Origin of the sequence: Nostoc sp., from assembly GCF_036917555.1 — a bacterium.
GTDB lineage: Bacteria > Cyanobacteriota > Cyanobacteriia > Cyanobacteriales > Nostocaceae > Nostoc.
The window spans coordinates 1-83,678 of the sequence record NZ_JBALDD010000002.1 but is presented as its reverse complement, the minus strand read 5'-3'; the positions used below and the strand labels follow the sequence as shown (position 1 = coordinate 83,678).

The window sequence follows — 83,678 nt, the reverse complement described above, 5'->3', positions numbered from 1 at the left end:
ACATCGCCGATTGCTATTAATGTATTAGCTTCACCCAAGCGAGAACCTGTGTCGCGGTAGAATGCCAATGCTGCTTCGTAGCGCTCTAAGGCTTCGCTGCGTCGGTCTAGGAACTGCAAGACATCGCCGATTGCTTTTAATGTATTAGCTTCACCCAAGCGATCGCCTATCTCGCGGTAGAATGCCAATGCTGCTTCGTAGCGCTCTAAGGCTTCTGTTGCTTGATAAACTCGAAACTTTGCTTTACCTGCCCAAAAATAAACTTCTGCTTTAGCTGGAGTTGCCACTTGCGCTGCTGCAATCTGTTCTAATAATGCTGTAATCAGCGATTCTAGCTCGGCAACACGAAAATTATTGTCCCACTTTTGGGCTAAATCCCAAAGCTCACTGCCTTCCCACTCCCGGTCAACTACAATCAAGTGATACAGCCATTCAATTTGAGTTTCTGGCTCAGGATTGGTGCTGCCAAAATACTCAACTGCCCGTTGCGACAACGTGATAAACTCATCCCGACGTTCAAGACGCAGATGTTTTAACATCAGATTTCGCGTCAAATCATGAACATTATGCCCTCTATCAGGAAACTTTTCCACAAAAGGTAAAGCTTGCAATTCTGTATAAAGCTGAGATGATTGTGTTTGCAATTCTGGGCGCAGTGCTGCCAAAATCTCTGCATTAAACCAGTGTGGCACTACCCCCGCCCATGCCGCCGCAGCTAACTCAGGCGAAAGTGTCGAAAGCAAACTTTCCGTGACAATCCAAGAGCGTTCCTCATCTGTTTGTGCCTTTGCCAGCCTTTGCAATAACTCACTATTCATTGCTGTTTGCTTTTTAGGGCTTGTAAGGTTTTATCAATCTCCTGAGGTTGTCCTTTGAGTATCAACATCGCCATGTTTACCTCATCTCGATTGAAAGGCAGTTTTTTGTTTTGGCTGTACTCATACCACGCCTCTCTATCTAAAATGGCTTCCAAGCAACAACAGTGATGTAAATCCATCCACTCAATTGTCGGTTGAGGAATCTGCTGCCCAGCAATTACTACAATTAACTTGGGTGTATCAACAACATCTGCTAAAAATTCTCCCCCTAACCAGTTTGCCAGTTCGGTAGCGGCTTTTTCGTAAGAATCAAACAAAAAAACTAATGTTTGAGGAATTTTTCGCAAGTCCTGAAAAAATGCTTCTCGTAGTTCAGTCAAGCGAAAATTGCGTGTAGATTCATCCACATTAGACAAAACTACGCTCAATTGATTATCGTTGCCAGTCATCCTAGTGTCAGAGACTTCTATCCCCGATTTAAGATATTGCCCAACAGCAGCGTTTAAAGAAGGAAAACTTTTTTCTCCTAAACGCTTGCGTACACAAGAAAAGATATAGGGAATTCCTCGCTGTGCTGTTTTGAGATCGACTGGTACAGATAATATATTTCTAGGCAGACTATGCTGAAACAGTGCCAGTAACTGAGTCTTACCTAAACCAGATTTAGCTTCAATCAGTAGCACCCGTTTGCCAAAGCTTCCCTGCACCATCTGGTTGAAAAGTCGAAGTTCCTCTGTGCGATTGGCAATAATCATGGATTCGGCAGATTATTTTGTTGGGGAGAAGCGGGAGGATTAGCATCGTCTGTCACAGAAAACTCTTGGTTTTCACCGTCTATCTGAGTATTTTCTACCCAAACATCTCCTTTAGTAACTCTTGCTTTATTTCCCTTCCCTGTCATCCGTGTTCCTCTAACAACAGTTCCCGGATTTGTACCTGGCTGAGGGGGAGTTGGTTGTGAAGACTGTCTACCCCAAACGTTACCGAAGATAAGTTGGAGAATATTAACTAAAAAGGCTCCCACCAAGGCAGCACCAATCATTTGAACCAAGCCTCTGACACTTGATGTTTTCGCAACTTCTCCAGACAACCATGCCCAAATTCCTGACAAGAGAGCAAGTTCAATTACTACAGCAGTAACCAAGAACCAGCTACCCCGAAAGGTTCTTAGTGGGGGTAATTGATTAATCAGATACCCAGAAACGACACCGATAAATGCAGCTACTAAAATTTGTAAAAGCTCATTTGGCATAGCAAAACAAACTAATTCGGTTGCGATTCTGCTTAATTAGGCTGAATTTACTATACACCCTGAATAGTTAACGGCATACTGAATATCTAGATTAGTATCGCTGGCATTGAGAAAGCGTCTGTTTGTTAGCGATATCTACAATGGGCTACGCTGACGCAATCTTAGCGCTTTCTGTGGTGAGTGCAGTTGGCGTAGCCCGCCGTAGGCATCGCTCTAGTGCGACTGTTAAATATCCTTAATTTAATGCTGGCATATCTCAACGAACTTAACTGCGATCGCTGTTCAATTAATACTGTGCTAGTTTAAGAAAAATAGTGCAAATACTTAATCAGTATGACCAGTGCGATCGCTATCCTGTGACACTGATGATAAAACTAGTAAACGACTAAAGAAGGGAATGCGGTTGTACCTGTTGGCATCCCTGGTTTCATCCTGGCATATCTCAACGAACTTAACTGTGCGATCGCTAAGAAACTGAACCAGATAATCCAACTTCCTAAAGAGATGCCATTCGTTATAAGTTGTTAATGCCTAAAACAGCAATCCATCATTGACACGCTAAGTATATACGCAATAAAATTATTATAGTTGAACCTAACGATAGAGTTAATCAAAATATTTTTCCCAGAGAATAAGAGACAAGCAATATTAAAAATAATTTGGATTAAACAAATGAACGCCAAAATTATTGCTTTTTTGGGGATTACGGCAGCCTTTGCAAGCTTAGGAAGCCAAGTCTACGCTCAATCACCAGCATCAAACTCAAATCCCGGACAATACAGATTAACTGGTGATTCTCTAGTTGGAATTGAGCGGAAAACAGCCCAAGATGACTTTAGAAGTTTTTTTGAGCAAACTAATCCAGCAAGTCTTTCCAACAATAATAGAAGAGACAATAAAGCTCCAGCCCAAATCCGTTTTAACGAATCATTATCACAGCCAGACACTTCAGTTTTCTTAACACCGGCTCAGTCAGGCAGTGACAATGATGGATTGCAAGTACAGTTAGATATACGGAGAGAATAATCAGGTATAAAGGCTGACGCTATAGTTTTAATTAATTTTGCGTTTTCCTAAATCCTTGCTAATAGTCTGCTAAGTTTAAATTAGTAAGGTCAACAAGTTCGTAGTAAAGACTTTAGTCTTTAATTTTCTAAGCACTAAAATGCTTACTACAAACTTTTCATTACTAGCTTAGACAAAGTACTAAGCTAGTAATTCCTAAATTGTGCCTACATCATTTTCACTCTTACTATTTTTACTTAAATCAAAACAGCTTTATAGCGGTTATCGCTTGGGTGAAGTACAGTTTTGACCTCACTTCCATTCCTCTCTCCTACAAGGAGAGAGGCTTTGAATCTTACTCCCCAACGCTAGTAGGGAAGGGGTTGGGGGTTAGGTCTGTATTGGACTCAACTGCAAACCGCTATATTACAAAATATCATTCATACAACGGCAGTTTTAGCCAATCATTCTGCTTCCTCTAACAGAATAAAGTTTTGTACCTGACTCAATCCGCCTTCCTGAGTCGATAATTATGCAATCGTTTTGCAGTAAAATTAATCGTCAAGATAAGAGGAGGGCTTTGAGATGACTCGTGTCATCATTGTGCGCCACGGTCAAAGCGGTTATAACACCGAGCGGCGTATCCAAGGACGCACTGATGCGTCAACATTAACCGAAAAAGGTCGTAACGATGCCAGTCTAGTAGGCAAAGCCCTCAGCAATATCTTATTTAATGCGATTTACAGCAGTCCCTTACAACGAGCGAAACATACAGCAGATATTATCCATAGTGAGTTAGCTACTCAGGCTAAACAATCTGCTGTAGTTCAAGTTTCTGATTTGCTGCTAGAAATCGACCTGCCTTTATGGGAAGCATTGCTGACTTCCCAAGTCAAGCAAAACTTTGCCGAAGACTACCGCACTTGGCATCAAAACCCCGACGAACTGCGGATGCTGCTTAATGATGCAGAAAGAACGAGAGAACATTATCCCGTTCTTGCTTTATACGAACAAGCACGGCAGTTTTGGCAAGAAATTTTGTCTCAACATCAAGGCGAAACTATTCTCATTGTGGGACACAACGGAATTAATCGCGCCTTGATTAGCACAGCGTTAGGAATCCCTCCCAGTCGTTACCACTCAATACAACAATCTAACTGTGGCATCACCGTATTAAATTTTGCTGGAGGATTGGGCGAACCAGTCCAGCTAGAATCCTTAAATCAAACGCAACACACCGGAGAAACTCTACCTTCATTGCGACCGGATCATCAAGGAGTACGATTGTTACTAGTGCGTCACGGTGAAACAGACTGGAATCGCCAAACCAGGTTTCAAGGGCAAATTGATGTCCCCCTCAACGACAACGGTAGACAACAGTCACAAAAAGCAAGCGAATTTCTCCAAGAAGTAGCAATTGATAATGCTTGCAGTAGCACAATGCTGCGCCCTAAAGAAACAGCAGAGATTATTTTAAAACAACATCCTAATGTCAAGTTAGAATTGCAAGATGGTTTAAGAGAAATCAGTCATGGTCTCTGGGAAGGAAAATTAGAAACAGAGATAGAGCAAGAGTTTCCGGGAGAATTGCAGCGATGGCGGCTAATACCAACGCAAGTCCAAATGCCTGAAGGGGAGAATTTGCAACAGGTGTGGGAGCGCAGCGTTGCAGCTTGGCAATCAATTCTGCAAGCAGCATCAAATAATCAGTTCAAAACTGTATTAGTAGTAGCTCATGACGCTACTAACAAAACCTTGCTTTGTCACATTCTGGGTTTATCGCTGGAAAACTTCTGGAGTTTTCGCCAGGGTAACGGTGCAGTCAGTGTTATCGACTACCCTGCTGGAATCGATGGTTTACCAGTACTGCAAGCGATGAACATCACCTATCACTTTGGTGGAGGCGTACTAGATAAAACAGCAGCGGGGGCATTGTGAGTGCTGAGTTAGGAGTGCTGAGTTAGGAGTGAGGAGTGATGACTGAAGAACAAATAACTCATAAGTAGCTAGACGTAAATAAATTAAAGTTTTTAGTAAGGACTTTAGTCTTAATAATCCTTGCTTTGAGCGATGAATCGCTCACTACGAACTAGGATTTTACTTTATGTTTAATTATGCTTACCTACTTAACTTCTAACTCATAACTAAAAACTTTTATGACTGAACTGCTGCAAAAAGTACGAGTGATTGACCCTGTTTCTGAAATCGACGAACTCTTTGATGTGCTGATTGCTGATGGTTATATCCGAGAAGTGGCTTCGCACATTTCTGATATCAGTTCCGATACTCAAATCAGAGATTGTCAGGGATTAGTTCTCGGCCCTGGATTAGTGGATTTATACAGCCACTCTGGTGAACCTGGCTTTGAAGAACGAGAAACCCTCTTGTCTTTCTTACAAGCTGCTGCTGCTGGCGGCTTTACCAGAGTTAGCATTTTACCCGATACATCCCCAGTTATTGATAACCCTGCGCTTGTGGCACAGTTGCAGCAGAAAAGGGCAGAGGGGCACAAAAGCAGAGGAGCAGAGAAGAATTTGTCCCCCCTGCTCCCACTTCGGCAAAGCTCAGTGACCACCTGCTCCCCTGCTCCCCTGCTTCATATCTGGGGTGCTATCACCGTAGATATTGCTGGGAAGCAGATGACGGAATTGGCAGATTTAGCGTCTGCTGGAGTTGTTGGTTTTACTGATGGTAAACCTTTAGAAAATTTGGCGCTGGTGCGGAGAGTGTTAGAGTATCTCCAGCCATTGGGTAAACCAGTAGCATTTTGGCCTAGCGATCGCCAGTTAACAGCGAATGGTGTCATGAGAGAAGGGACAAATGCTCTCCGTTTTGGCTTACCCCCAATACCTGCCAGTGCTGAAACTACTGCGATCGCAGCAATGCTTGAATTGGTTGCAACCATCGGCACACCAGTCCATATCATGCGTATCTCCACAGCTCGCAGCGTGGAATTAATCGCCTCAGCTAAAGCAGCTGGTTTACCTATCACCGCCAGCACCACCTGGATGCACCTTTTACTTGATACCAAAGCAGTTAAGAGTTATCACACCAGCTTGCATTTAGACCCGCCTTTAGGTAATCCCAGTGATATGGCGGCGTTACGTGCAGGGGTATGTACGGGTGTAATCGATGCGATCGCTATCGATCACACACCCTACAGCTACGAAGAAAAAGTCCAAGCCTTTGCCGAAGCACCTGCTGGGGCAATTGGTTTAGAGCTAGCATTACCTTTACTGTGGCAATATCTCGTTGAAACTGAGGAATTTACAGCTTTAGAATTATGGCGGGCATTGAGTACCAATCCAGCAGAGTGTTTGGGGCAAAAAGTAAGTGCGATCATACCTCATCAACCAGCAGAACTTACTTTATTTGATCCCCAGCAAACCTGGAAAGTCGAACGTAAAAGTCTTTATACACTTTCACAAAATACACCTTGGTTAGGACAACAATTGAAGGGTCATGTTGTGCAAACCTGGTGTTGAAAAAGCGTACTTAAAACTAAGGAATATAACTAATCCCCTAAAATATTCAATAGATTTCCTTACTCTCTAAATTACTATTTTGCAAATTTCTATTTTACTGTAGTTATATTTGTAATCATCCCCTAGCAAGGCAAACTAACACTTACAGTAGTTCCTTTTTCAGGAATGCTAGCAATTGTAAATTCACCACCATATAATTTAACTATATGCTGAACAATAGCCAGCCCTAAGCCAGAGCCTTGTTGTTCCCATAACTTTCGATTAAATTGTATAAAAGCTCCAATTTTCTTAATCTCTTCAATTGCCATACCTTTGCCATTATCAATTACATATAAATTAAATTTATTACCTTTTATCTTACTCATAACTTGAATTTCGCTGTTTGGTAAAGAAAATTTAAAAGCATTCTCAAGTAATTCTTCAATAAGAATACTCAAATTTTCTTGTGATAATTGTACCGTAGATTCTTGGATATCTAGCTTTAAATCTTTTTGTCTAAAGTTTTCTGTAGCTTTTTTGAAAGCGACTTCACTAATAATTTTCTCAGCAAGACATTTATCTCTTTGTTCTTGGATTTTACGGACTTTTTCAGGATTTTTGGCTATTAATTCCAGATTAGTATATAATAAAAATCTTTTAACTAATGCATTCAAGCGATTGGCAGATGTGTAAATTAATTCTGCAATTTCGACTTCTTCAGAAGCAGGTATGATGCGACAATTTTCTATTAACAACTGTGACATACCGAGAATACCATTTAAAGGAGTATTCAGTTCGTGAGGTAGTGAGTGAGCAATATTCATTCTGAGTTCGTCTAGTTTGGCTTGAGCTTGGCGCTCAACCAAGGCGTGTTTGTTAAGACGAGAAGCGATCGCATTGAGTAGTTCTTCAGGAGTAAATGGTTTAGTCAAATAATCATCAGCCCCAAAATCCATTCCTTGACGAAAATCTGAACGCTCTGATTTAGCAGTAACAAATATTAAAGGAATATTGATAGTTGCTTCATTTTGACGTAAAGCAGACAGCACGCTATAGCCGTCTAATTCAGGCATCATAATGTCACAGATAATTAAATCTGGCAATTTTGCTTGAGCAATTTCTAATCCAATCTTACCGTTTGCAGCTATCAAAGTTTCAAAATCAGAAAGTTGTAAAATTTCTTCAATGTTTCCCCTTACTTGGGGTTCATCTTCTATAATTAAAATTGTGTTCATCTCTGATTAGTAAAGATAAAAAAATCAGTTTTAGTATTTTTGTAATGTCTAGAGACGCAGTAAATACAGTTGCTAGAACAGATTATCCAGCTTAACAAACTTCGGTGGGTTTAAGTCCCCGGCTATAAGAAAAGCCGCAAGTATGTAAGTCTTGTTCTAAATCCCCGTTACAAAACTGTACTTCCGACTTCTGACTTCCAACTTCCGACTTATTTAATGATTTGCTAATCTACATTAAATTCTAAATAATCTGCCGTAGTTTATTGTTCCCTAAAATTATTTACTAATAACACATTAAATATTTTTCATTGAGGAAGCCACTTATCATTAGTGGCAGTTCTACCCTAAATGTCGTACCTACTCCGACCTGGCTAGTGAAGGTAATTCTTCCTCTATGAAGGTCTATACAATTGTTGACTATTGCCAAACCTAATCCAGTTCCTGGCGTATTACCAACATTACTAGCTCGGTAGAATGGTTCAAATAAATTCTGTTGATCCTCTGGTAAAATACCAATACCCTCATCTTGAATTAGAAAAACTGCGCTTTCATCTTGAACTAATAAATCAATTTGAAGATTGCTACCATCTGGTGAGTATTTGACAGCGTTTGAAAGCAAATTGCTCAGTATTTGTCGCAAAAGCTTCTTGTCTATACAAGCCATAAAGCGATCATCTGTTGATGAATTACCTAAGTATTGGGGAGAAAAAGCTAGAGTATGCTTGGGAGAACTGAGTTGAATTTCCTCTACCAAAGAACGACAGAAATTAATTAAATTAATACAAATTGGTTCAAACGCCAATTTTCCAGCTTCAGCCTTATTAATTAGCAAAATATCATCTAATAGTTGAGTAGTGTGTTGAACATAAGTCTGAATGCACTGGAGATGTTTATGCTTTTGTTGTTCATCTAGTTTATGACTAAAACTTTTTAAGATTCCAGCAGAGGAAGCAATCACAGCTAAAGGAGTTCGGAACTCGTGGGAGGTCATAGAAATGAAACGAGATTTCAACTCACTGAGTTCTTTTTCTTTTACTAAAGCTTTACAAATATTTTCTTCAGCTTGTTTGCGTTCGCGTAGCGCAGCTTGCTGTTCGCGTATATCTTTAACTACACCGATCACGTAAATGGGTTTACCAATCGGATCTCGAATTAGAGAAACCGTTAGATTTATCCAAATTACATCAGCATTTTTATGTAAATAGCGCTTTTCAATGGAGAATGTTTCTAGCTTTCCTGCTATTAATTTTTGCAACTGATTTAGATGGATTTGTATATCCTCTGGATGTGTGATATCTCTAAAGTTTTTCTTTAGTATTTCTTCTTGGCTATAGCCTAAAATTTCACACAACTTTTGATTAGCTTTAAGAAAATGACCATCTAAAGTTTCTAGTTTAATTCCCACAGCTGCTTGATTAAAAATAGCTCTAAGTTCTGCCTCACTTTGTTGTAAGTCTAAAGTGCGTTGCTTAACCCTGACTTCTAAATCTTGATTGAGTTTTTGTAGAGCTTCTTGCGCTCGTTGCCTTTGCAATTCAGCAGATGCTCTGGCTGCAAATACTTTGAGAATTCCTTCAAATTTATGTTGGTCAGGTATGGGTTTGTCATTTACTATGCATAATGAGCCAATTGGTTGACCAAAATCATCACTCAAAATAACTCCCATATAACTTTCAGCTTCCATAGCAGCTAATCTTTTAGCATTAGGAAAGAGTTGCTGAATTCTCGAACTACAGTGGTAAAATCTTTGCTTGAGCAAAATTTCACATGGAGTTGATTTTGGGTTATAGCAAATATTGGGTTGTAACTGCCCATCAGACCAAAATCCTAAAGTGTGAGCTTGCCCATCAATTAACTCAGTTACTAAGGTGTTACGGACATCTAAAGTAGAAGAAATATGCTCAACTAATGCTGGAAAAAAGTCACGTCCAGTCGTAGAAGCTGTACTTTTTATCAAACTTTGTAAGGCTATTTCAGCTTGTTTGCGTTTTGTAATATCGATTCCGATTGCAACAGCAGCTGTATTTTGTTGATATTTTTGAGCGACGAGCAAATAATTGCATATCTTACCATTGATTTGGGTATCAATAACCTTAGAATCTGCTACATCTTGCCTAGCTAAAAATTCACGCATAAATTCTGTAAATTGCGGACTATTTTCCATAAAGCCCAATTCTTGACCAACAAAAGCATCAGGAGTCAAGTTAAAACTTTCAGCTAAATGGTGATTAACCCCTAAATAATATCCATCAGAATTTACCCAAGAAACAAACCCAGGTACTGCATCTAAAACCGTTTGTAATTGCTCTTTTGCTTGTTGCAGATTTTTTTCTGCTCGTTTGTATTCTGTAATATCCTCAGAAATACACAACAGGTATTCGGGTTGTTGATCTTTGTCATACAAAGGAATTTTAGTCGTGTGTAAAATTCTTCTACCAAAACTGGGGCTGTCAATAGGTTCTTCAGAGATATCTTGAGGTACACTGCTAGCAAAAGTTTCTAGGTCTTTTTGGCATAAAGAGTCTGCTTGTTCTTTTGGGAATAATTCGTAATCTGTTTTGCCAATAGCCTGCTCTGCTGTAATGCCAAAAATATTTTCGCAGGTATGATTCCAAAGCTTGAATGTCCCAAAACTTTCTGGTTTAGCATCTTTAACAAAGACGGCTACAGGCAGATTATTAATCATCGATTGTAAAAAGTTGCGAGTCTGCTGGAGTTCCTCTTGTGCTTTTCGGCTTTCAGTAATGTCAATACCTGTACAGACGATATAATCAACTTGATTATCAGGGTTAAGTAAAACCTTATTTGACCAAGAAATTAGGTGGCGATTGCTATCCTTAGTAACTAAAGAAGTTTCGTAACGTTGAGGAAATTCTCTATCGGCTAAATTTTGAAAAATATCTTTGATACGTTTTGTTGTTTCAGGTAATAGCAGGACATCCCAAATAAATTTTCCTTTAACTTCATCAAATGTGTAACCCGTGGCTTGTTCGCAAGTATGGTTAAAGCGAACAATTTTTCCCTGAAAATCTAATACAATAACTAAAGCATCTGCTAGATTCAAAACAGCAGAAACAAAATTACGCTCCAATCGCAATTCTGCCTCTATTTTCTGGCGTTCTACAAGTTTAACTCGTGTATGATTGTAAAGTTCGGCTTGTAGAATAGAAACTGCCAGCAGACTGGTAGGAGTAACTAATCCAATTAATTCTCCTTGATCGCCAACAATAGGCAGATGGCAAATCCGATTTTGTCTCAGCAAATGTAACGCCGTAAAAACATCTTTAAAATCTTTTAACCTCAATGTTATTAACTCTCTGGTCATTACTTGGGCAACACTGATACCCTCTATATTTTTACCTTGCGCTGTCAGCTTAATTAAATCTCTTTGCGTAATTATCCCCACCAAGTGCGAGTTTTCTATAACTAAAACACAACTAGTGGCTTGAGATGTATTGCTAGCTATATTTTTACCTGAGTTTGTCAAACAATTGCTATCTTTGATTGGCAAGCTATGATGATTACCTAATGCTTCATTGATTAGTGCAATCACATCTGGAAGCATAACCTCAGAGCTAACAACAAGAGGATGACGAATGATAGTCTGTTGTAAATTATCAGAAATGAGAGAGTTAATGAACATTATGTATAGATGCCTGGAATAAAATTATCTCTAAAAAAGATGTAAGTAATATTTTTGCTTATAATAAATCAAAAAGCATCAGTATTTTCTATGATTATTTTCTTCTAATTTTTTATTGAAACTTTATATTATTTTTAATAAACTCCATACATTTTTAAATATGGAGTTTTTAAGTAGACTATATTATTGTCTCATGGCTGGAGTTCTGAGTTTTTCCCTGATTTCAACAAACTACAGTTTTCAAGGTAGATTTAGCTTAACCGTAATCCAAGCAATTGGAATTAAGTAAAAATTTCGATTTGAGCAAATGACTAAGCTTTAAAATATCGGACTATATTCATAATACCAACCCTTGCGATCACACCAGGTTCAGGATATTAACAATGATGCAAGGCTTATGACATCTCCTCAAGAACCTCATCAGTCATCTTAATTTGGTTTTTCCCTATATTACGCTTCAGCAAAAAAATACCTGCATCATGTGCTTGCTGACCACCGTGACTAGAGGAAGCATCCTCGATAATCACTGGTTCAATACCACGCTCAAAAGAGTCAATTGCTGTTTTCAAAATGCAGCTATCAGTTTCAACACCACAAAGATATATTTTACTGATTTTATTAAGAAAAATAAAATTAGAAAAACTTTGTGTAAATGCAGAGTAATAAGGTTTATCAAAAATATTATTATTTATATATGGCTGAAGTTCATCAATAATGCTCGTTTCTGATTCTTGCATCAATCTTGACCAATGAATTAATTTTACATAATTACTGTCAGCAGTATTGATAAATCTTGTGAATTTAACGAGTTTTCCAGCCGCTAAAAATTGCTCAATTAGTTTAATGATAGTAGGAATAATATGTCTGCATTTCTCAGACATAAAACCGTTTTGCATATCTATGACAAGAAGTATTTCGCTCATTTATGCCAGAATTTATTTAGATTAAGAGTTACGATGTTTAACAAAATAATATTATAAACTCCATCTGCTAGAGTTGTATGCGATGTAATACAACGGATCGTGGAACGGACAAAAGCGCCAAATCCTTATCATGTTGGGGATGTCAGCATTGGCAGATATTGAGGCGATCGCAACTCAAAAGAACTTGACCCTGATACGTGAACTAGCCGTACCTGGTGGCATTGTTGCAGTAGATGCAGTTATCTTTCGTCGAGTGTTGGATAACTTGCTCTCCAATGCCATTAAGTTCTCCCCGTCCAAGTCTCAAGTCACCTTACGGGAGTGGGAATGGGTTGGACAACTGGAGGAATCGTGTCAGCACAATTCGTAATTCGCTTTTTCGCCCATTCGCAATTAATGCCCACGGATAAATCCGAGGGCTTGAACCAAGCAAAGTTTAAAATTTATCTATCCATAAATGAATTTAGGGGCTTGTACCATCAAGAAATAATTGGTCAGAGGTGGACTGGGTAACAGGTAATGTAAAAGCTGCAATTACAGGATCGTGGTCGCTGACAGGCTTACTAAAGCCAACATTGACATGCACAATGTCAATTTCTGGTTGAGCAACATTGGAAAGATTTTTACTGACTAACAAATGGTCAATAAGTTCAGGATTTCCACGAAATTTAAAACTAAAGCGATCGCTAACAGGTAAACGATCCGTCAGATTCTCAAGGATGTTACCCTTCAAGGCTTTCAGAGGTAGGGAATCTGGTAAATCGTTTAAATCACCCAATACAATTACTTTAGCTTGCTGGTCAACTTCTAGTAGTTGCGCTACGAATTCATTCACGATTTCGGCTTGTTTGACTCGTTTAACATCGCTGGGAGAACCTCCAAGCTTAGAAACAAAGTGATTAGCAATGATAAACAGTTTTTGGTCGTTAAAAATAAATTCTGCTAAAAGTGGCTTACGGCTTTCATCGAAAGCATCATTCGTGGGGTCAATCCGACCAGGGTTGAGCGAGAGGTCAAGACCATTTGTACCTTGAGTTATAGTTACAGCATCTAATGAACCGCCTCTTCTGAGCGCTTTTGCTAGAGTTATCCGGCTGGGTTGAAACAAGAAACCGACACGAATATTGCCTCCAGGTTCTCCACCATCTCGATCGTCACTGGGCGGAATATCAACAAAGTTGTAGGCTGGACTACCAATATTTTTGAGTGCAGCAATCAGTTTTTGGTAAGTCTGATTTGCATTCACAACGTTATCATTGGTTGGCCCGTTGTTATCCTGAACTTCAATTAAACTAATAACATCTGGTGCGTTCAAATTATTGCCAATAATTTTGGCAATATTATCAAAGCGTTGATCTTTTGGGTCTAAATTCTCGACATTAAAAGTTGCAACAGTCAATACATCCTGTGAATTTTTCAAAGATGTTGTTTCACGTTGTGCAACTACAGGTAAAGGAGTTGGCAATTGAGCTATTGAACTAGCTTGCAGAGGACTAATCCATCCAAAGAAGATAAAAGCAATACTCAGTATTAGCAATTTGATAAATTTCATTGTCTCTCTCTTCCAATGAAGGTACTTTCTAGATTAGTCTTCTTATTAATACAGTTCAGTTAAGAAAAGTTTTAGGTTGGGTAAAATTTGCAATCTCTTGGGAAAACTTTCATATACTCATCAACAGTCAGAACTATTTCCAAAAAAATCCCGTCCAAGAATTAAGTTATATTGCAAATATTTCAGAGATGATGAGCAACACCAATATAGTATATGTATGTTTATTCCTCTTTCTAATAATTGTCTTGTTTAGGATGTTAGGAAGGCAGATTCAGGCAAATTCCTTCCCAGTAGGCGAACAGCAGGCAATCAGAGTTTTATTTATTGGCAACAGCTATACCTATTTCAACGATCTTCCTTGGTTGACACAACAGTTGGCTGCTTCGGCCAAAGAACCTAAAACGCTGGAAACTGAAATGGTTGTGGTTGGTGGAGCTACACTCAAAAACCACTGGAAACGTGGTGAAGCACTCAGGCTTTTGAAAGTAAAACGCTGGGATTACGTAGTACTGCAAGAGCAAAGTACTTTACCAATTACCAATCCCAAGGAAATGTACAACTACGCTACTCTGTTTGATGCCGAAATTAAACGAGTTAATTCCCAAACAGTGTTTTACTTGACTTGGGCAAAGCAAAATCAACCAGAAACGCAACAGATATTGACTGATGCTTACATGAGCATTGCTAAAGAACTGAAAGCTAAAGTTGCACCTGTGGGAACTGCTTGGCAAAAAATTCAGGAAGCAAATCTGAAATTAAACCTTTACAGTTCGGATCAAAGCCACCCTAGTCCGATTGGATCGTATGTAGCAGCATGTGTATTATATACAACATTTTATGAGAATAGTCCTGTAGGATTGAGTCGCCGTATATATAGTAGTAACCCTAGTACCCCACAACAAAGCAATAGAATTGAGTTGGAAAGTTTAAGTGAAACAGATGCCCAAATAATTCAACAATTAGTTGAGTACATCGTCAGAAAGATATAGGAACAGCCTGTTGTGTGGTTTAAAGGATAAGAGAAAGTTTTTAGCCTGGATTCAGACTTTTCACTTTGAAATCAACTTGGCTTTAGATAACTTAGTGAAGCTAGTGTAATCTAGCATCATTACCACGTTAGTTTTTTGGGATAGGTGGGTAGTATAAGTTACCTAAAAACTAATTTGGTATATAGCGATGTTCAAGACTAAATTATCAGAATCGCGTGCTTGGGGGGAACTTAATACCTCAAAGTTCATGGATCGCCATATTGGGGCGCTCGCAGCTTTAATTTTAATTAGCTTACTCAGTTCATTGAGTGGAACACCATTTGACCATACCATTTCTAACGGCTGGGAAGCCTTTCTCTGGGGATTGGCAGATCCAGTAATTAGCTTGAATTGTTTAGTTGGTATTGTTGCTATTGGCTTACTCTCATCTGTGTTTGTTCGTGGTGCTGCGACGATCGCTGGATGTTTTGTCTTCGCAACAGTTTTGGGTATTGTAATTCATCTATTTCAGCTAAATTTACCAGGCACAGAAATAGCCATCGCCATTTCTACCATTGTTTTTGGTACTATGCTGATGATGCCAAATCAACTAAACTTTCTGGTGCTTGCTCTGGTGGGCATCAGTGCTGGTTTATTTCAGGGTTACGCTAATGCTGAATCTATTGTTGCGGCAGGAATGATACCAGTAGTTGGCTATATACTAGGTATTACTTTAACTCTGTTTGCAGTTGCGATGAGCGCTAGAGAAATTGGTGTTGGGATAGGTATGGGAGAAATAAACCGAATTTTACCCTGGAAAATCAGCCTTGCTGGCTTCGCTTTTTGTGCGATCGGTATCGTGTTTTTGAGCAATTCGCTTATTTAAATCACATCTTTCAATTCAGTGGAATACATTCATTCGTGGGGCGTACACCTAGCTGTGCGCCCTCACTGCGTTTTCAGACTGGATAAGCAAGCATTCTGGTGAATAAGTTGATGCACCCTGCGCTAATCTAGAGGCTATATATAAATAAAAAGTTATGACACCTAAAGAAATTGCGGCTACGCTAACAGAATTATTTGGCACATCGGCTGTTGGTGCGTTGGCGCAGCCCGTCGTAGACATCGCTCCTGGCGAGTGGCAAATAGACACTTCTAATTTTCGGCTATTGGTACTGCTTTCCGAAGATAATACTTGGCTGCGAGTTTTACTGCCTATTGTGCCCATCCAAGAAGCCCAACCATTTTTAGAACAGTTCCTAGAAGCCAACTTCGATGACACTCAAGAAGTACGTTACGCTTTGTATGAAGGGGTAATTTGGGGGGTCTTTCAACATAACAGTGGCACTTTAGTGAGTGCAGATTTGTCCAATGCAATCAACCGACTTGTATCTCTCCATCAAGCTCGATTAGATAATGTCTTTAATCGACTAATTGAAAGCCGCATCCGGCAAATTATTCAGGCAGCAAAACAGCAAGGACAATCTCTACAAGCTACTATGCAAACCTTAGAACGCTTTTACGCTGAAGGAATGATGGGCGAAATAAATCAAACTTCACAAGGGCGAGAAGAAGTCCTAACTGCTTGGCGGCGTCAGTTAGAACGTTTATGGAATGAGGGTTAATTTCAGTTTTTCAGTTTTCATATTAAACCAATTTACAGATATATTTATCTATCATGGATATCATTGAAATCCTCAAACAAGACTATCAAAGATTCCCAGTCAATCAAACTTACAGCATTTACGCTCCAGACGTTTATTTTCAAGATCCGCTGAATAAATTTTGTGGTGTTAAACGTTACAAACAAATGATTAATTTTATCCAAACTTTGTTTTTAGATCCCAAGATGGACTTACATAATATTCAACATTTAGGAGACACAATAAAAACTGAGTGGACACTCAGTTGGAATACCCCTCTCCCCTGGAAGCCACGGATCTCTATTCCTGGTTGGAGTGAATTAGGTCTTAACTCTGATGGCTTGATTATTTCCCATATCGATTATTGGAACTGTTCACGCCTAGATGTAGTGAAGCAGCATTTTTTCTCTTGAAAAAGTCGATGATTAAAATAATATAATTACCGTCAAAATCTTCATAGTTTGTAGTGAGCACTAAAGTCCTCTCTGACGAGATGCTACGCGAAGAAAATCAGGACTGAAGTCTTGCTATTACACTAGATGTAACAATGAAAGCCATTAATCATTATGACGGCTGCAAAAAATCCTGAAATCCCTGCAGAATTAACTATACATACAGAAGCAGAAGATATTATCATTCCCCCTAGTGATTTATGGAGTGATGAGCCTCCTTTGGAAAGCGATTTACACCGCGAGCAAATTGAACTACTGTTGGCGTGTCTGAAATGGTGCTGGCGTCAGCGTACTGATTTTTATGCTACTGGAAATTTAACGATTTATTTTAGCCCAGAACAGATTACCACACGAGACTTTAGAGGCCCAGATTTTTTTGTCGTCAAGGATTGTGAAAATCGCCCCCGCAAAAGTTGGGTATTATGGGCAGAACAAGGGAAGTATCCCAATGTGATTATTGAATTACTTTCTAACAGTACTGCCAAGGTTGACAAAGGTCTGAAGTTTGAACTTTACCAAGAGACTTTTCGCACGCCGGAATATTTTTGGTTTCACCCCAATACTTTGGAGTTTCAAGGGTTTTGTTTAGTGAGTGGTAAATATCAAGCTTTTGAAGCAAATGCCCAAGGGTGGCTATGGAGTCAGCAGTTAGAATTGTTTTTGGGAGTGTATGAGTCCAAATTACGGTTTTTTAACGTAGATAATCAGTTGGTAGCGACTCCAGAAGAAAGGGCACAAGCAGCAGAACGAAAAACTGAAGCTGAACGACAACAGAGGGAACTTGCACAACAGCAGGTGGAAGAACTGAAGGCTAGACTGAAGGAATTGGGGGTCAATCCAGAAGAGTTAGAGTAGGAAAAATAAGCATTACTTCTCTTTCTCTTCATCTAATGCTTTTTGGATAGCACGACGGCAAAATTCTGGAGGGTCATCTTTAGCTTTTACCTCTTCCTTCATTTTCTTGGTGACTCGCAAGTGTATATATTCAATCAATGGTTTATCTCTATCAGTTTTAAAACCATGATTTTTAATTTCTGGATTTCCACGATTATCTTTAGACACTTTACGTTACTTAATATATCTGAATTAATTGATATACATATTGAAGAATGATTTATTAGTGGGTATTTCGCCTGAGAAACTAGATACCCACCAAATATCCCATTAGAAACGAGACACTTCTATTTTATGTTCACGCGTTCCGAACTTGAAATCAAAACCATCCGAGAGTTACGCGACTTATGCCGACGCTACGGTATCAAGCCGACAGGGAACCCAGGATACAAAGTTTCTTACATCACTTCTCTGATGGCATTTCCACAATTAGCACTACATCAGATGCAAGAGGGAAGAGGGTTAAAGGCTCCCACCTTCACGACTTTTCAGTATATTGGCGCAGCGATAGATGAGATGAGTTCACCCACAGATGAGCAAATAGCACTGATTCGGCTAACGCTGGAAGGTAGGAAAATGACTTACCCAGATAGATTTGAACAGGAAAAGCTGTTGAATTTGCACAAAGCTAAGATGCTGGTTGAGCAAGCTTTTGCCATGTTGAGCCAGTAAACAGCCCCGATCGCAATTTTCAGGTAATTAAGCCATAGTACAGGTTAGCACAGTTGTGCTGCTCTACAGGGGATTGAAACAAAATCCCCCAATACTTTAGAGTGAATAATAAACTCAACTCCAAAGCGTGATCGCAATGACTGATAAAGAACTCAAACATCTACTTGAGAGTAATGCTAAAACAGTCCAAGCTATGTTAGATGAAATGGCGGAAGCACGTCAGGAACGCCAAGAACTCCGAGAAGGAATGCTCCAAATCCAGAATGCAGTAGCACAATTAACGAATATACAAGAGAGAATAACCAATTTACTAATTTCTATTGATGGCGATCGCCCCACAATTCTCAAAAAACTCTCAGCACTGGAAACTAAGCTTGATCGGCTATTGCGGCAAAACCCAACGGATGAGTTAGGGTAAATACTCATAATAATGCCTAGACGTGTTGAAACAACATTTATTTTCCTTAAACAGTCGATAATGTAAATAAATGTAATAAAATTCTCAGGCAGGACAGAAGCATCTATGCGTGTAATTTTAATGACTGGTAAAGGCGGTGTGGGCAAAACTTCCGTCGCTGCTGCAACTGGACTTCGTTGTGCGGAACTAGGGTATCAGACATTGGTTTTAAGTACAGATCCCGCCCACTCCCTCGCAGACAGTTTTGACATGGAACTGGGACATACACCCCGAAAAATTCGCCCAAATCTGTGGGGTGCTGAACTGGATGCACTGCAAGAACTGGAGGGAAACTGGGGTGCTGTGAAACGTTATATTACCCAAGTTTTACAGGCAAGGGGTTTAGATGGCGTACAGGCGGAAGAATTGGCTATTCTACCAGGCATGGATGAGATTTTTGGCTTGGTAAGGATGAAACGCCATTACGATGAAGGTGAGTTTGATGTTTTAATTATTGACTCGGCCCCCACCGGCACAGCATTGCGTTTGCTGAGTTTACCTGAAGTCGGTGGCTGGTATATGCGCCGTTTTTACAAACCATTTCAAAATATCTCAGTGGCACTTCGACCTCTGGTTGAACCTTTTTTTAGACCAATTGCTGGTTTTTCGCTACCTGATAAAGAGGTAATGGATGCACCTTATGAGTTTTATGAACAAATTGAAGCTCTGGAAAAAGTATTAACAGATAATACTCAAACCTCAGTGCGTCTGGTAACAAATCCCGAAAAGATGGTGATTAAAGAATCTCTCCGTGCCCATGCTTATCTAAGTTTGTATAATGTTGCAACAGATTTGGTCGTGGCTAATCGCATTATTCCCCGCGAAGTCCAAGATCCATTTTTTCAACGTTGGAAGGAAAGTCAGGAACAATATCGCCAAGAAATTCATGATGATTTTCACCCTCTGCCTGTGAAAGAAGTTCCTCTGTTTTCTGAGGAAATGTGCGGATTAGCTTCATTAGAACGCCTGAAAGAAACTCTTTATAAAGATGAAGATCCAACTCAGGTTTATTACAAAGAAACAACTCTTAGAGTAGTGCAAGAGGAAAACCAATACAGCTTAGAACTTTACTTACCTGGTATTCCTAAAGACCAAGTTCAACTCAGTAAAACCGGAGATGAATTAAACATTACTATTGGCAACCATCGTCGTAACTTAGTTTTGCCACAAGCCTTAGCAGCACTACAACCAGCCGGAGCAAAGATGGAAGATGACTATCTAAAAATCCGCTTTGCTGACAACACAAGAGTTTAATTTTGTTGAACATTACTCTTTCAACAAAAAGTTAAAACTAAAAAGCAAGAATTTTCTCTTGTAGCTAGTACAGACGCAATCTTTTTAGCGTCTGTTTTTATGATTTTTTGGTGAATTTTGATAAAAGGAAAATAAATATTTTCAATAGTAACTTGACCGTAGTTTTACTGAAGACAAATTGATAAAAAAAACTCACAATATTTTTAGATTTAACTATGTCAATTTTCAAATTATTAATTTATTTTGCTATAAGCAATGACCTCCAATCCTGAACAAGATTTGCCCTTATGTCGCGATGAAGAAAGTTTTCTACGCCGCATTACAAACCGTATCCGACGAAGCTTAGAGTTAGAAGAAATTATTACAGTGACAACGGCAGAGGTGCGATCGCTATTAAAAACTGACCGAGTGATGATTTACAAATTTCATCCCGATGGTAGTGGTCAAGTGATTGCTGAGTCAATTTACGAAAATCGTTTGCCATCACTATTAGGACTGAATTTTCCTACTGATGACATTCCACCCACCGCCCGTGAACTATTTATCAAATCACGGGTGCGTTCTGTTGTAAATGTTGATACTCAAGAGATTGGTCAAATTCACTTGCGTGACTTGGATAATGGAGAAACGATATCAGAGGAGATCCGTTACCGCCCTGTAGACCCCTGTCACATTGAATATTTGACGGCAATGGGCGTAAAATCCTCTGTAGTAGCGCCTATTTTCTATCAAGATCAACTTTGGGGACTGCTGGTGTCTCATAATTCTGAAGCGCGTTTGATTTCAGAATACGAACTAGAAGCAATACAGATGGTAGCCGATCAACTGTCAGTGGCGATCGCTCAAAGTACCCTTCTTGCTCAAGTTCGTAAAACAGCCGAACGAGAAGCGATCGTTAACCGCATTGCTAGCCTACTACATTCACTCCCAACGATTATATTACAACCAGCCTTAGAAGCAGCTGTTGCTGCCTTTAATGGAGTTGGTGGCAGGCTTTGCATTAGAAATGAAGCTTTTGATTTCCACAATGGCAACGTGACCAGCTTAACAGAATGCTTAATACCAGGAAATACTTGTATCAAGCTTTATATCTGTGGACAGCAACCTGTGATGCCAGAACAAACCATATATCCACTCATAGAGCAGTATAGTGTCTGGCAAGAACATTACAAGTCTAGTAAATACGATGTTTGGGCAATTTCAGATATATATAAAATTTCTGACTTGCGAACTTTGCAAGTTGCTTTTCAACCAACTAAAATTCGCAGCATATTGATGATCCCACTCCAGTATCGCCAGCAGTTGTTAGGCTATTTAAGTATTTTCCGCAACGAAATAGATACAGAAACTCTATGGGCGGGGCAGTATAACAGCGATCAAAGGCAGCTTTATCCCCGTTTATCGTTTGAGGTTTGGCGCGAGTCTAAAAAAGCACAAGCTCAAGAATGGACGATTGAAGAGATTGAACTGGCTAGAAACTTAGGTAAACACTTTGCTTCAGCAATTCAGCAGTATGAATTATACCAACAAGTACAAGTCTTCAATGAAAATTTAGAAAAACAAGTTAAAAGACGCACAATTGAGTTACAACGGTCGTCTGAACAAGAACAGGCTGTATTTAAAGTTATTACTGAAATTCGGGAATCTCTGGACACAGATACTATTTTTCAAACCACTACTAAAGAGGTTTGTCAATTAATCAAAGCTGATCGTGTTTCTGTTTATCGTTTCGATTCTAATTGGGGTGGTGAATTTGTCGGCGATTTCGAGGCTGCTAGTCCATACTGGTCAAATGAGTCAGAATTAGGTATTAATACAATTTGGAATGACACCTACTTACAAGACACACAGGGAGGACGTTACCGCCACAATGAAACATTTGCAGTCGATGACATCTACAAAATGGAGTTTGCTCAATGTCATATCGACAATCTAGAGCAGTTTCAAATTCATGCTTTTGTGCTTGCGCCAATTTTTGTTGGGCAAAAACTTTGGGGTTTGCTGGCAACTTATCAACACACTGGCCCTCGGCAATGGAAAGCTTCAGAAGTTAACTTTCTCAGTCAGATTGCGGCCCAAATGGGCGTAGCACTCCAGCAAGCTGATTTACTCTCTCAGACACAACAACAGACATTAGATTTGCAACAAGCAGCAGAACAACAACGCGTATTGTTTGAAGTTGTGGCGAAAGTTAGAGAATCTCTTGACTTAGATGCAATTTTTCAGACAACCACTCAAGAAATTTGTAAATCACTACAAGCAGATCGAGTTGCAGTCTACCGCTTTGAGGCTGATTGGAGTGGTGAATATATCGCCGAGTTTGTGGGTGATAACTGGTTAAAGCTAGTAAGTTCTGATACCAAGACAGTTTGGCAAGATAGCTATTTGCAGGAAACCCAAGGTGGGCGATATCGTCACAATGAAACCTTTGTAGTCGATGATATCTATCAAGCTGGCCACTCTCAATGCCACGTTACGGCTTTAGAGCAAATTCAAGCAAGGGCTTATGCGATCGCACCTATATTTATTGGGCAACAGCTATGGGGTTTATTAGCAGCTTACCAAAATTCTGCACCCCGCCATTGGGAAGCCTCAGAAATTAAGTTTATTACTCAAATTGCCAATCAACTTGGGGTTGCACTCCAACAAGCTCAATTACATAATCAAACCAAAGAGCAGACTCAAAAGCTAGTTCAAGCTTTGCATGATTTAAAGCAAACTCAAACCCAACTGATCCAAACTGAGAAAATGTCCTCACTAGGTCAACTGGTAGCTGGTGTGGCTCACGAAATTAATAATCCGGTGAACTTCATTTATGGCAATATCAATCATGTCAATGATTACACCCAAGATTTACTTAGTATCCTAGACCTCTATTTACAAAATACTCCTAACCCTAGCCCTGAAATTAGCGATCGCGCTTTCGAGATCGACTTAGAATTTATCATGGAGGATTTGCCCAAAACTCTATCTTCTATGAAAATTGGGGTCGATCGCATCCGGCAGATTGTCTTGGGTTTACGGAATTTCTCTCGCCTTGACGAAGCAGAAAAAAAACCAGTTGATATTCATGAGGGTATTAATAGCACCTTGCTAATTTTGCAGCATCGCTTGAAAGCAAAACCAGAAAGTCCGGCGATAAAATTAGTCAAAGAATATACTAACCTTCCTTTAGTAGAGTGCTATGCCGGGCCGCTAAATCAGGTATTTATGAATGTTTTAAGCAATGCGATCGATGCTTTAGAAGATTACTCTCAATCAAAACCTCATAGCAGTCAAATTACTATCCGTACTGCTTTTGGAGAACTTGAAGGCAATATCAAGAGTGTAGTCATTCGCATTGCAGACAATGGTCCAGGAATACCCGAATCCCTGAAGGCAAGAATCTGCGATCCATTTTTTACAACTAAGCCAGTGGGAAAAGGCACTGGCTTGGGGTTGTCAATTAGTTACCAGATTGTCGTAGATAAACACGGTGGTGTGCTTAAATGTGATTCTCAACCAGGGTTAGGTACAGAATTTTGGATTGAAATTCCGATTACACAAATCAACTAATCATAGAAACAAAAAATAAACTTGCATAGTGCAGATTATCCCTGGTTTAGAAATGAAGAATGCAAAGTTATGTAATAATTTTGATTTTCTGCAAAAAATTTGAGTTTTGGGGTGAAAGCATACTAGCTTGATTGATAAATGATAGATAGCTAGTAACCTAATTTATACTTAACTAGGGTTTAACGCTTAGGAGCATACATAATTATGAATTCGATAAATCCCTCTGAAAACGTCATTAGTTGTTTGCAGACTATCTTGGATGCCACGGCTACGGGAAATTACGAGCTTTTTCTTACAGTAGGTGATTCAGACTACAGAGCAGATATTACCAAAGAAAATTTTGACCAAGTTAGTTCCCCACTAATTCCACGTATGTCTGAGGGCTATACAACTACTTACTTCGGTCATCTCAAACAAGGAGAAACTCAGACCTATTTGTGGAAGCTGAGTTTTGCTGATGATGGACATGAATTCATAGTACGTGTGGGGATGAAGAGGGACAAAGTTAATCTGATATGGATCACTTAATATATATGCATATCTGCTGTGAAAACAAAAATACGCTGTAGGGTAGCAAAGATGTGCTACCCGCAATTCTTTTAACTTCTAAGTTGCACAGGCATCGCTAAATAGGTCATTTTCAAACTACCCAATGGTGTAAAAATCACTGGAGTTAGGCTTTGATTTAAATGCATTTGAATTTCAGAAGATGGTAACTCTTTTAAGCCTTCCATCAAATATTTAATGTTAAAGGCAATCTCAATATTTTCACCTGAAATTTGTGCCGGCATCGACTCTCTACCACTGCCCACATCTTGAGCTTCACAAGATAAGGTAATTTCTTGAGCTTCGTTATTAATACTGACCTTGACAATATTGTTTTTCTGATCGGCTAACACAGCAATCCGCTCCAAAGTGCTGACGAATTGTCGCCGTTCAATTGTCACTTGTCGCTCAAATTGACGCGGAATCAATTGTCGATAAGCAGGATATTGCCCTTCTAATGTGCGACTAGTCAAGCGTTGATTTTGCCATGCAAACACAACTTGACCTTGATCGAAATATAAAGCTACAGGTTCATCTGATGAGGCGCTATGAGCTAGCATTCGTTGGAGTTCACGTAATGCTCTAGCTGGTACTGTCACTTCTAGTTGAGTAGTTCCGCCTAAAGGACGCTCGTTACTAGTTTCTACTACTGCGAGGCGATGTCCGTCGGTAGCTGCAAATTCTAGAGTATCTTGTTTAACTGTTAAATGCACTCCCGTAAGTACTTGCTTGGTTTCATCAGCACTGGTAGCAAATAATGAACCGCGTAATCCCTCAATTAATGCAGTGGTGGTGAGATGGATTACTTCTGTATTTTCAATTATAGGTAGTTCGGGAAATTCTTCTGGCCCCATTGCTCTGACTTGGTAATGTCCACTTTTTGGTGTGAGTGTGACAATTAAACCTTCTCCACCGGATGTTGCACCTGTGAGGGCTGATTCATCGTCTAGAGTGATTTCACCTTCTGGAAGACGAGAGGTGATATCTACAAGTAATTTAGCAGGAAGTGCGATCGCACCACTTTGCCATACCTCTGCGTTAAAGCTGGTGCGAATTCCTAAGCTGAGATCAAAGGCTGTTAAGCTGACTTGGTTAGTTTCAGCATCCGCTTGTAACAGCACATTGGCAAGTACCGGATGAGTTGGTCGTGAGGGTACTGCACGACTGACGAGTGAGAGGTTTGTACTGAGATCGCTTTGGGAGCAAACTAATTTCATAGGTCAGATGCAGCTAGTGAAAGATATCCTAACATCCTTATCATCCTTATGTTTATAGGCGATCGCTGACGAAGTTGGTTAAGGGTAGAAAACTCGGTTAAACAGTTGGTTACGATTGCGCCGATAAATATCAAAATCTTTATCCAGTGTGGCAATGGCAGTGACATTCAGGCGTTCAGAAATTACCACAAGGGATAAATCCGAAAAATCTGCTGGCAAATCAGCGTATTGGGCATTCAGTTCCGCAATCCGAGCAAAATCTTGAGACGCAAAGGATTCACACTCGTATATGTTATTTACTAGGTGGGACAAAAACTCGTTTTGCACCTGCCAGTCAGAGGCTAATAGCCACATCACTTCAGTGACACAACCTTCACTCGTTACCAATCGACTGGTACATCCAGCAAAAAACTCAACCACCCGATGATGATGTGAATCTGCTGAGTCGTAAAAGGCAACCAACAAACCTGTATCTACCAAAATTGTAAGATAATAGGTCATGATTCCTGTTGGTGGCTCTGCTTTATCCGCGATCAATAACCGCTCTTTGAACGTCTCGATCTGATAAATTACCAACACTGAGCAAATGTTGGGGAATTCCTCCCATGCGTTCTAGAATGCTTTGCTCAGATGGCTGGCTTTGCTCACCATCAGATGTAGAATTTTTCTGATCCTATCTACCTTTTATGAATAGCAAGAAGTCTAACACTTGTTCCACTAGAGAATCTGAAACTTGCTCAATTTCCTGAATAAGTTGCTCTCTGGCTGTCATAAATTATCTGCCTTAATACCAACAGGACTTCATTTATCACGTTAACAGAGTTCAAGGGAAGATTTATTGTTAGATAACAGGTAAAAGCGATGTCTACGACGTGCTACGCCTACGCTCCTACAATTCAGGCTGTGAAAATTTAAACCTTTGCAACAAATGTTCTTCCATGTATAAGAAAGGCTTAAGCATTTCCAAGAAATATATAAGCAGTTGCAGCAAATGTTTAATACTTTGCAACAAATGTTCTTCCATGTATAAGAAACGCTTAAATCATTGCAGCATTTGTTGTAATGAGCTTATGAATTGATTTACTACCTGAAATCTAAAAATAATTTAGGTGAAATTAATTAAGCTTTGGGAGATGCGATGTCTAATATGGGCTACACTTACGCAACTTATTTGTAGTATTTCCCCATGACATAAAATATGTTTTTGTATAAAACAGTACTATTAACCTAATGGCAGAGATGCATTATGGCACGTCGCAAAAGAAATTCCAGCGTTTTAGAACGAGCCGATCGCCGGATTGAAAGTTTACAATCTATCAGCGTAGAACTTGACTTTGGCGGAGGACTGACTATACAAGCTTATAACATGATAATTAACGATCTCCGGTCTAAGCTTGCTGCCTACAACACTGCGTTATCTACCATTGACAAACTCACAGATGATGTGAAGAACGCAGAACAGGTTGTAATAGCCATGTCAGAAAAAATGTTACTAGGAGTTGCCAGCCGTTACGGTAAAATCAGCCAGGAATACGAGATGGCGGGTGGTGCTAGACGAGGTAATACTAAGAAGAAGCGAGGCGTAGTAGGCAATTCCAAAGTCACCAATTCTTTAGCAGCCGATTCTGTTCAGCTTTCTTCTGCAAATGGATCTATGAATGGGGCTTCGGGTGCGATCGTCAGTTAGTTAAGATCCAATAGGGAATGGCATTCAGTTCAGATACAGCCCTTCCCTAACTGCTTCCCAGCCTGGGAGGGTTGCCGCCTCCAAGAGCTTGACGTTCCATTCTTATTCGTACACCTTTACATATAAAAGCGGTAATGGAACTCTAGTGGATCATTTTTACCCACATATTTCAGGATATGTCCCACTTGCCTCGCTGCTCGAATGGTGATGGGTTCTCCTCGGTCGAACTGTGTATTGTTCCAGTTCATCTTCGTCAGTGCCAAAATTTCCTGTGCCAGCGCTTTGGGCGTTTCTTCTACACTTTCACACCGAAACTTTAAGGGGCGTGGCACATACATACCTGGATAAGTGGAAAAAAAATCTACACTACCCCGCGTGTATAAAACGTGGGTATAACTATCTAAACTTAACAGCGTTCCTCGTAGAGGAGGATACTTTCCATAACGGAATAGTCTAGTTCCACCTCTATTGTCGAAGCTGATAAACTCAGCTGTATTAATACCATGTTTATCCAACGCATCCTGAAATCCTTCAAACTCCTCTGGTATAAATCGAGAAGTTTTATGCAGTACAACTCTTGCGGGTAAGTTACGATGTTCTCGGCGATACATTGCTAAGGCATTAGAAAGTAATTCGGATGCATCTGATGCTGGAAGATAAGGTTGGCGATCATCTTTTGATAATTCAGCTTGCCCTCCACGCAAAATAACTCCTTCTCCCCGCTCGTTGAAAATTTGAGCAGTACTGGTTAGTAATTTTGAGCGATCAAGTGTTTTATAGAAGCTAATACCTACGTAGCATGTAGTCAAATCTCGTGAATCTCTGACCAGTCGCCAGGGTGTTCCTAAAGCTTTGTAATATAAAGCAGTATAGAAATTCCAAGCCCGGGTTGCCTCATCCTGGATTGTCTGAGCTTTCTGTTTGTGTTTGTTCTTACTTATCTTTGACTTCTTTTTTGCGGCGTTATATGTTGAGGGTAAGATAATTTGTGTTGGCTTTCTTAATGCCATTGCTTTTGCTTTAAATAAATCACGGAAATCTAAATCTACTTCTTTGTGATTATTTTCATTACTAGAAGTCGGTTGATTATTATCAGTATTCTCTTCATCTACAGACATTTTTTCTAACAAGGATTCTGGTAATGCACATACTAAAACATCTGGACTAGTTTTTTCATCGATATACCGTAACTCCTCGATAAAAAAATTGACTGTTTCACTAATAAGTGTATTTACATCTTGAATCTGAAGAAGTTTGTCAATATCTTTATTCGATATAACTGCATTCCGTCTAGAATCCACCCTGATAGCCGCAGGTAAATTGTTTTCTTCTCCAAAGCCTGGAAATTCTGGAAAAAGGTATGGCTGCTTACTGTTCTTTGCCTCAATTCCCTGGCTGCATTTTTCGAGCCATATTTCTAAACCCTCGACTGTTTCGGATGAACCAACAATCCCTAATTTGATTTCCTTTGGGGCAGATGTGCTGTCATAGTCAAGTGGTTTATAGTGCATCATCCCAAAGCGAATATCAATGTGTCGTCCACCATTGCCAAACTCTAGTTCGGGTTCTTGTAAAAATTCAATCTTCATTATTTATTTTAAATAGAGGTAAATCATTTAAAGATTCTTCTAACAATGCCGTAGTTTCATCGTCTTCATTCCTTAACCAAATATCATCATCAATACCAACTTCAATTTCAAATTCTTGTAGCGTATCAAAAAACTGTAGAAATGGGTAATTTTGAATAAATAAGTCACCTTGAGCAGGTGTAATCAAATATTCAGCCCACATTATAACTTGACCAAATACCGCAGGATTTTTTTCAAGACGTTTTATTCCTGAAAGATGCTCTTTCTCGAACTTATCTTTTGTGTAACCATCCCTTGTAAAAAAATATGTTGGTGTGATTTCTAGAAACCAGTCTGAATCGACACGTATAAACCGTCCTTCAAAAGCAGAATGTCTGTAGTATGCTATTTCTGTAGAATTTTTCTTTAAGTAAGACTGAAAAACATCTCGATGTGTTTTCTTGGAGAGACTTCGATAATAGTATCGACGTGTTGATAAATCGTTAGTAGGTTTGAAATAGTAACACTTTTTCTTTTGGTCGAACGATAAGTCTTCTTTAACTTTCTCGCGCAGCACCTTATTGAGTAACCACACAAATTCCTGTTGTCGTTCAAGCCGATTTGATAGCGACCATTCGTCTACACCATGCTGCTCAACAGTTCCCAAATCGCAGATTTCTGTCCAAGGTGCTTGGCGCAAGTCGTGGAAACTAAGTACAAAATTTTCTTTCAACAACCACTCCTGTCCCAAATTTCGACCAACTTTCTGAAGCGCTGAATAAGCTTTAGATTCATCTTCTGTAAAGGTGTAAGCAGTGTAGAGATGCTCTGCAAGTTGATAAACTCGCAACAGATTTGAGTATAATTTTTCTAACTTTGGTCGTGGTGCAAGGTAAAGTCCTGAGTTTTGGGGAACAGCCAGCTTAATTAGCGCATCTCTAGCGTTGACATCAAAACGATTAAAACGCTTATCAAATGTAACTTTTTTAGATTGCCATCGTTTGGCATCGCAGAAGTAATCCTTTACAGCAACCCAAAAAGCTTCTTTAGTTGAAATTTTGACAACAATTAGAATAACTGGGGCGTTGCCTTGTAGCCAGTAATCAATATCTCTTTCTTTAAATCGACACTCAAAACTGTTTTCATTTTCTGCCTGAAGAGGAGTCTTTTGAGTAGCTTTACTTTGAACTTGAAGGATACAATTTGTGACCTCGCCTGTTTGGGAATCACGGATTTCAATTATGCCGTCAATACCTGCTTCTACACCTCCAGTTGGATACCAGAGGAATCCCATGCTCAAGACGACTTCTTCAATAATATTGATGCCTTGCTGTCCGATTATGTCAGATTGACCAATTTTCTTTCTAGGCACTTGACTACTTTGAAATAGACCAAATAATACATAAGTACCATATCATAACCTAATAATTTCCGTAAGCAAGGTATTTAACTTTTATTTTTAATATAGGAATCCGATTTTAGTTTTGCTAAGTATACTGATAATCGCTATATGATTTATACTTCAGTCTGTTTTTTTTCCAAGGTAGTAGCTGTGGAAATTGTGGAAAACTTGCCACAGGTCGGTTTAATAAATGATTTAACAAATAACTATCTGTGGAAAACTTGTGGAAAAATACTTGAGTTTTTCCACAAGGTAATTATACTTAATTAAGTTTTAACAGTAGAATATCAAGTTTTCCACAGATTTTTCCACAAAAAGTAAGATTTTTTCCACAATTGAAGTGAAATTTAATCAATTTTTATACGATACTTAATATTCTTGACTAATTCTTCAGCCGTCAAAGCTCATAATTTAGACTGCTGCTTGTGGAAAACTTACAATACATCTTCAGGATGGTTTTTGAGAACGGCTAGTCATATTGATGCGATCGCTCAATTCACGTAGAGTTTGTACTAAGGTGCGATCGCTCTCTTGAAGTTGAGTAATTTTATCGCAACTGTAGATTACCGTTGTATGGTCTTTACCACCAAACTCCTCGCCAATTCTCGGTAAACTCAAGGCCGTGTGTTGGCGCATGAGATACATTCCTAATTGACGCGCCCAGCTAATCTCTCTTCGTCGTGAGTTACTTTTGAGGTCATCTATTGAAACATCAAAATTATCCGCCACAACCTTTAAAATTGCTTCTGGAGTAGCTGCCATTTTTTCGTTAGGCGGTTCTAAAACTGGCGTAATATTTTCCACAGTCATCGGTAATCCCCAAATAGAAATATAAGCCACCGCCCGAATTAAAGCTCCTTCTAGTTCTCGAATATTAGAAGTATAGTTAGAAGCAATATACTCAATCACGTCGCGGGGAAGACAAATATTTTCATCCCCGGCTTTTTTCTGCAAAATCGCCATTCTCGTTTCTAAATCCGGCTTTTGGATATCTGCAATTAAGCCCATAGAAAACCGAGAACAAAGGCGTTCTTGCAAGCTAGGAATTTGGTTAGGCGGACGGTCGGAAGCAATGACAACTTGTTTACCAGCTTCATGTAAAGTATTAAAAGTATAAAAAAATTCCTCTTGGGTGTATTCCTTCCCTTCAAGAAACTGAATATCATCAACTAATAAAACATCAGCGGCTCGGTAATGCTCTCGAAAACTTTGCATACTATCCTTACGAATCGCTGTAATTAAATCATTAGTAAACTGCTCAGTAGAAACATAAAATATTTTACAATTAGGAGAAATTGCATAGCGATAATGACCAATAGCTTGCATAAGATGAGTTTTACCCAAGCCGACACCACCGCATAAAAATAAAGGATTAAACTCTTTACCTGGAGATTCTGCAACTGCCAAAGAAGCAGCGTGAGCCATGCGATTGTTAGCACCAACTACAAATCGTGAAAAGACATATTTAGAGTTTAAGTCAGTAGTTTGATGATTGTGATTAGCAACAGCTTCAGAAATACTGCTGGAATTTGGTGATTCCCAAGCAACCTCTCGTTCACTAAAATGAGAAACTTCATCACCTTGAGCAACAGTAATGTAAATTCCTACGGGATGACCGAGAATATCTTGTACTACATGAGCAATGGTATTGATGTAATACTTCTGTAACCAATTACGAGCAAATGGGTTAGGAGTACGGATAACCAAACAATTATTTTCTAATCGCTCTGCACTAGCAGTTTTGATCCAAGTTTCAAAGGTAGGTCGAGATAGTTCAAGCTTTAGGCGTTCTAGTACCTGACTCCACAGACTTTCTATGGGAATTTCCATTATCCACCACCTTTGCTGCTAATCGTCACAATAGAAGAGAAAGCACTAATTTAGCATTGAGACACGCTAGACCTAAAATAAGCTTTTAAGTTGTAATCATTTTGGGACATACCCAGTAGGCAAGATCCTAACACCCACTGACTGACACGGAGAAGCAACGACACATGAAGATAACAAACCATCACTCAGCGCCCAAAAAGATTGAAACCAGGGGCTTACCCTATAGGTTGTGGATGCTCTCATACGGGGTAGCAGTGGTGTTCTTGGGGAGCTGCTCTCTTCTACCTGCTAAGACCTTTGATACTCAGCAAAGGGATACTCAAGCTCAAAAAACAACAGAACCTAATCAGGTAATTGTCCCCCCGCCGATTTTCTCTTCGTCTGGAGATCCTAATTTTGTGGTGAAAGTAGTGCAACAGGTGGGGCCTGCGGTAGTTCGTATTGATTCTTCCCGCACAATCACTTCTCGCGTACCAGATGAATTTAACAACGATCCATTTTTCCGGCGGTTTTTTGGAGAGGGAACCCCACAGCCTAGACAACGCGTAGAACGCGGTAGTGGCTCTGGATTTATTATTAATTCTTCTGGTCAAATTGTTACCAATGCCCATGTGGTAGATGGTGCTGATAGAGTGACTGTTATACTCAAAGATGGTCGGACTTTTGATGGGAAAGTTTTGGGTGAAGACCCAGTAACAGATGTGGCAACGATCAAAATTAATGCCAACAATCTGCCAACTCTATCTGTAGGTAACTCCGATGCCTTGCAACCAGGAGAGGCTGTAATTGCCATTGGTAATCCATTAGGCTTGAATAATACCGTCACTTCTGGAATTATTAGTGCTACAGGTCGTTCTAGTAGCGATATCGGTGCTAGTGACAAGCGGGTTGATTACATCCAAACGGATGCTGCGATTAACCCTGGTAATTCCGGTGGACCATTGCTCAATGCTCGTGGTCAAGTGATTGCGATGAATACAGCGATTATCCGAGGCGCTCAAGGTTTGGGATTTGCTATACCCATTAACACTGTGCAAAGGATTGCTCAAGAATTAATTGCTAAAGGCAAGGTGGATCATCCTTATTTGGGTGTTCAGATGGTGACATTGACACCGGAAAATAAAGAAAGAATCAAAAATGTCGCTGGCGATCGCTTAAATCTGACAGCAGATGAGGGCGTTTTGTTAGTTGAGATTGTGCCGCGATCGCCTGCATCTGTGGCTGGTCTACGAGTCGGTGATGTGATTAAAAGCATTAACAGCCAGCCTGTTACTAAAATTGAAGAAGTACAAAAGCTAGTAGAAAAGAGCAAAATCGGTACTAAATTACCAATAGAAGTGGAACGCAATGGGCAAATTGTCCAAGTAGGAGTTCAACCTGCTCCTTTGCCTGTAAGACGTGAAGGATGATGTTTGTCATTAGTCCAATGCCCAATACTTCGGCTTACCTCGGCTTCTCTACGAGACGCTACGCGAACGCTCGGCACAAGTCGCAGTTCGACTGCGCTCACCGTAAACTCAGTACAAGTGCCCAATTCCCAATTCCCCATTCCTAAAAGGAGTTTTATCATGACTGAATTAGCGCCAATAATTCAATTAGGCAATCCAACATTGCGCCAAAAAGCTGCTTGGGTTGAGAATATTCAAGATGAGCAGATCCAAAAATTAATTGAGGATTTAATCGCCACTGTTGCCAAGGCTAACGGCGTGGGAATTGCTGCGCCTCAAGTAGCACAATCTTATCGTTTGTTTATTGTGGCTTCCCGTCCTAATGCCAGGTATCCCAACGCCCCGGAAATGGAACCTACTGCCATGATTAATCCCAAAGTCATTGCTCATTCAACTGAAGTTGTCAAAGATTGGGAAGGTTGTTTAAGTGTTCCAGGAATTAGGGGATTAGTTCCTCGGTATCAAGCTATTGAAGTGGAATACACTGACTCCCAAGGCAACTTACAAAAACAAGAATTAACCGATTTTATCGCTCGGATTTTTCAACACGAATATGACCATCTCGACGGTATCGTATTTGTCGATCGCCTAGAGAACACTCTTGATATGATTACTGAGCAAGAATATCAACAACGAGTAGTTAACAAATAATTTGTGATTCGCAAACTTGTTCGCCCCGCCATAATTGATATAGCCGTGTCGCTGGCATCGTCATATATAAAATATCACCAACACTGAGGTTAGTTTCTAGTAAATCCCACCCATGAAGGGTTTGGTGATTTTTTTCTACGTACAAAGGCACACAGTCAGTGGACATTGCTACATCTTTTACCCATTGACCACAAAAGGCGTGTGAAGCTGTAATCACAGTTGCAAAAGCCACCCAAAGACTATCTGCTGTGATCCCATTACCAAGGATGCGTCCCCCTAGTGCAGCGGCGGCAAAAGCTGGGGCTGCCAGTTCAGCCGGACTCAGTACGGCCTCGAAGCCAAATAGCTGTTGCGCTATGCCAGCAAAATCAGGATCGGCATAATGAACAATCACTGGAATGCTGGGTGTCAAACCTTTGGCTTTGAGGGCAATTTCCAGATTGGTAGCATCATTGCTAGTAACAGTAATCACTGCGGCAGCAGAGTCTATATTGCTGGCTTTGAGTATTGTGCGGAAGCTGGCATCGCCCTGAATGACGGGGATACCGAGTTCGCGGGCGGTGTTGATATATTTGTTGTTGGAGTCGGGTTCAACGACTACAACTTCATAGCCGCTGGCGTGGAGTTGCTGGACAATTCTCACGCCAATACCACTCAAGCCACAGACAATGTAATGATATCGCTGGGGAATTCGGGCTGCATCCCAAAATTGCTTAAAGCGGCTTCCTAAGACAAAATCGGTGAGCATGGCATACCAAATACCAATCACTACTGCTCCAACCAGCATCATCACAACGGTAAATAACTTAATACTTTTAGGAGCATTTTCTACTACTTTGTCATTACCACCCGCTCCAGTAATCATGCCTACAGAAAAATATAGAGCATCGACAGGAGATAAACTCAACTCAGCCGACATATAGGTGAATGTAGCGATCGCAATAACTGTTAATAGTGCAATAGCACCCACTACTACCGATCGCCCGTGTTGCTGAAACAGCCTAAGATTAGTCAAGACTTTCAGCAGTTTTTTAATCAACGATCTCCGGGGAGAACGGATGCGGGGTTGTGTACCAATAATTAAGCGATCGCCTACTTGTATCTTTTGTCCAGATATGACAGCTGACACCAAATCCATCTCACCTTTGACTGGCAAGTAATAAATTAGCATCCGCGATCGGTCTGACCACAATTCACTCAGTTGTCGACCCTTCCAGAAGTGGTTTTCATCAACGTATTCTTCGTGAATTGGCCAAGTTTGTTGAAATAATTTGATTTGTCCGATCGCTCGGTTTCCCTGTGCTGCAAAGGTGAATACGGGTGCTGCTAATCCCACAACACTCATACTCAAATGGTCTGGCAAACTTTGATCTAGGCGCTCTCCCAAATTTGTATTATAAAAACGGTTGATAATCCGAATCTGGGGATTCAGCACCCGCGCTTGCATCATAATAGACAAATTCAGAGCATCTTTAGATCCAGTGATTACTAAAGTGTGTGCCTGTTGAATTCCGGCTGCTGTTAGGGTAGAAGCTGCTTGTAAATCGCCAACAATCACATCTGGTGCTGTTTCGCCAGGGATAGATTGGTGATGAATACCAACAACGAAGGCTCCCTGCTGTCTCAACAGCCGAAAGGTTTTATATCCGGTAAGTCCTAAGCCACAAACAATAATTCTGGGTTTCATGAAACGGCAGCATCTTTTACAGGTAGGGCTGCATTTCTAGTTAGTTATCAATATATGTTGCCCACTTTCCTGGAATATAACTGTAGCTGACAACACGATTGTTTTAATTGGAGGCAGGGGAAAGAGGGCAGAAGGCAGAAGGCAGAAGGCAGGAAGAGGATTATAAATTTGATGATTAAGGGTACTCAGATGGGTGATCGCTGACTAACTCCTCAAATAGGAGAGTTTTTCTAGACAGGGTTTTAACAGCCAATAAAATAATATAGAAAAATATGGCAATTTTTGTAGGTTGTGATACGCTATCTGCTTGAGGAGTGTGAAGGAGCCGAAAATGACTAAGCTGCGGGTGGGGTTACTGTTTGGCGGTCGTTCGGGAGAACATGAAGTTTCGATCAATTCAGCACGAGCGATCGCTAAAGCCTTGAGTGCAGAGCAAAATGCTAGTAAGTACGAAATACTGCCTTTTTACATCCAAAAAGATGGTCGCTGGCTGGCGGGAGAAGCACCCCAAAAGGTTTTAGCAACCGGCAGTCCGCTGCTGGAATCGGCAGAATCAACTTCTGAGGGAAATCTCACATCCAACCCTCAAGCCCAAACCCTGAGCAATTGGCAATCTCCCTCTCAAGTTGCTCAAGTGGATGTTTGGTTTCCCATTCTCCACGGCCCTAACGGTGAAGATGGGACAATTCAAGGGTTACTCACCTTGATGCAAGTCCCCTTTGTCGGTTCTGGGGTGTTAGGTTCGGCAATGGGGATGGATAAAATTGCCATGAAAATGGCTTTTGAGCAAGCAGGATTAGCACAGGTAAAATACAAGGCGGTAACTAGAGCGCAGGTTTGGTCTAATCCGTGCGTATTTCCGAAACTGTGTGATGAAATTGAGGCAGCATTAGGTTATCCTGCTTTTGTCAAGCCTGCGAATTTGGGTTCATCAGTAGGTATTGCTAAAGTGCGATCGCGTCAAGAATTAGAAGCTGCTTTAGATAGTGCTGCCAGCTACGATCGCCGACTAGTTGTAGAAGCCGGTGTCGTCGCTAGAGAAGTCGAGTGTGCCGTTTTAGGTAACGATCAACCCCAAGCCTCTGTCATTGGAGAGATTACTTATGACAGCGATTTTTATGATTATGAAACTAAATATACTGAGGGTCGAGCAGATTTACTGATACCTGCACAGCTTCCAGATGCGATCGCTCGTCAAATTCAGGATATGGCTTTGCAAGCTTTTGCAGCGGTTGACGCTGCGGGGTTAGCAAGGGTAGATTTTTTCTACGTGGAAGCAACACAAGAAGTTTTGATTAACGAAATCAATACCTTACCAGGCTTTACTACAACAAGTATGTATCCCCAACTTTGGGCCCATAGTGGAGTCTCCTTTCCAGAATTAGTCGATCGGTTAATTCAACTTGCTCTTGAAAGGCATTCTCCTAGCTCAGAGAAGAAATAAACGAACTGATTTTAGATTATTACGGCGAAAAGTCACAATAAATACAGAACTTTGGCAAAAGTTAGCCAGATTTTGTAGCATTTGTTTTACAAAAAAGTTACTTAAATCTAAATTTTGTTACGGATACCTGATGCTTGACTCCTCAAGTACAATTTATTGACTAGAGGGGTACAAATCTGAAAGTAATCATGGAAAAAAGTCAGAGTGTACAGCGCGAGCGAACCCAATTAAAAAGGGCTACTCCAGAGCTGACAAACAGGAAATCGAGACTAAGAAACAGCTCGAATGTTTTGATATATCTGGTTGCACATCATCCTTGGCTATTGTTAACTGGGTGTTTAGCCATGTTTATGGGAGGTGGTGCCTTTGCCTTATATAGCTTAGGTAATGCTGGCGCCGTGCCACAAGAAGAACCAGAAAAAATTCCAGTTATAGTTGAAGAACCAATCAGTCCACCTTCTGAGAATAGTAATCCTACACCTTTATGGATGGTGGCTGCGATCGTTCTTAGCTGTGGTGGTGGTTCTTTACTGATTTTCCGAGTGCTTAACCGCACAAAGCAACCGCAAAAACTTCAAAAACAGATTAATCGCCATCAGGCACGCTTGGCACAGAAGCATTACCAAAAATTGGAACCACAGCTTCCCAAGAGTCAGCCAATTTTTGTGCCACAGCCACAATTGATGCCCCTTACGCAGATGCAACCTAAAACAAAGCATCTAGTAACTGTTCTACCAGCAGAACACAAGCACCATTTAGATACGCGCACAGAACCTTTAGCAGACTTGATGGATCTTCGTAAAAATAGTTCATTGTCTGCTATTTTACGCCAGTATTAATACTACTGTAAAGTAAAACCCCGTTAAATTAACACTTTTTGCCAATTAGCTTGGCTTAGATTCCCGACTTTCTTAAAGAAGTCGGGAATCTTGTTATGTACTAATAATTTATTTGCTATATAGCGGTTTAACTGCTTTTAAAAAGTTAGATACGAGCAATTAGTAAATTTAAAAACTTGCCAAAATGGCAACCAGCTTTTGATTATTCAAGTTAAATTGTATGAAGATAAACGACTTCAAGGGTTTGATTATCAGGGACTACCACCTAAGTAAATTCCTTTTGGAAAATACTACTTACTCAATGATTTACAAAAACAAAAAGCTATCTCTAACAATTATTTGCAGAGTATTTATCTCAGTAAATAAATTCAATAATCAGGTTTGGCATTTGCTGCAACAGGAATATTAAATGCGTGCAGGCGTTGTTGTTGAACTACGCATTAGCCCCCAATAGCGGGTAACGTCTGTATACATTCCTGTTCGCTTCAGCAGCAAATGGTAGAGTGGGAGTTTGAAAGCTGACTGATATGCTTCCTCCCACTCTCTTTTTATCTAATTCGTAATTCGTAATTATTGTTGAAACACTCGCACTTCATTGTGAAGTGTTTTGGTATATTTGGGATGTTGCCAGCAAAATACGAATTGTCTTTAGAAGTTGGTATCTTGTAAAAACTCAAGAATCGTTTTATTCAACACCTCAAAAGCCCCAGTTGAGGCATCATGACAGCAGTTAGATAAAATCTGTAATTTGGAATTGGGGATATGTTGATGTAATTTTTTACCATGACTAGCAGGAAACCAACTATCCTGCTCACCCCACAAAACTAGTGTAGGACACTTAATTGCACTCAGATTATTTTGAATTTTAGTGAGCATATTTGGCTTATTTGCTTGCCAATTCTCAATTTCTCGCGCGGCTATTTGTAACTCTTCGGCAACTTTTGCGATCGTACCAGGCAATTCAGTAAACGGGTAAGTTATCCAATAGATATCTTCCTGTGTCAAGATTGAGGGATCGAATAATACCCCACGTCTTTCTATTGCCATAACTTCTCTAAATAGAGGTGCAAACAAATATGCCAGACGTAACGAGTCAATTGTTTGCATTACTTCTCGCGGCGTTTGGGCAAGTAACCACATAGACCAATGGGGTAGCTGTTCGGCAAAAACAGGTACGTTTACTACTATAAGCCGTCCGATTAACTGCGGATTTTCTTGAGCAAGAGCAAGGGCAACTAATCCTCCTAAAGATTCTGCCACAATTACTGCGGGTTCATCACATAATGCCTGAATAATTCTTTGAAATTCAATAACTTGATGACCGTTGTGTTCTTTACGAGACAATGGTTTTTCCGAAAAACCAAAACCTTTGGCATCAAAACAAATTACTCGATAATATTTAGATAATGGTGCTACGCTGTGGCGCCAATTGTAGCTCCAACTACCCATGCCATGTAATAAAATTAACGGTTTACCTCTACCTTTTTCGCCATAAGCAATTTGTACAGGATACCCTTTAGCATCACTAATAACTAGACTTTGCCGCCCTTTGGGAAAAGTAGCTTGCCACCAATCTTTCATTCTTTTATCAATAAACAATTTAACCGCCTGTAAAGGCGCTCCACAGGATTCTAATTAGGATCACAGGCAATGCTACTAAGGCAATAGAGATTAGCAACAATCCAGCCAAAACGGCAAAGATAAACCACCTGTCTGCACTCTTTTGCTCGCTGGGAAACTTTAAGTATTCTTCCAAGAGCTTGATATTATTAGTATTAGCTCTCCAGGCAAAATCAAAAAAGTCCCCCAAAACTGGGACAGCGCCTACCAAGCCATCAATGATTACGTTCAAAACCATTTTACCTAGAGTGGCTCTAGATACGCCTAGCCGCGCTGCTTCTAGAATGATGTAGCTAGAAAACATTATTCCCAAAAAATCACCACCAATTGGTATGAGTCCTAAAATTGGATCTAAGCCAAAACCAATTTTTGTGCCAGGAATGGTAATAACATTATCCAACAGCCGACTTAACTGACGCAGGCGCTTCAAGGTGGGTGCTTTGGTATCAGGTTCAATTATCGAAAATCGAGGAGGAGAATCAGACATAGAAGCGATCACTAATTTTGTATTGAATCGTTAGATATTTTACTCCCCTACTGAGCTTTTGCAATCATTATTCTCAGGGATTTACGAATTAATATTTTTCTTGCGATTGCGGCTGGGCTTTTAAGCGCATATCTTCGCCGACAGTCACGTTCAACTGATCGCCGATTAACAAAACAGCAGCGCTCATTGACAGCCAGAGCATTAAAACTATCACAGCTCCTACAGCACCATATACTTTATTATAATTGCCAAAATTCGCCACATACAGCCGAAATAGAGCAGACAACATTGCCCAAAAAACAGCTGCTAAAATTGCTCCAGGCATCATTGGTGTGCCTGAGTTCCACTCGCTTGGACCATAGCGATAGACAAAGCCAAAGGCGACAGCGACAATACTTAAAGTTAAAGGCCAGCGTAACAGCAGCCAAAGATGCAACAAAAAGATTAAAGAACTATTTTCGCGCGCTACCGTTCCCAATAGCCAATCGCTGGTAAACACTGAGAAAGAAGCCAATATTAAAAGCAACATAGTACCAACTGTTAATCCCAGAGAAACAAGCTTGGCTTTCCAAAAGGGGCGGATGTTTTCTGAAGGAATTTGATGGATTTGATCGAGGGCTGTCATCGCGGTACTCACCGCCCCAGAAGCAGTCCAAATTGCTAATACAAAGCTTAGAGAAAATAAACCACTGTTTTTGGAGTTAGTAATTTCTGTGGTAGCAAAATCACGAATCAGATTCAGGGCTTCTTCAGGTAAAACTTGACTTAGTTGCACCGCCAGTTGTCTAAAGGTGTTTTGTAAAGATTCTGCCAATAAGCCAATAGCTGTAAGGATCGCAAGAATTGCTGGAAACAGCGATAGCATGGCATTAAAGGCGATTTCTGACGCAAGTCCCAAAAGTCGCCTTTTGATTGTCCTGGAAAAAGTTTTTTTAATCGTGCGCCAATTGAGGTGGCGAAAGAAGCGAAAAAAACGAGGCTTTGGCATAATTTAGAGTTAAAACTGGTTGGGTTTATTAACTACTGTGCTAAATTTTGCGTAGCGATCGCATCTATCTTTTTACCGCAAGAATACCGAATAGGGAGGGGAGCAGAGTTCCTAATTAATGACAGACGCGATTAAATTGCGTCTCTACTCTTGACTAATGACTCTTGTACAGACGCGATTAATCGCGTCTCTTGACTAATGACTAATGACTATTAATCTATGAATCAAGATTTAACACAACAGTGGTTGACAGAAATCCAGGTAATCAAAGAGCAGATGGCACAGCTACAACATGATCGCGATACGGCTTGGGAAAGTGCCCAAAAATGGCGTCAGCTTTACAACACAGAAGCAGAACAACGCCGCACAGATACCCAACTTTCCCAACAGACGATCGCCTACCTCAAGGCAGAACTGCATAAACTTCAAGGTTTTGAAGTAGAGACACTGGCTGCTGGGACACCAGTAGCTGTCCAACAAGAAATAGAACAGCTAAAATCTGTAGAAGAGTTGCAAGCTAAACTCATCACTGCGATTAAAGAACGCGATCGCCTCTTACAAGCTTTGAAAACTGAGCAGGACAACCACGCCCAAACCCGCAATAGCCTTACTACTGCCTTGGGTGATGCTATTGATAGCTTGACACACGAACGAGCAGGGGCAGGGAAGCAGGGGAGCATAAGGGAGAAATAACCAATGCCCTAAAATCCCATTGCCCTAAAATCCCATTGCTTCAGCTACTGCGCCCAATTCTGCTGCAATACCTTGTTGAAATTCACTGTGATTGTGTTTAATGGCTGTATCTGGGTCTTTTAGTCCATTGCCTGTAAGGACACAAACCACTGTCGCCCCTGTAGGAATTTGGTCTTTCACCTGCAACAACCCAGCGACAGAAGCAGCGCTAGCAGGTTCGCAGAAGATACCTTCTGATGCTGCCAAAAGTCGATAAGCGTCGAGAATTTCTGTATCGGTAACGGCGTGGAAATTTCCCTGGCTAGCGGTTTGTGCTGCGATCGCTAACTCCCAACTTGCAGGGTTGCCAATACGAATTGCTGTCGCTAGGGTTTCGGGATGCGCCACTGGCTGACCGTGGACTAAGGGAGCTGCTCCTGCGGCTTGGAATCCCATCATCTTCGGTAGGCGATCGCACTTTCTGGCTTGATGATATTGACAAAATCCCATCCAATATGCTGTGATATTTCCCGCATTTCCTACGGGAATACACAACCAGTCTGGTGCATCACCCAATGCATCGACAATTTCAAAGGCTGCTGTTTTCTGCCCTTCTAGCCTGTAGGGATTGACTGAATTCACCAAAGTGATCGGATAGCTTTCGGCCATTTCGCGGACAATTTCTAGAGCTTGGTCAAAATTACCTTTAATTGCCAATACTTCTGCGCCGTACAGTAGTGCTTGAGCTAACTTGCCCAGCGCCACATAACCGTCGGGAATCAGTACAAAGGCATTCATGCCCCCACGTCTGGCATAAGCGGCGGCGGCTGCTGAGGTATTGCCTGTGCTAGCACAAATTACTGCTTTTGCCCCTGCTTCCTTGGCCTTGGAAATTGCCATAGTCATCCCTCGGTCTTTAAAACTGCCAGTGGGATTTAAACCGTCATATTTTACAAAAACCCGTACTTGTCTGCCAATGCGTTCTGCGATCACTGGCACTGGTATTAGAGGTGTGTTGCCCTCTAACAGAGTGATAATCGGTGTTTTTTCGCTGACAGGCAAGTATTCACGATAGGCTTCTATCAGTCCGGGCCAGGGTTGGCGATGAGATGTAGCAACAGACAGGCTCAAAGTCACAGGATTTAAAATTTCTTAATGTAAGGATTGGATATTTAGAAAGGATGGGATAGGGAAGCGCAAAATGGGAAAGAGGAAGAAAGTAGATTTTTCGTTACCAGTTGCCTGTTCAGAAGTTCCCTAATCCAAAAGAATCTTATTAAGTAGAACGGCGTAAATATTTGTAGTTGGGATGAGGCAGGAGGCTGGAGGCTGGATAGAAGAGGGTTTTAGCCTCATTTATCTTTCTTAACATAGTTGTGTTTTTTCCCACCGACTTACTGTAAGAATATTATTTTTTGTAATGGAGGCGTTTCACTTGCTATTTTCATTTAGAACGTTAATTTATCATAAACCGCCACGGCGACCTTCGGTTCAACAAATTAGCTTAGAGGATACTGACGAGGTAAAAAATCGTCTGCAAATCTATAGGACTCCTATTTGATTTTGAATAAGACTTAGTACTTATCTATCCTATTCCCTATTCCCTGTTCCCTGTCCACGCAAATAAATTTAGGAATCAAACCTGATTCCTATATGAGAATTACGTCATAACTCTCTGAAACTCTGATTTATCCGTGGTTAAAGCTGCTTTTAGTGCATTTGTTTAGTCAAGTATATCTATGTATTTTCACACCCTATTCGCTTTAATTAATCTAGGAAAATACGCAAGAGGCTGTCTCTTTTTGATAGTAACCTTCTACTTCCCTTCCGACGATAGGCTGTGCCAAGTGTAAGTGCTTCGCCCTACGTTTTTTCATGATTTAGCATAATTATTGATATAGTCTACATATAATTTCTTGCGTAAAATTCCTTAAAAACGGCGATAACTGTTTGTACAACCATAATTGACAGACTATAAATTAACTATTCCTAAGTACTGTACAGTGGAAGGAAGCTTTACACACTTGGTTCAGTGTTTTTTTTTGGAACACAGCCATTATAATCACCGTCTTTTATGATTGAACCCCAAATCCATTAGAGTAATTGATTGAAAATATACAATAATGTAATAAAGCTTAAAAGAGCATTATTATAATATTTCTAATGGTGTGAGTTAAATTGTGGATTTAATTAGCGATGCCTACTTATTTATCTAGTGTTTCCGATTGCGAGTCCCAGACTGCCTGGGTCAGTAAGTTAACCAAGTCTTATTATCAAGACGATCAGCAAGCTAAATTGATGCATTTACAAGCAGAGGTAGACTCTCTGTTGCAGCAATTGGAGAACCTGAAGCACCAACGTCTAGCCGAAACCAACCAAAAAGAAGAATAAGTCAGTCTTGTAGATAGCGATCGCTTTTCCCCTCCTAATTTAAACTTCAGTAGAGGGGAAATTTGAGTCAGGGGTGTGCTATTCAAAGCGCTGATTTTTCTCTGACCAGCGCCTCAAACTGTAGTTATGAGTATTTTCTACCAGTAAAGCTAAGGATTGCACCCCTGAAAGCTTAGCGATCGCAGAGAGTCTTTGTAAGTAATTTCCTGTAAAATCAGTGTAAATGATTTTATTTCCATCAGAGAAAATTATAGTCCGGTCACGGCCTCGTTCTGTGTTTTTTCTCTGAATTTCAGGTGTCGGCTGATTTAAGGATGCTATTGCTTCTGGTGAGATAGTCAGTATTATTTCTGGTTGAGCGTTATTTGTTAAATCAATCACTTGAACAGGCCAATCACCTAATTTTTTCTGCATCTGTTCAAAGCTAGGAATCGCACCACCCGGAACTTCGCCAGATTGCTGCAAAGATTGCCACAGACTCGATAGCATTACCTTCACCCCTTGGGGATTTTGTTGATGCAGTTCTCGTAGAGTAATTGGAGATGGTTGCACCCATTCCAGTGCTGCATTTGTCAAGGCTAAAGGTTTGGGCTGGAGAACATCGTTTTGATTATCTGGAATTTTTGGGCCAGCAGCTAATAGGCGCAAAACTTTACCTTGTAGTTGCACTGCCTTGATAGCGGCTATAGTAATTTTTTGCTCTCCGTTAGGCAACCAGACTACAATCTGGATTTCCGGGTCAGAAGTGATTCCTAAAGTTTTCCAGAAAAATTTGGCGGCGTCAGTTTTCGGTGGGTTGAAATTCTCAAAGGGGAAATTTAGCCAGCGTTTCCCGTCATTAAATGCACTTACCTCCACCTGATACCAAACTTGGTTATCCGTCAGTTTTAAATCTGCTGGGGAACTTGGTTGCAGCCACTCGGTATTGATAACTTGAGTAATTGGTTGCACCGTACCAACAATCTGACTAGGGTGAGTAGAAGATATTTGCGACTTTGTACCCTCACCATTGAGTCTTGCCAACAAACCTTGAATATAGTCAAGATTCTCTTTTGTAATTTTTGGTTGCGTCTTTAACCAGGAATTAGCATGTCCTTCTCCCCGCTGAACTGCTAAAATCAACGCGAACCAAGCTTGCACCTCTCGTCTATTTGGGTTCACCTGCAACGCCGCCACTGTGCGATTCCACAACCGTTTTTCATCAGCTTTGAGTAGAGTAGCAATTTCTTGGGTATTATGTGGCGACGCTTCAAACACCTGTAAAGCTTTCTCCCAGCGACCATCAATCAAATCTGCCAGCACTTCTTGACTAGGACTGGCCCAAATTTTCTGGGCTTGGGTTTTAGTAAGTTGGGAATGCAAGCGAATCAAATCCATTTGTGCTTGCGCCGCTTCAGGTAAAACTCCTTTGCGCTGTTTCTTGATGAATTTCAACCATTCAAAAGCTGGTGTCCACAATCCACTACGGGCAATTGACAGGGCCTTTTGGTATCCAGAATCTTTGAAGGTTGATGATTTGAGGGTAATCGCCTCCAATTGAATTGGTTTGAGGAATAATTTCAAAGGCTTGACTTGGTAAACCTGTAAGTGCGGTTCTAAACCTACTGTTTGATCAACAACTAACTCTTTTGTACCATCACCAGTTACCTGCTGCCATTTGGGCAATTGTCCATTAGGACTAATCCAAGACAACATTTGTAGTAAATTCGTGCGTTCTGGATTGTAGTATACGACGTAACCGTAAATGATCGTACCAGTTCCTTGTTGGCGTTTACCCCGCAAATCAAACCAAACCCCTGATGATGGTGTCTTATCTTCAAAGCGTTGCACTTCAGTTAAAGGTAGGGGAATACTGATATCTTGGGGTTCTGATGTTCCATCAAGCAAAGAAGAAATCACAAAGGATTCATCTGGGCCAGTTACAGATAATTGAGTCGCTAGATAATAGTAACTTTCTGACTGAGATTTAAACTCTAACTCTTCTGAGCGCTCGTAAACCCTGAGTTCCACCAGTTCTTCACAATCAGATTGACAATTAGCACGTTGTTGAAAAACTGGTAGTAAAAATGAGGTTTTCACATCCTCATGTAAAGGTAGAGTTTCCCCAAATATTTGGTTTTTTTTACTCAAATCGAATTGAATTTGTTTGAGAGTTTGAGGACGCTCGTGTTTACCAAGGGGGATTTGCGCCCATGCAGGTAAAATTTTATTTAGCCAGCTTACTTCGTCTGGATTGAAAATGAAGAGAACACTAATCCAGGCAAAAGCCATAATTAGACTAGCACTACTTAACAGAATTGCGTAGGCGCAGCCCGTCGTAGACATCGCTAGTATTGACGACAACCAACGCCCTCGTTTTAGCTTTTTCTGAGGTTTTTTAGCGACGCGTTTCATCGCACCAGCACGAGGTTGATTTAGTTTAGAGGCTTTTGGCTTCAGCTTGCGTGAACGATTTGCCATAGATTCGGGATTAGAGAATTGAGGATTAGGGATTGAGAAACTCTTTCCTAGTCCCCAGTCCCCATTCCCCAATATCCTGTTATACTCGCCCTTTCAAAAGTTGCCTAGAAGCATTAAGTCTAATTTGGGACAAAATCCGTAAATGTCCCCATGTGAACCCAAGATGATCGCGAATACACTCTTCACTTAAGTATGTGAGCAGAGTGTAAAAAATTGAAAGGTAGATTTATTAGCCGCAGTCATCGCAAAACCTGGATGCTCGCATGGTTACTAATTGCGGGAGTAAATGGAGTTGCACAAAAAGCATTAGCACAAAAGTACATCAATCCAGAAACTACTCAGGAGATAGGAGTTAAGGGCAATAATATTATTCCCTCATCCCCATCCCTCTCTCCAGAAGAACCGATGGCGCAAGTTACATCGGTATCTCAACTAAAGGATGTACAACCCAACGATTGGGCATTCCAAGCCTTGCAATCTTTGGTAGAACGTTATGGTTGTATAGCCGGCTATCCAGATAGCAGCTATCGCGGTAATCGCGCCTTAACTCGGTATGAATTTGCTGCGGGTGTAAACGCTTGTTTAGATAGAGTCAACGAATTAATCACTACAGCCACCAGCGATTTAGTCACTCGCGAAGATTTAGCAATATTACAAAAATTACAGTCAGAATTTGCCCCTGAATTAGCAACTTTGCGGGGTCGTGTCGATAATTTAGAAGCCAAAACTGCTGAAATCGAAGCCAACCAATTTTCAACAACAACTAAACTCAGTGGACTACTGATAGTTGGCATTCAAGGACGAACTAACAATCGTGGTGATGTTAATCCTAGAGATGGACAAAAGGATACAGATGATGCCGGGACAAATGTTAATCTTATATCCCTGGCGCAGCTGTATTTAACAAGTCAAATCACTCCCAATAGTTACTTGTTTACAGGTCTTTTAGATGGTAAAGGAAAAACTACACCTAGATTTACCAATAGTGTTTCCCGGAATGATGTTTTACTTGGCTACGAGTTTCCTACAGATAACTTGATTGTAAGTGACCTCAATTTTCATTGGCTGGTGACAGATAAATTAGCAGTAATGGTAGGAACAGAAGGCGTAAGTATGCCATATGCTTTCCGAGGCCCCAATCGAGTAGAAAGTGCTGCAACTGGGCCATTATCTTATTTTGCCCAAAGAAACCCAATTTTAAATATGGGATATGGTCACGGTGGTATAGCAATTGATTGGCAATTTGCTAAACGCGCTAGTTTGCAGGCAATTTATACTAGTTATCAACCAGGAAATTCTGGTAAAGGTAGCAGTTTATTTGATGGAACCACCACTACAGGTGTGCAATTACTGCTGACACCAACCGATACTCTAGATTTAAGTTTGTATTATGTTAATAATTACGCTTCAGATGGTTGTTTGCTAACCTTTGTTGGTGATGAATGCTTAACTACAGTTAATACCACTACCGGAAAATCAGCACCGCTACAAACTAACGCCGTGGGGGCGACTCTGACTTGGCAAATTTCTCCCCACATTAGCGCAGGTGCATGGGGTGGTTATACTAAATCTTATATTCCTGGGCAATCAGGAAGTGTAGAAACGACAAATTATATGGTGTTTCTGAATTTCCCTGATTTATTTGCTAAAGGAAATCTAGGAGGAATTTATGTCGGTCAACCTCCTAAAATAACTAGTAGCGACTTACCTGTAGGGAATAATGTCCCTGATTTTATCAATACAGGTTTAGGACGTGCAGGTGGACAACCAGGTACGACCACTCAAATTGAGGCATTTTATCGTTTCCAGCTAACAGATAATATCAGTATTACACCAGGGATCATTCATCTTATACAGCCTGGTAACACACCAGATAGTGACTCAGTTACTATCGGCATTCTGCGGAGTACTTTTAGTTTTTAGTTTTAGTTTAAAATAATAAGAAGCTTCTGTGGCTTCCTGCAGAATGTGCTGCAAGCCAGCGCTCAGAACTTTGGGAGACGCGGAGATTGATTTGTTGAAAAATTTTAGAGAATTGGTATAAATAATCAAAACATCTCTTCCAATACCCAATGCCATATTTTCAATAGATATAAAAAAGGTTTGGCTCACCACCAAACCTCTATATAAATCCAGTGCATAACAACATCCCAAATTAATTTACTAATTATTATATTCATTGAATATCTTCCTATAGGATGTGTGCAAATATTCTAAAACCTGACACTACACCTTTATAGTATATAAGAGTCATATCAATATTGTTCGATTTATCGCATCTTTATAGTTATTTTATTGAGAATCTAGTTAGATAACTGAGAATTCAACCCGATTTCACTTTTTTGTGTTGCTCCCATCTCAATTATTGAATTAAGCGATCGCTTAAAGAGTCTCGATAAGTGGGACAGTTCGTCGGGTATTCTTAAAACTTATTCTTTTGTAAAAATTATTAGTAAAATTTTATATTTCCCAACATATACTATTATAAATCTTTAAATCTAAATCTTGCTTTATTACCTATTCGTAGATAAAAAATTGAATTGAAAGCATGATTGTGAGTAGAAACAGCAAGTTTTTGGTTGACTAATCCGTCAAAAATGCTTCTATTTTGGGACTTAGCATACCCTTTGGATGGCGTTGATTATAAAATGAAGTATAGCCTCGAATTCAGTTAAAATCCGTAAAAATATTGATATCATGCTTAAAATGTCTTAAAATGCCTGCAAGCATTTCCCTGTTTAGATGGCTGAGTTTGATATACGGAAAGTTTTCGCATAATAAATTCGCATAATAAATAGTTAGGTGGCTGAGGTTACTAATGAGGGTGTACCTGCAATGTTATTTGTGGAGCAAGTAGCGTTACTTGGGCTTACTTATTTGTGACTAATTACCTAGATTCAATTAGAGTTATATGAACCTATACCACTATTCTAAAAATTACTAATTTTTTCAGTAAAGTACGACTAAAAAACTTCATTTATCATCAATATGTTTAAGCTCTTTAGAACAAATTTTATTAGTGGGATATGTTTATGAACCGTAATACATAGTCTTATCTTTGTTTAAGAATAATTTTTGGGTTGTTAGTTTTAGACATAAAAAGTTGAATGCACTCTAGAAAGAAATTTGTAACGGAAATAAGGAAATGGCAAGCATTGAAGACAACAAATATTTTAAGAATTTTTATAGCGAAACACTGAAAGCTTTAAATGATTTGTCACAAAGCTTAATTTCAGCCTCTGCTGATGAATTGATCCAAGTCCTTCCTGAGAAAGTTTGTGACCTTTTGTCTGTTCCAATATGCATTTTCTGGAAGAAAGAGCAGGAGAAGCCAAAGTTTAAAGTGATTGCTACTTATGGAGAAGTGGATGATAAGTACAAGAAAATTGAAATGGATTTGGGACATCCAGGCGTACAGTATATTTTTAATAGAGATAAAGTCTTGTCTTTGGCCAATGTGAATGAAGCAACTTTTAGGTTGGCTGATATTGATGAACTCAACAAAAGACAGTGGATCTCTTTTCTAAGTATTCCATTAAAGATTGAAGAAGAAATTGTTGGTATTCTTGATGTATTTACAAAAGAGACTCGTCACTTTAAGAAATGGGAAAAAGATTTATTTAAGATATTGTCCAATTTTGCTTCTTTATCCATTCAAAAAAAAGAATTTGTCAAAGACAAAAAAGAAATTTACGACGATAGGGAAAAACTTCAGGATCTGACAGCTATTATGCTTGAGATGACAGCGACTTCTGAAACTAATGAAGTTTGGAGCCTATTAAGAAAAGGAGCATTGAAGCTTGTAGGCTCAAAGCCACGAATATGGATTGGTCGTTTAAACCATCTGAATGGCAAATTGGAGTCAGTAGAGGCAAATAATACTTCAGAGATTGAATTTGGCACAGGTATTGCTAGCAAAGCACTCATCGAAGGAAAACCAATTATAGCTAATGATGTTCTGAGTGATGAATGGTCAAAAACTTATCATAAACATTGGCCAGATACACGATCTCAGATGTCTGTTCCTATATTAATAGATAAAGTACCAATCCGAGAAAATTTAGAAGTCAAAGCAGGTTCTAAACGGATTGGCATATTAAACATTGAAAGTTCAAAAATTGATAATTTTCCTCAGACATATCAAGAGCGTCTCTTATTATTGGCACGTCATACTGCTTTACGCCTTGAAAGAATTGAATTCAATAAAAAATTTGTGGCTATTCGAGAAATTGAAAGGGAAATCACTAAGGCTCAAAACTTTGATAAAATTATAAAAATTGTCATTAAAGGTATTACTACAATTCTTGAATTCACTTGGGTTAATATTTCCCTAATTAATTCAGATCGAACTAGTATTAAATCTGATTATATATTTGGGCTTCCAAAAGATAAAAAGGAAGATTTTAAGAAAATGGCATCACATAATCTAGATAGTAACGATATTCAAGCCAATATTGTACGAACTAAACAAATTAAAGTACCTGATAACGATGATCCAGGACTAGATAAAGAAATCTTTAAAAAGTTTGGACATGAAGATATTATTAGAGTCTTCATTCCAATGATTGAGCCTTTGAATAACTTAGTTATAGGGACTGTTGAAGCTGGTTATAAAAGAGAATATAGACAGTATATTTATGAGCAAGATGTTCAAATACTGAAGGGGTTTGTTGAACATGCAGTTCATGCTATTGAACGTAGAAAATCAGGGCTGATTGACAGAATTACTCATGAGCTAAAATCTCCAGTCGTAGGTATAAGAAGCCATGCTAGCTTTCTTCAGAGGCGCTTTAGTGATATAAATTTAGCTCCTAGTACTATTGCAATCAAATTTGAAGATATACTAACTGATTGTGATTTGCTTCTTTATCAAATTAGACAAATTGAATACTTTTTGGGTAGGAGCTACTCCGAAAAACCTAAATTTGAATCGGTTATTGTTTTTCGAGATATTGTTGTTAAAACAGTTAACCAGCTTAAACCTATTTTAAATGAGTATGGTTTACATGTAAAGGGTGTAAGATATGAATTTGGTGATGCTGCTAGAATGGCAATATTCACAGATAAGGTGATGTTAAATCAAATAATCTATAATCTCTTGATAAATGCAATTAAATACGCTGAAAAAGATCCAGGGAAATTCAAAATATTGCTAGAGGCAAGTGAGTATAAAGAAAACTTTATGATTAAATTCAAAGATTGGGGAATTGGAGTTGTAGAAGAGGATACAGATAAGATATTTGAAGAAGGATTTCGATCTATGGATGCAATTAAGAAAGTAGGAGGTTCAGGATTAGGATTAAGCATTTCTATAGCAATTATCCAGCAACTAGGAGGAAGTCTAAAGTTAGTCAATAACTCAAAACCAACTGAGTTTCATTTGATTCTACCGAAAACATTTAAGGAGGCTCCAAATGATTCTGTTCGTTGATGATGAAAGAAGAAGAATGGATAGTTATGTTCAGGATTTAGTTTTATCTGGACACGAGGTTGAATTTAAGTCAGATGTAGACTCTGCTTTAAAATTTTTTGTCGATAACCAGACACAAATCAAACTTCTTATTTTAGACATCATGATGCCAACAGGAAACAGTTTTGATGAGGATCAGACACATTATGGTCTAAGAACAGGGATTGCCTTTTATCAGAAGATAAGAGAACAAAATCCTTCTCTGCCAACCATAATATTTACTAATGTTTCTGACGAAAATTTAGCAGAGGAAATTAGTAGAGACAGTAGTGTTTTATTTTGTCAAAAAGATAATTTTCTCCCTTTTGAGCTTGAAAAAGAAGTCAGAAAGATACTAAATCTTGAATAAATAACGACTTACACACGGGCTACGATTTTATATCATTACGAACAAACAAAGTAATCATAAAGGCTTGGTTTTTCGTCACGAGTGCATAAGTCCTATAAATATAACATTATCGGCTGGTGAAAATTAAGCTGGAAAGGAAAATTGAAAAATGGCAAGTTTGAGTGTGTTTCTTGATTATGTCAGCAGTTTTGAAAGAGAATTAAAAAATCAGCTTCATAAAATTCAATCGGATCTTGAACCAAGCGAAAGTAAAAGTTTAATTAAACAAGTTGAGTTGGAACAAGTTAAAAGATTTGAATTGATTGGAGAATTAAGAAACGGTATTAGCCCTGAACTCAGTGATTTTGATCCTTTAACAAAAAATCTCAGTGATATTGAAGAAACTGTTGAAAAAATAAAGGAACTTGAACAATTTATTCCTCAAGGTAAACAAAAAGATTTGGTACGTGAAATTGGGACATTACTGAAATCGGATATCGAATCAGTTGAGAAATTAAGTAATAAGATTGACTTCAGCAATAATGAACAGCTCATTAGTGAGTTGCATGATTTACGCAATAAAGGTGAAAGAATCTGGAGATTAACACTTCTCATAACCCCTGCTGACGATCAAGAATTTCAGGCTGCTGTCATGTGGACAGCGGAACAGGGAGGAGAAGTTGAGTTAGATAAACTACAGAAATTAAAAGGAAATTTACCCTATAATTCTCTCCAAATTCAGCACTTACTTAAGTATGCTCGCCAAAGAATTGAAGAAAGACTTTGGGGGAAGGAGGGAAAATACCGAGTTTTATGCTCTAAAAATGAGCTAGAACGTTTTCAAAACGTCCGAATTGTTAAGAGCTATCCAGCATTCACAATTATTTTAGCTTCGATGGTGGCGATTAATAATATCAAGCAGTTCTTTCCTGTAGAGCGGTTGAAGTTTTTTGAAGGACCTAACCCTAGCCCTGAATATTCCAATATGAGAGATCAAGTAGTGCGGTTTAAGAATCCAGTTCTTGAAAGCTGGAAGCAAAAAATAGAAGAGATAGGTGCAAAGATTTTGCAGCCTTTGAGTCGGCTAGAAATTGTCGTGTCTGTTCCCAGTGAAGATATTATTAACCAGCTTAAGAGCTTTGAGGAAGTTTCTCAAGTCACACCCTATGTCCCGAAAATTCGTGTTCAACCCCAATATCTTCAAAATTTAGGTCAATCAGCGACAAAAGAGGCGATCGCAACAGCTAGATTAAAAGCAGCCCAAAACCCTCCCAGTTCTCAAAATCGAGGCACTCCTCTTCCAGGTATCTTAATTGCCAATTTCTTTATTCAAGAAGATCGGGATCTTGCTGCTAAAAATTTAGAGTCTCAAGGAATTCGCGTTGCCGATCAACCTGGAACAACTAAGCTGGTACTCGATCTAAGTTCAGATAATAATGCAATAGATTCCCTCAAAATCATTGCTAATCAAATAGGATTAAAATCCTTGGAGGAAAAAGTTATCCCAAAATTGTTCAACGAAAAAGCTTGTCATATAATTGGCAGAGGTGTTATACCGTCTAATCCTACGCCAACGCTTGGTTTGACCGGAAAAGGAGAGATAATTGCTATTGCCGATACAGGATTAGATACAGGAGAATCTGAAACACTTCATCTTGACTTTCGTGAAAGAGTTAAGTGGATTAACAGTTACCCAATACAATCATCTCTAAATTCTTATATTCTCAATCCTGGAGATGACGACGGAGCATCTGATACATATTCAGGACATGGAACTCACGTAGCTGGGACTGCATTAGGAAACGGAGAGCAAGCAAAAAAGTTAGGGATTTCTTCTATTCCTGCTGGTATGGCTACAGATGCTCAATTAATTTTCCAAGCAATTGAGCAAACACCTAAGTGGAATCTTGAAGGTAAACTCTTATGGCTGAATTCCTATTATCAAAATCCCCCTAAGTCTGGGTTATTCGGTATTCCTGACGACCTCAAACAACTATTTGAGGACGCTTATGAGAAAGGTGCAAGAATCCATTCAAATTCATGGGGTGGGGGCGAACCAGGAGGCTATGATGATAAATGTAACGATCTGGATCTATTTGTTTGGGAACACAAAAATTTTTTGGTGCTAGTAGCTGCTGGAAATGATGGCAAGCATTGTTCTTCAGGTACACCAGCAATTGAACAAGGAAGTGTGAGTTCTCCAGGAACAGCTAAAAATTGTTTGACTGTTGGAGCATCTGAGAATAATCGTAATGGACAATTTTCTGATACTTATGGTGATTGGTCGCCAAACGACTTTCCTCATTTTCCCTTCAAATCTGATGGCATGGTTGATTCAGTAGACGATATTGCGGCTTTTAGTAGCCGTGGCCCATGTCAAAATGGTCGCCGACACCCTGATGTAATTGCTCCTGGTACATTTATCCTCTCGACTCGATCCTCTCAGATTGCCAGCAATCATTTTGCTTGGGGAGCTTATCCTTCTGCTAAAAAGCATTATATGTACATGGGAGGAACCTCAATGGCAACTCCTATGGTCGCTGGATGTGCAGCATTGGTGAGGCAATATCTGCGAGAGAGGCATCAGCCATCTATTATTAATCCAAGCGCTGCTCTAATCAAAGCTGCACTAATTCATTCTGCAACTTATATTAACTACCGCTTTGCCCATCCATCATCTCAACCTTGGGCTGATAATGAGCAAGGGTGGGGAAGAATCAAGCTACAACAAGTTTTAAATCCAGCAGAACCGACGCAAGTACTTTTTCTTGATGAAGCGAATGGTCTGAAAACAGGTGAAAAAGCTGAGTATAAGCTACAAATTTCTGATAGTCAGGTTCCCTTAAAAGTAACTCTTGTTTACACTGACTACCCAGGAGAAGATTTAATCAATAATCTAAACTTAATTCTCTACCGTCCTAGCAGCACATATCTCCTTGGTAATGATTTTGAAGGTGAGGGCATACCAGATACAGTTAATAACGTAGAAGGGATTATTGTTGAAACTCCTGAAATTGGTGAGTGGAGAATTGAGGTTATTGCTGAGGTTCAACAGGAGCAGCAAGATTATGCCTTGGTGATTTCTGCTGGAGGATTGTTGAGAATCTAATCTGAATTTAAACGATCTCTTATACAGGCTGTTTCTATTTTGAGTTGTAGAGTAGGTTAGTCAAAAGCTAAAAATTCCCAGGAATTCTTTTATAGTTGTTCTTAAAGTCATTTACAAAAATTTTTGATATACTGATATTTGAAACCAATAAAAATAAGCCTGCCATTTGCGGCAAGCCTAAATGTATTTATTTGCTAAATCTAGGTAGATGTTTTCAAGATTAACCACCAGCAACAGCAGGGACAATACTGACTTCATCGCCATCTTTCAAGGCTGTATTGATACCATCTAAATAACGGATATCTTCACTATCGACGTAAAAATTTACAAATCGACGTAGCTTGCCTTCTTCATCGCATAACCGGGATTTAATACCAGGAAAGCTTTGTTCTAAGGAGTCCAATAATTCAGCAATGGTGCTACCATTGGATTCTAGACTAGCTTGATTATTAGTCAAATTCTGAAGAGTTGTAGGAACTAAAACTGTTACAGCCATAGAAGTACAAAGTGAAGGTTAAAAGTGAGGAGTACAATTAAGAGTTAGGAGTCATGAATAAAAAACTCATAACTCATAACTTTTAACTAAACGAGGACTTGTTGCCATTCCAAGCGATCCAGAGTACGCGATCGCTCCAAGGCGCGTTCAAAACTATCCAGTTTAGCATCAATAGTCAAGGGTTCACCAACGTAGCCTTGGATTGCTTCTTGGGTTTTCAAACCATTGCCGGTGATGTAAATCACGGTAGTTTCATCTGGATCGATTTTGCCAGCTTCTACCAGTTTTTTCAGCACGGCCACGGTTGTACCACCAGCCGTTTCTGTGAAGATGCCTTCGGTTTCTGCCAGCAACTTGATGCCATCAATAATTTCTGCATCATTGACTGATTCAATGTTACCACCAGTCTTCTGAGCTAGCTCCACAGCATAAATACCGTCTGCTGGGTTGCCGATCGCTAGCGATTTCGCAATTGTATTCGGTTTTACTGGCTTAATAAAGTCGCGTCCTTCTTTGAAGGCTTGAGCGATGGGTGAACAGCCTTCAGCTTGAGCGCCACTGAAACGGACGCTCTTATTTTCTACTAAACCAACTTCGACAAATTCTTGGAACCCTTTATAAATTTTTGTAAAGAGCGAACCAGATGCTAAAGGAGCAACAACATGATCGGGTAGTTCCCAGCCTAGTTGTTCAGCAACTTCAAAACCTAGCGTCTTGGAACCTTCAGAGTAATAAGGACGCAGATTAATATTGACAAAACCCCAGCCATGTGTATTAGCTACTTCCGAACAGAGACGATTGACTTGATCGTAGTTGCCCTTGACGGCCATGAGGGTGGGACTGTAGATCAAGCTACCGAGAATTTTACCGGCTTCTAAATCTGCGGGGATGAACACACAGCAGTCTAAACCGGCGTGAGCTGCGATCGCAGCTGTAGAATTTGCCAAATTACCAGTGCTAGCGCAAGAAACAGTAGTGAAACCTAACTCTCGCGCTCTAGATAGAGCGACTGACACCACCCGATCCTTAAAGCTCAGGGTGGGCATATTCACGGCATCATTTTTTATATAAAGTTTATTTAGACCTAGGCGACGAGCAAGACGGTGGGAACGAACCAACGGAGTCATACCAGTTCCCACATCTATTACATTGTCAGTTGCGACAGGCAAAAAGGGACGGTAGCGCCAAATTGAATTGGGCCCAGCTTGAATTGTTTCACGAGTGACAGTCAGACGTAGGGCGTTGTAGTCATATTTAACTTCTAATGGGCCAAAACATGACTCACAAACATTACTGGCTTTGAGTTCATATTCCGCACCACATTCCTTACACTTCAAGGCTTGAAAGTAGGCAGTGCTGGTTTGGGTTTGGGTTTGGGTTTGGGTTTTGATTGCCTGAGTCATAAACTAGCTTTTCCCTGTTTGTCTGTCGTTTGTCTGTCACTTGTCGCCTGATACTAACACGAGCAAAAATACCAGTCAAACATACCCGACTAAAAATATCGGGTATGTTTGGTATTGAGAGGAATGATTCTTGTAAAACTTTAATACTAGTAATCTCTGTTTTTAGTATTTACACGTATATATTTAATGTTATGAAAAAATAAAATGGCTTTACTTACTCAGCATTAACACTGTAAAAACATATGATTAAATCGCATTAAATCTATTACAAAATTGCATTTATTGAAATTGCTATCCTATTTAAGCGATTTAAATCGCTTAGTTAACTTTCAATTTTTTTATCTAAATGACTCTATAGAGCAGTATATATTTATGACAGCAAAGACTCAAAAGCATTTTTGTATATAAGTTTTAGTGTTTTTAACATCTGATTAAATCACTAAAACTGCTATGTGTGTTCCCAAGATAAAGTTAATTTTCCAGCTTTGATGTACTCATTCACAGCTAGAGAAGTTACTTATTTCTACGGAAGTTTTTTTTTGCTGTAAAAGCTACATTGCTATTTACATCTCTAACTAAGCAAAATACAGTAATAAATTACACATATTTGCGATTGCCAGCTTTGATTCTTAAGGGTAAGTGTAAAACAAGTAGACAAGTTATTTCTGGTTATTGTCTCAATATAATTTCCAAGGAGTGTCAATAATTTAACTCCTTAAATATGCATTCCCAAAACTTCAACGTTTTGGGCAGCCATAATCGGTAATTCCTTAAAGGGAATTGCCAAACTTTATCCTGTCTCAAAATCCGAGATACAAGTTCAGCAAACAAACTATTTCTATGGTAAATCGAAATCAATCTCTAAATAAGCAGCGTAAACTTTATCAATTTCTAGTAGCAACAGCATTATTAACTGGTAGCCTTTTCCAATTTCTCGCACCTGTTTTAGCTGACGGAACTACTGCGGGTACATCTATCAGCAACACGGCGACTGCGACCTACGAAGATCCCAACAATCCAGGAACAACCATAAATGCCACCTCTAACACTGTTATCGTAACTGTGGCAGAGGTTGCTGGTATTACTGTTACAGCATCAGGAGTCACAGATAATAATGGTGGTTCTGTTGGAGTTAACGATTTATTAATATATACCTACACTTTGACAAACGTCGGTAATGACCCTACTAAATTCCGGATTCCTAACCTAGCAACCACAACTGGGCCAGGTACAGTTTCGGGACCGGGTGGTACAGCTAACAACTTACAATACAGCACCGATGGCGGCGCAACCTGGCAAAATATCACTGGCACTGAAGTCATCACAGCCTCAGTTGCGCCTGGTGGTACTGTGTTGGTACGTGTGCCAGTTACCGTACAGGCTGGCGCTCAAACAAACGATGTAATTACCGTTACCCTTGGTAATACACCTGGTAATGCTCAGAACCAACTACGAAGTCCCGATGGTGGTGACGTTTATACCGTAGATAACGCAGATAAAACTGTTACTGGTGAGGTAGATGGCGCACCAGTTAACGGAACAAGGGAAGCTAGTGCGACCGAGCAAATTAAGGTAGGTTCCACCCTGAAGTCCTACGCTTTAGCCACCGTGCTGAAGGTTCGTGGTACTGTAGACACTAATAACACGACCCAGATTACAGATGACAAGATACCTTACAGTTTAAGTTTGCGGGTTGAGTCCAATGACCCCACAAATAACGGAATTAGCCCAGCAGCTTTAGTAGGTACACCCATCAATGTTAATGGTAGTGCTGGCAACTACATTTTAGTTTCTGATGCAATTCCAGCAGGTACACAACTAGCAGTTGCGCCAACTCCACCTCCTGGTTGGCAAGCAGTCTACACGACCGATGCAGTCACAACTAATGCAAATACAGCTAATTGGAAAACCTTTCCTTTAAAAGGTGCTGATACACTGCCAGGTGTGACTCGTGTTGGTTTTATCAATAATCCAGCTACTATCACTTCTATTGCTCCCGGTACAACGGTAAATGGTTTCTCAATTCAGTTAGCTGTTAAATCAACTGCAACTTCACCGTTGACCGTCTCCAACATCGCCCAATTGTTCGGTCAAACTCCTAGTACTAACGCTCTAGTATACGACGAATCTGGTGACCAAAATCCCAGCAACTACGACGGCTCAACACCTCCTCCAGGTACAGATACCAATGGTGATGGTGTTCCTGATATTCTACCAGCAGCTAGTGTTAGTGACGGCTATATTAACGACTCAACAGACCTTACCAATACTGGAACTGATACAGGTAACAACAATACTGGTACTGGTACTGCTGGTGAAGCAAATAGCATCATACTGCAAACGCCTGTAGCTTCAGGGATACTTAACGGGCCGCAGAATGCCCCAGATGCTACTGGACCATCCGGGAATAACGATGACTTCACCAATAAATCTTCCCTTGTACCAGCAGGCACACTACCTGGGGCTAAACTTGACCCACAATCAGTTGGCTTTACCAACACAATTAAGAACAATGGCACTAGCACAGGCAATATCACATTAGTACCAACAACACCAACCAATAAGCTGGATTTACCAAATGGTACGAAGGTAACTATCACTTATAATAGTCAGTCGGTTGTCTATACCTACGATCAAGCAACAGGAAACTTTACAACCGCTAGTACACCAATTACTATCTCTAACGTTGCTAGTGGCGCACTCATCAACTATGGTGTAGAAGTCGATCTGCCAGCCAATACTTCTTTGTCAACAGATACTATTCCAGACTACACGGGCGATAAAGAATTTGGCTTCCCAATACCGATCGTTGCCTCTATTGATACTACCGGCGATGGTCAACCTGATAGTCAAAACACCACCATTGATCGCGTATACACTGGCTTCTTAAAATTGTTGAAAGTGTCACGAATTCTACAAGGAACTGGCCCAGTAGTCCCAGGAACTGATGGCACATTCAGTATTACCCCTAAAAAGCCTGCACCAGGAAACATTATTGAGTACCAGATTCAGTACTCAAATATTTCCGATGCTCAATCTGGAATAGGTAACGTGATTTTAAATGCTGACAAAGTTGTGATTACTGAAGATGGTACGCAAACCCCTAACAATTGGGCGTTAGACAACGACACCAACGGTCAAATTGACACTAGCAACATAGTTGGCTCAACCAAAGATTCTGGGGCTTCAACCATCCAATTTTTCAGTGGTAATCCAGCCAATACCTCTGGCATCGACCAAACCGGAACTACAGTCAATACTGATATCACAAAGTATGTAGATACTGTCACAGGTCAGGTTGCACCGGGCATTCAAAGAACATTTACTTTCCAACGTAAGGTGAACTAATTCATTGGGATTGGAAACTCTAAAGTTCGCAGACTCTTCTGTACCAGAGTCTGCGAACCATTTGACCTCACACCCCAACCCCCAAATAGCAAGCAAATAAGGGAATGACTTTTTCTTAGCAAAAGCTGGGAAAGATAAGTCAACAATCAACATTCTGGAATTTTTTTGAGGTTATTTATATGAAGTGTGTTTCTCTTGCAGGTTTAGGAGCATTTGCTCTCATTGCTACAGTTCCATTTGTCGGTCAAATTCCGGGAATCGCAAATGTATGGCATTCAGAAAGTGCTGTTGCTCAGAATATCAAAACTCAAGGGCAAATTCAATTGCGTTTAGAAGCAGAAAAGCAGGTGGTGGCACGGGATGGGCAGGGTAAGCAAAGTCAGAAATGGGAACCTTTGAAAGGTCAAGTTGTGGTGCAACCAGGAGATGTATTGCGATATACCTTGAGCGGTGAAAATAAGAGCGATCACCCAGTGAAGAATTTGACTTTTAATCAACCTATTCCTAAAGGAATGGTCTACGTGCTGAATTCTACCAATGTCGCTAACAATGCCAAAGTTATTTACAGCATTGATGGCGGACGTAGCTTTGTCGAAAATCCCACTGTTAAAGTTACTCTTCCTGGCGGCAAAGTGGAAACAAAACCAGCACCAGCCATTGCTTACACCCATATTCGTTTACAGATTCCGTCACTTGCAGCTAAGACGACAGTCAAGGCAACTTATCAAACCCAAGTTCGCTGATTGGGACGTAAGGACGCGCGGCCTTCCTGACTCGAAAAAGAGCCACATTTCCAGATTGAACCTGAAAACGAGATTTTTAAATGGTTTTAGCTTAACTGGATTCCCTAAATAAATAGATGCTTTTATTAACAACAAGCTTGACATTTCAGAGGAGATGTGTTCGGTGAGCCGTCCTCAAAACCAAAAGCAAATTACTTCTAGCGGTAGCTGGTGGCGACGGTTAAGAGCTACTGTTCTTCTGGGAAGTTTTTTGCATACTACTATATCTATACCAGCGATCGCGCAACAGACTAACAATCTGGGTGCGTCTTTGCCATTAATAAATCAAGCTACTTATACTTATACAGACTTTGCTACTAATGATAAATATCAAGGAACTTCTAGTCAGCTGAATGTTAGTCTTAACCGATTAGTTGACCCATTAGGGCGGATTTTAGGTTGCGGTGGGACAATTTTACCTGACTATACAGGTTTTTCAGTTGGGGTATACGAACCTAACCCAAGCGACCCAACGGGAACAGAATTAGGCAGCTTGGTTGCTTTGACTCGAACAGAGTTACCAGATATTCCTAATAACAACGTTCCTGGTGGTAAATCGCCAAATACCGAGAATAGTAATCCCTACTTCGTTACGAATAACCCTGCGGGTGTTTACAATTTCCTACTCGATCCGAATAAGGGTCAAACCGCTCCAGGTAGAACCTATATTTTTGTAGTTAATCCATCACCAAATTCTATCTACAAACAGCGGCGGATCAAGATTGAAATCCTTGATAGTACTGGCACACAAGGTAATAATGTCGTGCGATATGTCGCTAGTTCTCTGGATGGTCAACCAATTAGTCCTACAGGTGAAACCAGGTTAGAGCAAACAGTTGTTTTAGTTCCCAACGCAGAAACGGTGGGACTGGATTTATTAGCCTTTGAATTTACCACAAATTTGTGTCAAGCCAATCAGTTGCAGATTATCAAAACAGGCGATCGCGCTACTGCTGAACCTGGAGATACGGTAATCTACCGCCTGTCGGTAAAAAATCTCGCTGATGCTGCTTTGAGTAATATATTTGTCACCGACGACCTACCTTTAGGATTCCAATTCTTGCCGAAATCTGTGCGGGGAGAGCTGGATGGTCAACCAGTCACGATCGCCTCAGAACGCAATGGTAACACAGTGACATTCCGCACAGACGTAACAATTCCCACAGAGAAAGTCTTGAATATTGCCTACGCTGCTCAACTAACAGCCGATGCGCTGCGTGGTAATGGTCGCAACACTGCGATCGTTAATGCTCAACGAGCTGATAACAATTTTAGTACTAAGGATGGCCCAGCAACCCACCAATTGAAAATTCGTCCAGGAATCGTTTCTGACTGTGGCACGATTATCGGTCGGGTATTTGTTGATAAAAACTTTGACGGTGAACAACAGCGTGGTGAGTCTGGAGTACCCAATGCGGTGATTTTTCTGGAGGATGGAAACCGCATCACTACAGATCCTAATGGTTTGTTCTCCTTAGCTAATGCCTTACCTGGATACCACACAGGTGTACTAGACCTGAGCAGTGTACCAGGTTATGCCCTAGCTGATAACGAAAAATTCCGCGAACGAAATAGCCAATCTCGCTTGGTGCATTTAGAGCCTGGTGGCTTGGTACGCATGAACTTCGGTGTCATCCCCACATTTCAGGAGCCAGTCAAGAAATGAAACCCAGACTGCACTGTGTAACTACATTTAACCTGAGATTAATGGGGGCAATGTCGGTATCTCTCTGCCTTGTTTTGTACCCAACAAGTGTCAAAGCAGAAATCACGAGTGAAAAACTCCTTTTCTCTGATTCCCATTCGCAAGCTGAAAAGAGTGTCGAAGATCCTGACTTTTCAGCAAAGCTGGAAAACCTCTCCCTTTCTAGGGGAGAGGCTTTGAATTCTCCACCTCTCGAATTTGCCTCAACTTCTTCAGCATCGGCTCCTGATACTTCAATTCCCAATGTCCAGCTAAGTGAAACAGAAATACAACCATTTCAACCAGAAACTTCTGTTGATTTGTCCAGAGGCTCACGCAAAATAGCAGGAATAGAGGACAGGAATGATGAACACAAAGATACTGAGACACTGTTTCATGCTTCTATAGCGGAAATACAACCATTTCAGCCAGCAACTTCTGTAGGTTTGCCTAGAGGATTACGCAAGATTGCAGGAGTAGAGGACGCGGGGACAAGGGGACAAGGGGTGAATGAAAATCTTCCCGTGTCCCCTACTGTCCCTATCTCTACAGCAATTAAAATCCTGACTCCGACGCCTGAGAGTGTTGTAGATGTACAAGCTAGCACGGTAATTGTGCAGTTTCCCGCTGGTAGTCAAGTGGAATTGCGGGTAAATGGGGCGTTGGTAGACCCTTCTTTAGTAGGACGGACGGAAACTGATGCTACCACCAACTTAGTAACGCAGACATGGTATGGTGTCTCGTTAAAAGAAGGTGTAAACACTATCTCTGCACAAGTTGTTGGAGGTACGGAACCCCCTGTAACAGTACAAGTTGCAGTGCGGGGAACGCCGCAGCAATTAACTTTAGAAACAGTCGAGTCTCGTATCCCAGCAGATGGACGTTCTACGGCTACAATCCGGGGTCAACTTATCGATGCAAACGGCAATCGCTCGAATCGTGATGCTGTTGTCACCCTCATACCCTCTGCTGGGGAGTTGGTTGGGAAAGACTTCAAACCCGATGAACCGGGATTTCAAGTAGAGGCGAAAGGGGGACAATTTACAGCTACATTGCGATCGCAACTGAAGGCCGAAACAGTCACAATTCGCGCGATCGCTAATGATTTAGAAGCCTTCACTCAACTACAATTTGAAACGGCACTGCGTCCGAGTTTAGTGACAGGGGTAATAGATTTACGATTGGGCGCTAGAGGTACAAATTATTACGGCAGTTTCCGTGATTTCCTCCCTCCTGACAAAAATAACAGAACGCAATTAGATTTCCATTCAGCGATATTTGCCACTGGTGCGATCGGAGAATGGTTGTTTACAGGGGCATACAACAGTTCTCGGAGCCTCAATGAAGATTGCAACTGCGATAATCGCCTGTTTAGAACTTACCAATTCAGCGAGCAAAACTATCCTGTCTACGGCGATAGCTCGAAAGTTGATGTAGTCGCTCCTTCCATTGACAGTGTATTTCTGCGTTTTGAGCGTTCAGCTCGTACCCCCGGCTCCGATCCTGATTATGCTATGTGGGGTGACTATAACACAGAAGAATTTGCGCGGCGATCGCAGCAATTTACTTCTATCACACGTCAACTCCACGGTTTTAAAGCTAATTACAATTTAGGAAACCTACAAATTACAGGTTTCTATGGCGACCACTTAGAAGGATTTCAACGGGATACTATTGCTCCCGATGGTACTAGTGGTTATTACTTCCTCTCTCGCAGACTATTACAAGCAGGTAGTGAAAATGTCTTTATCGAGCTAGAAGAACTCAATCGTCCTGGGACTGTATTAGAACGGAAACAACTTAACCGAGGCCCAGACTACGAAATCGATTACGATCGCGGTACTTTATTATTCCGTGAACCGATTCTTCGCACCGATATCGATCGAACCGGACAAGTATTGGTACGTCGGATTGTTGTTAGCTATCAATATGACAGCGAAGACTCTGACGGGAGTATCTATGCTGGTCGTTTGCAATATAATCTTTCGCACAAACTTAATTCTGAAAGTTGGATAGGAGCAAGCTACGTTCAAGAAAATCATGGGGTGCGCGACTTTCAACTCTATGGTGCAGATGCACTGATTGCTTTGGGTGACAACGGTAAGTTAATCGCAGAATATGCCCATTCCACGAATGACTCTGATGTTGTGGGAAAAGTCAGAGGTGATGCTTACCGTTTAGAAGCTGAAGGAAAGATTACTAATGGGATTCAAGGTCGTGCCTATTATCGCTTTGCTGATACGGGTTTTGCCAATAATTCCACTATCAGCTTTGTCCCAGGACAAACCCGTTATGGAGCGCAGGTTACAGCTAAACTCACTTCAGCTACCAACGTCAGAGCGCAATACGACCACGAAGACAATTTTGGGATTGCTCCCCAACCCCTAGACACTTTTGAAGAACTGTTTGCACCGCGTTATGAGGCGATACCTGGTAGCAAGGTTGATAATTCGCTGACGACGATTTCTGCTGGGATTCAACAACGTCTGGGTAGCGCCACCATTGATTTGGATTTGATTCATCGTCAACTGGAAGACCGCATCCCCGACAGTAGCCTAAGTAGTAATTCGGATCAACTGCGATCGCACTTTTCTATTCCTCTAGCTAAAAACCTGACATTCCAAGCCCAAAATGAACTCAGCTTATCTTCCCAAAAAGATACTGTTTACCCAGACCGTAGCATTTTCGGGTTGAATTGGGCGGTAATTTCTGGTGTCAATGTCAGTTTAGCCCAACAGTATTACAGTAGCGGTCAATATTCGGGTAATTCCATTACTAGCTTGAGTGTCAACGGTGAACACAAACTCGGATCGGATACTACCTTGATCGGTCGTTACTCAATTTTGGGTGGTGCTAACGAAATGACTACCCAAGGAGCAATTGGTCTAAATAACCGTTGGACTATTGCTTCTGGATTGCGGCTGAATGTTGCTTACGAACACGTATTTGGCAACTTCTTTGGACGTACTGCGGCAGGCCAACAATATGCCCAACCATACGCCTTTGGTCAAGCAGCATCTGCGATCGGATTTGATGGTGGCGATAGCTACAGTGTTGGGCTGGAATATAGCGATAATCCGCAGTTTCAAGCTAGCGTCCGTTATGAACATCGTTCCTCTTCTGGTGGTGCTAATACAGTAATTACCGCAGGTGCTGCAGGTAAAATTTCTCCGGCTCTCACAGCTTTAGTACGTTATCAACAAGCCGGTTCTTCCAATCAAAAGCTTTCAGGATTGGGAGATACTGCTAACCTGAAGTTGGGTTTAGCCTACCGCGATCCCAATAGCGATAAATTTAATGCTTTATTACGTTATGAATATCGCCAAAATCCATCAACTATCCCTGACACCATCCTATTAGGAAGTGGTACGGGTTCCCAAGACCATACCTTTGCTTTAGAAGCGATTTACGCTCCTAATTGGCAATGGGAATTCTACGGGAAGTATGCGTTGCGTAACAGTACCTCTTACATAGCTAGTGATTTAGCAGGTACTAGCACAGTAAATCTGGCCCAAGTACGCGCTACCTATCGTTTGGGATATAGCTGGGATTTGGTGGGTGAGGCTCGTGTAATTAGTCAGTCTAGCTACAGTGAGACAGGTTTTGTTATTGAAACAGGCTACTACCTCACGCCTAACCTGCGCGTTTCGGCTGGATACGTCTTTGGTAAAGTTGATGACCGGGATTTTTCAGGAACACGTTCTGCAGGTGGGGCGTATTTAGGTTTTACGGTTAAGCTCAATGAATTGTTTGACGGCTTTGGACAGCAAAAGCCTGTACAGCAACAAAAATCTCCTGTGCAAACCCTGGTAGAGAAATTACGCCAACAAAGGAGCAGAGGAGCAAGAGTACAAACAGATGCATCAATTTAAACGTGTAGATACGTTGCAATGTAACCTATCTACAATTGATTTCCATAATGATACGCAGATAGTAAATATGAAATTTTTAAATAAAAATTTAAGAGCGATCGCCACAGTAAATGTGAATCAAGATGGTAGATTCTCTTACACAATGGGAAACCTAAAAGCGGCGTTACTCACTCCAGCATGGAACCTCAGAATCAGCCATGAATGCAATAGATCGCACTCATTCAAACGTAATCAGGAGCTAGTAAAGCATAAATGAGTCTACTTTTAAAATATCTTTTAGCGCCCAATAATAGACTTCATAAATGCTATAAAAGACTACTAAGTAGCTTTACTTTATCACTGTGTGCCCTGAGTTGCTGGACACAAGTCGCTCAAGCTGAAGGTAGTCGCACACTATATCCCAGTAGCGCCACAGCCAGCAGTAGCAGAGCTAACCTGGAATGGCGTACCAACACTTATGGTAATCTTGTGCTGCGACGAACCTTGCTTAAGGTCTACGCCAACAAAGATGAGTACATTCTTTTGGGTTCCAGCGCAGTTGGGCTAAATAATAATAATGGTAATATCCGGGTTTACAACCCCGGTCGTGTCACTGGCAGTATTGGCAGTGAAACTATACCTAATACACCAGATTTTCTGTGTACCTCTCAAGCTGGACGGGGGTTTATCTCAACTCGCCAACAGGAGTTAAATGGCCCTTATCCTGTTTTTACTTCAGTTACCGCTAGTACAACCAATCCCAACTATGTCCCCTGTTACTATAAAGCTCCATCCACAGGAATTTATGACATCGTTTTTTACGGGTCTGTTGGGGGTAACGCTGCAAATGATGGTTCTCCAACTGGTGAGATTAATTTGAGTAATGCAAACAACTTTGGTACTCAACAAGGAAGTAGTGTTGCAGCTTGGGATGTAACAGTACGGAGCAGCGATCAAACTTCAACAACTGATTTAAACGGACGGTTATTCAGCTACTATCTGGCCCTATTTACTGGTAGTAATGGTAGATACCTCAACTTCCCAGTCTATCCTGTAACCATAGATGGCTTCCGATATAAAGTAGAACTCAGGGGTACAGACCCGAATGGATTCGTTCTCTATGGTAATCAGACTGGCTTTTTTGATAGTGATGGTAAAACGCCTCTCTATCATGACCTACTAGGGACGGATAATCAGTTGGCAAGTCCCCAAGGTGGTGTTAGCTTGGCTCGTCCCCAATATGCTACCTTTTTCAACTCCATCGACGCCAGCGCACTTCCATACATTGAACGTTACAAATCAGATGGCAGTTTAGATGGAACTGGCATTCCCCTTAGCCCAATTATTCCTCTTATCAGTAACTTACAATTCAACGGCACAGTTACAGGAAATAATAGTTCTTACGGTACAGGCGGTACTTTTAACTTTGGCAGCAATGTCACAGGTATTTATGAACTCATTATTAGCCGAGACGGTAGTAATTTTGATCCGACCAACTCACAAAACCGTCTTGTGCGAGGGATTATGACCACAACAGGACAGCAAGCGGTTAGTTGGGATGGTAAAGATAACAGTGGTAATTTTTTTCCAGTTAGCAGTAATTATAAAGTCAGAGTCAGAACCTTTGGAGGTGAATATCACTTTCCCTTGCTAGATGCGGAAAACAATTTTACTGGTGGCCCTACTATTACAATGCTGAATGCCACTAATCCACTCGGCAACACCAGAGGATTTTATGATGATCGCGGTTATAAAACCATCAGTGGTTCTACCGTTGGCACTGTCGGTCAAGTACTTTGTGGTATTGCTCCACCAACAACAGCCTTCAGCGACCCAATTAATGGCTTTGACACCGCCAGCAATGACCGGAAATTTGGTCAGTCTGGTAACGCTGGTAACGCTGGGACATCATGCAACGGTTCTTTTGGAGATGCTAAAGGGCTGGATTTATGGACTTATTATCCTGGTCAAACTCAACCAACTCCATTTAATATTATTGATGCAGTTTCACCCAACGTTAGTAAAGTCATAATAAATGAAGTTTTGTATAACGAAACGGGTACTACTACTAACACTAACGATGAGTTTATTGAACTTTATAATGCTTCCTCATCAAGTGTAGATTTAAGTGATTTTAAGTTAGCAGATGGACATTTAACTGCTAATGATAATGATAGTACTAACGGGTTTACTTATACATTCCCTAACGGCACAACTTTACAACCAGGGAAATATGCTGTGATTTGGATTGGGGATAACAACGCCAATCATCAAGCAACAGCAGCAGCTTTTCAAGCTTGGTTGGGACAAACTCCTAAACTCAACAACTTAGGTGATGATATCTGGTTATACGATAGTCAGAATAAAATTATTGACTATATTGCCTATGGCAGTGCTAATGAAATTAATACACCTCCTGCAAGTGTTCTCAATCTTTGGGAAAATACTTATCAGTCTTCTCTTGTTGGGGCTACTACTGGACAATCTATCAGCTTAACTCCCAATGGGCAGGATACAAATGCTAGTGCTTGCTGGGAAGCAACTACTAGTAATAACGCCAGCACACGTTGTCCAAACTATCTACCAACTAGAGACACTGATACTACAGGTAGTCGTGTTACCAGCGTCGGCGAAAGCAATAACGGTGCTACTGTTGTGAATGCAAAGCTTTTGTTAATTAAACGCATCACCCGCTTCAATAACCAAGATTTAACTGATATTGTGGATGGTCGCAGTGACGTTGCTACTAATGCCAGTAACTATGTACCAGAACCTTATGCTACTGATGATAGCGATCCTAAATGGCCTGTTGGCTACTTGCGAGGATTAATTAATGCTGGCACTGTCAAACCGGGAGATGAATTGGAATACACGATATATTTCCTTTCCAATGGTCTTGGTAATGCAACTAATGTGAAATTCTGCGACTTAGTTCCGACTAATGTTAATTTTATTCCTACTGCTTTTAATGGTATGACTCCTAATGATGGTGGCTTACCAGGAGCAGATCAAGGAATTGCCCTAGCTATTGGTTCTACTACACCTACACTTTATCTCACTAATGTAGCAGATAGCGATCGCGGGCGTTTTTATACAGCTAACGACTCAGCCACACCATCATACTGTGGTACTAACACCAATGGAGCAGTAGTGGTCAATATTACAGTCCCAAGTTTTCCCAATCTACCCGCAGCTACTGGATCTGGCACGCCAGCCAATTCTTATGGTTTTGTCCGCTTCCGCGCTAAGGTGAAATAGTCTTAACCACCGCTAAATAGTGGAATTAACGCCATTAGGAAAATTCCGGCTGTTCAGTAACGAGGCGATCGCAGCTTGTTCACCGAAGCATCACAGTTTGGCAAAAATATCTCTTAAAGAATCCGAAAAGTAGCAACTTCAGTTTGAAGATTCAGCATATACCTACAAATAAGTCATGGTAAATATGAATCTAAAACTGAGATTTAAACCAGTTTCTCACAGTTGGGTTGCTCTACATCCAAAGCCTAAAGGAGTAATTCAATTTATTGCCGGGGCTTTCTTTGGTACATTTGGCCCGATGCTTTTTTATCGTTATCTACTTCAATCTTTATTTGAGCAGGGATATACAATTATTCTTTTGCCATTTAATTTTACTTTTAACCATTATGTAGAAGCTGGTTTTCTCATGAGAGAACAATATGAAATTCTGCCAGAGCTTGTGAAAATGGCAAATGTTGCAGGATATGATTATCAAGCCTATCTAGATGATAAAAACTTTTCTTGGATTGGGCATAGCCTTGGCTGTAAATATATCTCGCTGTTAGAAGGATTTACTGCTTTACCTCCAGACGCTCAAGATAGAGAGCAGTTTATTCGGAATCTACTATCTAAAACTTCCGATGAGTCACAGATAGAAAGTGTTATTGCAGATATTAACATTCTCTTTGATGAACTAACCCTAAAAAGGGATGAAGTTAAAAAATTAATTTATAGTTATGTGCATAAAAATATCAATATTAACAGTGTCTTCATTAAAGGACAGGTTTCTATCCTCTTAGCACCTGCTATTGCTGACACAGGGAGCGCAATTCGTCCTCAATTTTTAGCGGATATCATCGATAATCTTGGTTGGGGTGTGAAACCAACTGTTGAAGAAACCCAGCATTTAATCAAGGATAGTGGGCTATTTAATATCATGGGTTTAGTCTGTTTCAAATCAGACAATATTGCTAAATCAACCTGTCAATGGTTTACTAATATTCTGCAAAAGCCACCTAAAGATTTTCGGAAAACTGTAGCAGGTGGACATTTAAGACCTTTAGGTATTCAGTTTGGTAAGTATGTCATTAATTTTTTTGATAAACCGTTAATTGAATCAGTTCAAGAGCGAAACAAAGCATTTGAGCATAATGTAATTCAATTGCTTGAGGAACTGAAAGAAAAATCAAGATAATGGGCATTGGGCATGGGGCAGAGAGGAAAAACTTACTGCAATTTCTCCTCTGCTCCCCACTCCCCACTCCCCACTCCCTAACTCTCTTTCATGACAATCCCAATTCTTCTGGAAAACCAAGCATGATGTTTAGGTTTTGGACTGCGGCTCCTGATGCGCCCTTACCCAGGTTGTCAAGACGAGCAACTAGCAAGACTTCTTTGGTAGTGTCATTAGCAAATACAAGAACCTGAACAATATTAGTACCGTTCATTGCGATCGCATCTAGAAATGTTTCGTTTCTCAGTAGAGTCGAATCTTGGAATGGAGCAACCTGCACGAACTTTTCACTTTGGTAGTAATCAGCGATCGCATCATGAATAATCTTACCTGATGGTGGATTATCCAAAGTTGCCAGTGGTAAAGGTACTTGTACTAGCATCCCCTGCTCAAAATCTCCCACTGCTGGTACAAACAGCGGCGGTGATGTTAACCCCGAATACTGCTGCATTTCCTTGACGTGCTTATGCCCAAACTGCAAACCGTAGATGCCATAAGGGTAGAGCGACTCTGCCCCGGCTTGCTGTTCATGGAAGGTATGGTACTGTTTAATGAGATTCTTTCCGCCACCAGAGTAACCTGACACTGCATTAACGGTGATCGGAAAATTACTATTTAGGAGTTCTTTGGCAATCAACGGACGGATACAGGCTAAAAATCCTGTGGGATAACAGCCCGGATTGCTGACAAACTGGGCGCTGGCGATTTTCTCTCGCTGTCCTGGGTTTAGTTCAGGGAAACCATATACCCAGTTCTTAGCTGTGCGATGGGCTGTGCTAGCATCAAGGATCTTAACCCTAGTATTACTGACTAAGCTAACAGCTTCGCGGGCTGCATCATCAGGCAGGCAGAGAATGATAATATCAACAGCATTGATTAGTTTGGTTCGCTCAGTTGCATCTTTACGCTTAGATGCTTCAATGCTAACTAACTCGATATCATCACGTTGGTTCAGGCGTGAGTAAATTTGTAAGCCTGTAGTTCCTGATTCCCCATCAATGAAAATCTTCGGTTTAGTAGTCATGCGCTTCTTATATGTGTTTCAGGATATGAATTTTCGCTTTAACTCGTTTTTGGATCAGCTACTCCTCCCAAGCTAGAGTACGTTTCACTGCTTTTTGCCAAGTACCAAAGTTGGACAAGGGGAAATCACTCCTCGGCTCAAACACACGCTCAATTTGTCGTTGTTCCACCAGTGCTTCATAGCTCTCCCAAAATCCTACAGCTAAACCTGCTGCAAATGCTGCACCCTGAACGGTCGTATCGCGCATTATCGGACGTTCAACTGGAATACCTAAAATATCAGCTTGAAACTGCATCAAAAAATTATTCTTGCAGGCACCACCATCTACGGTTAATCGCCCAACTGGAGTACTGCTAGATGCGTTAATTGCTTGCACCACCTCCAGAACTTGATAAGCGATCGCTTCCAGCACAGCCCGAACTAGATGCTCTGGTTGTACACTGGCGGTAATGCCGAAAAAAGCTCCCCTGGCGCTCATATCCCAGTAGGGTGCGCCCAGTCCACTAAATGCTGGCACAAAGTAGACTCCGCCATTATCTTTTACCTGATTGGCCATCGCTTCAGTTTCAGCAGCAGTTTTAATCAGCTTCAGGCGATCGCGCAACCATTGAATACAAGCTCCACTAGTAAACATACTGCCTTCTAGGGCATAGCCGACATCTAAAGTCTCGCTGGTATTTGCTTGTGTCCATGCCACTGTAGAAATGAGTTGATGGTGCGATCGCACAATTTGATCGCTTGTATGAGCAACTAAAAAGCTACCAGTACCGTAGGTGCATTTGATCAAACCGGGGCGATCGCAGCCATGACCAAATAGAGCCGCTTGCTGATCCCCCAAGATGGCAGTAATAGGAATTTCAGCGCCTAATAAAGTCGCATCAGTAACTCCAAATACTCCTAAACTCGGTTGAATCTGGGGCAAAATGTCAGCCGGAATTTGAAATAGATCCAGCAAAATCTCATCCCATTCACAGGTTTTGAGATTCATCAACATTGTACGGCTGGCGTTGCTGTGGTCAGTAGCATGGACTTTTCCACCTGTGAGGTTCCATAGCACCCAGGTATCAATAGTACCTGCTAAGACATTGTTCAGGTCAATATCAGTAAAATTGTCTAATAGCCATCGGAGTTTGGTAGCAGAAAAGTAAGCATCAATGATTAATCCGGTGCGATCGTAAATTTCATCAGCGTAGCCTTGCTCTTGTAACTGGTTGCAAAGGGGAGCAGTGCGGCGATCTTGCCAGACGATCGCTCTATGGAGTGGTTTACCAGTAGTTTTGTCCCAAATCAAACAGGTTTCGCGCTGTACAGTTAGTCCCAAGGCGGCGATCGCTGATGGCGCAATCTGGGCATTTTCAATTGCGGTTTGCATCACCCAACAGGTATCCTGCCAGATTTGTTGAGGGTCATGTTCTAACCATCCTGGCTGAGGATAATACTGAGTTAATTCTTTATATGCCTGCCCAACAATCTTGCCGTCTGCGTTAAATACAAAGGCGCGGTTGCCTGTCGTACCTAAATCCAGTGCTAAGATGTAGCCCAATAATGGAGTTTTTTTGCCAAATGTGTGCATAGCCGCTTTTAATGCTGCGTAGGCGTAGCCCGCCATAAGTATCGCAATTTTAGGAATACGCGCTCAATCAGATATACATTATTTTAGGTACATTTGGAATTCCCTGTTTGTATAACACTAGGATTTGACAAAAAGCTATACTTAGGACGATGGGTATTAATTGTCCGCCTTAAATCCCATATCCTTCATAACATTGCAGCAGCCTATGCATTTTAATTATGTGTAAGTAGATCGGCACAGGAAATCATTATAAAAATGCTGCGATCAAGGGAATAAGCTGTTCCACATTTAACTTGCCATAACAGCATTACCTTTATATTTGACTCGACGTGTCCATTTAATAATTAATTCGCCTTGATTGAGCAGTCGGTCTAATAAATTTTTTAATTGCTCAACTGATTGAAATAACCGATGAGCAATATATTCCTTAGCTGAATGCCACACTAGCTCGATTAGATTATAATCAGGGCTATAAGGTGGCAGAAAATGCAGTTGAATATTTGGCATATTCTGCTCTACTTCGACCAACATTGTTTTCTTTTTGTGATAGCTAGCATTATCTAAAACAATTAAGATATTTGGCCCTTTATCAATAAAATCTTCAGCCTTGTTACCTAAGTCTACCCATTCTTGAAAGACCTGTTCATATAGCTGTTGTAATTGCTGATAGAAGATATCACTGTTTCCTTTCTCTACAAAATAACAAATCCTTTTTCGGTCATGAAATCTTACTGCGCCCATTATATTGACTTTGCCACTGCTGCGTTGTCCTGTAACTTTTTTTCTTTGACCTTTTCGACTCCAATTTTTCCGGCGGATTACTCTTAAGCTAAAACCTGATTCATCCCAGAACCAGACTTGAAGCTTTTTTGGCTCTATTTTTGACACTTCCAGATATTCAACTAACTTCTCTTTAAATGCTGCTCTTTTAGATAGGTCTTGCTTGTCTTCTAAACTATACTTTGCCCAAAGGTAAACGTACTTTTTTTTAAGTAGTATCCTCCTGATTTGTTCTCCACTTAACCCTATTCCTGTTTGCTCCAAGAGGTAAGTTGCTAATCTGGCCGCTGTCCATCTACCAAATTCGTACCCTAACTCTGATGGCACTTTCTCAATTGTTGACATTAACAATTCAATATACTCATCTGTAGCCTTGGAATGATTTCCTTTCTCTCGTTTATCTTTCAAGCTTTCTAAGTTGTCTGGATCACCATGCACGCACCAATACACTACTGTCCTTAGTCCGCATCCTAGAAACTCACTAATTTCTGCATAAGTCTTGCCATCATTCATTAGCAGCAACATTAATGCTCTTTCTCTAACCAATGCACTCTCACCTTCTCTTATAGCTTTTTGTAAGTTTTCTTTCTGTTCACCTTTGAGGAATCCTTTGGCTGGCATGATACACAAACTTGAGTTTATTTTATTGCTATTTTATGCGACTTAAATGTGGAACAGCTTATTACACACATATTCATCCAAGTTTTAGTATTAAATTTATGTGACATTTATGTGACAACGTAGAAAGTGTCACCATATTCAAGTCTGATTATAATACTCAGGTTTTACAGTTTGAATATAAAAAGTAATAGTAAACCTCATCCATTTTGAAACTTGGAGTATTGTGGGCAAAATGTCTGCTATTTATAGATGGTATCAAAATTGCTTCCACTACGTTTAATATCATGTTAGGTTAAACCCTTATAATATCTGTGTTTGAGGAACCAAACTCAACATTTATATCCTTGTTAATGTTGGATTTCACTACCTTACGCCTATGGAGAAGCAAGCTCCAACATAACCTACATTGATAGATTTTATTATAAGTAATCACCCAAACTTGATATCAAAACTATGGTTCTCAAAATAGATGTGGTTTAAGAATTCAAATCATCGAAATACAACAATATTTTCGCATGTTAAAACCTAACCAAAATCGAAATGCACTACTAGCTCTGTTGTTGCTTGTGCCAGTTCCAAGTATTGGTATTACAACTCAACTGTATATGCTCCCTGGAACTAAAGGACATTTAATAGCTTTATTATCTAAAATCTGGTTATTGCTAGTACCCATTATTTGGTTATTATTTGTCGATAAAGAGAATTTAAAATTTGAATATCCTAAAAGACGCGATTTGTTAACTGGAGTCGGATTAGGGTTATTAATGCTAGGCATCATCTTGATTGTTTATTGGCTGCTGGGCGCAAAATGGATAGATGTTGAATATGTTCGCGATCGAGCAACGCAAGTTGGATTGAACAGTTTTGTGATTTACTTAGTAGGTTCAGGATATTGGATATTTGTCAACTCTTTGCTTGAGGAATTTGTCTGGCGTTGGTTTGTCTATCGTAAATGTAAAATTTTGGTATCAAGTCCTTTAGCTGTAGTACTGTCTGCACTATTTTTTACAATTCATCACGTTGTTGGTTTGGCAGCTTACTTCGACTGGCGTGCGACAACATTATGCTCATTGGGGGTGTTTCTAGCAGGGGCGGTTTGGTCATGGTGCTACTTAAATTATTGCTCGATTTGGCCTGGATACATCAGCCATGTTTTTGCAGATATAGCAATTTTCCTGATTGGCTGGCAACTTATCTTTGCTTAACAAAAATGTAATCAATCTCTAGCGAACTAATTAATCAAAATCTCTCAATATAATGTGTTTTTTTAAGTCGAAACTGATTATACCTTCTTCTTGTAATTTGCCCATCAATCGTGTGATTGTTACCCTAGTGGTGCAGCAGGCGCTAGCAATATCTTCGTGAGTAAAGCGAACACTTAGGCGAGTCCCCTCTGGTACAGTTTCACCTACTTCTCGTTTCAAAAGTTGTAATAGATGATGGAAGCGTTCTTGTACTCGCCGTCTTCCACAAATGGCTAAAAAAGATTCTGTTTGCTGTAACCGGTGATTAATTTTTGGTAGAAGTGTATGGCTAAGTGTCGGAGAAGCTGCTACCTCTACCGCGTAAATTGACACCAACTCAACATCAGCAAGGACTGTTGCTTGGTAAATGTTTAAAGATGTCAAACTAGAACCAAAAACCATTCCTGCTGTTGCCAATCCTATCAGCACTTCTTCACCCGTTTCGTAGTAGGTACTGAGTTTGACCAAACCCTGAGAAACATACCAAATTACTAATGGGTTGAGGGGAATAGTTTCTCCCTTAACATATTTATGTATGGGGCGATCGTTGAAGATGTCACTGTCGCCCTTGACTATTGCTGATTCTAAATGCTGACGCTCAGTAATATTACGCAGCATCCAGCGCAGAGAGATTGCCTTACCTTGGTGATTGCGGATAACTGCCACTGTCAAAGCTGCATCAAAGAACTTGCCATAACGTTGCTGCAAACGTACAAATAACTCTCTAACTCTGTCTGATTGCGATAGCTGCATCAGTTCGTTACAAACTTGCTGACGTTCTTCTAGAAGAACAAAGTTAACTATTGGTTTGCCTACTAAAAAATGCTTTGAAACATTCAACAACTTAGCTGCGGTGAGATTAGCTTCTTGAATGATTCCTTCTGTATTAGTCACTAAATAGCCGTCTGGCGCCAACTCAAATAAATCTTCGTAGTGTTGGCGTTGTGCCTCTAGCCAATTTCGTGTTTTTACTAGTTCCTCGTTTTGCTGATAAAGTTCCTCCGCCGCTAACTGTACTATCTTTGAGGTGTTATAAAGTTCCTTAAAAGCTTGTGGTAGCAGATCCGGGGAAATCCAAGGTAGTACACTAGCAGTTTGGAATAAATCTGCTAAACGCTTGTGCAATACTTCTGCGCGTTGGATAAATTTTTCTATGTTCACCTTAAATTCCCGCTACTTGCTTGCAGAGGTTGAGCAAAAAAATCTACTAGGTAAATCCTTGAGAAAATTGCAACATTCCTAATTTTACTGAGTAATAAATTTAACTGGTTATATACGATTTTTATGCAATTGAACTTATAAAATTAGATTATTTTAGGTATTCGACAATTGATATCCTACAGTCGCTACAGATGGGCAAGTTTTTAAATAACACGTATCGCATTCAAGCTAGATGCTCAAAGTAAATTGAATCTAGCAAATTACAAAGTGTCCATTGATAACTTTCGCCACTCAGATGTTTTTTTCTAATAAATTTAATAAATCTTACGGTATTTTGCTAAGTATTACTTCTACCTTTGGTCAGAAAATTCTGTAAACTCAGTTAAATACGAGTGCCAAATCTGCCATCTAAGATTATGCTAATTTTTGACTAAACTGATAAGCTAGTCAAAATTATCACTAGCAAAGAGCAGATACCACAGTTGGAAAACCCTACATTTCAACCTTAATTTCTGACTATTTATTATTGTTGAACCCACTTTGTCATTCCCCCAATGTAATGATTTAGTGCTAATGATAATTGTTTCCATTGTTACTAAGAATAACTGATAAGACTTTCCCCAACTTCCATCACAAGAATCAAGCAACTACTACTAAAGACATAGAATACAAGTTAAGTTTGTTTGTGATTATGAATACGTTGCCTATTAATAAAATTTACAACCAGATTCTCAACTTCTTTAAGAAGTTGGGAACCTGAGCCTTTCGATTTTCAAATTCATTATGAAACTATCTGGCACAGGTAACAAGTAAAACTAGTGAGAACAAGCAATAGTCGAACTCATAGTATCTAGAATTGAAAAGATAGATATTAATAAGTTAAAAAGAATTGTATAGAAAAACACATATCAAGTTAATAATTATCCGCCTCTTTAGTTAGAGGATAAATGAAGTAGTAAGCTGGTGTAATTTAACAATGCGTAACAGCTAATCAACGCGCAAGTTATAAGGAGTGATGGGTGAGGTGTCAATGCTATAAAATCTCGTCACTCCTTTTTACTTACATCAGTTTGTTAGCTTAACGAATGCCATCATTTCTTGACAAATTATCTTCTTGAGTGTTGGCAGATTGAGACTTTTTAGCTCTGATTAAAGAGATGCTCTTTTGATCTAGCTTGACATCGGCGGCATAGAGTTGAGCGATTTTGTTCCAAACTTTCTCGTCAGTAATTTCAGTTAAGGCGTTTGATTCCGTTCAACATCAGACTGGAGAGCAGTTAGCATTGGCGTTTCAACTCTCATTTTAGAAACTGCTAGAGAGCTTGCTATTTCTGCTGTAGGTGCTTGACTGGGATTGCTTGGAATTTCTACCAATTTAGGGGGAGACTGGATACCCAGGTGGGATAAATCTGCAACCCATTGGGCTTGGATAGAATTTAAGCGATCGCTGTGGTATTTTCTTAAATAAGACTCGCGAGCGCTTGGTGTAAGTTTACTATAATTTTTTACTGTTAATTCAGCCTGCTGTAGCTGAGGCAAAAATGCTTTGGGACTATATAACCCCAAAATAGCATTGATTGGACGACATTTACGTTAGTTTGCTGGGTTGTGCTAAAGAGCATGAACGCTTATTTATGAGATGCTATTGGTAGCTTGCTTACCCGTAGGGATAGTTTCTTAATCTTCCTGATTGGATTGTGCTAACAAGATGTGTTTACACTGTATCCCTTTAAGCTATGTAGCATACACAAGTACTAAAAACCTCGATCGTTCAAGGCAACTTAACCGTTTTTATACGCAGATTAATATATTCTCTGGGTATTTTTTATGAAAAAAAGATTCATCCCAATGTATATTTCTGCATTCTTTTGGGAATCATAAATCGAGGAAGAATTATAGACCACAAGGTATTACTTCCTGAAATATCACGTAACTGTTAGAGGATAATTATGTCTAAACGCAAGTTGCCCAAAGGCCGTAGTATTAGTTCAGTTGCTCTAGAACCAGAAGTTGCGATCGCAATCCTTGGGTTGTTTTCTGCAGCTGCTGATGGTGAAGGTATTTCTTCAACAGAAGAATATGCTTTGAGTGAATTTCTCGGTCGGGTTGACTTATTTGAAGATTACTCTGAAGAAGACTTTGAAGAATTGAACGAAAAAGTCGTCAGCTTGATTGAAGAAGAAAAACCAGAAGATTTAATCGCCCAGTCCATCGAATCCTTACCCAATAGAAATTATCGTGAAGCTGCATACATCACAGCTATCTTAGTAGTAGGGATTGACGAAGAAGTACCCGAAAGTGAACAAGATTATATCTCTGAGCTTCAAGAAGCCTTAAATATTTCAGACGAACGCGCACAAGAACTTATAGACGCAGTGTTTGAAGAGGAAGAAGAGGAAGAAGAGGAGTAATCTTTTTTGAATTGCAACCTCACTCATCTACCATCTTTAATTTGGGGTTGCTAAATTTAGAATATGAAATAATTTGATTTGGGTTAAGTTGTTCAGATTCCCGGCTTCATGAAGAAGTTGGGAATTTTGCATTTTATCAAAATTAATCCGATAGAACACTAATTAGAAATTAGACAAAAATCACCAAAAAGCTGAATTGATAAATTTGTAGAGTTATCCAGAACCCTTGTAGAGATTGTAACACTGCTAAATCTCTATTTTTCGGAGATGCCTAGACAATGCACCACCATTTTTCAGATAAAGGTAAAATATCCTTGAGCGATTGACATTCAACTTTCACATCACGTTATTATCAGATATTGTGGAATTTCCGTGCATAACTCGATAGCATCTATGACCGCCTCTCACTCCGAAACTCCATCTAGCAAGCCCGATGCAAGTACTTTTATTTCTGACCATCAACAGGTAGATCGCAGTAAGCTAAGTCAAATGTACTTGCATTATGTCGAGACGAAGGATAAATATCCTCACGCGGTATTGCTGTATCGGGTAGGAGATTTCTTTGAATGCTATTTCCAAGATGCTGTAAAACTAGCGCAAGAATTGGAATTAGTTCTCACTAGTAAGCAAGCTGGGGAACAGGGACGGGTGGCGATGTCTGGTGTTCCGCATCACGCTTGGGAACGCTACGCGACGATGCTGGTAGAAAAAGGCTACGCAGTGGTAATTTGCGATCAAGTAGAAGATGCTTCTGAAGCTGCTGGGAGATTGGTGCGACGAGAAGTAACGCGCATTCTGACTCCTGGGACTTTGCTGGAAGAGGGAATGCTCAAATCCAGTCGCAATAATTACCTTGCAGCAGTAGTAATTGCCGCAAATCATTGGGGTTTAGCTTATGCAGATATCTCTACAGGTGAATTTCTCACTACTCAAGGTAGTGATTTAGAGCATTTGACACAAGAATTAATGCGCTTGCAACCATCAGAGGTGTTAGTTCCAACAAATGCGCCTGATTTGGGGAGTTTGCTGCGTCCGGGAGAAACTTCGCCACATCTGCCGGAGTGTTTGCCACCATCATTTTGTTATAGTTTGCGATCGCAACTTCCCTTTTCTCAAGGAGAAGCTAGACCTAGATTATTGCAGAAATTTAAAGTGCGATCGCTCGAAGGACTTGGTTGCGATCGTCTTCCTCTCGCCGTCCGTGCAGCCGGTGGTCTTCTGGAATACCTGGAAGATACTCAAAAAGAAAACCCTGTCACCCTTCAAAGACTCCGCAGCTACACTGTCACCGACTACCTAATTGTTGACAATCAAACCCGCCGTAACCTGGAAATTACTCAAACCGTTCGAGATGGCACTTTTCACGGTTCCCTACTTTGGGCGTTAGATAAAACTAGTACAGCAATGGGTGGGCGGGCTTTGCGGCGGTGGTTGTTGCAACCCCTACTCGATATTAAAGGTATTCGGGCGCGGCAAGATACCATCCAAGAATTGATGGAAAATACGCCTCTGCGTCAAGATTTACGGCAGTTATTACGGCAAATTTATGATTTGGAACGCCTCACAGGAAGGGCGGGTTCTGGTACAGCTAATGCTAGAGATTTAGTGGCTTTGGCAGATTCCCTCTCACGTTTACCAGAATTATCTAATTTAGTAGTTGAGACGCGTTCTCCTTTCTTGAAAGCTTTGCAGAAAGTCCCAAGTGTGTTGGAAGAATTGGCACAAAAGTTACACTTACATCTTGTAGAGTCGCCACCCATCCAAATTAAGGAAGGCGGATTAATTCGTCCCAGTGTAAATCCTCTATTGGATGAAAGGAAGGCGACTGTAGAAGCAGACCAGCAATGGATTGCCAACTTGGAAGTTGATGAGAGGGCTAAAACAGGAATTTCCACACTGAAGGTAGGATTTAACAAAACCTTTGGTTATTACATCAGTATTTCTCGCACCAAAGCAGACCTTGTACCCGCCAACTATATCCGCAAGCAAACCCTGACCAATGAGGAACGTTACATCACGCCAGATTTAAAAGAACGAGAAGCTAGAATTCTCACAGCGCGAGATGATTTAAATCAGTTGGAATATGAGATTTTTACGGCGTTGCGGGAAGAGGTAGCACAAGAGGCGGAAGTAATTCGCAATCTGTCTCGTGCAGTAGCGGCAGCGGATGTGTTGTGTGGTTTAGCTGAGTTAGCGGTACATCAAGGTTACTGTCGTCCCGAAATGTTACCAGGAAGAGAGATAAATATTGTTGATGGTCGTCATCCGGTAGTGGAACAGTCTTTACCTGCGGGGTTCTTTGTGCCGAATTCGACGCAATTGGGTCAAGAGTCATTAGCAGATGACCAAGAACAAATAACAAATCACCAAGGACAAAAGACAAATGACAGTCCCGATTTAATTATTCTTACCGGGCCAAACGCCAGTGGCAAAAGTTGTTATTTGCGTCAAGTGGGATTGATTCAGTTAATGGCGCAGATTGGTAGTTTTGTACCAGCTAGGTTTGCCAGATTGGGTATATGCGATCGCATTTTCACCCGTGTCGGTGCAGTAGATGATTTAGCAACTGGTCAATCTACCTTCATGGTGGAGATGAATGAAACCGCAAATATTCTCAACCATGCCACATCTAGGTCGCTGGTATTATTAGATGAAATTGGTCGCGGGACAGCAACATTTGATGGTCTTTCCATCGCTTGGGCGGTGGCAGAATATATAGCAGTGGATATTCGTTCACGCACAATTTTTGCCACGCATTACCATGAGTTAAATGAACTGGCTAGCATTATACCGAATGTAGCTAACTATCAGGTGACAGTGAAAGAATTACCCGACCAAATTATCTTTTTGCATCAAGTTCAACCAGGAGGTGCTGATAAGTCTTATGGAATTGAAGCGGGAAGATTGGCGGGTTTACCAGCCGTCGTTATTCAACGCGCAAAACAAGTCATGGGGCAAATTGAAAAACACAGTAAGATTGCGATGGGACTGCAAAATCTTGATGGGTAAGCAAGTTTGTAGTAAGGACTTTAGTCCTTATTTTCTCAGCACTAAAGTGCTTATAGCGCTTCTTGTTTGTGTGAGTTATACCCGTAGGGGCACGGCAGTGCCCATTGGTGTCAACTTAAGAAGGTAAAGCCCAAATTTGTTGAGTGTAAGCGTCAATCTCTCGATAGCGCTTACGCCTGGCTTTGATTA

Annotated in this window: 63 protein-coding genes; 35 read left to right on the top strand and 28 right to left on the bottom strand. The window is 40.4% G+C overall.

The features are described from left to right. The 4 genes from V7K60_RS00775 to V7K60_RS00760 form a co-directional block, all read right to left on the bottom strand. Positions 1 to 818, bottom strand: an 818-nt coding sequence (locus V7K60_RS00775; RefSeq protein ID WP_334922142.1) for a tetratricopeptide repeat protein, incomplete at its 3' end; no start/stop codon positions are given. Further along, complete coding sequence (locus tag V7K60_RS00770; protein WP_334922140.1) at positions 815 to 1,573, bottom strand: hypothetical protein; 759 nt, start codon at positions 1,571 to 1,573, stop codon at positions 815 to 817. The genes V7K60_RS00775 and V7K60_RS00770, both read right to left, overlap by 4 nt. Continuing rightward, positions 1,570 to 2,070, bottom strand: a complete 501-nt coding sequence (locus V7K60_RS00765) for a hypothetical protein (protein ID WP_334922138.1) — start codon at positions 2,068 to 2,070, stop codon at positions 1,570 to 1,572. The genes V7K60_RS00770 and V7K60_RS00765 overlap by 4 nt, the downstream gene beginning before the upstream one ends. Positions 2,071 to 2,394: 324 nt before the next feature. Further along, a complete protein-coding gene (locus V7K60_RS00760; RefSeq protein ID WP_334922137.1) occupies positions 2,395 to 2,562 on the bottom strand; it encodes a hypothetical protein in 168 nt (55 codons plus the stop codon). A 180-nt stretch (positions 2,563 to 2,742) separates the two neighbouring features. Here V7K60_RS00760 and V7K60_RS00755 point away from each other — a divergent pair, with 180 nt between their 5' ends. The 3 genes from V7K60_RS00755 to V7K60_RS00745 all read left to right on the top strand — a co-directional run bounded on the left by V7K60_RS00755 (position 2,743) and on the right by V7K60_RS00745 (position 6,560). Beyond that, complete coding sequence (locus V7K60_RS00755) at positions 2,743 to 3,096, top strand: hypothetical protein (protein ID WP_334922135.1); 354 nt, start codon at positions 2,743 to 2,745, stop codon at positions 3,094 to 3,096. A 564-nt stretch (positions 3,097 to 3,660) separates the two neighbouring features. Continuing rightward, a complete protein-coding gene (locus V7K60_RS00750; protein ID WP_334922133.1) occupies positions 3,661 to 5,013 on the top strand; it encodes a histidine phosphatase family protein in 1,353 nt (450 codons plus the stop codon). A gap of 218 nt (positions 5,014 to 5,231) precedes the next feature. After that, positions 5,232 to 6,560: a dihydroorotase gene (locus V7K60_RS00745; protein WP_334922131.1), complete on the top strand. Its 1,329-nt coding sequence runs from the start codon at positions 5,232 to 5,234 to the stop codon at positions 6,558 to 6,560. Positions 6,561 to 6,682: 122 nt separating this feature from the next. Here V7K60_RS00745 and V7K60_RS00740 read toward each other — a convergent pair whose 3' ends face one another. The 3 genes from V7K60_RS00740 to V7K60_RS00730 all read right to left on the bottom strand — a co-directional run bounded on the left by V7K60_RS00740 (position 6,683) and on the right by V7K60_RS00730 (position 12,340). Continuing rightward, positions 6,683 to 7,774, bottom strand: coding sequence for a hybrid sensor histidine kinase/response regulator (locus V7K60_RS00740; RefSeq protein WP_334922129.1), 1,092 nt, complete (start codon positions 7,772 to 7,774; stop codon positions 6,683 to 6,685). A gap of 283 nt (positions 7,775 to 8,057) precedes the next feature. Continuing rightward, on the bottom strand, positions 8,058 to 11,417 hold the full coding sequence (locus V7K60_RS00735; protein WP_334922127.1) for a PAS domain S-box protein: 3,360 nt from the start codon (positions 11,415 to 11,417) through the stop codon (positions 8,058 to 8,060). Positions 11,418 to 11,812: 395 nt separating this feature from the next. Further along, positions 11,813 to 12,340 carry an isochorismatase family cysteine hydrolase gene (locus tag V7K60_RS00730; protein ID WP_334922126.1) on the bottom strand — a complete coding sequence of 176 codons (528 nt, stop codon included), beginning with the start codon at positions 12,338 to 12,340 and terminating at the stop codon, positions 11,813 to 11,815. A 130-nt stretch (positions 12,341 to 12,470) separates the two neighbouring features. Between V7K60_RS00730 and V7K60_RS00725 the strand changes: the two genes are divergently transcribed. Continuing rightward, a complete protein-coding gene (locus V7K60_RS00725) occupies positions 12,471 to 12,710 on the top strand; it encodes a hypothetical protein (protein ID WP_334922124.1) in 240 nt (79 codons plus the stop codon). Between the two features lie 93 nt (positions 12,711 to 12,803). On the opposite strand, the gene V7K60_RS00720 is transcribed toward V7K60_RS00725, so the two are convergent. Further along, on the bottom strand, positions 12,804 to 13,892 hold the full coding sequence (locus V7K60_RS00720; RefSeq protein WP_334922122.1) for an endonuclease/exonuclease/phosphatase family protein: 1,089 nt from the start codon (positions 13,890 to 13,892) through the stop codon (positions 12,804 to 12,806). A 254-nt stretch (positions 13,893 to 14,146) separates the two neighbouring features. On the opposite strand from V7K60_RS00720, the gene V7K60_RS00715 reads away from it, so the two are divergent. The 5 genes from V7K60_RS00715 to V7K60_RS00695 all read left to right on the top strand — a co-directional run bounded on the left by V7K60_RS00715 (position 14,147) and on the right by V7K60_RS00695 (position 17,810). Further along, positions 14,147 to 14,881 carry an SGNH/GDSL hydrolase family protein gene (locus V7K60_RS00715; RefSeq protein ID WP_334922120.1) on the top strand — a complete coding sequence of 245 codons (735 nt, stop codon included), beginning with the start codon at positions 14,147 to 14,149 and terminating at the stop codon, positions 14,879 to 14,881. Between the two features lie 187 nt (positions 14,882 to 15,068). Next, positions 15,069 to 15,746 (top strand): HupE/UreJ family protein, encoded by a 678-nt coding sequence (locus V7K60_RS00710; protein WP_334922118.1) that lies wholly within the window; start codon positions 15,069 to 15,071, stop codon positions 15,744 to 15,746. Between the two features lie 154 nt (positions 15,747 to 15,900). Continuing rightward, on the top strand, positions 15,901 to 16,485 hold the full coding sequence (locus V7K60_RS00705; protein ID WP_334922116.1) for a hypothetical protein: 585 nt from the start codon (positions 15,901 to 15,903) through the stop codon (positions 16,483 to 16,485). A 53-nt stretch (positions 16,486 to 16,538) separates the two neighbouring features. Continuing rightward, positions 16,539 to 16,916, top strand: a complete 378-nt coding sequence (locus V7K60_RS00700) for a DUF2358 domain-containing protein (protein WP_334922114.1) — start codon at positions 16,539 to 16,541, stop codon at positions 16,914 to 16,916. Positions 16,917 to 17,069: 153 nt separating this feature from the next. After that, positions 17,070 to 17,810 carry a Uma2 family endonuclease gene (locus V7K60_RS00695; protein WP_334922112.1) on the top strand — a complete coding sequence of 247 codons (741 nt, stop codon included), beginning with the start codon at positions 17,070 to 17,072 and terminating at the stop codon, positions 17,808 to 17,810. A gap of 12 nt (positions 17,811 to 17,822) precedes the next feature. Here the strand turns inward: V7K60_RS00695 and V7K60_RS00690 are convergent, their stop codons facing one another. After that, positions 17,823 to 18,017: a hypothetical protein gene (locus V7K60_RS00690; protein ID WP_334922110.1), complete on the bottom strand. Its 195-nt coding sequence runs from the start codon at positions 18,015 to 18,017 to the stop codon at positions 17,823 to 17,825. 126 nt (positions 18,018 to 18,143) lie between these two features. On the opposite strand from V7K60_RS00690, the gene V7K60_RS00685 reads away from it, so the two are divergent. The 5 genes from V7K60_RS00685 (at position 18,144) to V7K60_RS00665 (ending at position 24,315) form a co-directional block, all read left to right on the top strand. Continuing rightward, positions 18,144 to 18,521, top strand: coding sequence for a hypothetical protein (locus V7K60_RS00685; protein ID WP_334922108.1), 378 nt, complete (start codon positions 18,144 to 18,146; stop codon positions 18,519 to 18,521). 136 nt (positions 18,522 to 18,657) lie between these two features. Then, positions 18,658 to 18,939 carry a hypothetical protein gene (locus tag V7K60_RS00680; RefSeq protein ID WP_334922106.1) on the top strand — a complete coding sequence of 94 codons (282 nt, stop codon included), beginning with the start codon at positions 18,658 to 18,660 and terminating at the stop codon, positions 18,937 to 18,939. Between the two features lie 105 nt (positions 18,940 to 19,044). Continuing rightward, positions 19,045 to 20,232 (top strand): TRC40/GET3/ArsA family transport-energizing ATPase, encoded by a 1,188-nt coding sequence (locus V7K60_RS00675; RefSeq protein WP_334922105.1) that lies wholly within the window; start codon positions 19,045 to 19,047, stop codon positions 20,230 to 20,232. A gap of 255 nt (positions 20,233 to 20,487) precedes the next feature. Further along, a complete protein-coding gene (locus V7K60_RS00670) occupies positions 20,488 to 23,787 on the top strand; it encodes a GAF domain-containing protein (protein WP_334922103.1) in 3,300 nt (1,099 codons plus the stop codon). 204 nt (positions 23,788 to 23,991) lie between these two features. Then, positions 23,992 to 24,315, top strand: coding sequence for a hypothetical protein (locus V7K60_RS00665; protein ID WP_334922101.1), 324 nt, complete (start codon positions 23,992 to 23,994; stop codon positions 24,313 to 24,315). Positions 24,316 to 24,386: 71 nt separating this feature from the next. Here the strand turns inward: V7K60_RS00665 and dnaN are convergent, their stop codons facing one another. After that, positions 24,387 to 25,550: a DNA polymerase III subunit beta gene (gene dnaN, locus V7K60_RS00660; protein ID WP_334922099.1), complete on the bottom strand. Its 1,164-nt coding sequence runs from the start codon at positions 25,548 to 25,550 to the stop codon at positions 24,387 to 24,389. A 78-nt stretch (positions 25,551 to 25,628) separates the two neighbouring features. Further along, positions 25,629 to 26,051, bottom strand: coding sequence for a type II toxin-antitoxin system VapC family toxin (locus tag V7K60_RS00655; RefSeq protein WP_334922097.1), 423 nt, complete (start codon positions 26,049 to 26,051; stop codon positions 25,629 to 25,631). Positions 26,052 to 26,796: 745 nt separating this feature from the next. Here V7K60_RS00655 and V7K60_RS00650 point away from each other — a divergent pair. After that, positions 26,797 to 27,237: a hypothetical protein gene (locus V7K60_RS00650; RefSeq protein WP_334922095.1), complete on the top strand. Its 441-nt coding sequence runs from the start codon at positions 26,797 to 26,799 to the stop codon at positions 27,235 to 27,237. A gap of 116 nt (positions 27,238 to 27,353) precedes the next feature. On the opposite strand, the gene V7K60_RS00645 is transcribed toward V7K60_RS00650, so the two are convergent. The 3 genes from V7K60_RS00645 to dnaA all read right to left on the bottom strand — a co-directional run bounded on the left by V7K60_RS00645 (position 27,354) and on the right by dnaA (position 32,037). Beyond that, positions 27,354 to 28,826: an argonaute/piwi family protein gene (locus V7K60_RS00645; RefSeq protein WP_334819137.1), complete on the bottom strand. Its 1,473-nt coding sequence runs from the start codon at positions 28,824 to 28,826 to the stop codon at positions 27,354 to 27,356. After that, positions 28,816 to 30,177 (bottom strand): DUF4365 domain-containing protein, encoded by a 1,362-nt coding sequence (locus V7K60_RS00640; RefSeq protein ID WP_334922093.1) that lies wholly within the window; start codon positions 30,175 to 30,177, stop codon positions 28,816 to 28,818. The genes V7K60_RS00645 and V7K60_RS00640 overlap by 11 nt, the downstream gene beginning before the upstream one ends. Before the next feature lie 477 nt (positions 30,178 to 30,654). Next, positions 30,655 to 32,037, bottom strand: coding sequence for a chromosomal replication initiator protein DnaA (dnaA, locus tag V7K60_RS00635; protein ID WP_334922091.1), 1,383 nt, complete (start codon positions 32,035 to 32,037; stop codon positions 30,655 to 30,657). Between the two features lie 164 nt (positions 32,038 to 32,201). Here dnaA and V7K60_RS00630 point away from each other — a divergent pair, with 164 nt between their 5' ends. Beyond that, positions 32,202 to 33,446 (top strand): HhoA/HhoB/HtrA family serine endopeptidase, encoded by a 1,245-nt coding sequence (locus tag V7K60_RS00630; protein WP_334922089.1) that lies wholly within the window; start codon positions 32,202 to 32,204, stop codon positions 33,444 to 33,446. On the opposite strand, the gene V7K60_RS00625 is transcribed toward V7K60_RS00630, so the two are convergent. Beyond that, the gene (locus V7K60_RS00625) at positions 33,410 to 33,607 is read right to left on the bottom strand and encodes a hypothetical protein (RefSeq protein WP_334922087.1); all 198 of its coding nucleotides are present in this window, start codon (positions 33,605 to 33,607) and stop codon (positions 33,410 to 33,412) included. The two genes, V7K60_RS00630 and V7K60_RS00625, sit on opposite strands and share 37 nt — an antisense overlap. On the opposite strand from V7K60_RS00625, the gene def reads away from it, so the two are divergent. Next, positions 33,606 to 34,136, top strand: a complete 531-nt coding sequence (gene def, locus V7K60_RS00620) for a peptide deformylase (protein ID WP_334922085.1) — start codon at positions 33,606 to 33,608, stop codon at positions 34,134 to 34,136. The genes V7K60_RS00625 and def overlap by 2 nt on opposite strands. Here def and V7K60_RS00615 read toward each other — a convergent pair. Further along, the gene (locus V7K60_RS00615) at positions 34,126 to 35,823 is read right to left on the bottom strand and encodes an NAD-binding protein (RefSeq protein WP_334922083.1); all 1,698 of its coding nucleotides are present in this window, start codon (positions 35,821 to 35,823) and stop codon (positions 34,126 to 34,128) included. The two genes, def and V7K60_RS00615, sit on opposite strands and share 11 nt — an antisense overlap. Positions 35,824 to 36,154: 331 nt before the next feature. Between V7K60_RS00615 and V7K60_RS00610 the strand changes: the two genes are divergently transcribed. Then, positions 36,155 to 37,267: a D-alanine--D-alanine ligase family protein gene (locus V7K60_RS00610; protein ID WP_334922081.1), complete on the top strand. Its 1,113-nt coding sequence runs from the start codon at positions 36,155 to 36,157 to the stop codon at positions 37,265 to 37,267. A gap of 290 nt (positions 37,268 to 37,557) precedes the next feature. Next, the gene (locus V7K60_RS00605) at positions 37,558 to 38,106 is read left to right on the top strand and encodes a hypothetical protein (protein ID WP_334922080.1); all 549 of its coding nucleotides are present in this window, start codon (positions 37,558 to 37,560) and stop codon (positions 38,104 to 38,106) included. 648 nt (positions 38,107 to 38,754) lie between these two features. Here V7K60_RS00605 and V7K60_RS00600 read toward each other — a convergent pair. From V7K60_RS00600 to V7K60_RS00590, 3 genes are all read right to left on the bottom strand, one after another. Beyond that, positions 38,755 to 39,687 (bottom strand): alpha/beta fold hydrolase, encoded by a 933-nt coding sequence (locus tag V7K60_RS00600; protein ID WP_334922078.1) that lies wholly within the window; start codon positions 39,685 to 39,687, stop codon positions 38,755 to 38,757. Between the two features lie 19 nt (positions 39,688 to 39,706). Next, positions 39,707 to 40,213 carry a DUF4112 domain-containing protein gene (locus tag V7K60_RS00595; RefSeq protein WP_334922076.1) on the bottom strand — a complete coding sequence of 169 codons (507 nt, stop codon included), beginning with the start codon at positions 40,211 to 40,213 and terminating at the stop codon, positions 39,707 to 39,709. Positions 40,214 to 40,301: 88 nt separating this feature from the next. Then, positions 40,302 to 41,201 carry a YihY/virulence factor BrkB family protein gene (locus V7K60_RS00590; RefSeq protein WP_334922074.1) on the bottom strand — a complete coding sequence of 300 codons (900 nt, stop codon included), beginning with the start codon at positions 41,199 to 41,201 and terminating at the stop codon, positions 40,302 to 40,304. A gap of 219 nt (positions 41,202 to 41,420) precedes the next feature. Between V7K60_RS00590 and V7K60_RS00585 the strand changes: the two genes are divergently transcribed. Continuing rightward, positions 41,421 to 41,894 (top strand): hypothetical protein, encoded by a 474-nt coding sequence (locus V7K60_RS00585; RefSeq protein ID WP_334922073.1) that lies wholly within the window; start codon positions 41,421 to 41,423, stop codon positions 41,892 to 41,894. 24 nt (positions 41,895 to 41,918) lie between these two features. On the opposite strand, the gene thrC (V7K60_RS00580) is transcribed toward V7K60_RS00585, so the two are convergent. Next, positions 41,919 to 43,010: a threonine synthase gene (thrC, locus tag V7K60_RS00580; protein ID WP_334922071.1), complete on the bottom strand. Its 1,092-nt coding sequence runs from the start codon at positions 43,008 to 43,010 to the stop codon at positions 41,919 to 41,921. 1,059 nt (positions 43,011 to 44,069) lie between these two features. Between thrC (V7K60_RS00580) and V7K60_RS00575 the strand changes: the two genes are divergently transcribed. Then, positions 44,070 to 44,264, top strand: a complete 195-nt coding sequence (locus V7K60_RS00575; protein ID WP_094350358.1) for a hypothetical protein — start codon at positions 44,070 to 44,072, stop codon at positions 44,262 to 44,264. 78 nt (positions 44,265 to 44,342) lie between these two features. Here the strand turns inward: V7K60_RS00575 and V7K60_RS00570 are convergent, their stop codons facing one another. Further along, a complete protein-coding gene (locus V7K60_RS00570) occupies positions 44,343 to 46,724 on the bottom strand; it encodes a hypothetical protein (RefSeq protein WP_334922069.1) in 2,382 nt (793 codons plus the stop codon). A 255-nt stretch (positions 46,725 to 46,979) separates the two neighbouring features. On the opposite strand from V7K60_RS00570, the gene V7K60_RS00565 reads away from it, so the two are divergent. From V7K60_RS00565 to V7K60_RS00550, 4 genes are all read left to right on the top strand, one after another. Further along, positions 46,980 to 48,647 carry an iron uptake porin gene (locus V7K60_RS00565; protein WP_334922146.1) on the top strand — a complete coding sequence of 556 codons (1,668 nt, stop codon included), beginning with the start codon at positions 46,980 to 46,982 and terminating at the stop codon, positions 48,645 to 48,647. Between the two features lie 1,222 nt (positions 48,648 to 49,869). Then, positions 49,870 to 52,155: a GAF domain-containing protein gene (locus V7K60_RS00560; protein ID WP_334922067.1), complete on the top strand. Its 2,286-nt coding sequence runs from the start codon at positions 49,870 to 49,872 to the stop codon at positions 52,153 to 52,155. Next, positions 52,139 to 52,543 carry a response regulator gene (locus tag V7K60_RS00555; protein ID WP_334922065.1) on the top strand — a complete coding sequence of 135 codons (405 nt, stop codon included), beginning with the start codon at positions 52,139 to 52,141 and terminating at the stop codon, positions 52,541 to 52,543. Before V7K60_RS00560 ends, V7K60_RS00555 begins: the two co-directional genes overlap by 17 nt. 148 nt (positions 52,544 to 52,691) lie before the next feature. Beyond that, entirely contained in the window at positions 52,692 to 55,631 is a 2,940-nt protein-coding gene (locus V7K60_RS00550; protein WP_334922063.1) for a S8 family serine peptidase, read from the top strand. 220 nt (positions 55,632 to 55,851) lie between these two features. On the opposite strand, the gene V7K60_RS00545 is transcribed toward V7K60_RS00550, so the two are convergent. After that, a complete protein-coding gene (locus V7K60_RS00545) occupies positions 55,852 to 56,127 on the bottom strand; it encodes a ubiquitin-like small modifier protein 1 (protein WP_094342283.1) in 276 nt (91 codons plus the stop codon). Between the two features lie 86 nt (positions 56,128 to 56,213). Then, a complete protein-coding gene (thrC, locus tag V7K60_RS00540) occupies positions 56,214 to 57,530 on the bottom strand; it encodes a threonine synthase (RefSeq protein ID WP_334922061.1) in 1,317 nt (438 codons plus the stop codon). A gap of 840 nt (positions 57,531 to 58,370) precedes the next feature. On the opposite strand from thrC (V7K60_RS00540), the gene V7K60_RS00535 reads away from it, so the two are divergent. The 7 genes from V7K60_RS00535 to V7K60_RS00505 all read left to right on the top strand — a co-directional run bounded on the left by V7K60_RS00535 (position 58,371) and on the right by V7K60_RS00505 (position 71,627). After that, entirely contained in the window at positions 58,371 to 60,878 is a 2,508-nt protein-coding gene (locus V7K60_RS00535; protein ID WP_334922058.1) for a beta strand repeat-containing protein, read from the top strand. 179 nt (positions 60,879 to 61,057) lie between these two features. Next, positions 61,058 to 61,621: a hypothetical protein gene (locus V7K60_RS00530; RefSeq protein ID WP_334922057.1), complete on the top strand. Its 564-nt coding sequence runs from the start codon at positions 61,058 to 61,060 to the stop codon at positions 61,619 to 61,621. A gap of 154 nt (positions 61,622 to 61,775) precedes the next feature. Beyond that, the gene (locus tag V7K60_RS00525; protein ID WP_334922055.1) at positions 61,776 to 63,326 is read left to right on the top strand and encodes a hypothetical protein; all 1,551 of its coding nucleotides are present in this window, start codon (positions 61,776 to 61,778) and stop codon (positions 63,324 to 63,326) included. Next, positions 63,323 to 67,216 carry a TonB-dependent receptor gene (locus V7K60_RS00520; RefSeq protein WP_334922053.1) on the top strand — a complete coding sequence of 1,298 codons (3,894 nt, stop codon included), beginning with the start codon at positions 63,323 to 63,325 and terminating at the stop codon, positions 67,214 to 67,216. The genes V7K60_RS00525 and V7K60_RS00520 overlap by 4 nt, the downstream gene beginning before the upstream one ends. 67 nt (positions 67,217 to 67,283) lie before the next feature. Then, positions 67,284 to 67,472: a hypothetical protein gene (locus V7K60_RS00515; protein WP_334922052.1), complete on the top strand. Its 189-nt coding sequence runs from the start codon at positions 67,284 to 67,286 to the stop codon at positions 67,470 to 67,472. Then, positions 67,469 to 70,453, top strand: coding sequence for a lamin tail domain-containing protein (locus V7K60_RS00510; RefSeq protein WP_334922050.1), 2,985 nt, complete (start codon positions 67,469 to 67,471; stop codon positions 70,451 to 70,453). Before V7K60_RS00515 ends, V7K60_RS00510 begins: the two co-directional genes overlap by 4 nt. 184 nt (positions 70,454 to 70,637) lie before the next feature. Beyond that, positions 70,638 to 71,627, top strand: a complete 990-nt coding sequence (locus V7K60_RS00505; RefSeq protein ID WP_334922048.1) for a DUF1350 family protein — start codon at positions 70,638 to 70,640, stop codon at positions 71,625 to 71,627. An 88-nt stretch (positions 71,628 to 71,715) separates the two neighbouring features. Here V7K60_RS00505 and argC read toward each other — a convergent pair whose 3' ends face one another. From argC to V7K60_RS00490, 3 genes are all read right to left on the bottom strand, one after another. After that, on the bottom strand, positions 71,716 to 72,690 hold the full coding sequence (gene argC, locus V7K60_RS00500) for an N-acetyl-gamma-glutamyl-phosphate reductase (protein ID WP_334922046.1): 975 nt from the start codon (positions 72,688 to 72,690) through the stop codon (positions 71,716 to 71,718). Between the two features lie 58 nt (positions 72,691 to 72,748). After that, positions 72,749 to 74,263, bottom strand: a complete 1,515-nt coding sequence (gene glpK, locus V7K60_RS00495) for a glycerol kinase GlpK (protein WP_334922144.1) — start codon at positions 74,261 to 74,263, stop codon at positions 72,749 to 72,751. Positions 74,264 to 74,551: 288 nt separating this feature from the next. Beyond that, entirely contained in the window at positions 74,552 to 75,664 is a 1,113-nt protein-coding gene (locus V7K60_RS00490) for an IS630 family transposase (protein ID WP_334922044.1), read from the bottom strand. A gap of 515 nt (positions 75,665 to 76,179) precedes the next feature. On the opposite strand from V7K60_RS00490, the gene V7K60_RS00485 reads away from it, so the two are divergent. Further along, positions 76,180 to 76,869 carry a CPBP family intramembrane glutamic endopeptidase gene (locus tag V7K60_RS00485; protein WP_334922042.1) on the top strand — a complete coding sequence of 230 codons (690 nt, stop codon included), beginning with the start codon at positions 76,180 to 76,182 and terminating at the stop codon, positions 76,867 to 76,869. A 30-nt stretch (positions 76,870 to 76,899) separates the two neighbouring features. Here the strand turns inward: V7K60_RS00485 and V7K60_RS00480 are convergent, their stop codons facing one another. Together V7K60_RS00480 and V7K60_RS00475 are read right to left on the bottom strand one after the other, a co-directional pair. Then, positions 76,900 to 78,069, bottom strand: a complete 1,170-nt coding sequence (locus V7K60_RS00480; RefSeq protein ID WP_334922040.1) for a PAS domain S-box protein — start codon at positions 78,067 to 78,069, stop codon at positions 76,900 to 76,902. A gap of 1,236 nt (positions 78,070 to 79,305) precedes the next feature. After that, the gene (locus tag V7K60_RS00475) at positions 79,306 to 79,608 is read right to left on the bottom strand and encodes a hypothetical protein (protein ID WP_334922038.1); all 303 of its coding nucleotides are present in this window, start codon (positions 79,606 to 79,608) and stop codon (positions 79,306 to 79,308) included. A 410-nt stretch (positions 79,609 to 80,018) separates the two neighbouring features. Between V7K60_RS00475 and V7K60_RS00470 the strand changes: the two genes are divergently transcribed. Beyond that, positions 80,019 to 80,480, top strand: a complete 462-nt coding sequence (locus tag V7K60_RS00470) for a tellurite resistance TerB family protein (RefSeq protein WP_334922036.1) — start codon at positions 80,019 to 80,021, stop codon at positions 80,478 to 80,480. Between the two features lie 393 nt (positions 80,481 to 80,873). Further along, the gene (gene mutS / locus V7K60_RS00465; RefSeq protein ID WP_334922034.1) at positions 80,874 to 83,489 is read left to right on the top strand and encodes a DNA mismatch repair protein MutS; all 2,616 of its coding nucleotides are present in this window, start codon (positions 80,874 to 80,876) and stop codon (positions 83,487 to 83,489) included. The last annotated feature ends 189 nt before the right edge of the window (positions 83,490 to 83,678 follow it).

Bases quoted from the DNA above. Each gene is read 5' to 3' on its own strand.
- V7K60_RS00525 (WP_334922055.1), top strand. From the start codon at position 61,776: ATGTGTTCGGTGAGCCGTCCTCAAAACCAAAAGCAAATTACTTCTAGC.
- V7K60_RS00680 (WP_334922106.1), top strand. From the start codon at position 18,658: ATGACTGATAAAGAACTCAAACATCTACTTGAGAGTAATGCTAAAACA.
- V7K60_RS00560 (WP_334922067.1), top strand. From the start codon at position 49,870: ATGGCAAGCATTGAAGACAACAAATATTTTAAGAATTTTTATAGCGAA.
- V7K60_RS00545 (WP_094342283.1), bottom strand. From the start codon at position 56,127: ATGGCTGTAACAGTTTTAGTTCCTACAACTCTTCAGAATTTGACTAAT.
- V7K60_RS00555 (WP_334922065.1), top strand. From the start codon at position 52,139: ATGATTCTGTTCGTTGATGATGAAAGAAGAAGAATGGATAGTTATGTT.
- V7K60_RS00590 (WP_334922074.1), bottom strand. From the start codon at position 41,201: ATGCCAAAGCCTCGTTTTTTTCGCTTCTTTCGCCACCTCAATTGGCGC.
- V7K60_RS00765 (WP_334922138.1), bottom strand. From the start codon at position 2,070: ATGCCAAATGAGCTTTTACAAATTTTAGTAGCTGCATTTATCGGTGTC.
- V7K60_RS00735 (WP_334922127.1), bottom strand. From the start codon at position 11,417: ATGTTCATTAACTCTCTCATTTCTGATAATTTACAACAGACTATCATT.
- V7K60_RS00665 (WP_334922101.1), top strand. From the start codon at position 23,992: ATGAATTCGATAAATCCCTCTGAAAACGTCATTAGTTGTTTGCAGACT.
- V7K60_RS00655 (WP_334922097.1), bottom strand. From the start codon at position 26,051: ATGACCTATTATCTTACAATTTTGGTAGATACAGGTTTGTTGGTTGCC.
- V7K60_RS00645 (WP_334819137.1), bottom strand. From the start codon at position 28,826: ATGAAGATTGAATTTTTACAAGAACCCGAACTAGAGTTTGGCAATGGT.
- V7K60_RS00730 (WP_334922126.1), bottom strand. From the start codon at position 12,340: ATGAGCGAAATACTTCTTGTCATAGATATGCAAAACGGTTTTATGTCT.
- V7K60_RS00595 (WP_334922076.1), bottom strand. From the start codon at position 40,213: ATGTCTGATTCTCCTCCTCGATTTTCGATAATTGAACCTGATACCAAA.
- V7K60_RS00670 (WP_334922103.1), top strand. From the start codon at position 20,488: ATGACCTCCAATCCTGAACAAGATTTGCCCTTATGTCGCGATGAAGAA.
- V7K60_RS00750 (WP_334922133.1), top strand. From the start codon at position 3,661: ATGACTCGTGTCATCATTGTGCGCCACGGTCAAAGCGGTTATAACACC.
- thrC (WP_334922061.1), bottom strand. From the start codon at position 57,530: ATGACTCAGGCAATCAAAACCCAAACCCAAACCCAAACCCAAACCAGC.
- V7K60_RS00510 (WP_334922050.1), top strand. From the start codon at position 67,469: ATGAGTCTACTTTTAAAATATCTTTTAGCGCCCAATAATAGACTTCAT.
- V7K60_RS00470 (WP_334922036.1), top strand. From the start codon at position 80,019: ATGTCTAAACGCAAGTTGCCCAAAGGCCGTAGTATTAGTTCAGTTGCT.
- glpK (WP_334922144.1), bottom strand. From the start codon at position 74,263: ATGCACACATTTGGCAAAAAAACTCCATTATTGGGCTACATCTTAGCA.
- V7K60_RS00770 (WP_334922140.1), bottom strand. From the start codon at position 1,573: ATGATTATTGCCAATCGCACAGAGGAACTTCGACTTTTCAACCAGATG.
- V7K60_RS00485 (WP_334922042.1), top strand. From the start codon at position 76,180: ATGTTAAAACCTAACCAAAATCGAAATGCACTACTAGCTCTGTTGTTG.
- def (WP_334922085.1), top strand. From the start codon at position 33,606: ATGACTGAATTAGCGCCAATAATTCAATTAGGCAATCCAACATTGCGC.
- V7K60_RS00610 (WP_334922081.1), top strand. From the start codon at position 36,155: ATGACTAAGCTGCGGGTGGGGTTACTGTTTGGCGGTCGTTCGGGAGAA.
- mutS (WP_334922034.1), top strand. From the start codon at position 80,874: ATGACCGCCTCTCACTCCGAAACTCCATCTAGCAAGCCCGATGCAAGT.
- V7K60_RS00575 (WP_094350358.1), top strand. From the start codon at position 44,070: ATGCCTACTTATTTATCTAGTGTTTCCGATTGCGAGTCCCAGACTGCC.
- V7K60_RS00675 (WP_334922105.1), top strand. From the start codon at position 19,045: ATGCGTGTAATTTTAATGACTGGTAAAGGCGGTGTGGGCAAAACTTCC.
- V7K60_RS00520 (WP_334922053.1), top strand. From the start codon at position 63,323: ATGAAACCCAGACTGCACTGTGTAACTACATTTAACCTGAGATTAATG.
- V7K60_RS00755 (WP_334922135.1), top strand. From the start codon at position 2,743: ATGAACGCCAAAATTATTGCTTTTTTGGGGATTACGGCAGCCTTTGCA.
- dnaN (WP_334922099.1), bottom strand. From the start codon at position 25,550: ATGAAATTAGTTTGCTCCCAAAGCGATCTCAGTACAAACCTCTCACTC.
- V7K60_RS00650 (WP_334922095.1), top strand. From the start codon at position 26,797: ATGGCACGTCGCAAAAGAAATTCCAGCGTTTTAGAACGAGCCGATCGC.
- V7K60_RS00570 (WP_334922069.1), bottom strand. From the start codon at position 46,724: ATGGCAAATCGTTCACGCAAGCTGAAGCCAAAAGCCTCTAAACTAAAT.
- V7K60_RS00600 (WP_334922078.1), bottom strand. From the start codon at position 39,687: ATGAAAGATTGGTGGCAAGCTACTTTTCCCAAAGGGCGGCAAAGTCTA.
- V7K60_RS00705 (WP_334922116.1), top strand. From the start codon at position 15,901: ATGACACCTAAAGAAATTGCGGCTACGCTAACAGAATTATTTGGCACA.
- V7K60_RS00630 (WP_334922089.1), top strand. From the start codon at position 32,202: ATGAAGATAACAAACCATCACTCAGCGCCCAAAAAGATTGAAACCAGG.
- V7K60_RS00715 (WP_334922120.1), top strand. From the start codon at position 14,147: ATGTTAGGAAGGCAGATTCAGGCAAATTCCTTCCCAGTAGGCGAACAG.
- V7K60_RS00740 (WP_334922129.1), bottom strand. From the start codon at position 7,774: ATGAACACAATTTTAATTATAGAAGATGAACCCCAAGTAAGGGGAAAC.
- V7K60_RS00585 (WP_334922073.1), top strand. From the start codon at position 41,421: ATGAATCAAGATTTAACACAACAGTGGTTGACAGAAATCCAGGTAATC.
- V7K60_RS00745 (WP_334922131.1), top strand. From the start codon at position 5,232: ATGACTGAACTGCTGCAAAAAGTACGAGTGATTGACCCTGTTTCTGAA.
- V7K60_RS00625 (WP_334922087.1), bottom strand. From the start codon at position 33,607: ATGATAAAACTCCTTTTAGGAATGGGGAATTGGGAATTGGGCACTTGT.
- V7K60_RS00530 (WP_334922057.1), top strand. From the start codon at position 61,058: ATGAAGTGTGTTTCTCTTGCAGGTTTAGGAGCATTTGCTCTCATTGCT.
- V7K60_RS00685 (WP_334922108.1), top strand. From the start codon at position 18,144: ATGTTCACGCGTTCCGAACTTGAAATCAAAACCATCCGAGAGTTACGC.
- V7K60_RS00710 (WP_334922118.1), top strand. From the start codon at position 15,069: ATGTTCAAGACTAAATTATCAGAATCGCGTGCTTGGGGGGAACTTAAT.
- V7K60_RS00505 (WP_334922048.1), top strand. From the start codon at position 70,638: ATGAATCTAAAACTGAGATTTAAACCAGTTTCTCACAGTTGGGTTGCT.
- V7K60_RS00700 (WP_334922114.1), top strand. From the start codon at position 16,539: ATGGATATCATTGAAATCCTCAAACAAGACTATCAAAGATTCCCAGTC.
- V7K60_RS00695 (WP_334922112.1), top strand. From the start codon at position 17,070: ATGACGGCTGCAAAAAATCCTGAAATCCCTGCAGAATTAACTATACAT.
- V7K60_RS00565 (WP_334922146.1), top strand. From the start codon at position 46,980: ATGCTCGCATGGTTACTAATTGCGGGAGTAAATGGAGTTGCACAAAAA.
- V7K60_RS00535 (WP_334922058.1), top strand. From the start codon at position 58,371: ATGGTAAATCGAAATCAATCTCTAAATAAGCAGCGTAAACTTTATCAA.
- dnaA (WP_334922091.1), bottom strand. From the start codon at position 32,037: ATGGAAATTCCCATAGAAAGTCTGTGGAGTCAGGTACTAGAACGCCTA.
- V7K60_RS00720 (WP_334922122.1), bottom strand. From the start codon at position 13,892: ATGAAATTTATCAAATTGCTAATACTGAGTATTGCTTTTATCTTCTTT.
- V7K60_RS00550 (WP_334922063.1), top strand. From the start codon at position 52,692: ATGGCAAGTTTGAGTGTGTTTCTTGATTATGTCAGCAGTTTTGAAAGA.
- argC (WP_334922046.1), bottom strand. From the start codon at position 72,690: ATGACTACTAAACCGAAGATTTTCATTGATGGGGAATCAGGAACTACA.
- V7K60_RS00490 (WP_334922044.1), bottom strand. From the start codon at position 75,664: ATGCCAGCCAAAGGATTCCTCAAAGGTGAACAGAAAGAAAACTTACAA.
- V7K60_RS00615 (WP_334922083.1), bottom strand. From the start codon at position 35,823: ATGAAACCCAGAATTATTGTTTGTGGCTTAGGACTTACCGGATATAAA.
- V7K60_RS00515 (WP_334922052.1), top strand. From the start codon at position 67,284: ATGAAATTTTTAAATAAAAATTTAAGAGCGATCGCCACAGTAAATGTG.
- V7K60_RS00725 (WP_334922124.1), top strand. From the start codon at position 12,471: ATGTTGGGGATGTCAGCATTGGCAGATATTGAGGCGATCGCAACTCAA.